Source organism: Shewanella sp. SW1, from assembly GCF_025653545.1.
Lineage (GTDB): Bacteria > Pseudomonadota > Gammaproteobacteria > Enterobacterales > Shewanellaceae > Shewanella > Shewanella oncorhynchi.
The window spans coordinates 1-93,940 of the sequence record NZ_JAKKSG010000022.1; the positions used below are offsets into that span (position 1 = coordinate 1).

Sequence of the window (93,940 nt, forward strand, 5' to 3'; positions counted from 1 at the left end):
CATTTACGGTGGCCATTAGATCACGTGGTTTCGTCGTCTTGTGCCAACTCACCTCTAGCCTACGCCTCATATGATGTTCTTGTTCATCAGCTCGCAAATTTGCTAGCGGCTTCCTTCAGACCAATCCTCGCGGATAAGCCCTTGCCATTCGCTAGTAGTTAACGTTTAATTACAGGATGTTATTGAACGGTGACCTTCCTACAGAGGACTTTCACCTCATTAGTTCATGCCCATGCTGGGCGTACACAACTGGTTCAAACCGTTCGCTTCGCTCACTGGGACGGGCTAAAGCCCGCCCCTTAACCATACGTTAACTGTACGAAAGTATCGAGTTGGTAATGTCGAATAAAACCGTATTAGAAAGACTTTTAAACGAAATAGAGAAGTACGATAAAAATCGTAATGATCGTGATGCTTTTGCACAAATAGTTTATGAGTCAATCGAAGCCCTGGAGGGGATACCCTATTCAGTTCAGCAGCAAGGTAGGGATTGGCAGTACAAAATTGAAACTGAGGAATACTTCGACAAAGAGGGCTTTGAGTCTGAAATCAATGAGGTAATCCCAAAACTTAAAGCGTGGGTCGATGAGCTTATTCAATCCCACAGTTAACAAGGCCTGCCAGAGGGACTGCCAAACCGCGACGCGCTTTGTCTGCCCCTGCTGGCGGCGTTATGCGTACTGATGAGGAGTCTTCTACATGGAACATAATTTTGAGAAGTTAAAAGAGCATATATTGCCTTTGTCCAATTCAACTGACTTTCATCATGCAAAAAACGAGTGGAAACTTGTTGGTGTTGAAATAAATGAAGACTGGGATAATTGTCCCTGTGGGCAATCGATTAAAGAGCTTTGTTATATTGAAAACCAACTCAACAATCAAAAGACTTACGTTGGTAATGTTTGTATTAACAAATTTATTGGCATTGATACTGGTAACTTATTTGCTGGTCTAAAACGAATAGCTAAAAATGACTCAGCTAACGCAAATGAAGATCTAATAATCCATGCTTATAAACTAGGTTATATATTTGAAAATGAATATAGCTTTCTTATGGACACAAAAAACAAACGAAAATTGTCAGAGAAACAACTCGCTTGGAAACAAAAAATAAACAATCGAATTACAAGCCAAACCGTAGTTCGAGCAAAAGTGTAAATACGCATAGCAAGGCGTTTAAATAGAACTAAAACAGTGGGTTACGTTTCGCTTCGCTACACGTTATAACCCACAGTTTTAGTCCGCTTAACGCGGCGTTACCCATAGAAATCTTAATCCGAAACTCAAAAATTAGAGTTGGGAATCTAACACGCATTTGTCCCAAAGCGTGCTGGGTATCTCCTTCAAACCCGCATGTTCCACTAATGCCAAAAAGGTGAGCCGTGGTGATTTGCGAGACGACCGTCCGCCCCATGGACGGAGCGGTCGAGCATCCAAGGACGGACTTGCTGCGAGTCGACGAGCAAATGGTATGGCAAACCTATAAGTCGGGGCCTATGCATTAAGTTCCCTACAGCTTAAGTTATAAGTCACTCAATCGTACTATTCGTGCACTTTTGTCCCAAAGCGTGCTGGGTATCTCCTTCATACAGACTGGTTACACTATTGCCCAAAAGGTGAGCCATGGTGATTGGCGAGACGACCGTCCGCCCCATGGACGGGGCGGTCGAGCATCCAAGGACGGACTGGCTGCGAGTCGACGAGCGAATGCCATGGCAAGCCTGTGAGAGTGGATATCAGCAAACGCTAAACTGCTAACAACTAAAATTACTGGTCCAAAACATTAGTCTCCAACACATACCGGTCCAAAAGTATGTTGCGTATGTCTTTAAATCTACAGATTACGCGAATGCACGAAAGGTGGAACCATGGTGATTAGCGAGACGACCGTTCGCCCTATGGCCGTTCTTTGGCGTCCATGCCATCGCGGCATTTGTGAATCTTTTCATATCAGACGGGGCGGTCGAACATCCACGGATGGACTATTGCGTGTTGCCGAGCAAATGCCATGACTCATCCATCCATCAGATCCAGCTTTTAAGTGTCCAAAAGTGAGTTGTGTGGTTACGAGTGGAGATTGTACGATTAAGTCACTCTATATAATCAAAACTGTCAGTTTGTGTATGAGTTAGCACAAAAAAGGGGAGTCAGTTAACCTGACTCCCCTTGATATTTCAAAGGTTTTTGCATTTAGAATAGCAAGTGAGCAACACCTGCAATCACAGGCAGTGTCACTAAGGTGCGTAGAATAAACACCACGAAAAGCTCAACGAAGTTGACGGGAATTTTACTGCCGATAAGCAGTGCACCGACTTCACTCATATAGATCAACTGAGTCACAGATAAGGCTGCAATTACAAAGCGGGTCATATCTGATTCAATTGAGCTGGCAAGGATTGACGGAATAAACATATCCGCAAAACCGACCACGATTGTTTTAGAGGCTTCAGTGGCTTCTGGAATATGCAGTAATTCGAGTAATGGAATAAACGGCATACCAAGATAGTTAAAGATGGGCGTGTGCTCGGCAATAATCAGTGCCAGCGTACCAATGGCCATTACCACAGGGATAATGCCAAATACCATATCGACAACGTTTTTAATGCCTTCATTTAAGACCGCTTTTATGCCACCGGCACTTGCGGCTTTTTCTAAGGCTTTATCAAAGCCCCAAGATAAGGCGCCATGTCCTGCAGGGATCAGCTCATCATCTGGCATGCGTGGTGTGTCATCTATGTAGTTGTCTTTCTTCCACGATAATGGTGGCAACTTAGGCACAATCACAGCGGCGGCAAAACCCGCGAGGCACACAGTCAAATAAAAGGGCACAAACATATGCTCTAACTTAACTTGTGAGATCACCACTAAGCTGAAGGTAATCGATACCGCCGAGAAGGTTGTACCAATAACTGCGGCTTCTCTCTGGGTATAAAAACGGGCTTCGTATTGTTTGCTGGTCAGCAAAATGCCGACACTGCCATCACCTAACCATGAGGCCATACAATCGATAGCACTACGACCCGGTAGATTGAACACGGGACGCATGACTTTCGTTAAGAGTGTGCCAAAGAGCTCGAGTAGGCCGAAGTTCAGCAGCAGCGGCAGTAACATACCCGCAAAGATAAATACCGAGAACAACACAGGTAATAAGTCGTTTAAGACTAATGCGCCAGTGCTCGAGGAGTTGATGATCTCTGGACCTAAACCTAAGTAAGTCAGTACGATAAACACTGCACCTAAGATCCGAGTCGTCAACCACATAGGGCTGACATTCAATAAACCATTAAGGAAGTGATTTTGTGTAACGAATGTGGGCTTAAACACTTTTGACAGCAAAGAGGCCAGCGCCGTAGTCACAACAATAATAGTCACAATGAGGGTTAGCACACCGCTCAATGCGCCTTGCAGTGCTTTAGATATGATAGCGATAGGAATTGTGATCGCATCGTTGTAGCTGATAGGGGTCATAAATAACAACAGACCAATCAGCGAAGGGACGATAAAGGTGAGTATCGTCTTAATGTTTCGGTTTTTATTTTCAGTAGCCAATGTTGTACACCTTAAAGTACGAGTCGTACATGGTAAATTTGAATAAATAGCCGCACGTAACAAGCTGTCGACGCTAATTAAGGTGCATTTAAATTCAACTCAAAAACGAGAATGGGGAAGATTACTCGCTTAGCTTCTCTATGTAAAACGATTCGCTAGTTAGTTTGATATAAGCAGCAAAACAGCATAGTTATTTTACTTCAGTTGTCGATAAATTAAGAGTGGTTATATTGGCTTGCATTACTATAAAAACATTATTAAACATGGCATTACCATCACTTACCTTAAGTGGGTTAACGACTGGTTAATTACTTGTTTACTGATGTGTGTGAAACTATCTAGATGTTATTTCTGCACAAAAAAACATCAGTAACTTTAGCCCTACCGCCATGTTGGCTGGTTTTCTGTTCGATTTGAAAGTGCAATAGAGATAACTCTGGCTATATAGCGTTGACGAGAACCTGTTGTGCATATCGCGGTAATGTTAAGGAGTCTTGGGTACTAGGATACATTTTTATGCGATAAGCCTTTAAATCGACTTATCTCAAAAAGTGACCTTCTCCATTATCTTGATGCTTTTGTGATTGACTAAAAAGTCGCAAATAACGATGAAAGTAAAAATATTATTCATAAAGCGGATACCCGCCGCTTTAAATCTTCTCATTTCCATGTAAGTTAGTATTACTCCCATCCAGCTCTAGTATTCATGATCGCAAAAGTACAGAAGGTTACGATTAAAGGCGGCTCAACACTGGCCATTAAGTTTGGTTTTTTGGGGATCTTTGGGCTTTTAATTGGCATTGTCATTACTGTTTTGGGGTTCGATGATTCTGAATTCCATCGCTTCAATTTTTTGAATCACACCCTAAGTGAATTAGGGACTTATGGTCATTCGTCTTTCGCTGTCATTCTTAACGGTGGATTGTTTTTTGGCAGTTTAAGCCTCGTTTTCTATTGTTTGTCTTCTTTGCAGCAGGTGACTTCTTGCTGGGGATACCCTTTCTTTATCAGTTTGGCTCTCACTTTTCTGGCTTTAGCGAGCGTGGGATTATTTCCGGTGAACGTGTATCACTTGCATGTTCTTGGGCTGAAATGGTTTTTCTATCTGGGGAGTTTGAGTGCGATCTTCTATTTAGCCTTGGTCTGTTTCGGTAAGTCTAACTTTGGCCGTTGGACTGGGTTGTTGGCGTTAATAGTCTTATGTAGCATGTTGACGTTTCTGTATGCGCCACAGCTCAATTTAGGTTTGACCGAAGGTGATAGACCGTTTTATCAGGAGATGGTATTGCAACTGCCGCGTCCTACTTTGTGGTGGCCAGCCCTACTAGAATGGATTGGACTGGGAAGTTTATTGTGCTGGACAAGTGTGCTGCTTTTTAGCCAGTTAAGCTTCAGCCAAGATCCCAAAATCATTGGCTGAGTTATCTTTAAATTTAGGCTTATCTTCAGCTTTAGGCTATGGATTCACATGCACAGCAAGGCCCGCTTCACCAAACCAATAACCGTTGCACTGGGTTATACCAAGTTTGCTATTCATTGAGAAATCCTGAGTATTTTTAGTCGCTTGAATCGTATCAACCAAAGCATTGGCTTTAGTGATGCAGTCAAGACTACTGGGTAATACTCGAAACACATCGACCCCCATCTGTGTCATTGCCGCTATTTCACTGCGTAAATCTAAACAGCTAGCGGATTGGGTTTGAATTCCATTGAGTCTGAGTAAAGGTTGCTGCTCTTGGGTTTGCGCGAGTAGTCCTTTACTGTATTCACGGCACACCGTTTCGCAATGATCTTTCGTGAGCTGTTTGTGTCTAGCGGTAAAGCAGCGCGCCGAATGGGCGAGTGGTAAATAGCCGTGGCCGAGCACTTCCACCTCAAATGATGGCTGTTCTTGAATCACTTGTTGCAACCAAGCCTTAGATAGCTCCACTGGCATGACAAATCTTTGCATTCCAAACCGCTGTAAAATGTCTAAACTAGCGCGATTGTAGTTATTGATACTCGCGCCGCAGACAAAGGGTAACTTACGCTCTTTAGCAAGATACACTGCCGCCATATCGTTTGCTTCGACGATAAATTCACCGTTATCGACCTGGCGTTTGAGCTCAGTATATTCAGATGGCGCTTCGATTAAGGCCAGCGTTGAAAGCACGACTTCTTTACCCGCCTGCTTGAGCATTTGCGCCAGCTCTAGATAATCGCCCCACTTGAGTTCGCGTCTGCGGCTACAAACCGCCTCACCTAAATACACTAAGGGAATTTGACTGGCGGCGACTTGCTGGTAAAAATCAGTGACTTGCTGTTTCTGCCAGCAATACAACAGTGGTCCTAGGGAAATCTTCATAAGGTGTCCTTTGTCAATCTTGCTCTCTATTTACCTTTTATTGCCAATCGCGCTCGTAGGCGCCAAGCGTAGTGATCTGACCCTCGGATACTTTCGCTAGGGCTTGTTCCCAATGGGGTTGATTTTGGCTTTGTGAGTAAAGCGCTGGATTATTTAGATAGGTGTCTATGGCTTGACGCCATACTCGAGTGACTTGTTCAACATAGGCGGGGCTGCGTTGACGTCCTTCGATTTTAAGCGACACTATGCCAGCCTTGGCTAGCTCTGGAAGTAAGCTTAAGGTATTCAAACTGGTTGGTGATTCGAGTAAATATTGCGGCGAATCTTGATCTGCTGTGATGTAACGGCCTTTGCATACCACGGGATAACCCATTTGTTCGTCGAGGGCTGATTTATCAATTAACACATCGTTGAGCCGGGTTAATCTGTTCTGTCCTTCTTCTTGCCAGCGTACGTGTTTTGCTGGTGAACAAGATCCACCTGTGTTGGGCGATTGGCCCGTTACATAGGATGACAGCTGGCAACGCCCTTCGGCCATAATGCACAGACTACCAAAGGCGAATACTTCCAAATCCACTGGGCTGACTTTAGCAAGATCCCGTACTTGTTTCATGGATAACACTCGTGGCAATACTACTCGGGCGATGTTAAAGGCTTCCTTATAAAAGCTCAGCGCACCCAGATTGGTTGCACTGGCCTGCACCGATAAATGCAGTGACAGGTTTGGATAGTGCCTATGGGCATAATCGAGTAAAGAAAGATCGGCGACAATTAATGCATCCATACCCAGTTTTGCCGCTAAATCGATAGCCTGATACCAACGATGCTCTTCACCGGGCTTTGGAAAAGTATTTAAGGTCAAAAAGATTTTTTTGCCGTGCTTTTGCGTCAGCTCAGTGGCTTCTTGCAATTTTGCGGGGGTGAAGTTTAATCCTGCAAACGAGCGCGCGTTGGTGTCGTCTTTTAACCCTAGATACACAGCGTCGGCTCCGGCATGTAATGCCGACTTTAGCGAGGCCAGATTTCCTGCTGGACACAACAGCTCCATAGTGATGCTCCCGATAAAATGATAGCCGCTGAGTGTAGGTAAGATTGAATGGCGATGAATTGATTTAAAACAGGTTTAAGATCATAAAATCCCGATAAACTGGGATATATCATGTTTTATTCTTGTAGGGTTCCCGCTATGTCCGCTGTTTTTTTCGCAAAATTTGCTCAGCAACTTTTAGAGTTCACCCCAAAAGCCATTGGCTTTCCCCTTGCTAAGATGCCGTTTAGCCTCAAAGCAAAAGCCATCAGCCAATTGCTTGAACTCTTACTTGCCGAGCAAGCTGCTGACGATGAGCTTGGATTTTTGACGGATAAATGGGTCGCGATTCGAGTGGAAGATATAAACTTAGCCTTCGAAGTCAGTTTTAATGGAAAATGGCAAGTCAGAGAGCTCACCGATGCGCAGGTGACCTTTAGTGCCAACTCTGCTGAGCTAGTGTTAGTGGCGGCGGCGAAGGAAGATCCCGACACGCTATTCTTCCAGCGTAAGCTGAGTATTCAAGGTGATACTGAATTAGGACTTGAAGTGAAAAACCTGCTGTTAAGTATCGAATTTGCCAGTATGCCAGCCCCAATTCGTCTTAGTGTTGAAAAGCTTGCCGCTGTGATTGAGCGTCTGCAAATTGAAGCGAAACCGACAATTATTCTCGCCAAATCCCCTAGTTTTAATTAATGCTAACTTTTATATAAAACAAAAAGCCCCGATGAGAAATCATCGGGGCTTTTTTGAAACTGTTTGCTATTAATTATTTTTGTGTCACGGTTAAGTTTATTTTTGCGTTAACACGGCAAATTTCACTAACAATTCGTCGTTAGATTCGACACGGTTTGGATCTGGGTCGATGCAATCAATGGGGCAGACAGACACGCAAGTCGGTTTGTCGTAGTGACCCACACATTCGGTGCAACGGTCTGGATCGATTTCATAGATCTCTTCGCCCATAGTGATGGCCTGATTAGGACATTCAGGTTCACACATGTCGCAATTGATGCAGCTATCGTCGATCAGTAGTGCCATGATCTTAACCTAGTTCATGTGGGTTGCGAGTATCCTGACCTTGGGGCAAGTTACGCAGCAAAATACCGTGGCTCAAATCGACTTCTTTCGGCACGGGTAGATACACAGTGTGCCCCGAACCTAAACCGGCTTCAACCGCTTCAGCTTTGCGATTTTCGAGTTGTTCAATCGTCAAACTGATATTGCCCTGCGGCGTCATCAGTTCAACACTGTCGCCAACGGAGAACTTGTTTTTTACTTCAATTTCGGCCAATCCTGCAAGATTACGTTTTCCCGTCAGTTCACCTACAAATTGTTGGGTGTCACTAACTGAGTAGCCATAGTCATAATTTTGATATTCATCATGCACATGGCGACGTAAAAAGCCTTCGGTATAACCACGGTGGGCTAGGCCTTCTAATTGATTCATTAGACTGCGGTCGAAATCTTTACCCGATGAAGCATCTTCAATCGCGCGGCGATACAGTTGTGCGGTACGGGCAACGTAATAGAAGGACTTAGTGCGGCCTTCAATTTTGAGCGAGTCTATGCCCATTTTAGTCAGGCGCTCAACGTGCTGAATGGCCCGTAAGTCTTTAGAGTTCATGATATAAGTGCCGTGCTCATCTTCGAAGGCGGGCATGTATTCGCCGGGGCGATTGGCTTCCTGTAGTAGGTAAATTTGATCTGTGGGAGCGCCTGCGCCTAAGGTCGTTAGCGTTTCAATTTGCACCGCATTTGGCATGGCAATGATGTCACCGCTGTCATTTTGCTGCGCTTCGTGTACATCGTATTTCCAGCGACAAGCATTAGTGCAGGTGCCTTGGTTAGGATCGCGTTTATTGATATAACCCGAGAGTAAACAACGGCCTGAATACGCCATACACAGGGCGCCATGCACAAACACTTCAAGCTCGATATCGGGGCAGCGCTGACGAATTTCTTCGATTTCATCTAAGGACAATTCGCGTGACAGGATCACGCGTTTGATGCCTTGGGTTTGCCAAAACTTTACCGAGGCCCAGTTGATGGCATTCGCTTGCACGGATAAATGCACCACTTGATCAGGAAACGCTTCACGCACCATCATGATTAAACCTGGATCGGACATGATCAGTGCGTCAGGCTTCATCGCCACTACGGGTTCCATGTCCTTGATATAGGTTTTTAGCTTGGCATTGTGGGGCGCGATATTGCTCACCACATACAGCTTTTTACCGAGTGCATGGGCTTCTTCAATCCCAGTGGCAAGGTTTTCCATTTTAAAGTCATTGTTACGTACCCTTAGACTATATCTTGGCTGACCGGCATACACTGCATCTGCACCATAGGCAAAGGCGTAGCGCATGTTCTTTAAGGTTCCAGCTGGAGACAGCAGCTCAGGTTTAAACATAATCACTCTCAAATGGGTTAATAAATGACGCGGTGCGCGGGGGCGGCATTTTACACAATGAAAGTAGGGGTATGCAAATTGCCTTAGTTAACTTTAGCAGTACTTCACATTTTACGAATATAGTGAGTTTGGCTTAGATCAACTGGAGCGGAATATTTCAACTTGAGTGATGATTGAGGTCGATGATCAAGACAGATAAGTAAGGCAAAATTGATAACGCAATCATACAAATTATTAACGTCTGCAGTTTTTTCTACGCATCTAATGACAGCCAACTGATATACTCCAACAATCCAATGTTGATGTTTACAGATTGATGGGAGTTAAGATGTCTACCGAACATCTACTGTTAGTCAGTTTATTAAAAAAACTAAAAGACGATGCCTTAGTACTACCGACCTTGCCTGAAGTGGCGATGCGGGTGCAAGAAGTGGTTGGACGCTCCGATGCGAGCCTTAAGCAAGTGGCTGAAGTGATCGGTCAAGATGCAGCGATTTCTGCGCGTATTATTAAGGTCGCCAACAGCGCGTTATATAGCCGAGGCGTGCCAGCTGAAAGTATCAACAGTGCGGTTTCTCGTATTGGTTTAATCCAGATTAAAAGCATTGCCACTTCGGTGGCGATGGAGCAATTGTTCATTTCCACCAATGAAATGGTGTGGGAAGTCATGGACGAAGTGTGGCGTACCTCAATCGATGTAACTGCTGCGTCTTGTGCCATGCTGCAGATGTACAATAAGCGTCATTCAACCAGTCGGTTAAATTTTGATACCTTAACCTTAGCTGGACTCGTGCATAACATTGGCGCTTTACCTGTATTGACAGAAGCGGAGGCGCATCCCCATTTATTCACTAGCATTGATCAATTACGCGCGCTCGTACGTAAAATGCAAGGGCCTTTGGGTCGTGCGGTTTTGAAAAGTTGGGATTTCTCTACCGAAGTGATGGAAGTGGTTGAGCGTTGGGCTGATTTACCTTATCTACCCGATCATGTCACCTATCTCGACTTTATCCGTGCAGCGGCCTTTTATACCGGTGAATTGCGAGCGGGCACTGAACTAGAGCAACGTCTCGGTGTGTTTGTCGCCCGTGGATTACCTGTGACGACCGATGATTTAGCCAGTGATGAGTTTATGGATAAATTCCATTCAATTAGAGAAAGTTACCAATAATCGTTAGGCCTAAATGGAATTCAAATGGCGCTGATATCTTTTATCGTGTCATTTGAGAAAAAGCTTACGTGGTATGGCAGAGGCCAAGGTATGTTCGTAATCGGGTTAGTTGTCGCTTCTCTCGCTTTATTGATATTTTCATTGTATATCCTGCAGTCAAAATACAGATCTTTACGGTCGCAGCAAAATTTTTTAGCACAGCTTTGTACCCAGCTAGAGCAGCAAAAGGTTGAACGCCAAGCTTTAGACATTGGCATCGTCCCCCAAGCGTTTGCTCCTCTCTACCATACTTTAAATGAATTATTAAAGGCGTTACCGGCAAGTGTGGGTAAGGATAAGCTAACAGGACTAGTTAATCGTGTCGGCTTGAAACGTACTCTTACTGGCATGATGCCGCTGACTCAAGGGACATTAGTGCTAATTGATATTTATCGATTTCGCTATGTGAATGATCTCTTTGGTTTTGTATTTGGCGATATCCTGCTGAAGCAATTTGCCGAACGCTTAAACAGCTTAAGTTTATCCCCGAGATTAATCGCACGCCTCAATGGTGATGAATTTTGTTTGTATTACGAGCAAGCGTTGACTGAGGAGCAATTAGTCCACTTAAGAGGGCGGTTGCAAGTGCCTTTTAACATTAAGAACACGCCAGTCAGCGTTAAGCTTCAAATCGGCTGTCTGCATTTACAAGAACACCATGCCGACACGAGTCAGATGCTACGTCGAGTCGATTTGGCGCTGAAGAAAGCCCGCCATTCTCGTAGCGCGATTGCATACTATGCCCAAAATGATGATATTCGTCAGTTAAGGGAACTGAAAATTATCGATAGTTTGCCTAAAGGTTTGCAACGTAATCAAGTATATATGGTGTATCAAGCTAAACAGGATATTGCCACGGGTCGATGTTTTCAGGTTGAAGCCTTGATGCGTTGGGAGCATGACGAACTCGGGATTATTTCTCCTGGAGAATTTATTCCCTTAGCCGAATATGCTGGCATGATTGATTTAGTCAGCCAATGGGCACTCGATCAGGTTTTAGTACAGCAGGCAAAATGGCGCGCGGCAGGGATACAATTGTGTGTTGCAGTTAACCTGTCGACACGGGACCTTGACAGTGAAACCTTACCCCAAGAAATTGCTGCAAGATTAGCCTATTACCAGCTCCCACCCGAATCTTTGATGATCGAAATTACTGAAAGCACTTTAATGGCCGATTTGACTAAGGCAGTCGAGACGTTAGGAAAGATACGTGCCTTAGGGGTTAGACTTGCAATTGATGATTTTGGTACGGGTCATTCTTCTTTAGCTTATTTAAAGCATTTACCCGTTAATGAAGTCAAAATCGATAAAGCCTTTTTAAAGGATCTAGAGCAGGATAAACCGTCGGAATACATCCTCGAAGCCAGTATTAATATTGCTAAAAAACTCGGTTATGAGGTAACTGTTGAAGGAATTGAAACGCTTGAGATCAGAGATAGGTTAGTGGCTATGGGGGTTGATACTATACAAGGTATGTATTACGCGAAGCCCATGAGTGCCGCCGAACTCGAAATGAACTGGGCCCAACTACATAATACAATCTAAACCTTGTGCTCATTAAAGTAAGCGCTCGTCAAATCAAATGCTTGTTAAATCAAGAGTATTAAGGCTTGCAACCGAGCCTTAATACTGTCCAGTTATCGTTATTTGAGTTGTACTTCTTTGAGTGATTTTTGTTGCCTTTGCTGATGTCGAAATAAGCTCAGAAAATCGCGCGCGTACTTGTATGTAAGAGTATTAGCTTTGTTCGCTTGATGTGAAACCAAGACTTAATATGGCGATTAACTCTGCCGGCATAGGCGCTAATTGGCGGGCTTGATTCATACACACCATTTCAATGGTTGCCGTGACCGCAGGCTTTTTACCCTGTGGACGCCAAATCTCCTGCTGCCACACAGTGCGATACTTGCTCTCAAAGTAAAACTTAGTGCGAACATCGATAATATCGGCAAATTCCACCCCCTCATGGCACAACATATCGCTACGATACACAGCAAAACCCAGTTGGTTTTGTTGCCATAATGCACTTAAACGCTCAGCACCAATCACATGTTCACGGGCGCGCTCGAAGTATTTCAAAAAGTTGGGGTGATACACAACGCCAGAAAAATCAGTATCTTCATAGTAGATTTGCACTGGGAAAGAAAAGGTCTGGCTAAATTGCGGCATGGGGCTAGGGCTATTCTAGATAGTTTTATTGCGCAATAGTCTAGCGCCTTATCTCTTAAAACAAAACCTCTAATGCGGAGAGACAAAATTGCTGTTAAGGGAAATGTGCAGACTACTTTAGGTCGGCAACGGCGATGCTTAATCTGGAGATGATTGACAATGTGACGACTGAAATCGTCATTAGATTCGATTATGGGACGCTTTTCTGCTTATAGATAAAATGCTTGTTACCCAAAAAATATCACGCTAATCAGGCAGTAAAATCACACTATCGTGCCTAATTCATTAATCCCTTCCTATACTGATAACTGCAATCCCTTTCTTACGTTGATTTGCTAGGTTGAGAGCTTTATATGAGCGAAATTAAAAAATCAGAAATATTGACTGAGAGTGGCACAAATGAACTCGAAATTATTGAGTTTCATCTACATAAGACACTTCCTAACGGTGGCCATAAGGTGTGCCATTACGGTATTAATGTCGCCAAAGTGAGAGAAGTAATTAGGGTGCCAGAAACGTCAGATTATCCCAATGCCCAGCGGCACATGGTTGGGGTGTTCTCGCTGCGAGAAAAGTTGATTCCTTTGGTCGATCTTGCCGGTTGGCTCGGAATATCGACACCAGAGGATTTAACCCACAAAGTGGTCATAGTGACTGATTTTAATAAGATGATTAATGGATTTTTAATCGATAGTGTTCGTAGCATCCATAGAGTGTCGTGGGAGCAAGTTGAATCGCCGAGTCAATTTTTAGAAGCGGGTGAAAATGATTGTGTCGTTGCCGTAGTGCGCCGTGATGGCATGCTCATTATGATATTGGATTTTGAGAAAATTATTGCTGACATTAATCCTGAACTGAGTATGGATAAGTACGATGTCACGCTCGATAGAAGTGTATTGATCAATGATAAAATGCTGGCGAAACGTGAAGCGAAAACGATTTTAATTGTCGATGATTCCGCTTTTATTCGTAAGATGATCGAAAATACCCTTCGCAGCGCAGGTTACAACATTATTACAGCCAAAGATGGTGGTGATGCCCTTGAAATGCTGATGGAATTTGAGAATCTTGCTGACCAAGATAATGCTTCTATCTCTGATTTTGTCAGCGCCATTATTACGGATGTTGAGATGCCTCGCATGGATGGCATGCATTTGGTGAAACGCTTAAGAGAATCCAAGGCGTATCGACAAATGCCAATTGTGATGTTTTCCTCTTTAATGAGTGAAGATAACCGCGCAAAGGCGATGGCATTAGGTGCTAACGATACCATTACTAAACCAGAAATTGGTCGTATGGTCGGTATGATAGATAAATACGTATTCGAAGAGTAATGCTATTTCACTTAGCGGCGATATTTGAATATGGGGTATTCGAGTCATCGCTATCAACGTCTTGAGTGATTCTTCAATGACAAACCATATCAAAGTAAAAAGCCATATTCACCGAGGCGAATATGGCTTTTTTGTAGGGTAAACGTTGTTTACTAGCGAATGATCATTTGATCGCGCTCTGGTCCAACAGAAACCATGCTAACGCGCACACCCATTAAGTCTTCAATACGTTCAACATATTGTTGTGCGGCGACTGGCAGGCTCTCGAAGGTGCGACAACCGGTAATATCTTCGCTCCAGCTTGGCATTTGCTCATACACTGGGCTCAACGCGGCAGTTTGTGGCCAAATTGGGTTCTCAGTGTGCTCACCTTCATAGGCAACACATATTTTCAGATCTTTCATGCCTGACAGGCAATCAATCTTAGTTAGGGCAATTTCAGTTGCCGCTTGCAACTCAACACCATTACGGGTGGCAACAGCATCGAAGTAACCCATGTCACGTGGACGGCCTGTGGTTGCACCAAATTCATTGGCGTTTTCACGGAAGGCGTCTTGCTCTTCCATAGCCGTCACTAAAGTGCCAGTACCTACTGATGAGCTAAAGGCTTTCGCTACCGCAATCACGCGCTCTGGGCGCAGGGCTGGTAAACCACTACCGATACCTGCGTAAGCCGCAGTCACGTTTGATGAGGTGGTATAAGGATATTCGCCGTAGACTAAGTCGCGGCCAGCACCTAATTGCGCTTCAAACAGTAAGCTTGCATCTTGTTTTTGTAATGCTTTTAATGGCTCAGTCACATTACAAATAAATGGACGCCATGGCGCAGTCACTTCTAACAACCATGCGGTCATTTCAGCGGCGGTTTGATTAAAATCGCAGCTTGGATAAAGTGCCTTTAATTGTGGCATTTTCCAGTCGAGCATAAATTGAATACGTTCTTGCAGCACTTCAGGTTGGTTTAACCAACCGACTAAAATGCCTTTTTTCATCACGCGATCACCATAGGCAGGTGCAATCCCTTGACGGGTTGAACCATAGGCTAAATCGCCAAGACGTTGTTCTTCTAAGGTATCTTCTAATGCATGTAAAGGTAAGCACAGGGTCGCACGGTCAGAAATGCATAACTTAACATCAACACCGGTCGCTTGTACTTCAGCAATTTCTATGCTGAGCTTTTCAGGGCTGATGACCATACCAGGGCCTAATACTGCGATGCAGTTAGGGTTGAAAATGCCACTTGGTAATTGGTGTAATTTAAAGGTGCCATAGTCGTTGACTACGGTATGTCCGGCGTTGTTACCGCCTTGAAAGCGAATACTGGCAGCGGCATCCGCGGCTAAATAATCTACGATGCGGCCTTTGCCTTCATCACCCCAATTTGCACCCACAACCACGATCGACGGCATAACAACATCTCCTCATTGATTAAGACGCTATGCTAGACCCGTCATTTGAATAAGAGAAATTAATTATGGTTATCATCTCAATAAGGATTTCATATATCATTGGCTATAATTAACGCTAACACGCAGCAAAAGGAGGTTTTATGCTCGATATCCATTGGTTAAAGACCTTTGTGACTTTGGCTGAACATAAGCATTTTGGCAAAGCGGCCACGGCGCTGCATATGACGCAGCCTAATGTTAGCTTGCATATTAAGCAGTTAGAGCAAAGCACTCGAGTCAAGCTGATTGACCGTAATCCCTTTCGATTAACGCAAGCGGGATTTCGCCTGTTAGAGAGCAGTCAGAAAACGTTAATGGAGCTGCAAATTTGTCAGGCGGATCTCAATGCGATTAACGACCTTAGCCAAGGCACCTTGACCATTGCCGCCAGCGACATTATCTCGCGGTTATTGTTGATCCAGCCGTTTCAGCTCTTTAAGGCGGAGTTTCCGGGGATCGATTTCTCGCTGCTCAATACCACATCATCCCAAGCTTCTGAACTGGTGAAAAATGCTGAGGCCGATTTAGGGTTTGTGATCGCGCAAAAGGAGAGTCAGCCGCTGCATTTTACTGAGTTACAGCAGATAAAATGGTGTGCAATAGGGGACAATTTACAGCAATGGCAGCAGGCAAACCTCTCTGTGGATACGCCCTTGGCTGAGCAACCGACGTTGATTTTACTGGGCCATGATACGCGAACCCGCGAATTGCTCGATCCCGCACTGCCGTCGCTGAATTTGCCTAATTACAGAATTATGGAGGTGGGCAGTGTGGACGCGCAAATCGATTGGGCCGAGGCGGGGTTTGGGGTAGCTATCGTGCCGGAGTTTTCGGTTTATACTAAGGCGAATTTGACCACTAAAGTGACTCCTCTGCCACAATTTCCCACAACCAGTTTGGGCTATATTGTGCGCCAGAATCAGATCCTGTCTAAGGCCATCAAGCAGCTATTATATTGGGTGAATCAAGAGATCATTCGCTCGCAGCGGTAATTTCTCATTCGCTTGCAGCGATAGGGGATTAGTCAGCGACTAAGAGTAATTTTTCGTATTGGCCTGTGGCTTTTAGCTGTGATAAGCCCGCATCGAGTTGGGTCGCTAAGGTCTGCGCCTGTGGATTTTCCTTCGAGAAGGCTAAAAAAATATCGCTGCTATGGTTAGCAAATACAGGAATGACGTCATCATCTACGCCCATTTTTTTCAGGTTTTCTTTCGCGACTAAATCGAACATTAAGGCGGCATCTATGCGTCCAATCAACAATAAATTAATTAATTGCTGCTGATTAGCGACGGTGACGATATTGAGCTGTTGCTGTTTGACTAATTTGGGAAACTCATCGCCATATTCATAGCTTTTAATTACTCCAATAACCGCGCCTTTGGGTAGTGCCCATTTGTTATCAGCCAATATAGGTTTTTGTTTCTTTTGATAAAATGATGCGGTTGCAACAAGCAGTGGGGTTTTGCCAAAGATAAAACGTTGCTCGGTGCTGTTCTCGCGGGTGACATTAAATACGCCGTCTACTGCGCCTTTTTCTGCCATCATCAAGGCACGAGAATAGGGCACTACTAAGCTATTTACTTCAATATGCGACTGCTTAAAGGCGGCTTGAATTAAACGGTGGGAAATACCTTGGCCAAACTGATTGGCAAAGGGCGGCCAACTGTCTTCTGCAGCTAAAGTTATCGTCTGAGGTTGGGATTCTGCGGGCACAGCATTGCTTTCTTGGGCGAGTGCCATGTTGTAAACCATAGATGCGAGTAATAAAACGACGCCAAGTATTAATGCTGAGGGCAAATTTAATGCCTGCTGCATCCTGAGCTTCACTCTGTTCCCTACACGCATTTTGCTGCCATCTCCCTGCTTAATATATGGCTTTTATAGCATAAAGAATTATATCTAGACTAATGATTTGAATATTAATTATTGATAGCGAGTACTTTTGTGATGTTTATAGGATATTTCAACAACCTCAGTTCGCTGTGTGCGGGTCTATTACTTTCGTTTACTGTGTTTACCATATTTAAGTGGGATTTTGCGCTGGGCAACGAATGAACAGGCTTAGCATTTTTGCTAAGTAGAAGAAATTGAAATGGATAGGTTTCAAAACTGCCATCAAACGAACCGCTAAAGTGCTTAGTGAGGTTCGTTTGATGGTGTGTTGTGTTGTGTTGATGTTAGCTGGGCTATTTGATCTTAGTGGCTTGCATCGTAAACCAAGTCTTATAGGGCTGATACTTGTCATAGCACCAATGGAATAGCGTGCTATAGAAGAAGAAAAAGATTAAAAAAACCGCTTCTAAGCCCATGGCTGCCAACCAGCCTATCTGTAAAAACCAAGCGATGGTCGGTATGCTAATGAAAATAAGTCCCCCTTCAAATCCAAAGGTATGCAGTATTCGGGTTTTTAAAGTGCGTTGCTTTCGATTTGCCCCAAATACCCTGTCGAATCCAAGGTTGTAGAAGTAGTTCCACACCACGGTATAAAGACTCAAAGCGATACCGACTATGACAAGCTCACTGGTTCCCTTGCTTGATATGAGGGCAGAAACCGGGATAATAATCGCGAGGGCAATTGCTTCAAAGAGTAAGGCGTTAAAGATACGTTCTGTCGTTTTCATGGCTATTTCCCATTCATTCAATGTGACTATGGCCATAATTTTATCTAGTATAGGGATAACTAATAGTTAGATAGTATCGGTAAAAGCAATATGTTTAGTCTCGAACAACTCGAAGCCTTTATGGAAACCGTAGAATCTGGTTCATTTTCGAATGCCGCAAGGCAACTTAAGAAAGCACAATCCGTGGTTAGCCAGCATGTGATGAATCTTGAAATTGACTGTGGGGTTGAGTTATTTGACCGTTCGGGTCGTTACCCAGTATTAACGGCCGAAGGCAGTAAATTACTGCCCTACGCAAGAGCGACGATTCTTCAACATCGTAGACTCAAACATACCGCCTTATCGCTTTTTGGTCGTCAATCTTCAGAAGTGTGCCTTGCGGTGGATGAAGGTATTCCGATACAGAGAATATCCGAAATCATACGGTTGTTAGAAAGTGATTTTCCTAATATCGAACTCGAATTTCTCAGTGCCTCAAGCATAGATATTATCGACATGGTGCATTCTGGAAGAGCATCAACAGGGCTGATCTTTAGTGAATTATCTATGCCAAGTAGCATAGATTTTGAGAGTATCGGGGTGATTAAATTCGATCTTTATGTGGCGAGTTCGCATCCCTTAGCAAAATCAGTTGCACCGAACATGGACGCATTGCGACTGTATCGACAATTACTCATCCGCTCACGTAATACTCAAACCAGTAGTTTTCAGCAGGCGTTTAGTCCTGATGTTTGGTATGCCGATAACTATTACGTGTTATTGGAGCTCGCATTACAGGGCCATGGTTGGTGTCTGTTGCCAGAGCACATGGCATCCAGCTCAGTTTTATCGGGCAACTTGACTCGGGTCCCTATAGAGTTTGAGCAGATAGGCTGGTATGCAAACGTCGATGTGATCCAGCATCAAGATAAAAGCAGCCTGCCATTATTGAAACGACTCAGACAACTGTTTAGAGAACTCTTGGTTGTGCAGAAGTAAATGGCTGGGCAGAAATAAAGCAAAGCATAAATAAAACCCCAGTAAGTGAGGACTCGACTGGGGTTATTGTTTGTGCACATCAGGATTTATGCATTAGGATTTATGGATCAGGACTCATCATTGCACGGAAAGTTAGCTAGCACTAGCTCGGCGACTTTGCGTAATTCATTCGGGCAAATCCCACTGGTCGCTTGTACGGCCATGCCTTGCAAAACTGTGCCTACATAACGGGCAAGCAGTAACGGCTCGGCATCTGCGGGCAAATCCCCTTCATCTTTGGCGCGTTGCAGTCGTTCGCACAGGGCGATTTCACCGTCGCGACGACGATTAATCAAGGTATCTTTAATCGCTTGCCCTGCTTCACTGCAGGTTAATGCCCCTTGAACAATCAAACATCCCTGCGGATGGCTTTTATCCACAAAAGAGCTCGCAGCCCCGAGCAGCATCGACTCGACCACCAGATAGGCGGTTTTCTGCTCAAGTGCGGGATAGAAAAACGCACAGGGGCGTTGTTCATATAATTCTATCGCTTTGAGAAATAACTGTTCTTTATTGCCGAAGGCGGCATAAAGGCTTGGCTTATTAATGCCCATAGCTTGGGTTAAATCGGTTAACGACGTACCTTCAAAACCTTTGCGCCAAAAGACTTCTAAGGCTTTTGCTAATGCATCGTCAGTGTCAAAAGCTCGTGGGCGACCAACACAGGGCGTCTGGGTGACGGTTGACATCATTAGGCTCCTCAATTCTCAATTGCCCCTAGGATAGACATGGGTTTAGTCCCTGTCCAGCCACACTTGCTACCTATGACGGACTTAGGGGATATGTCTACTTAGTCATTCAAGGTGTCACCTAAGTTCAGCATGGTATCTGCGTTAGTCAGTGTTTGCTTCAATATTCATCAAAATGCTTTGCAGTTCAAACTCGTAGCCTTTTGCCTCTGGACGCATTGCATGCCTAGGGTAAGTGCACACTTTTATTTAAATACCGTTCGGTACGTAAATTTGTTGACAGCATCATTTTACACTATATATTACCGTCCAGTACAGAATATTTTTTACCAGTCGGTATTTAATTGGTTTGGTTTGTAACACAGCTGCATGTGTGTGGTTCGAACAGCGTGAAATGCCCGCCACTTTGAGGATAGTAATATGATGAGTAACAAACCTTTACGAATAATGATGTTAACGGCTGTGGCTGCTTTCGTCCTTTCAGCTTGTGGTGAGCAAACAGCGCAGCAGGGACCTGCACCGAGTGCGCCTAAGGTGGATGTCGCTCAGGTATTACATGAGCGAGTCACCGAATGGGATGAGTTTACCGGTCGTTTACAGGCGCCAGAAAGTGTCACCCTTATCCCGCGGGTGTCGGGCTATATAGACTCAGTAAATTTTAAAGAAGGCGCCTTAGTGAAAAAAGGCGAAGTGTTATTTCGCATCGATCCAAGCGTGTTTGAAGTGGAAGTGGCCCGGTTAAAAGCAGATCTTGCTAGCGCACTCTCTGCTGAGCAACTGGCCACTAATGATTTTGAACGAGCACATAAGTTATTTGACCAAAAGGCGGTCTCGGCCGAATTACTCGATACCCGTGAGTCGAATAAACGTCAGACTGCAGCCGCAGTCGCTTCGGTGAAAGCAGCACTCATGCGCGCCGAGCTTGATTTAGCTTATACCCAAGTGCAAGCGCCGATTGATGGCCGCGTATCCTACGCTAACGTCACTGCGGGTAACTATGTCACCGCAGGGCAGAGTGTGCTGACCAGCTTAGTCTCTACCGCCAGCATGTATGCCTATTTTGATGTGGACGAGCAAACCTACCTTAAATACGTGAAGTTAACCGCGCAGAACAAACGTAACGATCCCCGTGCTGGCGATAATCCTGTTTACATGGCTTTAGCCAATGAGCGCGATTATCACCATATTGGCATGGTCGACTTTGTGGATAATGCGATGGATAAGCAGACGGGTACTATTCGAGTGAGGGCCACTTTTGACAATGAAGACAATAACCTATTGCCAGGCTTGTTTGCGCGTCTTCGTACTGCGGGCAGTGGCGCCTATGAGGGGATCTTGATTGACGATAAAGCGGTTGGCACAGATCTCAATAATAAGTTTGTGCTGGTCGTCGCTCATGATGGCACGGTCGAATATCGCGGTGTGACCTTAGGCGAAAAAGTCCAAGGACTGCGCATTGTAACCCAAGGCTTGATGGCCGAAGACAAGATCGTCGTCAACGGTATGCAACGCGTTCGTCCTAAGATGCAAATTGAGCCAAACATAGTGGACATGGTCGACAGCTACAAGCTCGAGGCGCTACGCCAAGCCCAGTTAATACTCGATAAAAACCAAGAGCATTTGACTGCGCAAGCGGTCGAAACGGCTAGCCGCGGTTAAGGAATAGAACACCATGTTGTCGCAGTTTTTCATTAAAAGACCAATATTTGCAGCCGTGCTGTCATTGCTGTTTCTTATCACGGGGGCGATTGCCGTTTGGCAGTTGCCTATTACCGAATATCCAGAGGTAGTGCCACCAACGGTAGTGGTCACTGCTAATTATCCTGGCGCAAATCCTAAAGTGATTGCCGAAACTGTGGCTTCACCGTTGGAGCAGGAAATTAACGGCGTCGAAGACATGTTGTATATGTCATCGCAGGCGACGTCCGATGGACGCATGACCTTGACCATCACCTTTGCGATTGGCACGGATGTGGATAAGGCACAAACCCAAGTGCAGAGCCGAGTGGATCGCGCTATGCCCCGTCTGCCGCAGGAAGTACAGCGCTTAGGTATAGTCACCGAAAAATCATCGCCAGACTTGACCATGGTGGTGCATTTGTTATCGCCGGATAACCGTTACGACATGTTGTATCTGTCTAACTATGCGGCGCTAAACGTCAAAGACGAGTTAGCGCGGATTAACGGTGTCGGCGCTGTACGTTTGTTTGGCGCCGGCGAATACAGCCTGCGGATTTGGCTTGATCCCAATAAAGTCTCGGCGCTGGGTTTATCGCCAGCGGACATTATTGCCGCCGTACGTGAGCAAAACCAACAGGCAGCAGCGGGCAGTTTAGGCGCGCAGCCCAGTGGCAGTGCTGACTTTCAACTTTTAATTAACGTGAAAGGCCGTTTAACTGAACTGTCTGAATTTGAAGATATCATCATCAAAGTTGGTCAGAATGCTGAAGTGATCCGCCTTAAAGATGTCGCGCGGGTGGAACTCGGTGCAACGAGTTATGCGCTGCGCTCTTTACTCGATAATAAGGATGCGGTCGCTATTCCTGTATTCCAAGCATCGGGTTCTAACGCGATTCAGATTTCCGACGATGTGCGCGCCAAAATGGCTGAGCTGTCTAAAGGATTCCCTGAAGGACTCGAATACGAAATCGTTTACGACCCAACAGTGTTCGTGCGTGGCTCGATTGAAGCTGTGGTAAAAACCCTGCTCGAGGCAGTGTTGCTGGTGGTGTTAGTGGTGGTGCTATTCCTGCAAACTTGGCGCGCATCGATTATTCCGCTGGTGGCCGTGCCTGTGTCTTTGGTCGGTACCTTTGCCTTTATGCATCTGCTCGGTTTCTCGTTAAACGCCTTGTCGCTATTTGGGCTGGTGCTCGCCATCGGTATCGTGGTTGACGATGCCATCGTCGTGGTCGAAAACGTCGAGCGTAATATTGCCGCAGGATTAAGCCCAGTTGCGGCAACACAAAAGGCGATGAAGGAAGTGACTGGCCCGATTGTGGCAACCACCTTAGTGCTGGCGGCGGTGTTTATTCCAACGGCCTTTATGAGCGGTTTAACCGGGCAGTTCTATAAACAGTTTGCCTTGACTATTACTATCTCGACCTTTATCTCGGCGATTAACTCACTCACTTTGAGTCCGGCATTATCGGCGCTGTTACTCAAGAGCCATGATGCACCTAAGGACGGCTTAACGCGTCTAATGGATAAGTTGTTTGGTGCTTGGTTATTTGTGCCTTTTAATCGCTTATTTAACCGTGCATCCGATGGTTATGGCTGGTTAGTGCGTAAGGTTATCCGTTTTGGCGGCATTATTGGTCTAGTGTATTTAGGCATGGTGGCGTTAACGGGTGTGCAATTTGCCAATACACCAACGGGTTATGTGCCCGGCCAAGATAAACAGTATTTAGTGGCCTTTGCTCAGTTGCCCGATGCGGCATCCCTTGAACGTACGGATAGTGTGATCAAGAAGATGTCTGAGATTGCGCTAAATCACCCCGGAGTCGCGCACTCGATTGCCTTCCCTGGCCTTAGCATCAACGGTTTTACCAATAGTCCTAACTCAGGCGTGGTGTTTGTCGCGCTCGATGATTTTGACTCGCGTACCAGTCCTGAACTGTCGGCGAATGCCATTGCAGGACAGCTGAATCAGCAATTTGCTGACATTCAGGATGCGTTTATTGCCATCTTCCCGCCGCCACCTGTGCAAGGCCTCGGCACTATAGGAGGGTTCCGTCTGCAAATTCAAGACAGAGCCAACCTTGGTTATGAGGCCTTGTATCAGGTGACCCAACAAGTGATGTACAAGGCGTGGGCCGATCCAAAATTAGCGGGGATTTTTTCCAGCTATCAAGTGAACGTGCCACAACTTGAACTGGATATCGATCGGACTAAAGCGAAACAGCAGGCAGTGTCGCTCGATCAAATTTTCCAGACATTACAAACCTATGTGGGTTCAACCTATATCAACGATTTCAATCGTTTTGGTCGAACCTATCAGGTGAATATGCAGGCTGACGAGGCGTTCCGTCAAAGCCCGCAGCAGATAAGTCAGCTAAAGGTGCCGAATCTGAATGGTGACATGATCCCGTTAGGTTCGTTCATCAACGTCAGCCAAAGTTCAGGCCCAGACAGAGTGATGCACTATAACGGTTTCACGACCGCTGAAATCAACGGTGGTCCAGCGCTAGGAGTGAGCACTGGCCAAGCGCAGGCGGCGATTGAGAAAATTTTGGCTGAAACGTTACCTAATGGTATGACTTATGAGTGGACCGAGCTGACTTATCAGCAAATTCTCGCGGGTAATACGGGTCTTTTGGTTTTCCCGCTGGTGATCATCTTAGTGTTTATGGTGCTAGCTGCCCAGTACGAGAGCTTAAGCTTGCCATTGGCGATTATCTTAATCATCCCAATGACCTTACTTTCAGCCCTCAGTGGTGTACTGATTTACGGTGGAGATAATAATATCTTCACCCAAATTGGCCTGATAGTACTGGTGGGGCTGGCGACTAAGAACGCTATCTTGATTGTCGAGTTTGCAAAGGAGAAACAAGATCATGGTATGGCACCTATGGAGGCGATATTAGAGGCTGCAAGATTACGTTTACGTCCTATCTTGATGACATCTATCGCCTTTATTATGGGAGTGGTGCCTATGGTGTTCTCCACTGGTGCGGGCGCCGAGATGCGCCAAGCCATGGGCGTGGCAGTATTCGCCGGTATGATTGGGGTGACTGTATTTGGTCTTATCCTAACGCCGCTGTTTTACTATGCCTTAGCAAAGAGAGGCAGTAAAAAAGCCGATGAGCATAAAGAGATAACCGTCGGTTAAGCTTGTTTTCTAGTTGAAAAACACATGAAAGGTCTACATTGAGTAGGCCTTTTTTGTTTATTCACGGCGAGAGCGATTAGATTTGACTATCTTTAGCTGTGGTTAATTAACATTAGGTCAATTGATGTTTAGTGATGGTATTGCTCGCCAGATTAAAACTAAAACCAGAAATGAGGAATATCGTTGGTATTTTCTGGATCATCAATAAGAAACAATGAATAACTATTACCGGACCATTCTGTTAGCTTATAACTTATTGCCACTTGAGCGCGTCATTATCACAGTATGATTAGAATGGTTACTGTTTTACGACTTTTCTATATAATTTGATGATTATTCAATACATTAGTAATGTACAATGCTAGATGAATCTAGATCGTTTTTTTACGCAGAACTCAGCTAAGGTACTTGTTGGCCTTGCATCACTATGCCCGAGGTAACGGATGATCCTATATCGCGTTTTATATGCGTTAGTACTTTGCGTTTTGATCTATTTCACGCCTCAAGTCATGGCTGCTGAACTCAATATTAATGTAGTAGATCTGCAACAACAGGCCATTGCCGATACTGTTGTGGAGCTGATCCCTGCAGTGATGCCCGATAATGCAATACCTATCGAGCATTATGAAATGTCGCAAAAAAATCGAACCTTTATCCCCTTTGTGCTGGCGGTGCCTAAAGGTGCAAAGGTGGATTTTCCCAACTTAGATCGTACTCGCCACCATGTGTATTCTTTTTCAGAAGCTAAACCTTTCGAACTTAAATTGTATGTGGGTCAGGCCGAAGCGCCGATTCAGTTTGATAAACCCGGTTTGGTCGCGCTTGGCTGTAATATTCACGATTATATGCAGGCATTTATCTATGTGGCAGATAGCCCTATTGTCGCGGTGACGGACGAAAAAGGTGAGATCCAGTTTAAGGGACTTATCGCCGGTCAATATAAAGTTAAGCGCTGGCATCCATGGCAGAAGGCGGCATCAGACCCAACGGATTTACTGATAGTTAATGGTCCTAATCAACTCAGTCTGTCCTTAGACATTGAGCGTCAAGCTAAACCGTCGGCTCCGCCGTCGGGATTTGGTCACTACGATTCTGAAGGTAAGCCATTACATGCTAAATAGTTTTCGCGCTCGGCTGATTTTAGTTTTCTTTATTGTGCTGACGTTAGTGCAATTTGCCACGGCATTTTCCGTGTTGACAGCGACCGAAAAAGATAACTTTTTACAGCAACAGAAAAGCCTCGATATTGGCGCGAATGTGTTTCTTGAAGTGTTATCGAATCGCGGTATTCAGCTCAGTCAAAGTTTGTCCGTACTCAGTGCCGATTTTGGTTTTAAGCGCGCGATTGCTACTGGTGAGCAAGAAACCATTGAGTCAGTGTTATCTAATCACGGCTCTCGTATTGGTGCTGACGCCGCTGTATTGTTATCACCTAAAGGGGAGCTCTTGACCTCGAGTTTGCCCGGACTCACTCAGGATGATATTCAATCCTTATTTAATATGACCACCAGCAATCATAATGCGTTAGCTATCCTTAATTTTGATCATGCTAGCTATCAGTTTGTGCTGCAGCCGGTGAAGGCGCCGACCTTAATCGCTTGGGTTGGCATGGGGTTTCTATTAGATGAGAAGGTCGCCCAACAAGCTAAAGCCATTACGGGCATCGATGTGAGTTTTGTCAATCAGGCAACGGGCCGCACTGAAATCGCTTCAACCTTATCAGATAATGAAAAGTTAAGCGTAATTGAGCAGACGAGCTTATTGCCTAGCTTGCTGAAAATGCCTAGTGAAAGTATTCCCGTAGATCATCTGTCTATGGGCATCAAACTTTATGATCACAACGGCAGCCAATTAGCGCTACTACACCAATCAAACCTCAAGTGGCAGCAAAGTTATCAGCAACTACGCAATAATATGCTGCTGATTTTTGCTTTGACCTTAGCACTGGCGATTGCGATTGCGATTTGGTTATCGGGCAGTTTGACTGAACCCGTGCATCAACTTGTGAATTATGCCCGCAAAATCGGTCAAGGTAAGCAGCCTGCCAATATTCAAGGTGCGCCAGCAGAGCTGAGGGTGTTGGCCAAGAGTTTGTCCTTAATGCGCGATGATATTGAAGCGCGGGAAAAGGATTTAGTCTACCAATCTCGCCACGATAGCTTGACAGGTTTACTCAATCGTTTTGCCGCAAAACAGCATTTGGCGGATCTTAACGATAAATTATCCGGTGCTATGGTGTTGTTAGATATTAAACATTTCCGCCATATCAACGATATTATTGGTTTTGCCAATGCCGATACTTTGTTACTGCTTTTTGCTCGTCGCCTAGAGCAATTGGCACCGACACCGGATTTACTGGCGCGTTTAGATGGTGACTCATTTTTACTCCTTTACAGTCAAGGGATCCGCCCCGAGCATTTGCTGAAATCATTGGATATGTTGGAGTCGCCATTTCCAATCCAAGGCTCAAACATCTCTCTTACCGTGCGTGCGGGATTACTTGAAATCGATGGTAATGGTGCTGATATCGATGTGTTAGTGCGCCGCGCCGAAATTGCCCTCAATCAAGCCTGTCTCGAAGAGCAACGTATTGTCAGTTATCGTCAAGGCGCCGATGAAAAGTATCAGCGTGAGCTGACGATTATCCGTGATTTGCCTATAGGTTTAGCGCAAAACCAATTGTATTTAGTGTTCCAACCTAAAGTGGATTTACACCTAAACCAGTGCACTGGCGCCGAAGCATTGATCCGCTGGCAACATCCTACGCTAGGGTTTATTCCGCCCGATGAATTTATTCAACTGGCTGAAAATTCAGGCAACATTGATATTGTTAGCCAGTGGGTATTGAAGCAGGCAATTCAGCAATTAGTGGCATGGCAGCGGCGGGGTATAGTGCTAAAACTGGCTATTAACCTGTCGGCCCATGATTTAGTCGATACTCGCTTACCAAATCAAATCGCCATTTTACTGAAAGATAATAATCTGCCAAGCGGTGCACTCTGTATCGAAGTCACTGAAGGCGCCGTGATGAAAGATGCACAGACAGTGGTGAGTGTATTACAGCGATTCCGTGACATGGGCGTGTCTGTTGCCATTGATGATTTTGGCACAGGTCATTCATCATTAGCCTATTTGAAAATTTTACCCGTTAATGAAGTGAAAATTGATCGCAGCTTTATCAAAGACATGCTCACGGATAGCCAAGATGTGATGATAGTCGATACGAGTATTAAATTGATCCATGGCTTAGGTTTTACCGTAGTAGCCGAAGGGGTTGAAGAACAAGAAGGTGTTGAGATATTGCGCAATCTTGATTGCGATATCATTCAAGGTTACGTGTTTTCGAAACCCTTAAAAGCGGCTGAATTTGATCTGTGGTTCGAGGCGTTTAACCATCCAAATACCTCTGATGCATAAGCGCGTTTACTCAAGTCAATATGCAAAGACGTTAGACTAACGATTCATCGTCGAAAGAATGAGAGCGGAGCATCAAGTGAACATTTCCATAAATGCATTGAAGTTGAATTCATTAACTTGGAATTATGTTAAGGCTTTGTCTTGCCTATTTTTACTATTGGGTACTGTTCCTACGTTTGCTGAAGATAGCCGTGTGGTCGCGACTGGCGGCGGGACGATGATTGAAGGCAGTGCTGGCGGTGGTATAGTGCCATGGGCCGTGATCAACGGTTATGGTAGTAGCGGTGAATGGTCGGCAACGGCGATGGCGACTTGTGTCTATGTCGATGATTTTACGCTGAAAGTGATCGGCGCTTCTTTGAGTTTTGATAATCGATTCGAGCTGAGCGCTGCGCGGCAAACCTTTGATTTGGATACTATGGGCGGCGAGTTAGGCCAAGATATCTTCGGCGTAAAATACAAGCTTGCCGGAGAGCTGCTTTATACGGCTATGCCGCAAATTACCTTAGGTGCCCAGTATAAAAGAGTCGATGACTTTGCGATTCCTCAGGCTGTTGGGGCGCGGGATGATTGGGGTTTAGATGTGTATGTTGCTGCCAGCAAAGTATTTTTTGATGCGGTAGCGGGACGAAATGTATTACTGAATGGGACCGTGCGCGCGACCAAGGCGAATCAAACGGGTTTATTGGGTTTTGGTACTCAAGCCAATCATGATTACCAGTTTGTGCTCGAAGCCTCTGCCGCGGTATTGCTGACGGATAATGTAGCGCTGGGTATCGAATATCGCCAGAAACCCGATGAGTTAGCTTTTGCCCGTGAGGATGATTGGCAAGATGTGTTTTTAGCGTGGTTTATCAATAAGCATCTTTCCGTGGTTACTGCCTATGCGAATTTGGGCAGCATTGCAGGGTTTGAAGAGCAACGGGGTTGGTACCTGTCGGTGGAGGGGGCGTTATGAGGCGTTTACGGGTGAAGCTAATACCTTTCGTCGCAGTGTTTTTTTTCACTGGCTGTGCGGTGCAAACGACCGAAACCTCAGCATCACAAACTCACTCGAGTCGCCAAACCGCAAGCCATCAAACCTTATACCAAGATTTAGGTGGTAACGCAGGCGTATCGGCGATAGTCGATGGTTTACTGGCTCGTATTGCCACAGATCCACGCATAGTGCATCACTTTCAAGAGACAGATATTGCGTTATTTCGTGAGCGTGCCATTGAACATTTTTGTCTGGTTGCCGATGGCGGCTGCGTGTATCACGGCGAAAGTATGGCGCACAGTCATAGAGGCTTGAATATTACTCAAGCGGATTTCGATGCCTTAGTCGGCCATTTGATTGAATCGATGAAAGAGCAACATATTCCGCTATCGACCCGTAATGCCTTTCTAAAACGTCTCGCCCCTATGTATACGGACATTACCTATCAGTGATTTGCTTCATCTTTAAAGTAGAAGCTCAACATAGCGTCTCTACATTGAGGGGCGAAAGAGTGAATGAGTCAGATACGGTAGCGTGATGGATAGGCGCATTTTTGTCTTGTGACTAGAGCAATAACGCCTCATCTATGGGATGGAACTGGCTCGCTGCATCCCTTAAGGATTTAGCTGTTAGGGTAGGGACGCCATACACTTGGGTTTCAACCCCATACTTTTTATGAATTTTTTGCAGCAATAAATCGAAATCGCCATCACCAGACAATAAGATCACTGTATCCACTTCACTCGCCGCTTCCATAATATCTATGGTGATCCCCACGTCCCAATCGCCTTTGGCTGAGCCATCGCTACGCTGAATAAACGGTTTTAACTTCACCTCAAAACCTATGTGCTTTAGTGCGTCTTGAAATTTCAATTGCCCATCGTCGCCCTTATGGATGGCATAAGCCACGGCCAATGCTATATCACCTTCATAACCTAAGTGCTGCCACAGTTTACGATAATTAAATTGGCGACCATAGGCTTCGCGGCAGGTGTAATAGATGTTTTGTACATCGACAAATAAAGCGATTTTTTTCAAGGCGTTTTCCAGCGGCTAGGGGAGTAAGGGCACTATAGCATATCGAGGCAATAGGGTTTTCAAGGATGTTAGAGTGTTGGGTTCAGCCGTCGAGATGGTGAACCCAAAGCGTATGTTAGCTTCTATGGTATTTTTGATATTCGCCCGGTGACATGCCGTTGAGTTTTTTAAAGTAACGCCCCATATGACTTTGATTGGCAAAGCCATTATTGAGGGCGATATCGGTCAATGATTGCGTTGAATGACTCAAGCTTTGTTTGACCTTTTCAATGCGCACTTGCAGCAAATACTCCTGCGGCGTCATCGCAAATTGGCATTTAAACATGCGACAAAAATGGTACTCGCTCAGTTGGGCAAGCTCGGCCAACTCAGACAAGTAAATTTGCCGATGGGAATGGCAATGAATAAACTCTTTGATCGCTTTAGCCACTTTAGGTGCGAGCCCACCCTTAATTGGCCCCACCGACAAATTAAAGCCTGAGCTTTGCAGCAAAGTCACCAGCACAGTGTCGGTTACTTGTTCCATTATCAGATGGTGATCCCTCATCTGCCAATCGAGCCCCGCAACTTGGTGCCGAAACAGCGCCTCCAATCTCGGATTATCGACAAAGGTCAACTCAGGTAAACGCACTTGGCGTGGATCTTTATCAAAGACTCGCACCGCCAATTTTTTAAGATGTTCATCGCTAAAATACAAATGCATAAACTGCTGCGGTTGTCCCAGTTGCCAATGGCTTTGGCAGCCTTGGGGCATAAGGCAAAACTTACTGGGCGCGCCATAGTCGGCCTTGATATCGGTTCTGTGGGTTTCGTAGCCGCCATCCAGATACATGCTCAGCGTATGTTGTGCATCGTTTTGGTAATACAGACGCTCGCCCGCATTTTGATAATGAGCCCAAGATAAATCCTCCGTAATCGCTTGTTTACGAATACAGGTTTTGGCGGATTTATCAAAACTGATGTATTTGGGCTCCATGGGTTCCTAGTGATCTCACTGGCTAAGCATTTTGTCTTTCCAAATTATCGCACTTATGGGCGTGGCTCAACGTTCGCTTGCGATTAAAACCGCAATATCGTGTTATGACCCACAAGATGGTGACATAAGGACGAAAGCCATCGCTGTATAGTTCGCCTCATTAAGTATTTTATGAAGGTGTAGGGGACTCATTATGGCTGCTGTGATGTATTTGCTGATGATTTTTGTGTGGGGTTTTTCGTGGATTGCCATTAAGTGGCAGCACGGTGAGGTGGCGACGGAAGTCTCGATTTTTTATCGCTTCGCGATAGCGAGCCTGTTGATGTTCGCCATCGGCTTTGCCTATAACAAGCTGCAAGCGGTAAAGCTTAGGCAGCATCCTTGGTTTGCACTGCAAGGTGTGTGTCTATTTTGTTTGAATTTTATCGCGTTTTATACTGCAACCCATTATATCGCCAGCGGTTTAACGGCGGCGATTATGGCCACTGCGCCCATTTTTAATGCGATACATGGCCGCATTTTTTACGGCACGCCCACTACCCGCAACTTTTGGTTAGGAGTCAGTGTCGGTCTGGGGGGCATTATCTTACTCTTTGGCGCCGATTTGCTCGCGACTCAGTGGTCACAAAATTTAGTGTGGGGCTTATTGTTTTCGCTGTTAGGTACGTGGTTTTTCTCGATTGGTAACATGATCAGTATGCGCAACTCGCGCGATAATGTGTCGCCCTTTACCTCAACAGCGTATGCCATGTGCTATGGCAGTGCGGCGTTACTGCTCATCATCTGGTTTAAAGATTTAAGCTTTAGTTTACCGCTGACAACCCGTTATCTTGGCAGCTTGTTCTACTTAGCTGTTATCGCCTCTGTGATTGGCTTTACCGCTTATTTGATCTTGGTTGAGCGAATTGGCGCTAATGCCGCTGCATATCTGTTGGTGATTACCCCTGTGGTGGCGTTAAGTGTATCGAGTGTGTTTGAGGATTATCAGTGGACTTGGTATTCAAGCGTGGGACTCTTGCTAGTCGCGCTCGGTAACATGTTAACGCGCCGTCAACGACCGCTTGGTGCTGGTCTCGGTTTACTTTTAGGCTTAGCCAATAAAGCAAAAAACGCTTAAAACATTAATGAGAAAAAAGCCAAGACATTGAGTGTCTTGGCTTTTTGTTATTCGATTATCAACAACTATGATTATCGCTAGGCTTTAGGTGCGAGTTCCTGCTGTTTTGCCGCTAACTCTTGTGCCGCTAACTCTTGTGCTTTAATCGCCGCTTCGAGTTTAGCTTCAACATAACCAGGGGAGTGCGTTGTGGCCGAGATTAATCGATACATGGCGGGGATCACCAGTAAGGTCACAAAGGTAGCAAACGCCATTCCGAAGAACACCACAGTACCTACAGCGATACGGCTTTCTGAACCTGCGCCCGTCGAGAAAATTAACGGCACAGCGCCAACTAAGGTGGTGAAGGCTGTCATTAGGATTGGCCGCAAACGACGGGATGACGCATCGATAATAGCTTTATCGAGTTCAAAGCCGCGGTCACGCAATTGGTTGGCAAATTCCACGATGAGGATACCGTTTTTAGTCACCATACCAATTAACATGATCATGCCTATCTGGCTGTAGATGTTGATCCCTTGGCTGGTGATCAGTAGTCCTAAGAAACCACCGAATACACCCATAGGCACAGTAAACATCACCACTAACGGGTTGATAAAGCTCTCAAACTGTGCGGCTAATACTAAGTAGGCAACCAGTAAAGCCAAACCAAATACGATAAAGATACTGCTTTGGTTTTCTTTAAAATCTTTGGATTCGCCCGTGTAACCAATCGAAATATCTTTAGGTAATAATTCAATGGCTTTAGCGTCAAGGAACTTTAAGCCTTCACCTAAGGTGTAACCTTCACTGACGTTAGCCTTGAGGGTGATCGATTTTTGCTTATTGGTGTGGCTTAATCTTTGTGCCGAGGCAATTTCTTCTATATGGGTGACAGTATCAAGCGTCACTAATTCGCCTTTACCGGAACGCATGTAGATTTGGCTAAGATCGCCAACGTTGTTAAAACTGTTTTCATCACCGCGCAAGTACACATCGTATTCTTCGCCGCGATCCACATAGGTGGTTTCGGTGCGACCGCCGAGCATCACTTCTAAGGTTTGCGAGACGTCATCGACACTGATCCCAAGCTCCGCTGCGCGTTCTTTATCAACCGTCACGATAAGCTCAGGCGTGGTTTCGGCGTAGTCTAAGTCGGCACCTTCCATCATAGGGCTGGCATTGGCTTCTTCTTTGAGCACCTGCGCCCACTTAAACAGTTCGGCATAGTCGGAACCACCAAGCACAAATTGCACCGGTTCACTCGATTGGCCCCTAAAGCCTGGCATCATAGGGCGAACCATCACATCGGGAATGTCCTTCAATGCTTTGCTAATAATCCCAAGCGCTTGCTGTGCGGATTCGGTGCGTGTACCCCAATCTTCAAGCTGCATGATCACAAAGCCCGTTTGATCGCCCGCACGGCCACCAAACGCGGGGGCTTGCACGCTGAAGGAGCGCAGCACACCTTGACCCAGCAAGGGCATGAGTCTGTCTTCGACTATGTCCATGTTGGCTGTCATACGGTTATAACTGGTGCCTTCGGCGCCTTTAACAAAGGCGAACAACACACCGCGGTCTTCCTGCGGCGCCAGCTGTGACGGCACTTGTTGCATTAACCAAGCGCTGCCGCCGATACAAGCGAGGATAACTAAGGGCGCGAGTAAACGGAGTTTAATCGCTCGAGTCACTGCGACGCGATAAACGCTTTCCATGCGAGCAAAGCCGCTGTCGACCCAACGATTAAAGCGATTCGGTTTGACGTTGGCTTTGAGTAATTTACTGCTCAGTACAGGCGTAAGTGTGAGTGCCACTAAGGAGGAGAACAGCACTGACACCGCCAGCATCACGGAGAACTCGGTAAATAGTAGTCCGACCATGCCCTCCATAAATGAAATTGGGAGGAATACCATCACCAGTACCGCCGTAGTGGCGATAACGGCAAAGCCCACTTCTCGAGTACCTTTATAGGCGGCGAGTAAGGGCTCTTCACCTTTTTCGATATGGTGGAAAATGTTTTCAACCACCACAATCGCATCATCCACCACTAGACCGATGGAGAGAATTAACGCCATTAATGTCAGTAGGTTAATCGAATAACCTAGCATGTTAGCGGCGATAAATGCCGAGATTAACGATACCGGAACCGTTACCGCAGGGATGAGTGTCGCCCGCGCTTGTCCAATGAAGATATACAGCACGAGTACGACCAAGGCGCCCGTGACATAAAGTGTGCTATACACTTCGTTAATCGAGCGGTCGATAAATACGGTCGAGTCGAAGTCGACCACTAGGCTAGTGCCTTCGGGCAGGAAGTCTTGTACGCGATCAACTTCTTTATGCACTTCTTTGGCAACGAGCAGAGGGTTGGCATCGGACTGGGCAATAATGCCTAAACTGATGTTAACTATGCCGTCGCTTTTGAAGGTCGAGTTTTCGTTTTGTGCCCCAACAGCCACATCCGCCACATCTTTTAAGTAGATAGCCGTGCCATCGCTGGCGGTACGCACCACAAGATAGTCAAAATCCTTCGGCGTGTAGTACAAGCGTTTGGTACGCACCGACATCACTGTGGTGTCGTTGCGCACTTGGCCGCCGGGCGTTTCGATATTCTCTTTACGCAGGGCGTTGATAATATCCGTGGCGGTAACATTACGTCCTGCCATTTGTTCGGGTCTGAGCTTGACGTACATGACCTTATACAAGCCGCCGGAAATGCTGATAGAACTCACGCCGCTGATTAAGCTGAATTTGTCCTCGAGTACTCGCTGGGCGTAGTCCGTTAATTGAGTACGGTCCATCACACTCGAGCTTAAGTTCACATAGACTGAGGGTTCGCCGGAGCCGTTGTCTTTTGAGACGACGGGGTCTTTTGCATCTTCTGGGAGTCTGCGTTGGGCGCGGGCCACGGCATCACGCACATCGCTGACCCCTTCGGTTAAGTTCCAACCGAGGAGGAATTTAACTGTGATACGCGAGCTACCGTTACGTGTGGTCGAGGTGATTTCGTCAATACCACTGATCCCTGTTAGCTCATCTTCTAAAGTCTTAGTGATCTGGCTTTCCATAATCGCCGCCGACGCACCCGAGTAACTGGTGCTGATGGTGACCACAGGGCTTTCGACGTCGGGCATTTCTCGTATCGACAGTTTAGTGAACGACACTATGCCGAATACACATAGCAGTAAGCTTAAAACGATGGCAACGACAGGGCGTTTAACCGAAACATCGGATAACCACATTATTTCGTCTCCGTTGCTTTAGGACCTGAAAGCTCTGTCGCACGGGCTGAGGCTTTATCATCGAGCGTGACTTCATTGATTTGCAGGCCATCGCGCATATTGACTAAGCCCTGTACCACGACTTTGTCACCTATGTTTAAACCGCTTTCGATTAAGACTTGGTTATCGATACGTGCCCCGAGTGTCACTTCTGTGCGGTGGGCAATGTGGTCGGCGCTAACTACGTATACGTAACGTTTAGTTCCTGAATACTCAAGAGCTTGTACTGGCACCATAGGTGCTGAAATCGCTGGGAAGGTGATGGTTGACGACATCATCATGCCCGGTTTTAAGCGTTTCTTCGGATTATCGAATAGCACTCGTACTTTGAGGTTTAAGGTTTCCTCATTGACGCGGGGATCGATAGCCACCATTTTGCCAGTAAAGATTTCATTCGGCCAAGCGCGACTGGTGGCTGACACTTGCATGCCAATACTCAGTTGCGATAGGAAATGCTCAGGCACTTGTAAGTCGAGGCGCATGCTGGACAAATCATCTAGCGACATCAACTCAGTGCCCATGCTGACCATCTTGCCTTCGCTGAAATTAATCAGGCCAGTATTACCCGCAAACGGCGCTATCAGCGAGTGGTAATGTAAATCTGCTTGGGCGGAGGATAAGCGTGCTTGGGCGATATCAACACTGGCTTTTTGTGCGTCAATCTCGGTTTGGGTAATGGCGTTACGGCTGATCAGTTTTTCAAATTCTTTGAGTTTACGTTTTTCATCATTGAGGAAAGCATTGGCCTCGGCGACGGCGGCTTGGGCTTTCATATCATCGAGTTCGATCAGTAACTGGCCTTTTTTCACCGCTTGGTTTGAGGTCACTGCGACTTGTTTAATCTTACCTGTGACTTGCGGTGCAATGATCACTGCACGTTCAGCCGCGAGTTTGCCGATAAGAGAGATAGATTGCGCTAATGGATATTCAATCACTTCACCCGTGACCACAGGAACGGTACGCATAAGATGTGGCGCGTTTTCGGGTTTAGCCGCTTGAAGGACATCACTAAAACTCACCGCTGTGGCGATAATCGCAAGCAGGGCAATGGCAATAATGGTTTTTTTCATTGTAATTATTATCTCGCGCAAAGGCAGTTTAAAAAGGTAATCGCTCTAATGGCGCTATTCTAGTGAATAACGTACGCCAGTTGGGTAAAAGTTTGTAAAGGTAAGCGAACGAAAATGAAAGAAATTGTGTTTTTTGAGCATTGAGCACAATTCAACGAGAGTTTTGCTGTTTTTTTGTGCTGTTATTGCTTTTTAAAAGCTGGACGGACTTTAGGGATGGACTTCAGTTCGCGTTTTTCAATCGGCGCTTGAGTCGTTTCAACCTGAGGGTATTGGCTTAAAATTGCCGCTAATCGTCCCTCGCGGCGCATACTCTCTAAACCTTGATTAAAATCCGTCACTAACTGCGGATGATCCGCCACAGCCAAAGAGATCCCTAAATGAAATACCTCAGTCGCTATGGGTTGGCCGACTTGCTCAAAGGCACCCTCATATTCACTTGGTCCTTTTTTAATTAAATACCTCGCTAAGTTATGGCCAATCAAGACTAAGTCAATACGCTTTAAAAATAGCTTTTTGAGATTCATCTCATCCGAATTTCCTTCCTCTGTGGTGAGCCCCGCGGCGAAGATTTCTGGCGGATTAGCGTAACCGCGACCTATACCGATAGTGAAAGGTTTAAGATCTGAAAGTTGACTGAAACTCAGCGGTGAATCTTTACGTTTATAAAACACAATTTGTACGGGTTGGATAGGCGCAGAATATTGGGCCCATTGCTCGCGCTCTTTACGATACCAGAGCCCAATGATGCCATCAGCTTGGCCAGTTTTAACGAGTAAAGCCGCGCGGGCGAAGGGATAAAACTTGAGGCTGGCAGTGTAACCTTTGCGTTTAAAAGCTTCTTTGACGACTTGCGCAACGCCGCCCTGTTCAGGTAAAGCATCGGCATAAAAAGGAGGATAGTTAGTGGCGACTAATTGGAGTTCCCTGCCCGCAAATGCAGAGGGGGATAGAAGCTGAATAGAAACAAGCAAAAGCTAGATAATGTGAGTAATTTCTTCCCCATTTCTACTCCAGCACTTAGGTGAGTCGCACTTGGCTTGAGTATAGTCAGAGTTAATTAGAACAGGCGAACTTATGGATATAAAGATGAGTGCATATTGAGCGCCATACGATTGAGCGTTATGCCGATTTAGAGCCATGGCGGGCGCCCGTTTTACCCTTGCTCATTCATGCCTTATTGCCCCAGCACATTCATGGATTAAGGCGCTAGCTCATTCACGTATTGGGGCAAAAGATAGTAGTGAGGCAGGTTATAGCGAAACCTGCTCACCCTGATACAAACCTCGGCGGAGTTTTCCAGCGTCGATAAGTAACAGCTCACCGGATTTACCATTCTTAATGCTGCTATCTATCGCAATGATTTTATTATGATAAAGCCCAAGAACTTGTTCCTGCGATGTGTGCCCTACGACGATATGATCGACCTTGAAATAGCTCAGTATGCTATCGATATCCGACTCTTTCAGTTCATCTTTAAAGTAGCCACGATACCAAGTTGGACCATTGGTAAAAAACAAAAAGTTGAGTAAATCGTCTTGCTTCAAATCGGCTTTTTTATCATCTAAATGCTGCCGAAATAGTTGGTTAGCATCGCTGATATGTAATTTACGCTCGACCCATTCAGGGCTGATACCGCCGTGCATAAACAAGATATTATTGATTTTGACTAAGGTATGTTTGCTGCGAAGCCATTGGCCTATTTCGGTGTCTTTGTTGTAGAGAGCATCGTAGCTGCGTTTGAGTAAATCTGCCGAGACTTGATAGCGTTCGTTGACGTAGCGTAAGTCGCCGCGAAACACCATTTGCTCGTGATTGCCCATGAGTAGATGTAAGCGTCCGCCCGCAGCTTGGGCTTCTTGGTCTAAGGAATATAAAAACCACAATACTTCATTGACTTGATGACCACGGTCAAACATGTCGCCCGTCATCACCATATGACCGTCACCAAAGGCCCAGTGGTTATCTTTGTTGATAATCTGATGGGCTTTTAGCAAGTTAATCATTACATCAAACTGGCCGTGTACATCGCTAAGGGCGACAATTTTGCTGACATGGGTGAAGGTATCTGGCTCAACCGTGACAGCTTGTGTATGAAGGTGCGGTTGGGGTAATTCACCGCAATTGGTAGGGCGAGTTAACTGCGCCTTCGCAATCCTTGTTTGTTTTAGCTCGCTTTGGCAAATCCAATAGGCAGTGTCCTTTTGAGTGTCATCTAAAAACACATAAGGGCCATCGGTGACGCTGCTTTCTTGAATTTTTAGTTCTGGCTCGGCTTCACTGGTATTGGCCGCGAATGAGTTAAAGGAGAGTGAGACAAAGGGAAGCGCGGTAACAAACCATAACAGGAGCGTGAATTTTCTCTGTTGCTTGAGTATCCATTGGCTGGCTCGGCTAAGTCGCGTCATAGATAGCGTGATTGGATGAGCCCCGACTGGCATCGAATTGATTCGCATTAGACCGCATCCTTGTTCTTGTTTTAGTTATTCATTCTGTCATTTTAGACACTTGAGTTGATGAGTCTTCAACGTGCAGCTTGACGAATTCAATTTCAAGCGCTTAATCCAAACGCTTAATCTTAAGTACTTAATGTCAAGTGCTAAACCTATTGAAAACACTAAATCATACGGATAAGGCTTAACATCGGCAAGTCGTGAGGCGGGCTAAAGTAAACTTGCCCGCCTCGTGATTCAGTTATTCCATCATTGCATGTCTATAAGTGCATGACTGTCGTTACATTGTATTGGCAGTTACATGGCATTGACTACGGTATGACTATCGACAAACTGCTCGAAACTGACGATTTTTCCGCTGTGTATTTTCCATAAATGGGCGACTCGGGCGCTAAAATACTTGCCCGTTTTGACATAAGTACCTGAATAAGTACCGAAGGCAAAAACCTTATCGCCCTGTGCCACATAGTCTTCGATATCGACGCGATAGTTATCCCATTCTTTTTCGAGGCGGGCGAACACATTGGCGGCTATCGCACTAAAACCTATGTAAGTGCCCGCATAGGGAAAACCTGCCGCCTCTGTCCAGCGTGCGTCATTTGCCAGTGCATACTCAAGATTTTTAGCATTTTCGGCAGAGCTGTGTCCCTCGTAAGTACTTTTGACAAGTGCAAGATTCGCATCAGTTTGTCTCGTCGTTTCAATATGGTTTAGCTGATCGGATTCATTTGCTAAGGAGCTTTCAGGAACAACATTAAGCGTTGGCATGATTACGACTCAAACTGTGCTTCAAGATGGCTTAACCACTGGGCGGGTTGGCCATAAAAGCGGTTGATATTAATGGCGGTTATGTTGCCGTCATGATCCTCTATAGCCATTGAAGGGAAGCCTTGTGCCCCCATCAGATTCAGTAATGCTCTGGATTCAACAATATGTTCATATAGCTTGTCTTCACCTTGGGCATAATGCTGCGCAAAGCCTATAGGGTCGAGCCCAAGTTCAGCGGCTAACTTTGCCAGATTACCTTCATCACTGGCGCTGTGACCATCGCGGTAATGGGCCAGTTGTACTGAGTGTAGATAGGCCAAACTGTCGCCACCCATAGCATCGACTGCGAGCATGGCTTTAATAGGAGGCGCCGAGTCGAGTACGATTGCGGTATCGCGCAGCAGACCATCAAAATAGTTTTCCCCAAAAGGTTGTCCTGTTAGCTCGGCAATACGCAGATCGTGGGGCATAACATAGTCGCGCCAGTTAGCATCGATTTGTTTACGTCTTGGGCCCGTGAGCATACCGCCGCCGTGGAGCTTAATGGTAAAGCCTGCTTTTGCGGCGGCATCGAGTAAAGGCGCTGCGGCATAACACCAACCACATAAAGGGTCGATAATGGCGTGCAGAGTGCGCTCTTTGGCCGTTGCTGTGCTGCTGGTTGTGCTAGTTGGATGAGCTGTTGGCTGAGTCATAGTGTTAAACCTTTTGGCTTAAGTCGCTACATTAGCGACTTAAGCCCTTTGAGAACATCGATTAAAATAGTTAGGTTGGTGCCGTTATTTAGCTAAAAAATGGCACGCAATCGCTCACGTGCCTGTCTTTAACTATTTACACTTAAATGCTTGTACCTAATCGCCGAGATAGGTATGACTAGGCTTACATAGGCCAGGTCATTTCGCCCATGTAAACTTTGGCGCTGATCTCAAGCCCTGCATCGGCTGGCATTTGTGGGTATAGCGCCAGCATCTTTTGGATTAATTCAGCTGAATCTTTCGAGGCTTTTGCTGCGATTTCAAAGGCCTTTACATACTCACGGGTAAAACCGATGGCACGGGTATCAAATCGTGCTTCGCCTAAGTAGTGCCCTGGGATCACTGTGGTCGGCAGCAGTTTTTCCATCGCATCTAAATGAGTTAACCATTCCTGACGCTCTGCGGCAGTTTGAGTGTCTGCCATCCAAACATGCGTGTTATCAAATACTTCTACGCCACCTGTGATGGTTTTTGCCGATGGTACCCACAGGAAAGTGTGTTTAGGGTGTTTGTCATTAAAACCTTCGATAATCACTTGCTCACCATCGATGGTGAAAGTGTCGCTGTGAATCGCCTTAGGTAACACTAATTCACTTGGCGCATTGTCCTTTAAGATCGGTCCCCAGTAGGCGAGCTTGCCTTCCATTGAGGCTTTAATCGCATCGACCGTGGTTTGAGTCGCGACGATTTGTGCATCGGGAAAATGCTTTTTAATCACGGCTAAGCCGAAATAGAAATCAGGATCGCTATGGCTGATATACACCTGAGTCAGCTTTTTACCGCTGGCTTTGATGGTGTCGACCAATTTTTGGGCATCGTTATTTTGAAATTGTGCATCGACTAGCATTATTTCGTGTTCGCCGCTGATAAAGCTCGATGACACGGCAAAGATGCTGTTTTCGCCCGGATTAAAATGGCTCACTTGTAATGGCGCTGCATTGACCGCGCTAAGCCCTGCCAGCAACAAGGTGGCAGCTAGGCTGATTTTAGACGAGACCTTCAATGTGGCGTTAACTGTGTTACGTATTGCATAGGTCGATGTGTTCATTTGGGGCTCACTTATAGTCACAGGGTGAAAGAGTAAAAGGTTCGATTTAGCATTCATTGATTTGCAGCTGCTGCAAAAAGTGAGTTAAGTATAGGTTGCAATAATCAATAGATAAATGCGAGTATCTGCCCATATTTGTTGCATTAATCGGACGAATAGCCGTATGTACTCTTAGTTATTATTCATGTGGTGACGTGAGTATGTGAGTGAACCTTCGAGTGATTTGAAAGTGAGTGATTAAACGTTATTGATTGAACGTTATTGATTTAACGCGAGTGGAGATAAATCATGGATAGACTCGAAGCGGCTAAGGTGTTTGTGACTATTGTTGAGCGCGGCAGCATGATCAGCGCCGCCAATGCCTTAGATATGTCGCGTTCTATGGTGACCCGTTACTTGAGCGAAATGGAAGAATGGTCTGGTGCTAGGTTGCTGCATCGTTCGACGCGTAGCCTCAGCTTAACGCCCGCGGGTGAGCAAGTGCTGGACTATTGCCATCGGCTGCTCGAACTGGCTAACGAAGTGCCTGCGGTAAGCCACGCCGCTGTGGCGATTCCGCGGGGCTTGTTGCGTATTAGTTGCTCCCAGTTTTTGGCGCATCAGATTTTAGCGCCCGTGGTACAGCAATATTTAGCCAGTTATCCGCAGGCGAGCGTGAATTTCCACGTGAGCAGCCAAACCGTCGATTTAGTCGCCGAGCGGATTGATCTGGCTATTCGCATCACCAATGAACTCGATCCCAATCTTATCGCTAGGCGCTTAGGGGAGTGTGAGTCTGTGGTATGCGCCGCACCGAGTTATCTTGCCGCGCGCGCCGCCGTGCTGCATCCCGAGGATTTAACTCAGCACAACTGCTTAACCTATTCCTATTTTGGCGATGTGATGTGGCGGTTTTATCAAATCGATGTGGTTGCGAAACAGGCTCTGGCGCTGAACTCTGATCCTAAGTTAAACCAAGGTCAGGCTGCAAACCAAGTGCTGAACTTGAGCCAAGGCCAGGCGTTTAATGTGCCTGTGAATGGGAATTTTAGCGCCAATGATTCCATGGTGGTGCTCAATGCTACGCTGGCAGGCGAGGGGATTGCGATGCAACCGCTATGGGCGGCGAAACCCTATTTAGACTCGGGTCAGCTAGTGCCTTTATTAACTGAGTTTAAACCTCAGTCCCTCGGTGTGTATGGCGTGTATCAATCTCGCAAACATATGCAGCCCGCATTAAGAGTGATGATGGATATGCTGGTGGCCTATTTTGCTAGTTTGAAATAGTGCCAGTTTAAAATAGTGTTAGCTTGAAATAGTGCCAAAGCTTGCGGCACTTATAGCGTAACGGGATGCCATAAAAAAGGAGCTTAACCCTTTCGAGTTAAACTCCTCAGATTTACACTTGTCTAGATTCTAGATTCTAGATTCTAGATTCTAGATTCTAGATTCTAGATTTACTTTATCATGCGCTTGTATTTCAAGCGGTGTGGCTCAACCACATCGGCGCCATAGGTGTTTTTCAACCATGCCGAGTATTCTGTGTAGTTACCTTCGTAGAAGTTCACTTGACCTTCGTCGCGATAATCCAGAATGTGGGTCGCGATACGGTCGAGGAACCAACGGTCATGCGAAATCACCATAGCGCAACCTGGGAATTCCAGAATCGCTTCTTCCAGTGCGCGCAGGGTTTCAACGTCTAAGTCGTTGGTGGGTTCGTCGAGTAATAAGACGTTACCGCCCGCTTGCAGCAGTTTGGCTAAATGCACGCGGTTACGCTCACCGCCCGACAGAGTGCCGATGATTTTTTGCTGATCGCCACCACGGAAGTTGAAGCGGCCCACATAGGCGCGGCTCGGGATTTCCATGTTGTTGATACGCATGATGTCTTGACCACCGGAGATTTCTTCCCAAATGGTGTTCTTATCATTCATCGAATCGCGGAACTGCTCAACCGAGGCCAGTTGCACAGTTTCACCTAGCTCAATACTGCCGCTGTCTGGTTTTTCTGCGCCGGATAACATGCGGAACAGGGTCGATTTACCCGCGCCGTTGGCACCGATAATGCCGACGATAGCGCCCTTAGGTACTGAGAACGACAAGTTGTCGATCAAAACGCGGTCACCGTAAGACTTGGTCAGGTTATTCACTTCAATAACCTTGTCGCCTAAACGTGGTCCGGGCGGAATAAACAGCTCGTTGGTTTCGTTACGTTTTTGGTAATCGTTAGTGTTCAGTTCTTCAAAGCGCGCCATACGGGCCTTGCCTTTAGACTGACGGCCTTTGGCGCCTTGACGTACCCATTCCAATTCTTTGGCAATGGTTTTTTGACGAGCGCTTTCGGTGGCTGATTCTTGCTTCAGACGGGCATCTTTCTGCTCAAGCCATGAAGAATAGTTACCTTCCCACGGAATACCTTCACCGCGGTCGAGTTCTAAAATCCAGCCAGCGGCATTGTCGAGGAAGTACCTGTCATGGGTAATCGCGACCACAGTACCGGCATATTCCTGCAAGAAGTGCTCAAGCCAAGCCACAGATTCAGCATCCAAGTGGTTGGTGGGTTCGTCCAGTAACAGCATTTCTGGCTTTTCAAGCAGCAAACGACATATCGCCACGCGGCGACGTTCACCACCGGATAATACTTCGATTTTCTCATCCCAATCTGGCAGACGCAGGGCGTTGGCGGCGCGCTCAAGGACGTACTCTAAGTTATGGGCATCTTGGGCTTGAATAATGGCTTCGAGTTCGCCTTGCTCTTTTGCAAGGGCGTCGAAATCGGCGTCCGGCTCGGCGTAGGCTGCGTAAACGGCATCGAGGCGAGTCAGGGCATTTTTTGCCTCTGCTACCGCTTCTTCAATCGCTTCACGCACGGTTTGATTCGGATCGAGTTTAGGTTCCTGCGGCAGGTAACCGATTTTCAATCCCGGCATTGGGCGCGCTTCACCTTCAATTTCGGTGTCGATACCCGCCATAATACGCAGTAGTGTCGACTTACCTGAACCGTTAAGGCCGAGTACACCAATTTTGGCGCCGGGGAAAAAGCTTAAAGAAATATCTTTAAGGATCTGCTTCTTAGGCGGAACAATTTTTCCCACCCGCAGCATGCTGTAAACAAACTGAGCCATTTTTCTCTATCTTAAGTGACTAATGATGCGGCTAATTCTACTCGATTGCGCGCCGAACTCAACTCGACAATGAGCCAAGTTCAAGCACTATCTGCAGGAATTTCATGTTTCAAATACTGGGATTGTGACCGCGTTCCGAGTAGAATACCGCGCAACCCTACCTATAAGAATTGGCAGCTGGAGTAAGCAATGCTGAAAAAAGATATGAATATCGCAGATTATGATCCGGAACTGTTTAACGCAATTCAGAATGAAACTCTGCGTCAAGAAGAGCATATTGAGCTGATTGCTTCTGAAAACTACACCAGTCCACGCGTGATGGAAGCGCAAGGTTCACAGTTAACCAATAAGTACGCTGAAGGCTATCCAGGCAAGCGTTACTATGGTGGTTGTGAGTATGTGGACGTAGTTGAAACCTTAGCGATTGAACGTGCTAAACAACTGTTTGGCGCAACTTACGCTAACGTACAACCTCATTCAGGTTCACAGGCAAACAGCGCGGTTTACATGGCATTGTTAAAACCTGGCGATACCGTACTGGGCATGAACTTAGCTCATGGTGGTCACTTGACCCACGGTTCACCCGTTAACTTCTCTGGCAAACTGTACAACATCATTCCTTACGGTATCGACGAGTCTGGCAAAATTGACTATGACGAGATGGAGCGTATTGCCATAGAACACAAGCCTAAGATGATGATCGGCGGTTTCTCTGCCTATTCAGGTATCGTTGATTGGGCAAAAATGCGTGAAATCGCAGACAAAATCGGTGCTTACCTATTTGTCGACATGGCGCACGTTGCCGGTCTTATCGCTGCGGGCGTTTATCCAAACCCAGTACCACACGCACACGTTGTGACTTCAACGACTCACAAAACCTTAGCGGGTCCCCGTGGTGGTGTGATCCTGTCTGCTGCTGACGATGAAGACTTGTATAAGAAGTTGAACTCTGCGGTATTCCCTGGCGGTCAAGGTGGCCCATTGATGCACGTTATCGCCGGTAAAGCGGTGGCGTTCAAAGAAGCCCTAGAGCCAGAATTTAAAGTTTACCAACAGCAAGTGGTTAATAACGCTAAAGCTATGGTTGAAGTGTTCCTTGAGCGCGGTTACAAAATCGTCTCTGGCGGAACCAGCAACCACTTAATGCTAGTTGACCTGATTGGTCGTGACTTAACCGGTAAAGAAGCCGATGCCGCCTTAGGTAGCGCTAACATTACCGTGAACAAAAACTCAGTACCAAACGATCCACGTTCACCTTTTGTGACCTCAGGTGTGCGTATCGGTACGCCAGCCATTACGCGCCGCGGCTTTAAAGAAGCGGAATCGAAAGAGCTGACTGGCTGGATTTGTGACATCCTTGATGATGCGAACAATCCTGCTGTGATTGAGCGTGTTAAGGGCCAAGTATTGGCACTGTGTGCACGTTTCCCTGTTTACGGCTAATTTGCCTATGCATCTACGTTTAGTAGATGAAGGGCCGAGATTGATCGCCGACTGACTTGATACTTGTCACATCAGGTACTTAGCATCAGGCACTTAACATTAAGTTGTTAAGCTCAGGTAGTTAACCTCAGCCCATAAATAGGATAAAATCCCATGGCCGCATCTCGCGGCCATTTTTATTGGTAAAATCTTAAGTTTAAATCCATGGCTTTTGACTGATATTTAACAGGTAAACCCATTAACGCTTTACGATCATTCACTGGCAGGAGGCTCAATGCATTGTCCATTTTGCAGCGCGACAGATACTAAAGTCATCGATTCTCGATTAGTGGCGGAAGGCCACCAAGTGCGCCGTCGCCGAGAATGCACCGAATGCCATGAACGATTTACCACCTTCGAAGGCGCTGAGTTAGTCATGCCTAGGGTGATTAAGCGCGATGGTTCACGCCAACCCTTCGATGAAGAAAAACTCCAAGGTGGCATGTTACGCGCCGTTGAAAAACGCCCCGTGTCTATGGATGAAATCGAGCAAGCACTCAGCAAAATCAAGTCTACCCTGCGCGCCACTGGCGAGCGGGAAGTGCCGTCAGAAATGGTGGGTAACTTAATGATGGAGCAATTGATGAGCCTAGATAAAGTCGCCTACATTCGTTTCGCTTCCGTGTACCGCGCCTTTGAAGACGTGTCTGAATTTGGCGAAGCCATCGCCAAACTGCAAAAGTAGTTATTCGATTTTTGTGGCTAGTCTATCGGTGTTTGGTTGCGCTAGCCTTAAAAGAGGCTTTTGATTAATAGCTTCTGCAAGACAGGTTTTAAAAACAGATTTGCAAGACTGGTGAAAGCCGAAACCTTTAACAACAGGGTTGAACATGAGCTTGAACATAAGTTGGTCCGTACTCGATACCCAAATGATGAGCCGCGCGATTCAATTGGCGCGCAAAGGCTTTTACACCACTAGACCCAATCCCAGTGTGGGCTGCGTTATCGTTAAAGATAACCAAATCATTGGTGAAGGTTATCATCAAAAAGCGGGTGAGCCCCACGCCGAAGTGCATGCGCTACGTATGGCTGGCGAACGCGCCCGCGGCGCAACAGCCTATGTCACTTTAGAGCCCTGCAGCCATTATGGCCGCACGCCGCCCTGCGCCTTGGCGCTGATCAATATTGGCGTTAAACGTGTTGTGGTAGCGGTGGAAGATCCTAATCCGCAAGTCGGTGGTCGTGGCATTCAAATGCTGCGTGACGCCGGTATTGAAGTGGATGTGGGATTACATCGCGATGAAGCCTATGCCTTGAATGTAGGCTTTATGAAGCGGATGGAATCGGGTTTACCCAGAGTTACAGTAAAATTGGCTGCGAGTCTCGATGGTAAAACCGCGCTGTCTAACGGTGTGTCTAAATGGATAACTGGTCCAGAATCTCGTCGCGACGTGCAGCGATTACGTTTACGTTCTTGTGCACTGGTCACGGGGATCGAAACCATACTGGCAGACGCTCCTTTACTTAATGTGCGTTATCAGGAACTTGGCAGCTTAAAAGACAGTGTAACCGAGGCGCAATTACTGCAGCCATTAAGAGTGATACTCGACAGCCGTGCCCGTTTGCCGTTATCGGCCGCCTGCTTGGCTATCGTATCGCCCATACTCTTGGTCTCGACCGTGGCTTATCCCACAGAGTTTCAAGCACAATTGCCCTCCCATGTGAGTTGCCTCGTGTTACCTGCAATTGCAGGTCGCGTCTCATTGCCTGAACTATTAAGCTATTTAGGCCAAAGCTGTAATCACGTGCTGGTGGAAGCGGGTGCAACCTTAGCGGGCGCATTTTTAGCGCAGGGGCTGGCCGATGAGTTAGTGCTATACCAAGCGATGAAAATCCTCGGTGGGCATGGGCGTAATTTGCTGCAATTGCCCGATTATCAAACCATGGCACACATTCCTGCACTCACTTTGGTCGATGAGCGCAAATTAGGGCCAGATACCCGTTTAACCTTGAGCGTTAAGCTTGATACCTCTTTATTTAAATCGAATTGGAGCAAGATAACCGTTTAACCTTGAGTCTTATGCCTTATTACTTCTTTATTTAATTAAGTGAGTTAACCATGTTTACTGGGATTATTGAAGCCGTTGGCACCCTGCGCAAACTGGAGCGTAAAGGCGATGATATTCGTCTTACCGTGGCGAGCGGCAAACTGGATTTAAACGATGTGCGTTTAGGCGACAGCATTGCCACTAACGGTGTGTGCTTAACGGTTGTGCAGCAATTAGCCGACGGTTATGTGGCTGATGTCTCTGCCGAAACCGTGAGTCTAACCGGCTTTGCTAATTACAAAGTGGGCACTAAGGTGAATCTTGAAAAGGCCGTCACCCCAACCACACGCTTAGGCGGCCACATGGTCAGTGGCCATGTAGACGGTATTGCTATGGTTGAGCAACGCTTAGTGCGTGGTCAAGCCATCGAGTTTTGGTTAGCCGCACCCGCAGAGCTTGGGCGTTATATTGCCCATAAAGGTTCCATCACCATTGATGGCGTGAGTCTGACGGTTAACGAAGTGGACGGCAGTCGATTCCGCTTGACCATAGTGCCGCATACCGCAGGTGAAACCACGTTAATCGACCTGCAAGCGGGCGATAAGGTGAATATCGAAGTGGATTTAATCGCCCGTTATCTTGAACGCTTGATGAATTATGATGGCAAGGACAGCAAGAGCGGTGGCGTCACCATGGAAATGTTAGCCCGTGCCGGCTTTGTGCGTTAGTGCACAGGAGCAGATTATTTAACTTAAGCTTATCGGCAGCTTAGGTTATTTAGGTATAGAATTTCATAATAACAGCAAAATCATAAGGTCCTACAATGGCGCTGCACAGTATAGAAGAGATCATCGAAGATATTCGTCAAGGCAAAATGGTTATTTTGATGGATGACGAAGACAGAGAAAACGAAGGTGATTTGATCATGGCGGCCGAAATGGTCACGCCAGAAGCGATTAACTTTATGGCGAAATATGGCCGTGGGCTTATTTGCCAGACCATGACTAAAGCCCGTTGCCAGCAGTTAAATCTCCCCTTAATGGTGACGAATAATAACGCCCAGTTCTCGACTAACTTTACGGTTTCTATTGAAGCGGCGGAGGGTGTGACTACTGGCATTTCGGCCCACGATCGCGCTGTAACGGTGAAAGCGGCTGTGGCTAAAGAGGCTAAAGCGTCTGATTTAGTGCAACCAGGGCACATCTTCCCGCTAATGGCACAGGACGGCGGCGTATTAACCCGCGCAGGCCACACTGAAGCTGGTTGTGATTTAGCCCGTCTTGCGGGACTTGAGCCATCGGGCGTTATCGTTGAGATTTTGAACGAAGACGGCACTATGGCACGCCGCCCAGATTTAGAGATTTTCTCCGAGTTGCATGGCATCAAAATCGGCACCATCGCGGCATTGATCGAGTATCGCAACACCAAAGAAACCACGGTTGTGCGTGAAGCTAAATGCAAATTACCGACCCGTTTCGGTGAGTTCGACATGGTGACTTTCAGAGACACTATCGACAATCAACTGCATTTTGCCTTAGTCAAAGGTGAGGTGAAGAGTGATTGTTTAGTGCGCGTGCATCTGCAAAACACTTTCAACGATTTACTCCATTCAGAGCGCGATCAGCAACGCAGCTGGCCACTCGAAAAGGCGATGGAGCGTATTTCTGCAGAAGGTGGCGTATTGGTTTTATTAGGGAATCAAGAACATCCCTGTGAAATCCTCTCTAAGGTGAAAGCCTTTGAAGCCGAAGATCAAGGCCAAGCGCCTGCTTCTGCAAAATGGCAGGGGACGTCGCGCCGTGTGGGTGTGGGTTCGCAAATCCTCGCTAGCCTTGGCGTGACTAAGATGCGCCTGCTCAGCTCGCCTAAACGTTACCATTCACTTTCGGGCTTTGGCCTTGAAGTGACTGAGTATGTGGCGGACTAAAACCCAAAGTTACACTGAAGTAAAATTAACAATTTCTGATAATTTGCATAGGGCTCTGGGCAATTGGCTGTGATATCATGTCGCCACTTTTCGCCCCGAGCTGGGTGCTTTAGCTAAATTAGGTAAGATAATGAACGTAGTTCAAGGTAATATCGAAGCGAAAAATGCCAAAGTTGCGATTGTAATTTCGCGTTTCAACAGCTTTTTAGTTGAGAGCTTGCTTGAAGGTGCACTTGACACGCTGAAACGTTTTGGCCAAGTCAGCGACGACAATATCACTGTTGTCCGTGTACCAGGTGCGGTTGAGTTGCCGCTAGCTGCGCGTCGCGTAGCTGCCAGTGGTAAATTCGACGGCATTATCGCATTAGGTGCGGTGATCCGTGGTGGTACTCCTCATTTTGATTTTGTTGCAGGCGAATGTAATAAAGGTCTAGCTCAAGTTGCTTTAGAATTTGATCTGCCAGTTGCTTTCGGTGTTTTGACCACAGATACCATTGAACAAGCTATTGAACGTTCAGGTACCAAAGCGGGTAACAAAGGCGGCGAAGCTGCTTTAAGTCTGCTTGAAATGGTCAATGTTCTGCAAGAACTTGAACAACAGTTGTTATAGTAGGAAAAATAATGAAGCCTTCTGAGCGCCGCAAGGCCCGCCGTTTAGCCGTTCAAGCCATCTATTCATGGCAACTAAGCGGGAATAATATTGCCGATGTCGAGCATGAGTTTTTAACTGAACAAAGCCTCGACGGTGTTGATGTAGCTTATTTTCGTGAGCTATTTTCAGGCGTTGCAACGAAGAAAACCCAATTGGATGAGCTGATCATCCCGCATCTGGAACGCCCGATTGATGAAGTGTCTCCAGTAGAGAAAGCCATAGTTCGTTTAGCGACCTATGAGCTGACTTTCCGTAAAGATGTGCCATATAAGGTCGCGATTAACGAAGCGATTGAGTTGGCAAAAGCTTTTGGTGCGGATGAGAGTCATAAGTTTGTGAACGGACTGCTCGACAAACTGGTTGCACGCAAGTAATAAAGACAAACGGTATCTTAGGATACCGTTTTTCATTGCTAACAAAGGTGGCCGATGTAAGTCGTGCCAAACTGTACAGTGAAAGAATTCCAATTAATTGAATGTTATTTTAGCAACCGCGGCCCCACTCGCCGTGATGTGAAGCTTGGCATCGGTGACGATTGCGCTTTAGTGCAACCCGCAGAAAACAAGTCGATTGCTATCTCCTGTGACACCTTAGTCGAAAATGTCCATTTCTTCCCCGATATGCCTCCCGCTGCCTTAGGTTACAAAGCCTTAGCGGTAAATTTATCTGATCTGGCTGCCATGGGCGCTGAGCCCGCGTGGATGACGCTTGCCTTGACGCTACCCGAAGTCGATGAAACTTGGCTCAGTGGTTTTAGCGAAGGTTTATTTGAAGCGGCCGATTACTATGGCATCGCCTTAATTGGCGGCGATACGACTCGTGGCCCACGGGCGATTAATATCACAGTACACGGCCAAGTCCCACAGGGTAAGGCACTGACGCGTCATGGTGCTAAAGCCGGTGATTGGATTTATGTCACGGGCACGCTCGGAGATTCGGCCTTAGGTCTGGATATCATTCGCGGCGCGCAACAGGCCAGAGCCGAGCATAAAGAATTCCTGATTAATCGCCATTATCGTCCAACACCAAGAGTTTTAGCGGGCCAAGCTTTGCGTTCGCTTGCCTCCAGTGCTATCGACCTTTCCGACGGGTTTATCTCGGATATCGGTCATGTGCTTAAGGCTTCGGCAGTCGGTGCTGTGGTGGACGTTAATTGCATCCCGCTTTCACGCGCGATGCAAGATACCGTCAGCGAGGAGCATGCCTTTGGTTATGCGCTAACTGGGGGCGAAGATTATGAACTGCTGTTCACCGTTCCTGAGGCGCAAAAAGGCGCGCTTGAGACAGCGTTGAGCCATGCAGGAGCAAAGTTTGTTCGCGTTGGACAAATTTGTGCGGGCAGTAAGCTCAAGTTGCAACTCAATGGTGAGCCGTTTACACCGCCGTATCACGGTTTCGAGCACTTTTAAGCGAAGAGCATGTTAATGAAATGGTTGTCAAAGGATCAGGCGTTAACGCGCCTGTCATTAAAAAATCCTGTCCACTTTTTGGCACTCGGTTTCGGTAGCGGACTCGCAGCTAAAGCACCCGGTACTTTCGGTACCTTAGCAGCCATTCCCCTCTATTTATTGATGGCGCCATTACCGCTCACTTGGTATATCGGCTTAACCTTATTGAGTGCATTTGCGGGATTTTATATCTGCGGTAAAGCCGCTCAAGATATGGGGGTACACGATCACGGTGCGATTGTGTGGGATGAAGTGGTTGGGCTACTGATCACTATGATAGCGGCACCTGCGGGCTGGATTTGGCTGTTAGTCGGCTTTGGTCTATTTCGCTTTTTCGACATCATCAAACCTTGGCCTATTCGATGGCTCGATGCCAAAGTTCATGGTGGTTTTGGCATTATGATTGACGATGTATTAGCGGGTGTGTTTTCATTTATTTGTCTGCAAGGGCTAGTCTGGTGTGTTAGCTAACATTATCGCTAACCTAACATGATAGTTAACCCGGCATGTTAGTTAGCATGGCCAACAACTACCCCTTAGTTTTTGATATAGTCCCTTAGCTTGTGATCTAGAGTGTGTAGATTCAAGCGTTTAGCGACCTCATTCGTTATCTAAACCATACTACTATTGCAGCAGTTCTCTTGCGTTCGCGAGGGTATTGCTGGTGATAGTATCGCCACCTAGCAGCCTTGCCAGCTCTTGAATGCGTTGTTCACGATCGAGCGACTTCATAGTGGTCTCAGTACTGCCTGCCTTATTAAATTTATCGACGAACATGTGTTGATGACCATTGCCCGCAACTTGCGGCAAGTGAGTCACGCACAGTACTTGGGTCGATTCCCCTAAGCTGCGTAACATGCGGCCCACCACTGCGGCAGTGGGGCCGGAAATCCCAACATCCACCTCATCGAAAATTAATGTCGGTGTGGCAACTTTCTTCGCGGTAATCACTTGGATCCCTAGCCCTATCCGTGAGAGCTCACCGCCAGACGCGACTTTCGAAATCGGTTGCAAAGGTTGGCCAGGGTTAGTGGTTACCATAAATTCGATATTGTCACTGCCATTGGCTGACATTTGCTCGGGCTGGAAATTGACTTCGATCGTAAATTTACCCTTAGGCATATTCAGTTCGTGGATTGACTGAGTCACCAGTTTGTCGAGTTCTTTAGCATAGCGGGCACGGCTTTGGCTGAGCTTTTGCGCATTGCTAAGATAAGCGGCTCTACTTGCCTCGACTTGAAGCTGAATTTCTTCAAGTTTACTTTCATCACTGTCTAAGGTGCTTAGCTCAGCCTTTAATGCTAAATGATGCTCGGCCAGTTTATTCGGGCTAACATGATGCTTACGCGCCAGTTGCATGGCTTTTGATAGCCGTTCTTCTAAATAGGCAAAGTGGGTTGGATCGAGTTCAAGCTTACTCAAATAGTGCTGTAATTCGCCTGCACTTTCTTGCACTTGGATTAAGGCATCATTGAGCATAGTGTTGATATTGCTTAATGCGGGATCGTAGCTTTGCAGATCTTCGGCGAGGGAAACGACTCGATTGAGCAGCGACTCTATATTGTTCTCTTCGCCCTCTGTGAGTATATCTAAGCTCGCTTGACAGGTGTCAATCAACTCAGTGCCATTGGCTAAGCGTTTGTGCTCTTGCTCAATTTCATCGAACTCATCAACTTTAAGATCAAACTCATCGAGTTCTTCTACTTGATATTGCACTAATTGCTTACGGGCAATACGTTCATGCTGTGAGGCTTCGAGTTGTTTTAGGTCAGCCTCAATTTGCTTGCAGCGTTGGAAACTAGCGGCAACCGTATCGATAAGTAATCTGTGGTTGGCATAACTGTCGAGCAAGGTGAGTTGATGTTCACTCTTTAACATCGCATGGTGGGCATGTTGGCCGTGAATACCAATAAGTAACTGACCCAGTAATTTGAGTTGTGTCAGTGGTACTGGATTACCATTGATGTAGGCGCGTGATCGGCCATCGCTACCAATAGTCCGACGTAGGATGCACTCATCATCGAGTTCAAGATCGTTATCTTCTAACCAACGTTTTGCCAGTGGAATATCATCCAAGGAAAAGCGGGCGCTGACCTCGGTTTTATTGGCTCCGGGACGAACACTGCTGGCATCGGCGCGATTGCCTAGGCATAGGCCTAGCGCATCGATGGCAATCGATTTACCCGCACCAGTTTCACCTGTGATGCTGGTCATACCGGGGCGAAAATCCAGTTCTAAAAAACGGACGATAGCGAAGTTATTAATGCTGAGTTGGCAAAGCATAGTGAATTCCTGTCGAAAAATATACCAAACCACTGTATTGATAAACAGTATATACTGATTTTATATACAGTAAAGTGGCTTGGGTAAATAATCGGCATTATCGACAGTAAATATTTTTAATTAACTGATTATGCATAGGTTCTTACTAAGCTTTCTAAGATAGGTAAACTGAAGAAAGTGACTAAGGTGCCAAATAGAATACCCTGAGCACTGGTTGAAGCCTGAGTGTTATAACGCTGGGCGAGTAAGTACACGCTAGCCGCGGTGGGCAGTGCGCTCAAGATCACGCCCATGATCAGGTAGTCACCACTTACTCCAAAACGGTTAAGCATAAAGTAGACGAGTACCGGTTGGATAGCCAGCTTGAAGAGGTTGATAAGGCTCAATTCGATAAAATTCTTGGGGCTAAATACGCTGCTATCTTTCTGGTAGCGCATCGCTTTGGCAAGCACCATGCCGATAGCAAATAGGGCGCAGGGGCTTGAGGTATTGCCTATTTGCTGGATCATTAGCGCCAGCCCTGACGGCAGTTTTATCTCTAGCGCCGAAATGCCGACGCCAATTAAGCTACCAATAACGATAGGGTTTTTACCTACCGCCATCGCCATTATGACTAAGGCGTGGTGTTGTCTTTGGGTGTTAGTGGCCAGTTCCATCGAGACTAAGGCGACGGCAAACATCAGCACGGATAATAAGCTGGCAATCGCGGCGGCGACTAACGCACTTTGCTGCTGCGGAAAGAGGATGATGAGCAGTGGAATACCAATAAATGCCGTATTACCAAAGGTGGCATTGAGGGCTCGAATGGCGGCAACCGCGTGCTGTTTAGGGTTAGCGATCAGCGATAGCCCTAGGCAGACAAGATAAGTGATCACCATAGCTGTGCTGTAGCCCGCAATAAATCCCCATTGCAAAATCTCGCCAATCGGCTGCTGCGCAAGGGCGATAAGCATGATTGCAGGGAACGCAATATAGTAAACATATTGGTTTAGCACTTGGTCCGTATCGACGGGCAAGAGTTTTAGTTTTTGCACTAGTGTGCCGAGCAACATGATCCCGAAGACGGCAAACAGAGGGGTTAAAATGGTCATTTCCCTCACTCATCCTTACGATTAAATTTGAATAAACTCGTCCACCGTCGTCATTTTACTGTCGCTATGATTCTTGGTGGACAGAGTTACAGCACTTGCTTCTTTTTATGTCACTTTAGAGCCAGAGTTAGCGCCAGCGCAGTAAAACTCGCCACAAAATAACATACCATTTCAATCTAAGGCTATTGCGCTATGGTCGTATAAGTGAATAATTCAATGTTTAAAACACAATCACTTAGTGAATTTAGCGTTTTAACGTCAATACCCAATATGTGAAATTAGGATATGCAATGAGTGATGATTTAGGCGCTGAACTACAACTTGTCTATCTTTTTGTGCATTTAGTCAACGCGGGCAGTTTTTCGCAGGCGGCGAAGGAGCTCGATATGCCCATCGCCACTGTGAGCCGCAAGTTAGCGAAGTTGGAAGAGAAGCTCGATAAACAGCTTTTTATGCGCAGCACCCGCAAGTTGCGACTGACAGAGGAAGGGCTGGCGCTCTTTCAACGCTACCAGAGTGTGGTTGCTCAATTTGATGAACTAAGTGGTTTAGGCAGTGATAAACCCGAGGGCACCCTGCGCATCGCCGCGCCAATTTCGATTATTTCCATCGTGTTTATTCAAGCATTGAATGAATTTGGACGCCTGTATCCCGATATCCGTTTACACATTTCCCAGAGCAATGAGTTAGTGGATTTGATCGACAAGGGCATAGATGTGGCGATTGTTGGCGGTGCTCAGCCTGATTCTTCTTGGGTGTCGAGTACCTTAGGCGAGCTCGACTATTGCCTGTTTGCCACACCAGAATATTTGGCTCAGGCACCTAAGCTTGAGCATCCCGATGATCTTGAAGCCCATCAACTGATAAAAGTCTGGCCGCTGTTTAATTGGCATTTAAAGCATCCAAGCGGCGAGTCTTTTTATTTTAATGGTCCGACTAAGCTCACCCTCACGGATTTACACGGAGCGATTCAGGCGACCTTAGGCCATGGCGGGATCTTGTATGGTCCTGAACTATTTGTAAAACAGCAGATTAAAGAGGGAAAACTTAAAGTATTACTGCCTGAATGGATTGGCGAACAGAGGCGAATTTCGATTTTATATCATCAGCGCAGCCAGCAGCCGCTAAAGGTAAGAGTCTTTATTGAGTTTATGCAGTCAAAGGCGCCAGAGTTATTCTCTATGCGTTGATTTAACGAGGGGAACTGATTTTTAGCGTCTTTTAGGTTTTACGGTGTTTTTGCTCATGGTGTTTTGCGTTTGTTTTGCATCTTGCAGGCTGGAGCGTGTCGCGGGCAGTATGCCGAGTTCTAAGAAGTATCCCACTAAACGCCGCAGTTCAAATAAAGAACCGATACGCTGTTGATCTTTGATGGTCAGTTTCCAACTGTCGGTTCGTCCTTCGCTATTGGTTAAGACAAATCCTTGATAAACAATCTTTTTCATTGGAATAACTCAATATTGGCTGATGGAACTTGCTAGCCTTGGTCTTACTCGTTTTGTGGCTTGCATGAAAGTGATTGCAGTCGAGACTAGAGGCTTATTGTTTAGAAACATTGTTTAGAAATAAGGGTGCTTGAGTAACCCCAAGCACCTCATCAGTTAAGCGACGCTGATACCGATATTTGATACGCCAGCTTCGATAATATCTTTGCGTAAACCCTTGACCAGTTCTGCAGTGATCTTCGGATTTTCTTCAATAATTTCCAGCAGAGAATTTTGTAATTCTTTCTCTTCTTCCATGACTTCATGGGCGAAAACGAAATCATCTAATGCTTCATCCACCAAATCGACATCGCTGATCGCTTCGATGTAGTTAGCCACTGTGCTGGATGACAATTTGCTGATATTGACTATGTCTTCTTCAATTTTGCCTTGAATCGCACCCAGTAAGGTCGATATGGCGACCACTGCATCCATAGCAGGGTAGACGCCATAGGCTTCAAAATCAGCAGGATCTGGGGTGTTATCTTCCAAGCGTTGCAGATGCACATCGACATTGAATTTGAGCTTGGAGTCGTACTGGGATTGCCACAATAGTTCTAATGCGGTACTCAACACAGTAGGATCGCCAAACTCACAGACTTCGGAAAACAGTTGATAGTTGGGCAACATACGTTGGCAAAGTGCAGTGGCAAAGAGTTGTTTTTGTGGCAGTGTTAACGCCTTGAGACGTTTAAAGAAGCCCGTTTTTTTGGTCATCTGTTATTTCCGCTGATAGCTGTGATATCACTTGATTTGCCGCAGATTCTACCTTAGTTAACTCATCAAGTAACTCTAGTATTTCGGGTTCGAGATCTTCAACCGATGTTTCACGTTTTAGTGCCAATTCAATTTCTTGGCATAACCTTTGGGTTGTTGGCACGCCGCAGTAGCAGCTCGCACCATGCAGCTTATGGATAGTACTGAGCATGACTGGGTGATCGTTTTGACTTAGCGCCGTTTGAATCGTCGCCACGGTTTGCGGCAATGAGTCGAGCAACATTCTGAGCATATCTAAGGCGAGATCGGCCTTGTGATTGGCTTGGGTTAAGCATAAATCCCAGTTCAGCGTATGCAGGTCAAAATGGGTGAACTTAGGCCGAGTGATCCAGCGATGAATAATATCTTTGAGCGCCGCTTCATCAATAGGTTTAGGCAAATATCCGTCCATACCACTGCCTAAAATCAGTTCGCGTTCTTCGGCAATGGCATGGGCTGTCACGGCAATTATCGGCGTGTTGCGGTTCATCGAGCCTTGGCGAATTTGCTTCGTGGCGCTAATGCCATCTGTGCCAGGCATTTGGATATCCATAAAGATCAAGTCGAAGGTGCGAGTCTTCGCCTGTTTAACCGCTTCATCGCCACTGTTGACCGCGATAACCGTCGTCACTAACTCACTGAGCAAGGTGTCGATTAGCTTTAAGTTGGCAAAGTTATCATCCACCGCCAGTACGGTTAAGGATTGGCGCGCCGCCGGCGTGGCTATGGTCACTGGGGCTATGATGTCGTATTCCATCGGTGGATAGAGTAAGTTGCGGGCAAGCTGTTGCTCACTCACGGGCAGAGACAACACCACATCGGCATTCGGGCGGATGAATTGGGTTAAGGCATCCTGTTCTTGGCAATCGTATAGCACCACAAGGCAATCGGTTTTGGTCTTCGCCAAGTTAAGTGTGCTTACCAGTTGTCCTGCGTCGCTAAACCCATGGCAACTCAAGAGAACATAGTCGTATGGCGCTTCAGCCGTGGTGAGCGTAGTCAACAAGCTTGGGATATGCTGATGATGGGTGACTTTTGTATCCCATTGATTCAATTGGCGGCTTAATACTGCGTGGGTGAGTACCCGCGGTTCGTAAAACAGTATGGTTTTGTCTTTGAGTTTTTCGAGTGGCAGTGAGTCACCGATTTGGAATTGGCCTAAGCCGAGCGGCAAACTGAACCAGAAGTTTGAGCCTTTTTCTGGGGATGAAGTAAAGCCGATTTGGCCGCCCATTTGATTCACTAAACGTTTAGTGATCACTAAACCTAAGCCGGTGCCACCAAAGCGGCGCGAAATCGACGAGTCTGCTTGGCCAAAGGCTTGGAATAAAAAGTCCTGCTGGCTTTCATCGATGCCGATACCTGTGTCGACCACATCACAGCGCAGTACCACTTGTTCATCCGATTGGCTCTGCAGTTCGATTTTGACCATCACGCTGCCAAAGTCAGTGAATTTAATCGCGTTACCAACCAAGTTATTGATGATTTGGCATACGCGCATGGCATCGCCATTGACATTGTCGGGCACGTTGGGGGCGATATCGACGACGAGTTCTAGGCCTTTGGCCTGGGCGCTGCCGGAGATCAAGGTAATCGTATCGCTTATGGTTTCTCTAAGGCCGAAGGGCATGTTTTCTAAAACCATTTTACCGGCTTCGAGTTTAGAAAAGTCGAGAATGTCGTTGATGATACCCAGCAGGTTAGTGGCGCTGCGTTCTATGGTCTTGATGTAATCGACTTGGCTCGAATGCAATGGTGTTTTGACTAATTGCCGCGCAAAACCGATAACACCATTGAGTGGCGTACGTAACTCGTGGGACATATTCGCTAAGAATTCAGATTTAATTCGGCTGGCTTCTAGGGCGCGTTTTTTAGCTAAATCCAGCTCGACGTTTTGGATTTCAATCTGCTCTAAGGTTTCCCGCAGATCAGACGTAGCTTGGTCGATATTTTGCTGCATCTCATCATGGTATTCCGATAGCGACCCCGCCATGGCATTGATGCCGCGTTTGAGTAAGTCCAGCTCACCAATCAAGTTGCCATCTAAGCGGGCGTCCAATTTACCTTCACGGATTTTAGCGACGACGCGCACCATTTCAGTAATGGGTTGAGTGACGTTTTTCACCAGCCGGAAAGTAAATAGCAGGTTTAACTGCACGCCGATCAACACGATAATAAAGGCGGCGACTGCGGCTCTATGTTGCTCTAACAAGGCACGTTCTTTATTGATTATTATCGAGATATAACCTAAAAGATGACCATCGTCAGTCTGGATATCGTAATTAGCGGGAGCAGCAATGTGGCCTGTGGCAAAAATGGGCGTCCGTAAAATAAGGCTGTCGTCCACATGTTCAATTTCGGTTTTATGCAGCGTGTTGAGGGCTTCTTTGTAGCGCATAATCTCAAAGTCTTTGTGATAGTGGGAGGTCACAAAGAGTTGATTATTGGCATCGAAAATCGCGATGGATTTTACTAAGGTGGATTTGTTGAGCTGCGCCGCCGCGAGTAAGCGTTTGGTCGCCTCGCGATCATTCGCCACTAAGCCGATTTCACTGGCAATCGACAGGGGCTCTATAATATTGCTGCCCTGTTCGACGAGCGTATCTTCGAGCTCATAAAAACGGTTTATGGTAAAGTAGCTGCCCAGAAGGATACCGACCAAGATTGTTGGCGCGAGCGCCAGCACAAGAACCCAAGAACGTAGGCTGTATTTGGTCATGTTGTTGACAGGGTTCATAGCAGCGGCGGTGTTTCCTGTGACAGAGACTAAGATAATTTTATAAGACTGCCAGAAAGAGGGCGGTCTTTGCCAGTATTTTATTGATTTAGAGGCCGAAATGGCGCAATTTTTTAAAGCAAAACCAAATAGTTCCAAACAGTTGTCGGCTAAGTTATCACTGAGCGTAGAACAGCTCGATCACTTAGGTGCTGGTATAGCACAACATCAAGGTAAAGTCGTGTTTATCCCTGGCGCTTTGCCCGATGAAACCGTGACGGTACAGCTCACCGAGCAAAAGAAAAATTATGCCCGCGCCAAGTTGATTAAAGTCGATACACCTAGCTCTGAGCGCGTCGAGCCTGAGTGCCCACACTATCATACCTGCGGCGGCTGCGACTTACAGCATATGTCATTATCGGGTCAGCGTGAGCATAAAGAAGCCGCGTTGCTGGATATTATGGCTAAGTTTGCTGGCACTGAAGGCGGTGCTTTATCGCCCGCACTCACGGGGGAAGGTTGGCATTATCGTCGCCGCGCCCGTCTTGCAACTTTATTTGATAAAAATACCAAGCACTTAAGTTTAGGCTTTCGCGCCGCCAGTAGCAGTAATGTGGTGCCAATCAGTCAATGTCTGGTGTTAGCTAAGCCGTTATCGGACTTGATTGTCCCCTTTGCTAAGTTGCTGAACCAATTGTCAGCTAAAGCCAGCTTAGGTCATCTTGAGTTAATTGCCGCCGATAATGGTCATTTCGCTGTGCTGCGGATCACTAAGGCGTTAAACGATAAAGATCTCGCTAAGTTGTCAGCCTTTGCTGAGCAGCATCAGATCCATATTTGTCAGCAGGACAACGAAGGCCAATTCCAAGGCGTCGGCGCTGAGTTAGTGTTACCTGTTTATCAGCTGTTAGATGAAAATGCGCAGTCGGAAGCGGTGAGCTTAAGTTTCACCCCAGGTAACTTTGTGCAAGTGAACGGACAGATTAACAAGGCCATGGTCGCTCAAGCGATGGATTGGTTAGCGCCAGCGCCAGATGAGCGCATTTTGGATTTGTTCTGCGGCATGGGTAATTTCAGTTTGCCCTTAGCGAAAATGGGCGCTGATGTGATTGGCGTCGAAGGGATTGCCGAGATGGTGATTCAGGCGCGAGTGAACGCGAAAGCTAACAATCTGGATAAACTGACCTTTTACCACGGCGATTTAAGTGCGGATTTATCCCTTGAGCCTTGGATGGGCAAGATTGATAAATTACTGCTCGATCCCGCCCGTGCGGGGGCATTTGAAAGCTTGCAATGGCTAAAGAAAATGAAGCCACGCAAAGTCGTGTATGTATCGTGTAATCCTGCCAGCTTGGCCCGCGATAGCGCAGTACTGTTAGAGCGCGGTTACCGATTACAGCAATTGGGACTTATCGACATGTTCCCACAAACACACCATATAGAAGCCATGGCACTGTTTGAATTAACCAAGTAATTTGCGCTGGCAAAGTAAGCAAAGCGTTTGAATAACGTAAAAAATGTGATTATTACGTCGGTTGGGTTTGACAAGTTCGCGCCAATGCTGAAGATAGGAGAGCTGAAGTGGTGCCCACTTTCTCTCTGAGCACGGATAAGGAAATAAATTAGATGGTCTCTGTTCGCGAAGCGCACTTTAATGATCCCGATTTTCACTTAGAAGATTGGGTAGCTCGCTATGTTGGTCATGCCGATGAAGCGCAGATGCTGCTCTCTTTGATAGGGCAGATTGACGCCTTACCAGCCAAGAGTCCTGCGGCGAAGAGAGAACTGCTCGAACGTGCTCGAGAGATGATTGAAATCCTCGCACCACTAAACATGGATATTGAAACCCTGCAGGCGGCAATTTTGTTTGTTGTGCTCGATGCTGGGTTACTGACCGAAGAAGCCATCCAAGAGAAATTTGGTGAGCCGCTGGCGCGTTTAGTCGCGAGTGTCGTGACCATGAATGCGATTGGCGCCTTGAAAATCAATCCTAATAGTCGTTCAACCGAGCCACAAATCGACAATATCCGCCGCATGTTATTGGCTATGGTTGAAGATGTGCGCGCCGTTGTGATTAAGCTTGCCGAGCGTGTGTGTTTGCTACGGGCGGTGAAAAATGCCGACGAAGAAACTCGCGTGCTGCTGGCCCGCGAAATTGCCGATATTTATGCGCCGCTGGCTAACCGTTTAGGGATTGGACAATTGAAGTGGGAGCTGGAAGATATTTCTTTTCGCTATCTGCATCCTGATACCTATAAAGACATTGCTAAGCAATTAGATGGCAAACGACTGGATCGTGAAGTCTTTATCGACAAGTTTGTCAGTCAGTTGCAACAAAGATTAGATGAAGATCAAATTCGCGCTAAGGTCTACGGCCGGCCGAAACATATCTACAGTATTTGGCGCAAGATGAAGGGCAAGCACCTCAAATTTGATGAGTTGTTTGACGTGCGCGCCGTGCGTATCGTGACTGAGCGTCTGCAGGATTGTTATGGCGCGTTAGGTGTTGTGCATACGCTCTGGCACCATATTCCACGGGAATTTGACGACTATGTCGCTAACCCTAAGCCTAACGGTTATCAATCGATTCATACCGTAGTGGTGGGGCCTGAGGGCAAAACCGTTGAAATTCAAATTCGTACCCAAGACATGCATGAAGATGCAGAGCTGGGTGTGGCCGCGCACTGGAAATACAAAGAAGGCAATCATTCCGGTAAGCAAAGCGGCTACGAAGAAAAAATTAACTGGCTGCGTAAAATTCTGCAATGGCAGGAAGACGTGGTCGAAAGTGGCAACTTGGTCGAAGAAGTCCGTAGCCAAGTGTTTGAAGACAGAGTCTATGTGTTCACCCCAAGCGGTGAAGTCGTCGACTTGCCACTGGGCTCAACCGTGCTCGACTTTGCCTATTACATTCACTCCCAAGTGGGACATAAATGTATTGGTGCTAAGGTCGATGGCCGTATTGTGCCGTTTACTTATCAGGTCGAAACGGGCGAGCGTATCGAGATCATCACCTCGAAACAGCCCAACCCCAAGCGCGACTGGCTTAACCCAAATTTAGGTTATATCCGTACCTCGCGGGCGCGTTCGAAAATCCAGCATTGGTTTAAGCAGCAGGACAGAGACAAAAATATTGTCGCCGGCAAAGAAATGCTTGAATCTGAACTGGCGCGGGTGAGCCTTAAAATTAAAGACGCGGCCATCGCGGTCGAGCGCTTTAATATGGCGAGCATGGATGACTTACTAGCGGCCATTGGCGGCGGTGACGTGCGTCTGCATCAAGTGGTTAACCATATTCAGAGCCGACTGCGACTCGACGAAGTGTCAGAAGAAGATGCGGTCGAAGAGTTAGTTAAGAAAGGCCAACACAAACCGACCTTAAGTGGCCGTGGTCAGGTTGAAGTCAACGGTGTGGGTAACTTGCTTAACCATATCGCCCGTTGTTGCCAGCCAGTTCCCGGTGATGAAATCTTAGGTTTTATTACTAAGGGCCGTGGCATTTCGGTACATCGCGCTGATTGTGAACAAGTTAAAGAGTTAATGCGGGTTCACCCAGAGCGTGGCGTCGATGTGGTCTGGGGCGAAAATTACTCCGGCGGTTATCGGATGCGTTTACGGGTATTAGCCCACGATCGCAGCGGCTTATTGCGTGACTTAACCTCAGTGCTGGCGGCCGAAAAATCCAATGTACTGGCCATGAGTTCGTCATCGGATACTAAAAACCAGACCGCCGCGATTGAGTTGGAACTGGAGCTTTATAACCTCGATGGTTTATCGCGGGTGTTATCGAAACTGACCCAAGTCGATAGTGTGATCGAGGCAAGACGACTTTAAGGCTAGCAACGCCTATCGAAGCGAGCGATATCTAGAAGTCATCTAGAAGCAAGAGATAAAGGATTGGGGCGGTAGGGAGTGTTCATCGTTCTGAGCCATGGTTTGCCATGGCATTTGCTCCCCGACGCGTAGTCACTCCGTCCTTGGATGCTCGACCGCCACGTCCATGGGGCGGACGGTCGTCTCGCAAATCACCATGGCTCACCTTTCAAGTATTAGTGTAACCCGTAGGTTCAAAAACTAAGTCATAAGTATTCTGTTAAATTGTTCAACCTGATTAGACTTGAGCGAAGTCATTCGATTGAACATAAGAAACTTTTGGATATTTTCGTGTTACTACGAGATGGAGAGCCCTCTCTTTCAGATAACTTTTTCTACTCCAAACCACGCGAGTCGCCTACAAATAGCAGATCAAATTCACTAACCCACTACAATTACGAACTAAGAGTTTCAGGCTGGCATAAGGACATTGTCTTTTCTAACCAGTTTAAAAACTCCAATTCATTGCTTCCCAGTCTTTCTGTGTGGCTGAGCAGTACATAACGATGTCCAGATTGAGTAAATCCAAATGGAGCCACCAGTCTCCCGTTTTTCAAGTCATCGATTATCAGAGGATATGACCCTATAGCAGCCCCTAAACCGTCAACTGCCGCCTGTAAGCAGAAATAAAAATGCTCAAAGGATTTAGACTTATTGATATTAAAGGCATGTGTTGAACGTGATGACCAATCTGACCATGCAGAAGGTCTCGTTTCACTATGAAGCAAAACGATATCATCTAAGTTGTGCTGAGCTTTGTTCCAATATTCAGGGGAAAAAACAGGGCCAACCCACTCATTGACTAAGTTGTGTGTCGTATATTCTGGGCTAATATCGAAGTCATCACGCCGGATGGCTAAAGATAATCCTGTTTCACATAAATCCACAGGCCCTCCTGCTGTTGATAGTCGAACATCAATACCCGTAAGCTGGAAAAAACTGGCCAGCCTAGGCATCAGCCAGCGCATAGTTAATGTGGGCTCACAGGAAACTTCAAGATGCTTATTGCTTTCCCTCGTTAGCTTCTTAACTCCATTATCTAGAGCATTAAACGCAATATCAGTGTACAGCTTGAGTAGCTCACCTTCTTGCGTGAGACACATTCCTCTACCTTGTTTGTAAAACAGTAACTGCGACAAATGGCTCTCTAGCAATTTAATTTGCTTACTCACTGCTCCGTGAGTGATATGAAGTTTTTCTGCTGCCTTACTGTAACTCGATGACTCTGCCGTAATATGAAATACATAGAATGCTTTTAAATGTCTCATCTGTGACTTTTTCTCACATTTAGGATGCCTTTTTTTCGATTATAACTTACCAATAAATCTATACAATTATTTTAAAATCATGAACAGTTAGGATAGAAAATGGAGTTAATAAGTTTTGCAGTATTTGGGCTTTTAATCGTAGTAAGCCCTGGTGCTGACTTTGTTTTAGTATTTAAAAACAGTGCAATTTTTGGCAGAAAAGCGGGCATATTAACGGCTCTTGGGATAGGGATTGGTGTTTGTGTGCATATTACCTATTCAGTGATAGGGATTAGTCACTTAGTTTCTCAGAATGCGGTTTTATTTAGCATAGTGAAGTACATTGGTGCGGCGTATTTAATTTATCTCGGTGTAACAGGGTTAGTCAGTTCTAAGTTGAAATTAGACTATGAAAACTCAACAGACCAACCCACACATACTCGAAAGTACATATTTCAAGGTTTTTTGTGTAATGTATTGAATCCTAAAACAATGCTTTTCTTTCTAAGCGTCTTTAGCCAACTAATCTCAGCCTATAATGAAGGTATGTCTTTCGTTATTAGCTATGGCGTTTACATTGCACTTCTACATATGGCTTGGTTTTGTATAGTCGCTTACCTAGTCACATCTGTACAAGCGAGTCACATAATTCAAAAGTTTGGTCATAGAATTAATCAGGCGTGTGGTTTTGGTCTAATTGCTTTTGGTGCAACATTATCAATAAAAGCCTAAATTCCAACTCTCACATAATAAGTAAGTATTGTACTGGTACGCTAAATTTAGTCACTTAGATAGAGGTGTAATCTGTCTTTACTTCCATATTTTTGGAATGACTAAATGTAAGTCAAATTATCCTCTGCGCACTGAGTGATTAATCGGTCATAGCTCACAATGATGCAATAGCTTTTTAGCTAAACGAGCAGCGAGAGGGTTAGTTAAGATTGGCATTGTTGCACCAGTGACCTACTAAAACATGTTTTAGTAGAGCCCTCAGGGATGCTTCTTTTAAAATAAATAGGCGGCGAGTCACTGGGGGCACAATGACAATAAATATCGCGCAACAGGTAATACAACGAGCTTTGGGAAAATATGTGTAATCGGCTATTACAAGCCGGCTCTAGGAGAACTAACTCGGAAACATATTGCTGCTCCTGCTTTCCTGCTTTTCCCAATCCCAAGTTCAGGTTAATCGACAACGTTATGCTAATTGATCATGAATATGGCTCATGTTCTATGTGAAATAAAACCGTTTTTGTTCATGTGCCGAACCACGTATAAATGACTCCAAGCGAAATATTAGACAAGCTTGAAGTTGCACCCTAGCTAAGCCATCAGGACTTAAGTCATCGGCACTTAAGTTAAATAGAACCTCAGACAGAACACTAATAATGTCTATCAGAGTAGGGTCGAGAAGCTAGAAGCGCAGGGCATAAACTCAGGTTTGAAATCAGACAATGGGATACTGGATCACTATGAATAAGCATTTTACATTTACGATTAACAGCATTTGTCTTGATGAAAATTATCATCCCTCAGACAAGACGCGTATCACGACCAACTTTGCTAATTTGGCCAGAGGTAGTCATCGCCAAGCGAACTTACGCAACGCGTTAAAGATGATTGACAACAGTTTTAATGCCTTAGCGCATTGGGATAACCCCAAAGGTGAACGTTATACTGTCGAACTTGAAATTATATCCGTTAATTTGGATATTGACGGCAGCGGTCAAACCTTCCCATCGATTGAAGTTTTGAAAACCAATATTGTTGATCATAAAACTAATAAGCGTATTGAAGGTATTGTCGGCAATAACTTTTCATCTTACGTACGCGATTATGACTTTAGCGTATTACTGGCAGAGCATAATAAGGGCCAAGCCAAATTTAGTATTCCAGATGATTTTGGTGGTCTGCATGGCAAGCTATTTCAGTCTTTTGTTAATTCTGATGCTTACAAACAGAATTTTAATAAGCCACCGGTTATCTGCCTCAGTGTGTCGGATAATAAAACCTACCATAGAATTGAGAATCAGCATCCCGTATTAGGGGTTGAATATCAGCCAAATGAATCGTCTTTAACTGAGCAATATTTCAAAAAAATGGGCTTACAGGTGCGCTATTTTATGCCACCAAATAGCGTGGCGCCTTTAGCTTTTTATTTCGTTGGTGATTTACTGAATGATTACACCCATCTTGAGTTGATAAGCACCATCAGCACTATGGGAACTTTTCAAAAAATCTATCGCCCTGAGATTTATAATGCCAATGCTGTTGCAGGGAAATGCTATCAACCTAATTTGAAAAATCTGGATCATTCACTGACTCAAATTGTTTATGACCGAGCAGAACGCAGTCAATTGGCGAATGAGCAAGGCAAATTTGCAGCCGAGCACTTTATTAAGCCCTACCAAACGTTTTTTGAACAATGGCCTGCTAATTACCTTTAGTCGCTCTGCTCCTAATCGTCACGCTCAATAATTAACCCAATACGGCATCATTATTATGACAACACGACTTAATAAAACATCGCTTAACCAGACACTGTTACCGACTTCAACTGCGGGCAGTTTGCCTAAACCTTTATGGCTTGCAGAGCCTCAAACGCTGTGGTCTCCATGGAAATTGCAAGGAGAGGAATTAATTACCGGTAAACACGATGCACTGTGTTTGTCATTACAGGATCAACAGCTAGCGGGGATTGATATTGTCAGTGATGGTGAGCAAACGCGGCAGCATTTTGTCACTACCTTTATTGAACACCTCAACGGCGTTGATTTTTCAAAACGCAAAATCGTTAAAATTCGTGATCGCTATGATGCGAGCGTGCCCACGGTTGTCGGCCCAGTGAGCCGCCAAAAGTCGGTGTTTGTTGAAGATGCCAAATTTTTACGCAAGCAAACAACGCAACCGATTAAATGGGCGCTGCCTGGCCCTATGACCATGATAGATACGCTTTTTGATGACCATTATAAAAGTCGCGAAAAGCTCGCTTGGGAATTTGCCAAAATTCTTAATGAGGAAGCCAAAGAATTAGAAGCTGCGGGTGTTGATATTATCCAATTTGATGAGCCTGCCTTTAATGTGTTTTTTGATGAGGTAAACGATTGGGGTATTGCCTGTTTAGAAAGAGCCATTGAAGGGCTAAAATGCGAAACGGCGGTGCATATTTGTTATGGTTACGGCATCAAAGCCAATACAGATTGGAAAAAAACCTTGGGCTCAGAGTGGCGCCAATATGAAGAAGTGTTTCCTAAACTGCAAAGGTCTAATATCGATATTATCTCGCTAGAATGTCACAACTCCCATGTGCCAATGGAGCTACTTGAACTCATTCGCGGTAAGAAAGTCATGGTCGGCGCGATTGATGTCGCCACCGACACGATTGAAACCGCAGAGGAAGTAGCTGACACCCTACGAAAAGCCCTTAAATTTGTCGATGCCGACAAGCTTTATCCTTGTACTAACTGTGGCATGACGCCTTTATCCCATCAAGTCGCAAGAGGCAAACTCAACGCCTTAAGTGCAGGCGCAGAGATCGTCAGAAAAGAACTCTTGGCATTAAGATAAGACGCGTTAAGTGTTGCAGCCTGTTTTACAGCAGTATGTTTTATAGCAGCATGAGTCTAGCTTTGTTGAAAGGGTATCGACGTCGGTATTAAAAAAAACGGGATTGGCATTCTGATGCCAATCCCGTTTTCATTTCTAAGCTCTTACATTGAGTGCTTGGTCTTAGCGCTTATTCACCAAGCTTTGGCGTGCGTGGCGGTATCATGCGCCTTTCACCTGTCGACTCAAATGCACCTGCAAATTTAAGCAGGTTATTATCGTCATACGCACGACCTGCGAAGGTCAAACCCACTGGCATGCCAATATCGGCCATCACGCCCATAGGCACAGTCACAGTCGGTACCCCTAAGTGACGAATTGCTAGGTTACCGTTAGCGACCCAAACTCCGTTGCTCCAAGCGATATCGGCGGAAGCCGGATTCACATGGGCATCGGCAGGGCCGACATCTGCCACGGTTGGGAACAGCACGGCATCGAGCTTAAGCTCGTCCATCCAGTCTTCGAGATCTAGCTTACGCGTCTTCTCTAAGCCACGCAGACCATCGGGAATACTGTCGATCTGGTCATAGGATTTAAGACCACGCTTAGCCATGTTGACGTACTCTTCCATGCCTGCCGCTAAGTCACCTTCACGGTTAGGCAAGGTGCCTAAATCGTGGGGGAAAATCAAATGCCCAACAACATCAGCAAGTTTGTTGAGTTTAGGGTCATTGTTAGCACGCAGGAATTCATCGAACGCCCAACCTGAGAGTTCCCATAATTCATCATGGAGGAATTGAGGCGTGACGATACCGCGGTTAAACACGGTCGGCGCACCTGGGCGGTCGCCTTCGCAATTTGATACCAACAGGAAATCGACTTCAATCACTTCGGCGCCAGCGGCTTCTAAGGCTTTACGAGCCGCTTCCCATAGATCGATAACTGATTGGCGGGTATGAATCCGTTGACCCGTTGGGCCGCCAATACCCGGATTTTCGCTGGTGCCTGCCAATTCATCTTTATTGATGTACATGCGCGGCACACCAAAACGCTTACCCTTAAGCGTATCGGCGCTAGCCGCCAGCGCCAGATAGGATTCTGGGCGAACTGTCGATGCTTTAGGGATTTGTACCCAAGGTTGCAGACGCCAGAGATCGCCACGGGTGATAGGATCGTCGGCCACAATCACATCCAACACTTCAAGCATATCGGCCATAGTGCGGGTATAAGGCACGACAACATCCATGGTCGGCGTTAACGGCCAGTTACCGCGCACGGAAATCACGCCCCGTGACGGAGTGTAAGCACACAAACCGTTATTGGACGCAGGACCTCGACCGCTTGACCAAGTTTCTTCAGCAAGACCAAAAGCAGAGTAACTTGCCGCTGTGCCCGTGCCTGCCCCATTGGAAGAGCCCGAAGCGAATGGTGCAGTAAGATACTCAGCATTATATGGACTTTCAGCGCGGCCATAGTGACCACGCTGCATACCGCCATTGGCCATGGGTGGCATATTGGTTTTGCCTAAACAAATGGCCCCCGCAGCGCGTAGGCGCTCAACGGCGAAGGCATCGTATTGCGCCACTAAATCCTTAAAGGCTGGGCTGCCAGACGCCGCCGTCAGTCCCTTCACCAAATAGCTGTCTTTGGCGGTATACGGAATACCCTCAAGTGGGCTCAGTGTTTCACCACGGGCGCGGCGCGCATCTGACGCCTCAGCTTCTTTGAGCGCATCGGGATTGTGTACCACTAACGCATTGAGCTTAGTTTTGGTTGCTGGGCCGTCATACGCCTCAACCCGCGCGAGGAACGATTTAACCAACTCCACTGCGGTGGTGCGGCCAGATTCGAGCGCTGCACGCAGCTCGGCAATGGAAACTTCAGTAACTTCAAACATCTTACGCCCTCCCGCAGAAAGCCAATTGTGCTGCAATAACAGTGACATCAAGCGTCATGCTGTTCTCCTTAGATTACTTTCCAGAGGGGATTTGTTGGGTAATACAATGGATATTACCGCCACCTAATAAAATCTCACGGGCTGGCACACCCACAATCTCATGCTCAGGGAAGATTTCCTGCAGTTTTTCGGCTGCGATATCATCGGTTGCAGGATCAAGCAACGGGAACACGATGCGATTATTGGTGATTAAAAAGTTCACATAAGAACCGGCTAAACGCTCACCCGCCGTGCGTGGCACGCCAGTGCCTTCGGTCACACCTTTTGATTCTTCTTCGGTGCAATACAGCGGCCCCGGTTGTGGCAATAGATGGATTTTTAACTTACGGCCTTTGGCATCTACGGTATTTTGCAACACCTCTAGCGCCGCTTTTGAGCGCGGATATTGTGGATCAGTCTCATCATCGGTCCAGTGTAGAATGACTTCACCAGGACGGGCAAAACAGCACATATTGTCGATATGACCATCGGTCTCATCCATATACACGCCATCTTGCAACCAGATAAACTGCTTAACATTCAAATAGTCACGCAGTAAGTCTTCAATCTGTTCTTTTGTCAGTTCAGGGTTACGGTTGGCATTGAGTAAACATTCTGCACTCGTCATACAAGTGCCTTCACCATCGACATGGATGGAGCCACCTTCGAGGATCAACGGCGCGCTGTAACGGGCAAATCCATGTTGCTTAAGCATTTGCTGTGCAACTTGTTCGTCCTTATCCCATGGGAAGTACAAACCACCGTTATGGCCGCCCCAAGCATTAAAACCCCAGTCAACACCACGGCATTCGCCATTGTCATTTACAACCACTGTTGGCCCTGTATCGCGAGCCCAGCAATCGTTACTGTCCATTTCAACCAAGGTAACGTGGGATGGCATTACCGTTTTAGCTTCGGCTAAAAACGTCTTAGGAACACCCATATAAACAGGGGTTGCCGCACCAATGGCATCGGCCACCTTAGCAAAGGTCGCCTGAGCATAAGCACCGGCTGCACGCCAGTTATCAGGACGATAGGGCCAAATCATCCACACCGCTTGCTGCGCAGCCCATTCGCCAGGCATATAAAAACCATCTTGGGATGGCTTAGTCGTTAACTGCGTGGCATCCACTGTCACGTTTGTCATGAGTTTTGTCTCCAGTAATGCTTAAAAACGATAAGGGTGTGCGTCCTAACATCGGACGACAGAATCGAAATATACCTAACATCAATCAAATGAATAAATTGAAGGACCGCATTTATCATGTGCATAGTTTGGCCGAAATTGTCAGGTCTTCACTCGGTGAGTTTTAGCTTCATTGAAATATTGCTGCGTATCTTATCATTTAAGATGGCTTGCGCTAAATACTTGTATGCAGGACATAGATGAGAATTTGTTGAGGAGGAAGCTTGTCAATTTATTGCTCACGAGATGAGTGAATTACGAAATGGAGCGAATACTCTTTAGTTAAAATAAGTCTTAGTTGAAATACGTCACTAAAATCTGATCTCAGCATCAAAATAGCACTTTTATTTTACCTAGCTTATCATCATCGCTTTATTGTAGCCTTTTGCTAAAAAACACTGCGGAGGCGTATTTTTTGTTCTTTCTCAATATTCGCCCGTTGCAGTATTTATCTTTAAAGGATATCAGCATGACTTCCCACACGGCGCCATTAACCTCATTTTCTACTACTGAAACTTCTACAACGGAACCTTCTACAACGGAACTGTCTATAACAGATGTTGAGCCGCTGCTTAAGATAATGGAAAAACTGCGTGATCCGCACACGGGTTGCCCGTGGGACAAAGCGCAAACGTTTCAAACCATAGTGCCTTTTACTTTAGAGGAGGCCTATGAAGTTGCCGATACCATAGAGCGTTTAGCCTGGGATGAGTTACCCGATGAACTCGGGGATTTGTTATTTCAAATCGTATTCTATTGTCAGCTTGGTAAAGAGCAAGGCAAGTTTGATTTTGCCACTGTGATTGAGAAAATCAGCGACAAGTTAACCCGTCGTCATCCCCATGTGTTTGGTGAGCAAAATCCGCAAATAGGCGATAGCGCCCAAGCGATGAAAGCCAATTGGGAAGCGATTAAAGCGACTGAGCGTGAACAAAAGGCCCTGCAAGTCGCGGGTGAAACCCAAGCAGATACTGTGGTTTCAGCGTTAGACAATATTCCGCGTACCCAACCTGCGCTGTCGCGCTCAATCAAAATTCAGCAAAGGGTGGCGCGAGTCGGTTTCGATTGGGCCGAACTTGAGCCCGTGGTTGCTAAAATTCACGAAGAAATCGATGAAGTCTTGCATGAGGTGAATCAACCCGAGCAAGACCAAGCGAAAGTGCAGTCCGAAATGGGCGACTTGCTATTTGCCGTGGTGAATTTAGCTCGTCATCTTAAGGTCGATCCAGAGCAAGCGTTGCGCCAAGCCAACCTTAAATTTGAACGGCGTTTTCGCGGCGTTGAACAGTTGGCGAGTGACAGCGGTAAAAGCATGGAAGAGCACACATTAATAGAGCTCGATGCCTATTGGGACCAAGTAAAAGCGATGGAGACGAGATAAACGGCAAATTATCCCGATTGGTGTTTGTCGAATCGCGCCGCCTTTGGTATACTACTGCCCCGTCCTAGTGCTTTCTTACAAGCACGTATTTTCAAACTCATTTTCTCAGGTTCAGCATGACTACAAGGTATATCTTCGTTACTGGTGGCGTTGTTTCATCACTAGGTAAAGGCATTGCAGCAGCATCATTAGCTGCAATTTTAGAGGCCCGCGGTCTCAATGTAACCATCATGAAACTGGACCCTTACATTAACGTTGATCCGGGTACCATGAGCCCAACCCAACATGGCGAAGTATTTGTTACTGAAGACGGTGCAGAAACAGATCTCGACTTGGGTCACTACGAGCGTTTCATCCGTACTAAGATGAATCGCCGTAATAACTTCACTACCGGTCGTATTTACGAAGAAGTATTACGTAAAGAACGTCGTGGCGATTATTTGGGCGCAACCATTCAGGTTATCCCGCACATCACTAATGCAATTAAAGAAAAAGTATTAGCAGGTGGCGAAGGCCATGATGTCGCTATCGTCGAAATCGGCGGTACTGTGGGTGATATCGAATCCTTGCCGTTCCTAGAGTCTATCCGTCAGCTCGGTGTTGAGCTGGGTCGTGATCGTACTCTGTTCATGCATTTAACCTTAGTGCCTTTCTTAGGTGCTGCAGGCGAAGTGAAAACTAAGCCAACTCAACACTCAGTGAAAGAGCTGCGTTCTATCGGTATTGCACCAGATGTGCTGGTTTGCCGTGGTGATCGTGCGATTCCTGCGAATGAAAAAGCCAAAATTTCGCTGTTCTGTAACGTCGAAGAGCGTGCGGTTATTTCATTAAAAGATGTTGATAGTATTTATAAAATCCCAGCTTTGTTACGTTCACAAGGTTTGGATGACTTAGTGGTTAAGCGTTTCGGTTTAGAATGCCGTGAAGCGGATCTGTCTGAGTGGGAAAATGTTATTTATCAAGAAGCTAATCCAAACGGCGAAGTCGTTATTGGTATGGTGGGTAAATACATTGAACTGCCAGATGCCTATAAGTCAGTCAACGAAGCATTAAAACACGCAGGCCTTAAAAACCGCGTATCAGTGACCATCAAGTATATTGATTCACAAACCGTAGAAGCTAAAGGCGAAGAAGTCTTACAGGGCTTAGACGGTATCTTAGTACCAGGCGGTTTTGGCGAGCGTGGTGTTGAAGGTAAGATACTGGCGGCAAAATTTGCCCGTGAAAACAATCTACCGTATTTCGGTATTTGTTTAGGTATGCAAGTTGCCCTGATTGAATTTGCGCGTAATGTTGCAGGTATGGCTGATGCACATTCAACTGAATTCAATAAAGAAACACCGTTCCCAGTTGTGGGTTTGATCACTGAATGGATTGACGAAGAAGGTAATGTTGAGCAGCGCCATGAAGCGTCTGACTTAGGTGGCACTATGCGTTTAGGCGCTCAATTGTGTCATTTACTCGAGGGTTCAAAAGCGGCTCAAGCCTACAAAGGTAATAGCTGTGTAGAACGTCACCGTCACCGTTACGAAGTGAACAACAAATACAGAGAGCGTTTAGAGCAAGCTGGCATGATCTTCAGCGGTTTGTCTTCTGATCGTAAACTGGTGGAAATGATCGAACTAAAAGATCACCCATGGTTTGTTGCAGGTCAATTCCATCCTGAATTCACCTCAACGCCGCGCGATGGTCACCCATTGTTCGAAGGGTTTATTGCTGCGGCAAGTGCGCATCAAAAACGTGATCTGAAGTAAGAATATTTAAGGCCGGACCCGCGACAGTGGTGCCGGCCTTTTGCTACACTCGTCGCGACTTGAAACATAAGAATTTAATACCTCTGGGTATAAACAGCATGGGTATCCGTTGCATCTGTATGGAAGCAAACCGTAAATGGAGTTTGGTTATTTTCTGCGGTATGTGACTTCCATTTATTCCCATAGGTATTGGTTTTTTCTTTTATCTTTAAACTTAAATCGAGGGTGTTATGGCTAAGATTATTAACGTGATTGGTCGCGAGATTATGGATTCTCGTGGTAACCCAACTGTTGAAGCCGAAGTGCATTTAGAAGGTGGTTTTGTGGGTATGGCTGCGGCGCCTTCTGGTGCATCAACCGGTAGCCGTGAAGCGTTAGAATTACGTGATGGCGATAAGAGCCGTTATTTAGGCAAAGGCGTATTAACCGCTGTTGCTAACGTAAACGGTGTCATCCGCGCTGCATTATTAGGCAAAGATGCGACTGCACAAGCTGAGCTTGATCAAATTATGATCGACTTAGATGGCACAGAAAACAAAGACAAGTTAGGCGCAAACGCGATTCTGGCTGTGTCTTTAGCGGCTGCTAAAGCAGCAGCAGCATCTAAAGGTATTCCTTTATACGCGCATATTGCTGAATTAAACGGTACACCAGGCCAATATTCTATGCCTGTGCCTATGATGAACATCTTAAACGGTGGCGAGCACGCGGATAACAACGTTGATATCCAAGAATTCATGGTGCAACCTGTTGGCGCGAAAACCTTCCGTGAAGCACTGCGCATGGGCGCTGAAATCTTCCATACGCTGAAAAAAGTATTGCACGACAAAGGCCTAAGCACTTCTGTGGGTGACGAAGGTGGTTTTGCACCTAACTTAGCGTCAAACGCTGATGCGTTAGCCATTATCAAAGAAGCGGTTGAACTGGCTGGCTACAAGTTAGGTACTGATGTCACGTTAGCGCTGGATTGCGCTGCATCTGAATTCTACAAAGACGGCAAATACGATTTAGCGGGCGAAGGCAAAGTCTTCGACTCGAACGGTTTCTCTGATTTCTTAAAATCATTGGCTGACCAATACCCAATCGTGTCTATCGAAGATGGCTTAGACGAATCAGATTGGGATGGCTGGGCTTATCAAACTCAAATCATGGGCGATAAGATCCAATTAGTGGGCGACGATTTATTTGTTACTAACACTAAAATCTTAACCCGTGGTATTGAAAACGGTATTGCTAACTCAATCCTTATCAAGTTTAACCAAATTGGTTCATTGACTGAGACTTTAGCGGCTATTCGTATGGCGAAAGAAGCGGGTTATACCGCCGTGATTTCACATCGTAGTGGTGAGACTGAAGATTCAACCATTGCTGACTTAGCCGTAGGTACTGCTGCTGGCCAAATCAAAACCGGTTCACTGTGTCGTTCTGACCGTGTTGCTAAATACAACCAATTGCTGCGTATCGAAGAGCAATTAGGTGAAAAAGCGCCATACCGTGGTTTGAAAGAGATCAAAGGTCAGGCGTAATTTAATATTTGATGTAAAAAGGCCACCACTTGGTGGCCTTTTTTGTTGTACTATCTGCTGTATATTTTTTTAATCCAAGATACTGACGCTAATTCCTCCATGAAATTTTTTGTCATTGCACTCATAGTGCTACTCGGTGTACTGCAATTCCGTCTTTGGTCGGGAGGTAATAGTCTTCCTGAATATTTCGTTCTGCAAAAACAAATTGCCGCCCAGCAAGAAGGTAACGCCAAACTCAATGAGCGTAACCAAGTGCTGAAGGAAGAAATCATCGATCTGAAAAGTGGTACAGAAGCCATCGAAGAGCGCGCACGCAACGAACTTGGCATGGTTAAAGAAGGCGAGACCTTCTATCGCGTCGTGGGTGGTGAGCGCTCGGTATCGAGTCCATCTCAGTAATATGGAGTTAGGATGACAGAGCTAGGACATTTAGATCTTGGATTAAATGAACAATCCAATCCCGATAGTCAATCTGATCTGGTAACACAAATTGAATTGCAGCGCCAAGCTGAGCATGTCACTCAAGCTGTGGTTGCCATCGTTCCCGCCGCAGGCATAGGTAGCCGTATGGGCGCCGACAGACCTAAGCAATATCTTGAGGTGTGCGGCCAGAGTATTCTTGCTCATACCTTAGATAAGCTCTTGTCCCATCCGCACATTTCTCAAGTGATCGTCGCCTTACATTCGAACGATACTATCTTCGATACCTTGCCACAGGCCGTGCACCCCAAATTGATTACAGTATTAGGTGGCGGTGAGCGCGCTGATTCTGTGTTGGCGGCGCTGCAAATTGCGCCCGAGCACAGTTGGGCCTTAGTGCATGATGCGGCAAGACCTTGTTTAACCGCGACGGATATCGACAAGTTACTCGCATCCAGAGTGCAATTTCCCCAAGGTGCTATTTTGGCTATGCCTGTGCGCGATACCATGAAGCGCGCGAATAAACAGGGTGAAATCAGTGCCACTGTGTGTCGCGATAATTTATGGCATGCATTGACGCCGCAGTTATTTCCAGCACAGCAATTAAAAAATTACCTCAATGCGGCTCTGGCTGCAGGTGCGGTAGTCACAGATGAGGCTTCGGCGATGGAATGGGCGGGGATATCACCCGGACTCGTTTCGGGCCGTGCTGATAATATAAAAGTAACGCATCCCGACGATTTAGGGCTAGCCGAACTGTTTTTGATGCGTGCCGTTAAATAGTCATAATCAAAGTAAAATAATACGTTAGGAATATTAAATGAAAATCCGTATCGGCCATGGTTTCGATGTGCATAAATTTGGTGCGGCGCGGCCACTTATCCTTTGTGGCGTGGAAGTACCCTATGAAACAGGCCTAGTCGCACATTCAGATGGTGATGTGGTACTGCATGCGATTTCCGATGCCATCCTCGGTGCTTTAGCGCTCGGTGACATAGGAAAACATTTCCCCGATACCGATGCCGCCTATAAGGGGGCTGATAGCCGCGTATTGCTGCGTCATTGCTATGCTTTAGCGAGAGCGAAAGGCTTTGTGCTAGGCAATCTTGACGTCACTATCATAGCCCAAGCTCCTAAAATGGCACCGCACATAGAGGCAATGCGCCAGATATTAGCCGCCGATTTAACCGCGGAACTTGACGATATTAATGTCAAAGCGACCACGACTGAACAGCTTGGATTTACCGGGCGTAAAGAAGGTATTGCGGTAGAAGCCGTGGTACTTATGGCCCGCAAACACGATTAACTTAAGAGTAAAAAAGTCCCATGAGCGAATTACATTATCTGTATGGTAAGCCTTTAGGTACAGCAGATCTAAGAACCCAAAATAGCGATTTTATCGTGAAAGAGATTTTGCCTTTTAGCCCGACGGGTGAAGGTGAACATCACATGCTGCATGTACGCAAAGAAGGGCTAAATACAGTACAAGTCGCTGAAATGATCGCTAAGTTTGCTAAGGTGCATCCAAAGGAAGTGACCTACGCTGGGCAAAAAGATAAAAATGCCATCACAGAACAATGGTTCGGTGTGCGTATTCCTGGTAAAGAAACGCCTACTTGGAAGGAGCTCAATAGCGATCGTTTGACTATATTGTCGAGCAGCCGCCACAGCAAGAAACTGCGAATTGGTGCCTTAGTCGGTAACCGCTTTATTCTTACCCTGAGAAATGTCACCCAAGTGGAAGACATTATCAGTCGTATCGAAAAGGTCGCTCAAGTGGGCGTGCCCAATTACTTTGGTGAGCAGCGCTTTGGTCACGATGGCAAAAACTTAGTGTTTGGTCGCCAAATGATGGCGGGTAAAAAAGTCAAAGACAGAAATAAGCGCAGCATGTATTTGTCTGCCGTGCGCTCAAATCTGTTTAACACTGTAGTGTCGTACCGATTAGCCAACCATGGCACTAAGCCTTTAGCGGGTGATTGTGTGATGTTAGCGGGCAGCAAAAGCTTCTTTGTTACGCCTGAATGGGATCTCATCGTATTGAAGCGTCTGATTGAAAAAGACATTCAACTTTCTGCACCATTGTGGGGGCGCGGCATGATGTTACCCCAAGGTGAAGCTGCTGCGGTGGAAACCTTAGCCATGAGTGAGTTAGCTGACGATTGCTATGGTTTAGAGCACGCCGGATTAGAGCAAGAACGCCGTCCGTTACTGCTTGAGCCCCAAGGCCTTAAATACGAACAAACCGCCGATGGCTTAGTGCTGGAGTTTGTGTTGCCTGCGGGCAGTTTTGCAACATCGTTATTGAGAGAGTTGGTTAATTATCAAGATGTTAAAGAGCAGCAATGGCAAGCTACATTGGTGCAGGAGCCTGCGCCTGAGGTAATTAACGCTAACGTAGTGGCTAACATTGATACTGTTAAGACTGAAGCAGAGTCATGATCCGTATCCTTGTTAGCAATGACGATGGGATTAATGCTCCAGGTATCAAAGCCTTATCTGAGGCTTTGGCTGAAATTGCGACTGTGCTGACTGTGGGGCCGGATCGAAATTGCTCTGGTGCGAGCAACTCATTAACCTTGACTAATCCATTAAGAATTAATAGGTTAGATAATGGCTATATTTCCGTTCACGGTACACCGACAGATTGCGTTCATTTGGCTATCCGAGAATTATGTGATGGCGAACCTGATATGGTGGTGTCTGGCATCAATGCGGGGGCAAATATGGGTGATGACACCTTATATTCGGGGACGGTTGCCGCCGCGATGGAAGGACGCTTTTTAGGTTTTCCTGCAATAGCAATTTCGCTTAATGGCCGTAAATTCGAACATTATCAATCGGCTGCTGTTTATGCTCGGCGGATAGTTCAAGGTTTGTTGGCCCAGCCTTTGGCAAAAGATCAGATCTTAAATGTGAATGTGCCTGACTTGCAACTTGATCAAATTAAAGGGATCAAAGTGACTCGCCTCGGTGCTCGTCATAAGGCCGAAGGCATAGTGCGAACGCAAGATCCTGCCGGACGTGAAATCTTCTGGCTTGGTCCACCGGGACAAGAGCAGGATGCCACAGAGGGCACTGATTTTCATGCTATCGCCAATGGCTATGTTTCAATTACGCCCTTGACGGTTGATTTAACCGCCTACGGACAACTAACGGCATTGCAAAATTGGGTAGATAAAATATGACTCGAGTTGCCTTAACATCGGCGGTGAATTTAGCTAAAAAGCTTCAAGATGCGGGGATCCGTAATCAAGCCGTGTTAAAGGCGATATCGCATACGCCGCGAGAAATGTTTCTCGATAATGCGCTAGCCCATAAAGCTTATGAAAATACGGCTTTGCCAATTGGACAAGGGCAAACCATTTCGCAGCCTTATATCGTTGCCCGTATGAGCGAACTCTTACTGCACAAGATGCCACAGCGAGTGTTAGAAGTGGGGACGGGATCGGGCTATCAGGCAGCCATTTTGGCTCAATTGGTGCCTCAGCTTTGTACTATCGAACGGATCAAAGGTCTACAAATTCAAGCAAGACAGCGTTTAAAACGATTAGATTTGCATAATGTGTCGTTTAAATATGGTGATGGTTGGTTGGGATGGGCTAATCGTAGTCCGTTCGATGCCATTATGGTGACTGCGGCGGCGGCGACTATACCAGAGGCTTTGCTGTCTCAGTTGGCTGATGGAGGGGTGTTAGTCTTACCTGTGGGAGAGGATACTCAACAATTGATGCGTATTACGCGCACTGCTGACCGCTTTAGTTCTGAAACCATTGAAACGGTTAAATTTGTACCTTTAATTAATGGAGAGTTAGCTTAACCTTGTGTTGTGCTACTGTGTTAAGCGAAGTGCTTGTTTTGCACAGAAGGCGTCATTTTCTCATCATAAACAGTAATACAACCTTACCAAGGAGTTTTTATTGTTGAATGCGGGTTTACTCTTAAACCTTTGCTTTATATTTCTGCTTGTAGGCTGTAGCTTTCAGGCCAGCAGACCCGCACCCGTCGAAAATATTTCCCATAGCTACTCTAAAAATAGCAAAGGCCACATTAAATCGAATTCATATAAAGTTAAAAAAGGTGACACTCTCTACTCTATTTCTTGGGCTGCAGGGAAAGACTTTTCTGAAATAGCTAAACTTAATCAATTAGATAACCCTTATACAATTTACCCTGGACAGATTTTATATTTAACTAATGCTAAATCTAGTAACCAATCAAAATCTACGACTTTAGATGGAAATATAACGGATAATTCAGATGCTAACTCAAGTAAAAGTGATAAAAAACAATTAGATGATAAGGTTTATCAGTCTAATGCTAAGTCAAGTGACGATCTGAAAAAAACACTTGATCAGAAAGCTAAGCCCGCGTACCTTGTAACAAGTTCCCAACAAAATGTTAACCAACTAATGGTTCCACCCACCTCAACACTGCCAGCCAGTGTGAGTCAGTGGCAGTGGCCAGTAAGAGGGAAGTTAATCGGAACTTATTCTGCCAATGAGCAGGGAAATAAAGGTATTAAGATCGCGGGAAATCGGGGAGATATCATCAAAGCTGCTGCAGATGGGCGGGTGGTATACGCAGGAAGTGCTCTTAGGGGTTACGGTAATTTAGTGATTATTAAACATAGTGACGATTACCTTAGTGCTTATGCTCATACGGACAAGATCTTAGTCAAAGAAAAGCAACATGTCCTCGCAGGGCAGACTGTTGCAAAAATGGGCAATACAGGTGCCAATCGGGTAATGTTACATTTTGAAATTCGTTACCATGGACAGTCTGTAAACCCACTTACTTATTTACCTAAACAATGATTGTTTGGGGCCTTGTTGGCAAATGGAGGATAGGAAATTGCACTAATTCAGCAGTTTAATTAGGTTTGGGAGATTTGATCATGAGCCGCATAAATAGCACTGCCGCAGAAGCACTAGTAGATTTTTCCGCAGAAACCGTAGACTTTGATCTTGAAAAAGAAGAAGTTGCCACCGATCTAGTCCAAGAGCTAGGAATAGAACAACAGGTCCAAGATGACCTGCAAAAAAATCTTGATGCCACTCAACTTTATCTAGGTGAGATTGGTTTTTCCCCACTGCTTAGCGCAGAAGAAGAAGTTTACTTTTCCCGTAAGGCCTTAAAAGGTTGTGCAAAATCCCGTAATCGCATGATCGAAAGTAATTTACGTCTCGTCGTAAAAATTGCACGTCGTTACAATAACCGCGGCTTAGCACTGCTCGATCTTATCGAAGAGGGTAATTTAGGTTTAATTCGTGCCGTAGAAAAGTTTGACCCAGAAAGAGGTTTTCGTTTTTCAACCTATGCGACTTGGTGGATCAGACAGACGATTGAACGCGCTATCATGAATCAAACTCGTACTATTCGTTTGCCGATTCATGTTGTTAAAGAACTCAACGTATACTTGCGCACAGCCCGCGAATTAGCACAAAAACTGGATCATGAACCTACAGCGGAAGAAATTGCTGAAAAACTGCAAGTTTCTAGCTCTGATGTGAGCCGCATGCTTAAGCTGAATGAAAAAATTACCTCTGTTGATACGCCTTTGGGGGGCGATAACGAGAAAGCATTATTAGATGTATTGGCCGATGATGATAGTGTTGGCCCTGACTATAAAGTGCAAGATGAAGACATCTCTAACTCGGTTGTGAAATGGCTTAACGAGTTGAACACAAAACAAAGAGAAGTATTAGCCCGTCGTTTTGGTTTGTTAGGTTATGAACCTTCTACGCTTGAAGATGTGGGGGCTGAAATTGGTTTAACCCGTGAACGTGTTCGTCAAATCCAAGTGGAAGCATTAAAACGCTTACGTGATTTATTGGGTTCTCAAGGTTTATCTGTTGAAGCTTTATTTAGAAACTAATATCTGTCTTATGGTGCCTTTCAGAGAAGCTATCCAGAAATGCACTTAGTGTGAGATCACGTCATAAAGTAAAACGCCCACTATAGAGTGGGCGTTGTTATTTTTAGGCTTTTATTTAGATCACCTGATGTCTAGCTCAAGCGTTTCAGTTCATAGAGCAAATCAAGCGCCTGTTTTGGCGTTAAGTTATCGGGATTAATGCTACTTAATTTAGTCAAAGCTGGATTTTCAACCGGTTCAGGTAAAGCGAGTAAGCTTTGAATGGGCGTCCTCGTTCCTTCTGGTTGGTGATCGCGACTCTCCAATTGCTGCAATTTATGTTTCGCTGCTTTAATCACTTTGTTTGGCACGCCGGCAAGCGCCGCAACTTGTAAGCCGTAGCTTTTACTGGCGGCGCCTTCTTGTACTGCATGCATAAAGGCGATGGTATCATCGTGCTCTATGGCATCAAGGTGCACATTGTAAACACCTGCCATTAAGTCAGGTAATTGAGTTAGCTCAAAATAATGGGTAGCGAATAGGGTCATAGCCCCGACTTGCTGGGCTAAATACTCTGCTGCCGACCAAGCTAGCGATAAACCATCATAGGTGGATGTTCCACGGCCGATTTCATCCATTAACACTAAACTACTGGCAGTGGCATTGTGCAGGATGTTGGCAGTTTCAGTCATTTCGACCATAAAGGTTGAGCGGCCAGAGGCCAGATCGTCTGATGCGCCAATACGGGTAAAGATGCGATCAATCGGGCCAATCAGGGCGCGATCTGCTGGAACAAAACAACCAATATGGGTCATCAGTGTAATCAAGGCGACTTGACGCATATAGGTCGATTTACCGCCCATGTTGGGTCCGGTGACAATCAACATACGTCTTTGATTGTGCAAGGTCACTGGGTTAGCGATAAACGGCGTTTGGCTAACACGCTCCACCACTGGATGGCGACCTGCGTCTATTTGTACGCCGATATCTTGGCTCAGCTCTGGACAAGTGTAGCCTAAGGTTTCGGCACGCTCGGCAAAGTTACTCAGTACATCAAGCTCAGCCGCTGCTCTAGCAAAAGCCTGTAATTCATGTAATTTCGGCAGAATAAGATCGAATAACTGTTCCCATAACTGCTTTTCGAGTGCCAGCGCTTTACCTTGGCTCGAGAGGACTTTTTCTTCGTATTCCTTAAGTTCAGGCGTGATATAACGCTCCATATTCTTAAGTGTTTGGCGTCGTTGATAATTGAGCGGTACTTGTGAGGATTGCAGGCGGCTTACTTCGATGTAATAACCGTGTACGCGGTTATAGCCGACTTTAAGTGTATTGATGCCAGTTCGTTCTTTTTCTCTGGCTTCAAGTTGTACTAAGTAATCACTCGCTCCTTCGCTCAGACCGCGCCATTCATCTAGTTCGCTGTTATAGCCTTCACGGATCACCCCACCATCGCGGATAAGCATAGGTGGATTATCGACTATCGCGCGCTCAAGCAGGGCTTGCTCAGCGGGGAACTCACCTAAGTGTTGACGCAATTGAGTCGTGTGCGGCGCGCTCAGTGTACTTAAACTCAGTTGTAATTCAGGCAATAAGCCCAGTGCTTGACGTAAACGTGCAAAGTCCCTTGGACGGGCAGTGCGCAGGGCTAACCTTGCCATGATACGTTCGATATCGCCAAGTGCCTTTAGCTGCTCATGCAAACCTTCGTGGGCTGCGGTATCGAGCAGTTCAGTCACCGCCTGTTGACGAGCCTTGATTTGCTTAGGATCTCGCAGAGGCTGATGGACCCAGCGTTGTAACATACGGCTGCCCATAGGCGTTGCCGTATTATCCAATACTGCCGCTAAGGTATTATCGCGGCCACCGGCAAGGTTTTGAGTTAATTCTAAATTTCGGCGAGTTGCCGCATCGAGTACTATGCTATCGGTTTGATTGAAGCGGATAATGGCATTGATATGGGGCAGTGCCGTGCGCTGTGTGTCTTTGACATATTGCATCAAGCAACCCGCAGCCTGCAGTGATAAACGTGCATCTGCGATGCCAAAACCATGTAAGTCTTTAGTGCCGAACTGGGCCAGTAGTAACTTGATACTCGTATCGTAATCAAATTCCCACTCGGGGCGACGGCGTTTGCCTTTAAAACCGTTAAGTAGACCTAGTTCGCCAAAGTCTTCACTGTAGAGAATTTCAACGGGATTAGTGCGTTGCAATTCTGCTTCTAATGACTCTCGGGTGTCGAGCTCTGCAATCACAAAACGTCCGGATGAAACATCTAATGTGGCATAACCAAAACCGACTTTACCTTGATAAACCGCGGCTAACAGATTGTCTTGGCGCTCTTGTAGCAACGCTTCGTCGGTTAAGGTGCCTGGCGTGACAATTCGCACCACTTTACGTTCTACCGGTCCTTTAGATGTCGCGGGATCGCCAATCTGTTCGCAAATCGCAACTGATTGACCAATTTGAACTAATTTTGCAAGATAGCCTTCCACAGCATGGTAAGGAAGTCCCGCCATCGGAATAGGATCGCCACCACTTTTACCGCGCGCAGTGAGTGAAATGCCTAACAGCTCAGAAGCACGTTTAGCATCGTCATAAAACAACTCGTAGAAGTCACCCATGCGATAAAACAGCAACATATCGTGATGTTCTGCTTTCATCGTCAAGTACTGACGCATCATAGGAGTATGTTTCTCTAAATCATCGGTATCAATTACATTCATTAAATCGTTATCGTCCGTTGTGACTGCCTAAAGGCGATACAGTTTGTGTGGTTAAGGGTGATTAAGCGCTATGGAAGCGGAAGACTGCTGTACAATTTTCAGCTAAAAAGACCACGCAAAATTTGTTGCGCCAATCTTAGCAATAATTTAGCGAAAATTGAGCCCTTAACGATGGATATTGATCAAAGGGAGCTATTATCTGATTTGATATTCGCTAAAACCTTGGTCATATTAAAAATCCTATCAGCTAAAAATAATTCAGTCACAGGTCTTGATACTGTATGATTGTACAGTATACTAGTCAGCAGAATTAAGACAAAAAGCGCGGCTTTTTGAATTACCCGTTTGTAAATTGAATATCACTTTTGACAGCTTAATGCTTGTCTTGATGAGGGAACAGGAATGAAGGTCGATCCAAATAAAGAGAAAGCACTTGCTGCGGTATTGATCCAAATTGAGAAACAATTTGGTAAAGGCTCCATCATGAAGCTGGGCGAAGATCGCTCTATGGATGTTGAGACCATTTCTACCGGTTCTCTGTCTCTGGACGTTGCTTTAGGTGCTGGCGGTTTGCCAATGGGTCGTATCGTTGAGATCTATGGTCCTGAATCATCAGGTAAAACAACACTGACTTTAGAAGTGATTGCCGCAGCGCAACGTGAAGGCAAAACCTGTGCCTTTATCGATGCAGAGCATGCGTTAGACCCTATTTATGCTAAAAAATTGGGCGTAGATATTGATAACCTGCTGTGTTCGCAACCGGATACTGGCGAGCAAGCGCTTGAGATTTGTGATGCTTTAACTCGTTCAGGCGCTGTTGACGTTATCGTAGTCGACTCAGTGGCGGCATTAACGCCTAAAGCTGAAATCGAAGGCGAAATTGGTGATTCTCACATGGGCCTAGCGGCGCGTATGATGAGCCAAGCCATGCGTAAACTTGCGGGTAACTTAAAGCAATCTAACACCTTACTTATCTTCATCAACCAAATTCGGATGAAGATTGGTGTGATGTTCGGTAACCCAGAAACTACAACCGGTGGTAACGCGCTGAAGTTTTATGCTTCTGTTCGTTTAGACATTCGCCGCACTGGTGCCATTAAAGACGGCGATGAAGTGGTCGGTAACGAAACTCGCGTTAAAGTGGTGAAAAACAAGGTTGCAGCGCCGTTTAAGCAGGCCGAATTCCAAATCCTTTATGGCCAAGGTATTAACCGTACTGGTGAGTTAGTTGACTTAGGCGTAGCCCATAAGTTGATTGAAAAAGCGGGCGCTTGGTACAGCTATAAAGGTGATAAAATCGGCCAAGGTCGTGCTAATGCTGGCAAATATCTGACTGAAAACCCAGCTATTGCTGCTGAAATTGACAAGACGCTACGTGAGTTGCTTTTGAGTAATCCGAGTGCCTTGGCTGCCAAAGCTGATGATAGTACTGAGGACAATATTGATTTAGAGACAGGCGAAGTATTCTGAGTCAGTCAGCCCATCAAATTGCGGTCGCGCTGTTAGCGCGCCGCGATTATTCCCGTTTACAAATCCGCGATAAATTGCTCGAAAAAGGTTTCGAACTTAACGATATCGAACCTGTACTCGATGCTTGCGAATCCTCCGGTTTTATTAATGATGCTCGTTATGCCGAACTGTTGGTGCGAAGCCACATCAGTCGAGGCCACGGTGCAATACGCATCCGCCAAGCAATCGCACAGAAAGGCTTATCTAAAGACTGTATTGAAGCCGCTTTGGTTAATTGTGATTGTGACTGGTTTGAGCTAGCAAAAGATAAAGCCACCAAAAAATACGGTGTTCCTCGCGTAACAGAAGTGAAGGGCTCTAAAGCTCGGGATCTCATCGCAAAGGAAAAGGCCAAACGAGTGCGTTTTTTAATGGGCCAAGGCTTTAGCTACGATCAAATCACTTACGCACTAGATTCAGATCCCAATGATCTCGATGAAAATTATTAAATTTGGAGCTAAGACTGTAAAAGCTCATCTAAATATCATCAATGAGTCTTGTCCATTTCGTACTCCACATTAGACTCACTTGCTTAAATATTGTCCGTGCCGCGATAAACTTACACCGTCTTTATTTGTGCTTTATCTTGTCGTTTTGCTTCTAGTGACTCTGGTGTGGGCGATTCACGCTAAAATATTAAATTCCTGATGTGTATATCACCAATCAAGACTGGTCGTCCTTCCTTAGTCTGCTTATAATGCTGGGCAAATAGAAATACGGCTAGCCTAAGGCGTAGCTGGTAATGCTTACCCAATTCAGGATGATTTCATGTATCAAACTACAGCAGAGCTCAGAAGCGCTTTCCTCGAATTTTTCCGCAGCAATGGTCATCAAGTTGTGGACAGTAGTTCATTAGTGCCAGGCAACGATCCCACACTTTTATTTACCAATGCAGGCATGAACCAGTTCAAGGACGTGTTTCTTGGTATGGACAAACGCAATTATACGCGTGCGACCACTGCTCAACGTTGTGTACGCGCCGGTGGTAAACATAACGATTTGGATAACGTTGGCTACACAGCACGTCATCACACCTTTTTCGAAATGCTAGGTAACTTCAGTTTTGGAGATTATTTTAAAGAAGAAGCGATTCGTTTGGGCTGGACTTTTTTAACTGAAACGTTAAAGCTGCCGAAGGAACGTCTGTGCGTCACTATTTATCAGACAGATGATGAAGCCTTTGAAATCTGGAATAAAAAAATTGGTGTCGCTGCCGAGAACATCATACGTATCGGTGACAATAAAGGTGCTGCCTTTGCGTCAGATAACTTCTGGCAAATGGGTGATACCGGTCCTTGTGGTCCATGTACTGAGATTTTTTATGATCATGGTGATCATATTTGGGGTGGCCGTCCTGGCAGTCCTGAAGAAGATGGCGACCGTTTCATCGAAATCTGGAACATCGTTTTCATGCAGTACAACCGTCAAGCATCGGGTGAAATGTTACCTTTGCCTAAGCCATCGGTTGATACTGGCATGGGGATTGAGCGTATCGCCGCGATTATGCAAGGCGTACATTCTAACTACGAAATCGATATTTTCCGTACTTTGATCGCTAAAGCGGCAGAAATCATCGGCGTAAGCGATTTAACCGAGAAGTCACTGCGCGTCATTGCCGACCATATCCGTTCATGTGCATTCCTTATTGCCGATGGCGTTATGCCGTCGAACGAAGGCCGCGGTTATGTGCTGCGCCGCATTATCCGCCGCGCAGTTCGCCATGGTAACAAGTTGGGCGCGACCGAAGCTTTCTTCTATAAGTTGGTTCCATCTTTGATTGCGGTGATGGGCGATGCGGCTAAAGGGTTAGCTGAGACGCAAGTCATTGTTGAAAAAGCGCTGAAAGCGGAAGAGGAGCAATTTGCCCGTACGCTTGAACGTGGTTTAGGTATTTTAGATACGGCCTTAAACGAGTTGAAAGGCGACACTTTAGACGGCGAAACCGTATTTAAGCTGTATGACACCTACGGCTTCCCAATGGATTTGACCGCTGACGTCTGTCGTGAGCGCAACATCATTGTCGATGAAGCAGGTTTCGAAGTCGCCATGGCTGAGCAACGTAGCCGCGCCCAAGCTGCTGGTAACTTTGGTGCAGATTACAACGCAGCGCTGAAAATCGATGCTGAAACCGCATTCACTGGTTACACCGAATTAGCGGGCCAAGCTAAGGTCACCGCGATTTATCAAAATGGTGAGTCAGTGACGGCGATCAAAGCGGGTGATGAAGCCGTTGTCGTGCTCGATGTAACACCTTTCTACGCGGAATCTGGCGGTCAAGTAGGCGATAAAGGCCAATTGGTTGCAAACGGTATTGAGTTTACGGTAAACGATACGCAAAAGTATGGTCAAGCAACGGGCCATCAAGGTGTTTTGGCTACAGGTAGCTTGAGCGTTGGCCAAGTTATTGAAGCGAAAGTGGACAAAAAACTGCGTCACCGTACACAGTTAAACCATTCTGTTACGCATTTACTGCATGCCGCACTGCGTCAAGTGCTCGGTACTCATGTCTCGCAAAAAGGTTCTTTGGTTGATCCTGAGCGTTTACGTTTTGACTTCTCCCATTTCGAAGGCGTAAAAGCTGCTGAATTAAAAGAAGTTGAAGAATTAGTTAACACTCAAATTCGTCGTAACCATGAGCTGAAAACCGCTGAAATGGGCATAGATGAAGCTAAAGAGAAAGGCGCTATGGCACTCTTTGGTGAGAAATATGATTCACAAGTGCGTGTTGTGACTATGGGCGATTTCTCTATCGAATTGTGTGGCGGTACCCATGTGGGTCGCACTGGCGATATCGGCTTATTTAAAATCACCTCTGAAGCAGGTATTGCTGCGGGTGTACGTCGCATCGAAGCCGTGACTGGTGCTGCCGCTATGGCTTATGTGGCGCAGCAACAAGCTGAACTGGAAGAAGCTGCAGCCTTATTGAAAGGCGATGCCAACTCAGTGGTGGCTAAGTTAAAAGCGCAGCTCGATAAGATGAAACAACTCGAAAAAGAAATGGCGCAGTTGAAAGATAAGCTAGCGGCCGCAGCGAGTGCAGACTTAGTGGGCGATGCCGTTGTAGTTAATGGCGTTAACGTACTGATCAAAAAATTAGACGGCGTTGAGGCAAGTTCACTACGTGGTTTGCAAGATGAATTAAAACAGAAATTGAAATCGGCCATTATCGTTCTTGGTACCGCGCAGGAAGGGAAAGTTAACCTGATCGCGGGTGTGAGTAACGATCTGATCGGTAAAGTCAAAGCGGGTGAGCTAGTCGCTATGGTCGCTGCACAAGTGGGCGGTAAAGGCGGTGGTCGTCCTGATATGGCTCAAGCGGGCGGTAGCCAGCCAGAAAATCTGGATGCGGCATTGGCTCAAGTATTACCTTGGATTACTGAGCGTCTAGCTTAAGAGGTTGCTGTGCCCCAAAAACGAAAGCTTAGTGGTAGCAAGCTTTTTGTGAAAAAGTTCGGCGGCACTTCGGTGGGTTCTATTGAACGTATCGAAGCAGTCGCTGAGCAGATTACAAAGTCAGCTCACAATGGTGAGCAGCAAGTCTTAGTTTTATCAGCGATGGCGGGTGAGACTAATCGCTTGTTTGCACTGGCAGCACAAATTAATCCGCGGGCCTCGGCGCGCGAATTAGACATGTTAGTGTCAACGGGTGAGCAAGTGAGCATTGCCTTAATGTCGATGGCGTTACAGCGCCGCGGCATAAAGGCGAAATCCCTTACAGGCGATCAGGTACAAATTCATACTAATAGTCAATTTGGCCGCGCCAGCATCGAGCGAGTGGATACTGAGTATTTGCAATCACTACTAGCCGATGGTGTTGTGCCGATCGTTGCAGGGTTTCAAGGTATCGATCCTCAAGGTGAAGTGACCACCTTAGGGCGCGGTGGTTCAGATACCACAGCTGTAGCCTTAGCGGCGGCGTTAGAAGCTGATGAATGCCAGATTTTTACTGACGTGGCTGGGGTATTTACCACAGATCCGAATATTGATAGCAGTGCCCGTCGCCTCGATGTGATTGGGTTTGATGTGATGCTCGAAATGGCAAAGCTCGGCGCTAAAGTACTGCATCCCGATTCTGTCGAATACGCAGAGCGTTTTCGTGTGCCATTGCGAGTCTTGTCGAGTTTTGAAGCTGGGCAGGGGACGTTAATCCAATTTGGCGACGAGTCTGAACTCTCTATCGCCTCGCTAGTCCAAGGTATTGCGATTAATAAGTCACTGGCAACGCTGACGATTGAAGGGCTGTTTACTACCAGTGAACGCTATCAAGCGCTGTTAGGCTGTTTAACGCGATTGGAAATCGATGTGGAATTTATTTCTCCATTGAGGATCCACGAGGATGATCCTTCGGGTCGAGTCAGTTTTATGCTCGCTGAAGCTAAGGTCGATACTCTACTTAATGAGCTCGAAGGCTTAAGTGAAAGCCTCGCACTCGGGCCATTGATTATCGAACGTCAACGTGCAAAAGTATCTTTAGTTGGCAAAGGTTTACAGGCAAAAATGGGATTATTGACTAAGATGTTAGAAGTCTTGGGTAATGAAACTATTCATGCTAAGTTACTCACGACGTCAGAGAGTAAATTATCAACCGTTATCGATGAAAGGGACTTACACAAGGCGGTTCGGGCGTTACATCACGCTTTCGAGCTAAATAAGGTGTAATTAAATAACCGTTTGAGTATTGAATACTATTAATTTGTACTAAGCTGACCTTATAATAAGCCCATCTACCGGATGAGTGCCGTGTGTAAGCTGAATTAAGAAATAAAGGAGCTATCGAATGCTGATTTTGACTCGTCGTGTTGGCGAAACACTGATGATTGGTGATGAAGTCACAGTTACAGTGCTAGGGGTAAAAGGCAATCAAGTGCGTATTGGTGTGAATGCACCAAAAGAGGTTTCTGTTCATCGCGAAGAAATCTACCAACGCATTCAATCTGAAAAATCAGGTACACCATCGGAAGGTGGTAACTTTTAGTACCTTGTTTTGGCAAGCGTACTACGGCAACAGAAGAGTCAGTTTTTTAACTGGCTTTTTTATTTTTTAGACCGAAAGATTGGCGTAAATCAATACATTGGCTTGATATAACAGCAATGTGATTAAAAACAGTTCAAATGGAATCTGTTTCGGAAAAAGGGTTTGACTTATTTTCGTCAAACAGTAATATGTGCGCCAAGAAAACGGAGAGGTGGCCGAGTGGCCGAAGGCGCTCCCCTGCTAAGGGAGTATGGGCTTTAACTCCCATCGAGGGTTCGAATCCCTCCTTCTCCGCCATTTCTTAAAGATAGAAAACAGTGCGCGTGTAGCTCAGCTGGATAGAGTACCTGGCTACGAACCAGGCGGTCGGAGGTTCGACTCCTTCCACGCGCACCATTTTTTATTAGTGTTTGATGTAAAAGTAAATTTAGATACAAGTCGCGCGTGTAGCTCAGCTGGATAGAGTACCTGGCTACGAACCAGGCGGTCGGAGGTTCGACTCCTTCCACGCGCACCATCTCTGCATTAGTTAATCTTTAACTCATCAGTTTTGAATTTCATAAGAAATTTTGTAGATAATTGCTTATAGCAAAGAGTTAAAATGCGCGTGTAGCTCAGCTGGATAGAGTACCTGGCTACGAACCAGGCGGTCGGAGGTTCGACTCCTTCCACGCGCACCAATTTAAATTAATGTGATTTAAATCGTATTAATGTTTTACCGTTTAACATGCGCGTGTAGCTCAGCTGGATAGAGTACCTGGCTACGAACCAGGCGGTCGGAGGTTCGACTCCTTCCACGCGCACCAATTTAAATTAATATGATTTAGGTCGTATTAGTGTTTTACCGTTTAACATGCGCGTGTAGCTCAGCTGGATAGAGTACCTGGCTACGAACCAGGCGGTCGGAGGTTCGACTCCTTCCACGCGCACCAATATAGTTAACGAGATACGTCTTGTTGATTTAAAGCGTTAAACGCGGAGAGGTGGCCGAGTGGCCGAAGGCGCTCCCCTGCTAAGGGAGTATGGGCTTTAACTCCCATCGAGGGTTCGAATCCCTCCTTCTCCGCCATTCTATTCTTTTAGTCGAGAAGAATAGAATAAATTTGCGAGATAAAAGTGCTTATCCTAGACTCAATATTGATTGGATCTTAGAAGTACAAAAACGAGTTTGCGCGTGTAGCTCAGCTGGATAGAGTACCTGGCTACGAACCAGGCGGTCGGAGGTTCGACTCCTTCCACGCGCACCATATAGATAAGCCCTGCAAGCAATTGCAGGGCTTTTTTATTTTCAGTCTGTAGTGATGTGATGGACGCCTCAGCACCTAAGCTTGCAGTATTATGCCAAGCTTAAAGCTGACAAATAGTTCTGGAGGTTTCCATCATGGATATTAAAGTTATTGGTATCGATTTAGCCAAAAATGTTTTTCAAGTTTGTGTTTGTCTTATGGATAACTCTGTCATGAGTAACAAAAAGGTTAACAGAAACAAGCTGCTCGATAAAATTAGACAATTCCCCGAAGGTAGCCTTATTGCTATGGAGGCC

The 93,940-nt window shown here is 46.1% G+C and carries 77 protein-coding genes, 8 tRNA genes and 1 pseudogene; 57 read left to right on the plus strand and 29 right to left on the minus strand.

Annotated features, from left to right (window positions below):
* The first annotated feature begins 338 nt into the window (after positions 1 to 338).
* Positions 339 to 611, plus strand: a complete 273-nt coding sequence (locus L5M71_RS18000) for a hypothetical protein (protein WP_219235952.1) — start codon at positions 339 to 341, stop codon at positions 609 to 611.
* A gap of 88 nt (positions 612 to 699) precedes the next feature.
* Positions 700 to 1,158 (plus strand): hypothetical protein, encoded by a 459-nt coding sequence (locus L5M71_RS18005; RefSeq protein ID WP_219235956.1) that lies wholly within the window; start codon positions 700 to 702, stop codon positions 1,156 to 1,158.
* Between the two features lie 1,032 nt (positions 1,159 to 2,190).
* Here the strand turns inward: L5M71_RS18005 and L5M71_RS18010 are convergent.
* On the minus strand, positions 2,191 to 3,549 hold the full coding sequence (locus L5M71_RS18010; protein ID WP_173243401.1) for a YjiH family protein: 1,359 nt from the start codon (positions 3,547 to 3,549) through the stop codon (positions 2,191 to 2,193).
* A 706-nt stretch (positions 3,550 to 4,255) separates the two neighbouring features.
* Between L5M71_RS18010 and L5M71_RS18015 the strand changes: the two genes are divergently transcribed.
* Positions 4,256 to 4,969 carry a hypothetical protein gene (locus L5M71_RS18015; protein WP_028761881.1) on the plus strand — a complete coding sequence of 238 codons (714 nt, stop codon included), beginning with the start codon at positions 4,256 to 4,258 and terminating at the stop codon, positions 4,967 to 4,969.
* Between the two features lie 36 nt (positions 4,970 to 5,005).
* On the opposite strand, the gene L5M71_RS18020 is transcribed toward L5M71_RS18015, so the two are convergent.
* Positions 5,006 to 5,893 (minus strand): U32 family peptidase, encoded by an 888-nt coding sequence (locus L5M71_RS18020; protein ID WP_263208817.1) that lies wholly within the window; start codon positions 5,891 to 5,893, stop codon positions 5,006 to 5,008.
* A gap of 37 nt (positions 5,894 to 5,930) precedes the next feature.
* On the minus strand, positions 5,931 to 6,941 hold the full coding sequence (locus L5M71_RS18025) for a peptidase U32 family protein (protein ID WP_263186064.1): 1,011 nt from the start codon (positions 6,939 to 6,941) through the stop codon (positions 5,931 to 5,933).
* A gap of 138 nt (positions 6,942 to 7,079) precedes the next feature.
* On the opposite strand from L5M71_RS18025, the gene L5M71_RS18030 reads away from it, so the two are divergent.
* A complete protein-coding gene (locus tag L5M71_RS18030) occupies positions 7,080 to 7,616 on the plus strand; it encodes an SCP2 domain-containing protein (RefSeq protein WP_263208819.1) in 537 nt (178 codons plus the stop codon).
* Positions 7,617 to 7,712: 96 nt separating this feature from the next.
* On the opposite strand, the gene L5M71_RS18035 is transcribed toward L5M71_RS18030, so the two are convergent.
* Positions 7,713 to 7,961: a YfhL family 4Fe-4S dicluster ferredoxin gene (locus L5M71_RS18035; RefSeq protein WP_107404010.1), complete on the minus strand. Its 249-nt coding sequence runs from the start codon at positions 7,959 to 7,961 to the stop codon at positions 7,713 to 7,715.
* Between the two features lie 4 nt (positions 7,962 to 7,965).
* Entirely contained in the window at positions 7,966 to 9,333 is a 1,368-nt protein-coding gene (gene yegQ / locus L5M71_RS18040) for a tRNA 5-hydroxyuridine modification protein YegQ (protein ID WP_263208821.1), read from the minus strand.
* Between the two features lie 328 nt (positions 9,334 to 9,661).
* Between yegQ and L5M71_RS18045 the strand changes: the two genes are divergently transcribed.
* Positions 9,662 to 10,504, plus strand: coding sequence for an HDOD domain-containing protein (locus tag L5M71_RS18045; RefSeq protein ID WP_131523262.1), 843 nt, complete (start codon positions 9,662 to 9,664; stop codon positions 10,502 to 10,504).
* A 90-nt stretch (positions 10,505 to 10,594) separates the two neighbouring features.
* Positions 10,595 to 12,088 (plus strand): putative bifunctional diguanylate cyclase/phosphodiesterase, encoded by a 1,494-nt coding sequence (locus L5M71_RS18050; protein ID WP_263208914.1) that lies wholly within the window; start codon positions 10,595 to 10,597, stop codon positions 12,086 to 12,088.
* A 192-nt stretch (positions 12,089 to 12,280) separates the two neighbouring features.
* Here L5M71_RS18050 and L5M71_RS18055 read toward each other — a convergent pair whose 3' ends face one another.
* On the minus strand, positions 12,281 to 12,712 hold the full coding sequence (locus L5M71_RS18055; RefSeq protein ID WP_212599310.1) for a thioesterase family protein: 432 nt from the start codon (positions 12,710 to 12,712) through the stop codon (positions 12,281 to 12,283).
* A 353-nt stretch (positions 12,713 to 13,065) separates the two neighbouring features.
* Between L5M71_RS18055 and L5M71_RS18060 the strand changes: the two genes are divergently transcribed.
* Positions 13,066 to 14,046 carry a chemotaxis protein gene (locus L5M71_RS18060; protein WP_028761419.1) on the plus strand — a complete coding sequence of 327 codons (981 nt, stop codon included), beginning with the start codon at positions 13,066 to 13,068 and terminating at the stop codon, positions 14,044 to 14,046.
* Positions 14,047 to 14,198: 152 nt separating this feature from the next.
* On the opposite strand, the gene L5M71_RS18065 is transcribed toward L5M71_RS18060, so the two are convergent.
* Complete coding sequence (locus tag L5M71_RS18065; protein ID WP_263208824.1) at positions 14,199 to 15,455, minus strand: adenylosuccinate synthase; 1,257 nt, start codon at positions 15,453 to 15,455, stop codon at positions 14,199 to 14,201.
* A 140-nt stretch (positions 15,456 to 15,595) separates the two neighbouring features.
* Here L5M71_RS18065 and L5M71_RS18070 point away from each other — a divergent pair, with 140 nt between their 5' ends.
* A complete protein-coding gene (locus L5M71_RS18070; RefSeq protein WP_006082669.1) occupies positions 15,596 to 16,486 on the plus strand; it encodes a LysR family transcriptional regulator in 891 nt (296 codons plus the stop codon).
* 28 nt (positions 16,487 to 16,514) lie between these two features.
* Here the strand turns inward: L5M71_RS18070 and L5M71_RS18075 are convergent, their stop codons facing one another.
* The gene (locus L5M71_RS18075) at positions 16,515 to 17,339 is read right to left on the minus strand and encodes a substrate-binding periplasmic protein (protein ID WP_263208826.1); all 825 of its coding nucleotides are present in this window, start codon (positions 17,337 to 17,339) and stop codon (positions 16,515 to 16,517) included.
* Positions 17,340 to 17,680: 341 nt separating this feature from the next.
* Complete coding sequence (locus tag L5M71_RS18080; RefSeq protein ID WP_263208828.1) at positions 17,681 to 18,115, minus strand: PACE efflux transporter; 435 nt, start codon at positions 18,113 to 18,115, stop codon at positions 17,681 to 17,683.
* 90 nt (positions 18,116 to 18,205) lie between these two features.
* On the opposite strand from L5M71_RS18080, the gene L5M71_RS18085 reads away from it, so the two are divergent.
* Complete coding sequence (locus L5M71_RS18085; protein ID WP_263208830.1) at positions 18,206 to 19,093, plus strand: LysR family transcriptional regulator; 888 nt, start codon at positions 18,206 to 18,208, stop codon at positions 19,091 to 19,093.
* A 107-nt stretch (positions 19,094 to 19,200) separates the two neighbouring features.
* On the opposite strand, the gene L5M71_RS18090 is transcribed toward L5M71_RS18085, so the two are convergent.
* Positions 19,201 to 19,824 (minus strand): TetR/AcrR family transcriptional regulator, encoded by a 624-nt coding sequence (locus L5M71_RS18090; RefSeq protein WP_263208832.1) that lies wholly within the window; start codon positions 19,822 to 19,824, stop codon positions 19,201 to 19,203.
* A 417-nt stretch (positions 19,825 to 20,241) separates the two neighbouring features.
* Here L5M71_RS18090 and L5M71_RS18095 point away from each other — a divergent pair, with 417 nt between their 5' ends.
* The 6 genes from L5M71_RS18095 (at position 20,242) to L5M71_RS18120 (ending at position 29,500) form a co-directional block, all read left to right on the plus strand.
* On the plus strand, positions 20,242 to 21,480 hold the full coding sequence (locus tag L5M71_RS18095) for an efflux RND transporter periplasmic adaptor subunit (RefSeq protein WP_263208834.1): 1,239 nt from the start codon (positions 20,242 to 20,244) through the stop codon (positions 21,478 to 21,480).
* Between the two features lie 13 nt (positions 21,481 to 21,493).
* Entirely contained in the window at positions 21,494 to 24,652 is a 3,159-nt protein-coding gene (locus L5M71_RS18100) for an efflux RND transporter permease subunit (protein ID WP_263208836.1), read from the plus strand.
* Positions 24,653 to 25,095: 443 nt separating this feature from the next.
* A complete protein-coding gene (locus tag L5M71_RS18105; protein ID WP_263208838.1) occupies positions 25,096 to 25,773 on the plus strand; it encodes a methylamine utilization protein in 678 nt (225 codons plus the stop codon).
* The gene (locus L5M71_RS18110; protein WP_263208840.1) at positions 25,763 to 28,069 is read left to right on the plus strand and encodes a GGDEF domain-containing phosphodiesterase; all 2,307 of its coding nucleotides are present in this window, start codon (positions 25,763 to 25,765) and stop codon (positions 28,067 to 28,069) included. The genes L5M71_RS18105 and L5M71_RS18110 overlap by 11 nt, the downstream gene beginning before the upstream one ends.
* Before the next feature lie 76 nt (positions 28,070 to 28,145).
* The gene (locus L5M71_RS18115; protein WP_263208843.1) at positions 28,146 to 29,027 is read left to right on the plus strand and encodes a DUF3034 family protein; all 882 of its coding nucleotides are present in this window, start codon (positions 28,146 to 28,148) and stop codon (positions 29,025 to 29,027) included.
* Positions 29,024 to 29,500, plus strand: a complete 477-nt coding sequence (locus L5M71_RS18120; RefSeq protein ID WP_263208845.1) for a group I truncated hemoglobin — start codon at positions 29,024 to 29,026, stop codon at positions 29,498 to 29,500. The genes L5M71_RS18115 and L5M71_RS18120 overlap by 4 nt, the downstream gene beginning before the upstream one ends.
* Before the next feature lie 112 nt (positions 29,501 to 29,612).
* Here L5M71_RS18120 and L5M71_RS18125 read toward each other — a convergent pair whose 3' ends face one another.
* Complete coding sequence (locus tag L5M71_RS18125) at positions 29,613 to 30,086, minus strand: NYN domain-containing protein (RefSeq protein WP_263208847.1); 474 nt, start codon at positions 30,084 to 30,086, stop codon at positions 29,613 to 29,615.
* 115 nt (positions 30,087 to 30,201) lie between these two features.
* Entirely contained in the window at positions 30,202 to 31,062 is an 861-nt protein-coding gene (locus tag L5M71_RS18130; protein WP_263208849.1) for a helix-turn-helix transcriptional regulator, read from the minus strand.
* A 193-nt stretch (positions 31,063 to 31,255) separates the two neighbouring features.
* Here L5M71_RS18130 and L5M71_RS18135 point away from each other — a divergent pair, with 193 nt between their 5' ends.
* On the plus strand, positions 31,256 to 32,179 hold the full coding sequence (locus L5M71_RS18135; protein ID WP_263208851.1) for a DMT family transporter: 924 nt from the start codon (positions 31,256 to 31,258) through the stop codon (positions 32,177 to 32,179).
* Between the two features lie 77 nt (positions 32,180 to 32,256).
* Here L5M71_RS18135 and L5M71_RS18140 read toward each other — a convergent pair whose 3' ends face one another.
* The 7 genes from L5M71_RS18140 to L5M71_RS18170 form a co-directional block, all read right to left on the minus strand.
* Positions 32,257 to 35,400, minus strand: coding sequence for a multidrug efflux RND transporter permease subunit (locus L5M71_RS18140; protein ID WP_263208853.1), 3,144 nt, complete (start codon positions 35,398 to 35,400; stop codon positions 32,257 to 32,259).
* A complete protein-coding gene (locus tag L5M71_RS18145) occupies positions 35,400 to 36,509 on the minus strand; it encodes an efflux RND transporter periplasmic adaptor subunit (protein ID WP_028761398.1) in 1,110 nt (369 codons plus the stop codon). The genes L5M71_RS18140 and L5M71_RS18145 overlap by 1 nt, the downstream gene beginning before the upstream one ends.
* A 182-nt stretch (positions 36,510 to 36,691) precedes the next feature.
* A complete protein-coding gene (locus L5M71_RS18150) occupies positions 36,692 to 37,483 on the minus strand; it encodes a substrate-binding periplasmic protein (RefSeq protein ID WP_263208855.1) in 792 nt (263 codons plus the stop codon).
* Between the two features lie 279 nt (positions 37,484 to 37,762).
* On the minus strand, positions 37,763 to 38,965 hold the full coding sequence (locus L5M71_RS18155; RefSeq protein ID WP_263208857.1) for a metallophosphoesterase: 1,203 nt from the start codon (positions 38,963 to 38,965) through the stop codon (positions 37,763 to 37,765).
* Between the two features lie 294 nt (positions 38,966 to 39,259).
* Entirely contained in the window at positions 39,260 to 39,730 is a 471-nt protein-coding gene (locus L5M71_RS18160; protein ID WP_263208859.1) for a nuclear transport factor 2 family protein, read from the minus strand.
* Positions 39,731 to 39,732: 2 nt separating this feature from the next.
* Positions 39,733 to 40,425: a DsbA family protein gene (locus tag L5M71_RS18165; RefSeq protein WP_263208861.1), complete on the minus strand. Its 693-nt coding sequence runs from the start codon at positions 40,423 to 40,425 to the stop codon at positions 39,733 to 39,735.
* A gap of 184 nt (positions 40,426 to 40,609) precedes the next feature.
* Positions 40,610 to 41,533, minus strand: coding sequence for an MBL fold metallo-hydrolase (locus L5M71_RS18170; protein WP_263208864.1), 924 nt, complete (start codon positions 41,531 to 41,533; stop codon positions 40,610 to 40,612).
* A gap of 288 nt (positions 41,534 to 41,821) precedes the next feature.
* On the opposite strand from L5M71_RS18170, the gene L5M71_RS18175 reads away from it, so the two are divergent.
* The gene (locus L5M71_RS18175; RefSeq protein ID WP_263208866.1) at positions 41,822 to 42,799 is read left to right on the plus strand and encodes a LysR family transcriptional regulator; all 978 of its coding nucleotides are present in this window, start codon (positions 41,822 to 41,824) and stop codon (positions 42,797 to 42,799) included.
* 170 nt (positions 42,800 to 42,969) lie between these two features.
* On the opposite strand, the gene ettA is transcribed toward L5M71_RS18175, so the two are convergent.
* Complete coding sequence (gene ettA / locus L5M71_RS18180) at positions 42,970 to 44,637, minus strand: energy-dependent translational throttle protein EttA (protein WP_263140202.1); 1,668 nt, start codon at positions 44,635 to 44,637, stop codon at positions 42,970 to 42,972.
* A 189-nt stretch (positions 44,638 to 44,826) separates the two neighbouring features.
* On the opposite strand from ettA, the gene glyA reads away from it, so the two are divergent.
* The 9 genes from glyA (at position 44,827) to L5M71_RS18225 (ending at position 52,605) form a co-directional block, all read left to right on the plus strand.
* Positions 44,827 to 46,080: a serine hydroxymethyltransferase gene (gene glyA, locus L5M71_RS18185; RefSeq protein ID WP_263208868.1), complete on the plus strand. Its 1,254-nt coding sequence runs from the start codon at positions 44,827 to 44,829 to the stop codon at positions 46,078 to 46,080.
* A gap of 274 nt (positions 46,081 to 46,354) precedes the next feature.
* Positions 46,355 to 46,804, plus strand: coding sequence for a transcriptional regulator NrdR (gene nrdR / locus L5M71_RS18190; RefSeq protein WP_006082643.1), 450 nt, complete (start codon positions 46,355 to 46,357; stop codon positions 46,802 to 46,804).
* A 145-nt stretch (positions 46,805 to 46,949) separates the two neighbouring features.
* On the plus strand, positions 46,950 to 48,128 hold the full coding sequence (gene ribD / locus L5M71_RS18195) for a bifunctional diaminohydroxyphosphoribosylaminopyrimidine deaminase/5-amino-6-(5-phosphoribosylamino)uracil reductase RibD (RefSeq protein WP_263208870.1): 1,179 nt from the start codon (positions 46,950 to 46,952) through the stop codon (positions 48,126 to 48,128).
* Between the two features lie 50 nt (positions 48,129 to 48,178).
* Positions 48,179 to 48,835 carry a riboflavin synthase gene (locus tag L5M71_RS18200; RefSeq protein WP_006082641.1) on the plus strand — a complete coding sequence of 219 codons (657 nt, stop codon included), beginning with the start codon at positions 48,179 to 48,181 and terminating at the stop codon, positions 48,833 to 48,835.
* 95 nt (positions 48,836 to 48,930) lie between these two features.
* Positions 48,931 to 50,034, plus strand: coding sequence for a bifunctional 3,4-dihydroxy-2-butanone-4-phosphate synthase/GTP cyclohydrolase II (gene ribBA, locus L5M71_RS18205; RefSeq protein WP_006082640.1), 1,104 nt, complete (start codon positions 48,931 to 48,933; stop codon positions 50,032 to 50,034).
* A 130-nt stretch (positions 50,035 to 50,164) separates the two neighbouring features.
* Positions 50,165 to 50,644, plus strand: coding sequence for a 6,7-dimethyl-8-ribityllumazine synthase (ribE, locus tag L5M71_RS18210; protein WP_006082639.1), 480 nt, complete (start codon positions 50,165 to 50,167; stop codon positions 50,642 to 50,644).
* Positions 50,645 to 50,655: 11 nt separating this feature from the next.
* Positions 50,656 to 51,060, plus strand: a complete 405-nt coding sequence (gene nusB, locus L5M71_RS18215) for a transcription antitermination factor NusB (RefSeq protein ID WP_006082638.1) — start codon at positions 50,656 to 50,658, stop codon at positions 51,058 to 51,060.
* A 78-nt stretch (positions 51,061 to 51,138) separates the two neighbouring features.
* Positions 51,139 to 52,095, plus strand: a complete 957-nt coding sequence (thiL, locus tag L5M71_RS18220) for a thiamine-phosphate kinase (protein ID WP_263208916.1) — start codon at positions 51,139 to 51,141, stop codon at positions 52,093 to 52,095.
* A gap of 15 nt (positions 52,096 to 52,110) precedes the next feature.
* A complete protein-coding gene (locus L5M71_RS18225; protein ID WP_263208874.1) occupies positions 52,111 to 52,605 on the plus strand; it encodes a phosphatidylglycerophosphatase A in 495 nt (164 codons plus the stop codon).
* Between the two features lie 153 nt (positions 52,606 to 52,758).
* Here the strand turns inward: L5M71_RS18225 and recN are convergent, their stop codons facing one another.
* The gene (gene recN / locus L5M71_RS18230) at positions 52,759 to 54,417 is read right to left on the minus strand and encodes a DNA repair protein RecN (protein ID WP_263208876.1); all 1,659 of its coding nucleotides are present in this window, start codon (positions 54,415 to 54,417) and stop codon (positions 52,759 to 52,761) included.
* 128 nt (positions 54,418 to 54,545) lie between these two features.
* Positions 54,546 to 55,508, minus strand: a complete 963-nt coding sequence (locus L5M71_RS18235) for an AEC family transporter (protein ID WP_263208878.1) — start codon at positions 55,506 to 55,508, stop codon at positions 54,546 to 54,548.
* Positions 55,509 to 55,798: 290 nt separating this feature from the next.
* Here L5M71_RS18235 and lldR point away from each other — a divergent pair, with 290 nt between their 5' ends.
* Positions 55,799 to 56,698 carry a LysR family transcriptional regulator LldR gene (gene lldR / locus L5M71_RS18240; RefSeq protein ID WP_105251752.1) on the plus strand — a complete coding sequence of 300 codons (900 nt, stop codon included), beginning with the start codon at positions 55,799 to 55,801 and terminating at the stop codon, positions 56,696 to 56,698.
* Between the two features lie 21 nt (positions 56,699 to 56,719).
* Here the strand turns inward: lldR and L5M71_RS18245 are convergent, their stop codons facing one another.
* The 3 genes from L5M71_RS18245 to barA form a co-directional block, all read right to left on the minus strand.
* Positions 56,720 to 56,953: a DUF3319 domain-containing protein gene (locus tag L5M71_RS18245; RefSeq protein WP_006082632.1), complete on the minus strand. Its 234-nt coding sequence runs from the start codon at positions 56,951 to 56,953 to the stop codon at positions 56,720 to 56,722.
* Positions 56,954 to 57,109: 156 nt separating this feature from the next.
* Positions 57,110 to 57,709 (minus strand): YjaG family protein, encoded by a 600-nt coding sequence (locus L5M71_RS18250; protein ID WP_028761381.1) that lies wholly within the window; start codon positions 57,707 to 57,709, stop codon positions 57,110 to 57,112.
* The gene (gene barA / locus L5M71_RS18255) at positions 57,684 to 60,485 is read right to left on the minus strand and encodes a two-component sensor histidine kinase BarA (RefSeq protein WP_263208880.1); all 2,802 of its coding nucleotides are present in this window, start codon (positions 60,483 to 60,485) and stop codon (positions 57,684 to 57,686) included. Before barA ends, L5M71_RS18250 begins: the two co-directional genes overlap by 26 nt.
* A gap of 100 nt (positions 60,486 to 60,585) precedes the next feature.
* Between barA and rlmD the strand changes: the two genes are divergently transcribed.
* Both rlmD and relA read left to right on the plus strand, forming a co-directional pair.
* Entirely contained in the window at positions 60,586 to 61,938 is a 1,353-nt protein-coding gene (rlmD, locus tag L5M71_RS18260) for a 23S rRNA (uracil(1939)-C(5))-methyltransferase RlmD (RefSeq protein ID WP_263208883.1), read from the plus strand.
* A 152-nt stretch (positions 61,939 to 62,090) separates the two neighbouring features.
* Positions 62,091 to 64,298 (plus strand): GTP diphosphokinase, encoded by a 2,208-nt coding sequence (relA, locus tag L5M71_RS18265; RefSeq protein WP_263208885.1) that lies wholly within the window; start codon positions 62,091 to 62,093, stop codon positions 64,296 to 64,298.
* Between the two features lie 434 nt (positions 64,299 to 64,732).
* Here the strand turns inward: relA and L5M71_RS18270 are convergent, their stop codons facing one another.
* Positions 64,733 to 65,605: a LysR family transcriptional regulator gene (locus L5M71_RS18270; protein WP_263208887.1), complete on the minus strand. Its 873-nt coding sequence runs from the start codon at positions 65,603 to 65,605 to the stop codon at positions 64,733 to 64,735.
* 99 nt (positions 65,606 to 65,704) lie between these two features.
* Here L5M71_RS18270 and L5M71_RS18275 point away from each other — a divergent pair, with 99 nt between their 5' ends.
* From L5M71_RS18275 to L5M71_RS18285, 3 genes are all read left to right on the plus strand, one after another.
* Positions 65,705 to 66,316, plus strand: coding sequence for a LysE family translocator (locus L5M71_RS18275; RefSeq protein ID WP_263208890.1), 612 nt, complete (start codon positions 65,705 to 65,707; stop codon positions 66,314 to 66,316).
* Positions 66,317 to 67,056: 740 nt separating this feature from the next.
* Positions 67,057 to 68,031 carry a DUF1852 domain-containing protein gene (locus L5M71_RS18280; protein ID WP_263208892.1) on the plus strand — a complete coding sequence of 325 codons (975 nt, stop codon included), beginning with the start codon at positions 67,057 to 67,059 and terminating at the stop codon, positions 68,029 to 68,031.
* 55 nt (positions 68,032 to 68,086) lie between these two features.
* A complete protein-coding gene (locus L5M71_RS18285; protein WP_263208894.1) occupies positions 68,087 to 69,151 on the plus strand; it encodes a methionine synthase in 1,065 nt (354 codons plus the stop codon).
* A gap of 169 nt (positions 69,152 to 69,320) precedes the next feature.
* Here the strand turns inward: L5M71_RS18285 and L5M71_RS18290 are convergent, their stop codons facing one another.
* Both L5M71_RS18290 and aguA read right to left on the minus strand, forming a co-directional pair.
* Entirely contained in the window at positions 69,321 to 71,027 is a 1,707-nt protein-coding gene (locus tag L5M71_RS18290) for an amidase (protein WP_263208896.1), read from the minus strand.
* Positions 71,028 to 71,100: 73 nt separating this feature from the next.
* Positions 71,101 to 72,213, minus strand: a complete 1,113-nt coding sequence (gene aguA / locus L5M71_RS18295) for an agmatine deiminase (protein ID WP_263208898.1) — start codon at positions 72,211 to 72,213, stop codon at positions 71,101 to 71,103.
* A 508-nt stretch (positions 72,214 to 72,721) separates the two neighbouring features.
* On the opposite strand from aguA, the gene mazG reads away from it, so the two are divergent.
* The 11 genes from mazG to rpoS all read left to right on the plus strand — a co-directional run bounded on the left by mazG (position 72,722) and on the right by rpoS (position 83,211).
* On the plus strand, positions 72,722 to 73,633 hold the full coding sequence (gene mazG, locus L5M71_RS18300; RefSeq protein ID WP_263208900.1) for a nucleoside triphosphate pyrophosphohydrolase: 912 nt from the start codon (positions 72,722 to 72,724) through the stop codon (positions 73,631 to 73,633).
* Between the two features lie 116 nt (positions 73,634 to 73,749).
* Positions 73,750 to 75,387: a CTP synthase gene (locus tag L5M71_RS18305; protein WP_012587102.1), complete on the plus strand. Its 1,638-nt coding sequence runs from the start codon at positions 73,750 to 73,752 to the stop codon at positions 75,385 to 75,387.
* 230 nt (positions 75,388 to 75,617) lie between these two features.
* Positions 75,618 to 76,913 carry a phosphopyruvate hydratase gene (eno, locus tag L5M71_RS18310; RefSeq protein ID WP_105251763.1) on the plus strand — a complete coding sequence of 432 codons (1,296 nt, stop codon included), beginning with the start codon at positions 75,618 to 75,620 and terminating at the stop codon, positions 76,911 to 76,913.
* Positions 76,914 to 77,012: 99 nt separating this feature from the next.
* Positions 77,013 to 77,312 (plus strand): cell division protein FtsB, encoded by a 300-nt coding sequence (gene ftsB, locus L5M71_RS18315; RefSeq protein WP_105253074.1) that lies wholly within the window; start codon positions 77,013 to 77,015, stop codon positions 77,310 to 77,312.
* 12 nt (positions 77,313 to 77,324) lie between these two features.
* Positions 77,325 to 78,116, plus strand: coding sequence for a 2-C-methyl-D-erythritol 4-phosphate cytidylyltransferase (ispD, locus tag L5M71_RS18320; RefSeq protein ID WP_212601489.1), 792 nt, complete (start codon positions 77,325 to 77,327; stop codon positions 78,114 to 78,116).
* 37 nt (positions 78,117 to 78,153) lie between these two features.
* The gene (gene ispF / locus L5M71_RS18325; RefSeq protein ID WP_168822943.1) at positions 78,154 to 78,639 is read left to right on the plus strand and encodes a 2-C-methyl-D-erythritol 2,4-cyclodiphosphate synthase; all 486 of its coding nucleotides are present in this window, start codon (positions 78,154 to 78,156) and stop codon (positions 78,637 to 78,639) included.
* A 20-nt stretch (positions 78,640 to 78,659) separates the two neighbouring features.
* On the plus strand, positions 78,660 to 79,775 hold the full coding sequence (gene truD / locus L5M71_RS18330) for a tRNA pseudouridine(13) synthase TruD (protein WP_168822946.1): 1,116 nt from the start codon (positions 78,660 to 78,662) through the stop codon (positions 79,773 to 79,775).
* Positions 79,772 to 80,521, plus strand: coding sequence for a 5'/3'-nucleotidase SurE (surE, locus tag L5M71_RS18335; RefSeq protein WP_263208903.1), 750 nt, complete (start codon positions 79,772 to 79,774; stop codon positions 80,519 to 80,521). The genes truD and surE overlap by 4 nt, the downstream gene beginning before the upstream one ends.
* Entirely contained in the window at positions 80,518 to 81,153 is a 636-nt protein-coding gene (locus tag L5M71_RS18340) for a protein-L-isoaspartate(D-aspartate) O-methyltransferase (RefSeq protein ID WP_028761363.1), read from the plus strand. The genes surE and L5M71_RS18340 overlap by 4 nt, the downstream gene beginning before the upstream one ends.
* Positions 81,154 to 81,253: 100 nt before the next feature.
* A complete protein-coding gene (locus L5M71_RS18345) occupies positions 81,254 to 82,150 on the plus strand; it encodes a peptidoglycan DD-metalloendopeptidase family protein (RefSeq protein WP_263208905.1) in 897 nt (298 codons plus the stop codon).
* An 80-nt stretch (positions 82,151 to 82,230) separates the two neighbouring features.
* Entirely contained in the window at positions 82,231 to 83,211 is a 981-nt protein-coding gene (gene rpoS / locus L5M71_RS18350) for an RNA polymerase sigma factor RpoS (protein WP_263208907.1), read from the plus strand.
* Between the two features lie 131 nt (positions 83,212 to 83,342).
* Here rpoS and mutS read toward each other — a convergent pair whose 3' ends face one another.
* Positions 83,343 to 85,913, minus strand: coding sequence for a DNA mismatch repair protein MutS (mutS, locus tag L5M71_RS18355; RefSeq protein WP_263208909.1), 2,571 nt, complete (start codon positions 85,911 to 85,913; stop codon positions 83,343 to 83,345).
* A 402-nt stretch (positions 85,914 to 86,315) separates the two neighbouring features.
* Here mutS and recA point away from each other — a divergent pair, with 402 nt between their 5' ends.
* The 14 genes and pseudogenes from recA to L5M71_RS18425 all read left to right on the plus strand — a co-directional run.
* Positions 86,316 to 87,383, plus strand: a complete 1,068-nt coding sequence (gene recA, locus L5M71_RS18360; protein ID WP_105251812.1) for a recombinase RecA — start codon at positions 86,316 to 86,318, stop codon at positions 87,381 to 87,383.
* 17 nt (positions 87,384 to 87,400) lie between these two features.
* Positions 87,401 to 87,871 carry a regulatory protein RecX gene (locus L5M71_RS18365; protein ID WP_411569134.1) on the plus strand — a complete coding sequence of 157 codons (471 nt, stop codon included), beginning with the start codon at positions 87,401 to 87,403 and terminating at the stop codon, positions 87,869 to 87,871.
* A 319-nt stretch (positions 87,872 to 88,190) separates the two neighbouring features.
* Entirely contained in the window at positions 88,191 to 90,815 is a 2,625-nt protein-coding gene (gene alaS / locus L5M71_RS18370) for an alanine--tRNA ligase (RefSeq protein ID WP_263181230.1), read from the plus strand.
* 9 nt (positions 90,816 to 90,824) lie between these two features.
* On the plus strand, positions 90,825 to 92,081 hold the full coding sequence (locus tag L5M71_RS18375) for an aspartate kinase (protein ID WP_220590833.1): 1,257 nt from the start codon (positions 90,825 to 90,827) through the stop codon (positions 92,079 to 92,081).
* Positions 92,082 to 92,199: 118 nt separating this feature from the next.
* The gene (csrA, locus tag L5M71_RS18380) at positions 92,200 to 92,397 is read left to right on the plus strand and encodes a carbon storage regulator CsrA (protein ID WP_006082602.1); all 198 of its coding nucleotides are present in this window, start codon (positions 92,200 to 92,202) and stop codon (positions 92,395 to 92,397) included.
* Between the two features lie 205 nt (positions 92,398 to 92,602).
* Positions 92,603 to 92,694, plus strand: a tRNA-Ser gene (locus tag L5M71_RS18385).
* Between the two features lie 22 nt (positions 92,695 to 92,716).
* A tRNA-Arg gene (locus L5M71_RS18390) sits at positions 92,717 to 92,793 on the plus strand.
* Positions 92,794 to 92,837: 44 nt separating this feature from the next.
* Positions 92,838 to 92,914, plus strand: a tRNA-Arg gene (locus L5M71_RS18395).
* An 86-nt stretch (positions 92,915 to 93,000) separates the two neighbouring features.
* Positions 93,001 to 93,077, plus strand: a tRNA-Arg gene (locus L5M71_RS18400).
* A gap of 49 nt (positions 93,078 to 93,126) precedes the next feature.
* Positions 93,127 to 93,203 (plus strand) — tRNA-Arg (locus tag L5M71_RS18405).
* 49 nt (positions 93,204 to 93,252) lie between these two features.
* A tRNA-Arg gene (locus L5M71_RS18410) sits at positions 93,253 to 93,329 on the plus strand.
* Positions 93,330 to 93,374: 45 nt separating this feature from the next.
* Positions 93,375 to 93,466, plus strand: a tRNA-Ser gene (locus tag L5M71_RS18415).
* A gap of 101 nt (positions 93,467 to 93,567) precedes the next feature.
* A tRNA-Arg gene (locus L5M71_RS18420) sits at positions 93,568 to 93,644 on the plus strand.
* Between the two features lie 134 nt (positions 93,645 to 93,778).
* Positions 93,779 to 93,940 (plus strand): annotated as a pseudogene (locus tag L5M71_RS18425) (IS110 family transposase); the annotation flags it as partial.

What these genes read in the sequence shown, in the direction of transcription:
- L5M71_RS18000 (WP_219235952.1), top strand. Translation starts at nt 339, where the DNA reads ATGTCGAATAAAACCGTATTAGAAAGACTTTTAAACGAAATAGAGAAG.
- L5M71_RS18005 (WP_219235956.1), top strand. Translation starts at nt 700, where the DNA reads ATGGAACATAATTTTGAGAAGTTAAAAGAGCATATATTGCCTTTGTCC.
- L5M71_RS18015 (WP_028761881.1), top strand. Translation starts at nt 4,256, where the DNA reads ATGATCGCAAAAGTACAGAAGGTTACGATTAAAGGCGGCTCAACACTG.
- L5M71_RS18020 (WP_263208817.1), bottom strand. Translation starts at nt 5,893, where the DNA reads ATGAAGATTTCCCTAGGACCACTGTTGTATTGCTGGCAGAAACAGCAA.
- L5M71_RS18025 (WP_263186064.1), bottom strand. Translation starts at nt 6,941, where the DNA reads ATGGAGCTGTTGTGTCCAGCAGGAAATCTGGCCTCGCTAAAGTCGGCA.
- L5M71_RS18030 (WP_263208819.1), top strand. Translation starts at nt 7,080, where the DNA reads ATGTCCGCTGTTTTTTTCGCAAAATTTGCTCAGCAACTTTTAGAGTTC.
- L5M71_RS18035 (WP_107404010.1), bottom strand. Translation starts at nt 7,961, where the DNA reads ATGGCACTACTGATCGACGATAGCTGCATCAATTGCGACATGTGTGAA.
- yegQ (WP_263208821.1), bottom strand. Translation starts at nt 9,333, where the DNA reads ATGTTTAAACCTGAGCTGCTGTCTCCAGCTGGAACCTTAAAGAACATG.
- L5M71_RS18045 (WP_131523262.1), top strand. Translation starts at nt 9,662, where the DNA reads ATGTCTACCGAACATCTACTGTTAGTCAGTTTATTAAAAAAACTAAAA.
- L5M71_RS18050 (WP_263208914.1), top strand. Translation starts at nt 10,595, where the DNA reads ATGTTCGTAATCGGGTTAGTTGTCGCTTCTCTCGCTTTATTGATATTT.
- L5M71_RS18055 (WP_212599310.1), bottom strand. Translation starts at nt 12,712, where the DNA reads ATGCCGCAATTTAGCCAGACCTTTTCTTTCCCAGTGCAAATCTACTAT.
- L5M71_RS18060 (WP_028761419.1), top strand. Translation starts at nt 13,066, where the DNA reads ATGAGCGAAATTAAAAAATCAGAAATATTGACTGAGAGTGGCACAAAT.
- L5M71_RS18065 (WP_263208824.1), bottom strand. Translation starts at nt 15,455, where the DNA reads ATGCCGTCGATCGTGGTTGTGGGTGCAAATTGGGGTGATGAAGGCAAA.
- L5M71_RS18070 (WP_006082669.1), top strand. Translation starts at nt 15,596, where the DNA reads ATGCTCGATATCCATTGGTTAAAGACCTTTGTGACTTTGGCTGAACAT.
- L5M71_RS18075 (WP_263208826.1), bottom strand. Translation starts at nt 17,339, where the DNA reads ATGCGTGTAGGGAACAGAGTGAAGCTCAGGATGCAGCAGGCATTAAAT.
- L5M71_RS18080 (WP_263208828.1), bottom strand. Translation starts at nt 18,115, where the DNA reads ATGAAAACGACAGAACGTATCTTTAACGCCTTACTCTTTGAAGCAATT.
- L5M71_RS18085 (WP_263208830.1), top strand. Translation starts at nt 18,206, where the DNA reads ATGTTTAGTCTCGAACAACTCGAAGCCTTTATGGAAACCGTAGAATCT.
- L5M71_RS18090 (WP_263208832.1), bottom strand. Translation starts at nt 19,824, where the DNA reads ATGATGTCAACCGTCACCCAGACGCCCTGTGTTGGTCGCCCACGAGCT.
- L5M71_RS18095 (WP_263208834.1), top strand. Translation starts at nt 20,242, where the DNA reads ATGATGAGTAACAAACCTTTACGAATAATGATGTTAACGGCTGTGGCT.
- L5M71_RS18100 (WP_263208836.1), top strand. Translation starts at nt 21,494, where the DNA reads ATGTTGTCGCAGTTTTTCATTAAAAGACCAATATTTGCAGCCGTGCTG.
- L5M71_RS18105 (WP_263208838.1), top strand. Translation starts at nt 25,096, where the DNA reads ATGATCCTATATCGCGTTTTATATGCGTTAGTACTTTGCGTTTTGATC.
- L5M71_RS18110 (WP_263208840.1), top strand. Translation starts at nt 25,763, where the DNA reads ATGCTAAATAGTTTTCGCGCTCGGCTGATTTTAGTTTTCTTTATTGTG.
- L5M71_RS18120 (WP_263208845.1), top strand. Translation starts at nt 29,024, where the DNA reads ATGAGGCGTTTACGGGTGAAGCTAATACCTTTCGTCGCAGTGTTTTTT.
- L5M71_RS18130 (WP_263208849.1), bottom strand. Translation starts at nt 31,062, where the DNA reads ATGGAGCCCAAATACATCAGTTTTGATAAATCCGCCAAAACCTGTATT.
- L5M71_RS18135 (WP_263208851.1), top strand. Translation starts at nt 31,256, where the DNA reads ATGGCTGCTGTGATGTATTTGCTGATGATTTTTGTGTGGGGTTTTTCG.
- L5M71_RS18140 (WP_263208853.1), bottom strand. Translation starts at nt 35,400, where the DNA reads ATGTGGTTATCCGATGTTTCGGTTAAACGCCCTGTCGTTGCCATCGTT.
- L5M71_RS18145 (WP_028761398.1), bottom strand. Translation starts at nt 36,509, where the DNA reads ATGAAAAAAACCATTATTGCCATTGCCCTGCTTGCGATTATCGCCACA.
- L5M71_RS18155 (WP_263208857.1), bottom strand. Translation starts at nt 38,965, where the DNA reads ATGCGAATCAATTCGATGCCAGTCGGGGCTCATCCAATCACGCTATCT.
- L5M71_RS18160 (WP_263208859.1), bottom strand. Translation starts at nt 39,730, where the DNA reads ATGCCAACGCTTAATGTTGTTCCTGAAAGCTCCTTAGCAAATGAATCC.
- L5M71_RS18165 (WP_263208861.1), bottom strand. Translation starts at nt 40,425, where the DNA reads ATGACTCAGCCAACAGCTCATCCAACTAGCACAACCAGCAGCACAGCA.
- L5M71_RS18170 (WP_263208864.1), bottom strand. Translation starts at nt 41,533, where the DNA reads ATGAACACATCGACCTATGCAATACGTAACACAGTTAACGCCACATTG.
- L5M71_RS18175 (WP_263208866.1), top strand. Translation starts at nt 41,822, where the DNA reads ATGGATAGACTCGAAGCGGCTAAGGTGTTTGTGACTATTGTTGAGCGC.
- ettA (WP_263140202.1), bottom strand. Translation starts at nt 44,637, where the DNA reads ATGGCTCAGTTTGTTTACAGCATGCTGCGGGTGGGAAAAATTGTTCCG.
- glyA (WP_263208868.1), top strand. Translation starts at nt 44,827, where the DNA reads ATGCTGAAAAAAGATATGAATATCGCAGATTATGATCCGGAACTGTTT.
- nrdR (WP_006082643.1), top strand. Translation starts at nt 46,355, where the DNA reads ATGCATTGTCCATTTTGCAGCGCGACAGATACTAAAGTCATCGATTCT.
- ribD (WP_263208870.1), top strand. Translation starts at nt 46,950, where the DNA reads ATGAGCTTGAACATAAGTTGGTCCGTACTCGATACCCAAATGATGAGC.
- L5M71_RS18200 (WP_006082641.1), top strand. Translation starts at nt 48,179, where the DNA reads ATGTTTACTGGGATTATTGAAGCCGTTGGCACCCTGCGCAAACTGGAG.
- ribBA (WP_006082640.1), top strand. Translation starts at nt 48,931, where the DNA reads ATGGCGCTGCACAGTATAGAAGAGATCATCGAAGATATTCGTCAAGGC.
- ribE (WP_006082639.1), top strand. Translation starts at nt 50,165, where the DNA reads ATGAACGTAGTTCAAGGTAATATCGAAGCGAAAAATGCCAAAGTTGCG.
- nusB (WP_006082638.1), top strand. Translation starts at nt 50,656, where the DNA reads ATGAAGCCTTCTGAGCGCCGCAAGGCCCGCCGTTTAGCCGTTCAAGCC.
- L5M71_RS18225 (WP_263208874.1), top strand. Translation starts at nt 52,111, where the DNA reads ATGAAATGGTTGTCAAAGGATCAGGCGTTAACGCGCCTGTCATTAAAA.
- recN (WP_263208876.1), bottom strand. Translation starts at nt 54,417, where the DNA reads ATGCTTTGCCAACTCAGCATTAATAACTTCGCTATCGTCCGTTTTTTA.
- L5M71_RS18235 (WP_263208878.1), bottom strand. Translation starts at nt 55,508, where the DNA reads ATGACCATTTTAACCCCTCTGTTTGCCGTCTTCGGGATCATGTTGCTC.
- lldR (WP_105251752.1), top strand. Translation starts at nt 55,799, where the DNA reads ATGAGTGATGATTTAGGCGCTGAACTACAACTTGTCTATCTTTTTGTG.
- L5M71_RS18245 (WP_006082632.1), bottom strand. Translation starts at nt 56,953, where the DNA reads ATGAAAAAGATTGTTTATCAAGGATTTGTCTTAACCAATAGCGAAGGA.
- L5M71_RS18250 (WP_028761381.1), bottom strand. Translation starts at nt 57,709, where the DNA reads ATGACCAAAAAAACGGGCTTCTTTAAACGTCTCAAGGCGTTAACACTG.
- barA (WP_263208880.1), bottom strand. Translation starts at nt 60,485, where the DNA reads ATGAACCCTGTCAACAACATGACCAAATACAGCCTACGTTCTTGGGTT.
- rlmD (WP_263208883.1), top strand. Translation starts at nt 60,586, where the DNA reads ATGGCGCAATTTTTTAAAGCAAAACCAAATAGTTCCAAACAGTTGTCG.
- relA (WP_263208885.1), top strand. Translation starts at nt 62,091, where the DNA reads ATGGTCTCTGTTCGCGAAGCGCACTTTAATGATCCCGATTTTCACTTA.
- L5M71_RS18270 (WP_263208887.1), bottom strand. Translation starts at nt 65,605, where the DNA reads ATGAGACATTTAAAAGCATTCTATGTATTTCATATTACGGCAGAGTCA.
- L5M71_RS18275 (WP_263208890.1), top strand. Translation starts at nt 65,705, where the DNA reads ATGGAGTTAATAAGTTTTGCAGTATTTGGGCTTTTAATCGTAGTAAGC.
- L5M71_RS18280 (WP_263208892.1), top strand. Translation starts at nt 67,057, where the DNA reads ATGAATAAGCATTTTACATTTACGATTAACAGCATTTGTCTTGATGAA.
- L5M71_RS18285 (WP_263208894.1), top strand. Translation starts at nt 68,087, where the DNA reads ATGACAACACGACTTAATAAAACATCGCTTAACCAGACACTGTTACCG.
- L5M71_RS18290 (WP_263208896.1), bottom strand. Translation starts at nt 71,027, where the DNA reads ATGTTTGAAGTTACTGAAGTTTCCATTGCCGAGCTGCGTGCAGCGCTC.
- aguA (WP_263208898.1), bottom strand. Translation starts at nt 72,213, where the DNA reads ATGACAAACGTGACAGTGGATGCCACGCAGTTAACGACTAAGCCATCC.
- mazG (WP_263208900.1), top strand. Translation starts at nt 72,722, where the DNA reads ATGACTTCCCACACGGCGCCATTAACCTCATTTTCTACTACTGAAACT.
- L5M71_RS18305 (WP_012587102.1), top strand. Translation starts at nt 73,750, where the DNA reads ATGACTACAAGGTATATCTTCGTTACTGGTGGCGTTGTTTCATCACTA.
- eno (WP_105251763.1), top strand. Translation starts at nt 75,618, where the DNA reads ATGGCTAAGATTATTAACGTGATTGGTCGCGAGATTATGGATTCTCGT.
- ftsB (WP_105253074.1), top strand. Translation starts at nt 77,013, where the DNA reads ATGAAATTTTTTGTCATTGCACTCATAGTGCTACTCGGTGTACTGCAA.
- ispD (WP_212601489.1), top strand. Translation starts at nt 77,325, where the DNA reads ATGACAGAGCTAGGACATTTAGATCTTGGATTAAATGAACAATCCAAT.
- ispF (WP_168822943.1), top strand. Translation starts at nt 78,154, where the DNA reads ATGAAAATCCGTATCGGCCATGGTTTCGATGTGCATAAATTTGGTGCG.
- truD (WP_168822946.1), top strand. Translation starts at nt 78,660, where the DNA reads ATGAGCGAATTACATTATCTGTATGGTAAGCCTTTAGGTACAGCAGAT.
- surE (WP_263208903.1), top strand. Translation starts at nt 79,772, where the DNA reads ATGATCCGTATCCTTGTTAGCAATGACGATGGGATTAATGCTCCAGGT.
- L5M71_RS18340 (WP_028761363.1), top strand. Translation starts at nt 80,518, where the DNA reads ATGACTCGAGTTGCCTTAACATCGGCGGTGAATTTAGCTAAAAAGCTT.
- rpoS (WP_263208907.1), top strand. Translation starts at nt 82,231, where the DNA reads ATGAGCCGCATAAATAGCACTGCCGCAGAAGCACTAGTAGATTTTTCC.
- mutS (WP_263208909.1), bottom strand. Translation starts at nt 85,913, where the DNA reads ATGAATGTAATTGATACCGATGATTTAGAGAAACATACTCCTATGATG.
- recA (WP_105251812.1), top strand. Translation starts at nt 86,316, where the DNA reads ATGAAGGTCGATCCAAATAAAGAGAAAGCACTTGCTGCGGTATTGATC.
- alaS (WP_263181230.1), top strand. Translation starts at nt 88,191, where the DNA reads ATGTATCAAACTACAGCAGAGCTCAGAAGCGCTTTCCTCGAATTTTTC.
- csrA (WP_006082602.1), top strand. Translation starts at nt 92,200, where the DNA reads ATGCTGATTTTGACTCGTCGTGTTGGCGAAACACTGATGATTGGTGAT.